Source organism: Actinomyces timonensis DSM 23838 (assembly GCF_000295095.1).
Lineage (GTDB): Bacteria > Actinomycetota > Actinomycetes > Actinomycetales > Actinomycetaceae > Actinomyces > Actinomyces timonensis.
The window spans coordinates 737253-850003 of sequence record NZ_JH806632.1; the positions used below are offsets into that span (position 1 = coordinate 737253).

The window sequence follows — 112751 nt, forward strand, 5'->3', positions numbered from 1 at the left end:
TCGGCGCCGGCTCGCGCAGCGCCGCGATCACCCTGGTGGAGCGCTCCACCAGGATCGTGCTGATCAAGCGCCTGCCCACAAGACACGACTCGCCCACCGTCGCCGACGAGCTGACCCGCATGGTCCAGGACCTGCCCGCCGCCCTGAGGCGCGCCCTGACATGGGACCAGGGCAGCGAGATGGCCCGCGTGGCCGACTTCACCACCGCCACCGGCATGGACGTCTACTTCGCCGACCCCCACAGCCCCTGGCAGCGCGCCAGCAACGAGAACACCAACGGCCTGATCCGCCAGTACCTGCCCAAGGGCACCGACCTGGCAGCCCCCAGCGACGAGTACTACCAGCGCATCCACGACGAGCTCAACACCCGCCCCCGCAAGACCCTCCACTGGGCCACCCCAGCCCAGGCGCTCAACGCCTTCCTCACCGCCCAACCCACCACCGGCTAAACTCGCCCCCGACACCGGGCGCTGCACTCACCCCCGGAACCCGCCGGAACGAGACCGGTTCCGCTCATAGGGAGAGGCGATGAAGGCGGCGGGGTCAGTCGGCGAGCTCGAAGCGGGTGCGGCCGGCCTCGACGTCGGCGCTGACCAGGCGCGCCCGGATCGCCTCGCCCACGGGCAGGGCGCCGCTGCTCTTGCCGCCGTCCCGGCTCCCATCCGTCTTCTTGGCGGCGCGGATCTCCCCGACGACAGCGGGCTCGCGCAGCATGACCTCGCCGCGCCCGTCGCGCTCGGAGGTGATGACGGCGTCGAAGACCTCGCCCTCATGACCTGCCATGACAAGGGCCTCGATGGCGTCGACGGCGCCCCGGCTGGCGGCGTTCGCGCGCCGCCCCGTGGAGGACATCGTCTCGGGCAGGCCAGGCAGCGCCTCCACCACCCAGTCGGGCGCGGCCTGCCCGGCGCAGGCGGCCACGCAGGCCTCCAGGCCGTAGCGGTCGACGAGTCTGCGCAGCGGCGCGGTGACGTGGGCATAGCGCGAGGCGATCGCCGCGTGCTGGGCATCGCCGTCGGCGGGACGCTCCCCGCCGGGCAGGATCGCGAGATACCCGGAGCCCCGGAAGAGCGTGAGGGCGCGGTCCATGAAGGCCAGGTGCGCGGGGTTGGAGGCGTCAAGGCCCCGCACGAGCTCGGCGTAGGGCAGGGGGTCGGGCCACTCGATGCGAAGCGCGCGGGCCGCGCGGCGCAGCCGGCGCTGGTCCTCCTCGGTGGTGGGCGGCATCGTGCGCAGGATGCCGACTCCGCAGGCCCCCATGATCCGCGCGGCGCAGATGCCCGTGAGCAGGGAGATCTGCGCGTTGAAGCCCTCGGCGTCCACAGGCGCGCGGAAGGCGAGCCGGTACCCCTCGCCGTCGTGGTCGATCTCGTGCTCGGGGGCGGGCAGGGAGATGCCTCCCCGGGCGGCCTCCTGGACCTGCCGCAGCTCGCCGATGGCCGCCAGCAGGGCGGGAAGATCAGCGGGGGCAGGGTCGGGCAGGGAGGCGCCGGAGTCAAGAGCCGCCTGGACCTGGGCGTAGTCGAGCCGGGCCCGCGAGCGCACGAGGGCACGCTCCACCCGCGCGGCGACGACGGCGCCCGTGGCGTCGAGGTCGACGGTCCACAGGCAGGCGGGGCGGTCCTCGTCGGGCAGGAGGGAGGCGGCGCCATGGGAGAGGACGGGCGGGTGCAGGGGCGTGGAGGCGTCGGGCAGGTAGACGGTCTCACCGCGGCGGGCGAGCTCGGCGTCGAGGGCGCCGCCAGCGGTGACGAAAGTGGCCAGGGACGCGATGGCGTAGGAGACCCGGTAGGCGGCCTCCCCCGCGCCAGGGTCGGCGACGGCGTCACGCAGCGCGCTCGCTCCCCCGCCTGCCGGAGCGCCGTCCGGGACCGCTGCGGGGGAGAGGCGCTGCAGGGAGAGGGCCTGGTCGAGGTCCATGGAGCCGGGTGGGTCGATGGTGACCAGGGGGAGGTCACGGGCGTCGCGGGCGCCGGAGGCGAGGAGTCGCGCGGCGCCGTCGGCCTCCCATGCGGCGGCGGCCGCCTCGGCCTCGGCGAGGGCGTCGTCGGGGAAGCCCTCCGCCCCGGCGGCGGGGATCTCGTAGCGCTCCCGCAGTGCCGCCAGGACGGCGACGACGGGTCCGGGAGGGGCGGTGAAGCTGCTGAGGCGCGCGCGGCTCATGGAGCGAACCTACCGCGCCAGCGGGGCGCGCGGGTGGAGATGCCCTCAGGCGCGCATGAGGGGCAGGTAGGGGCTGAGGTCGCAGCGCTCGCCGGACGCGGCGAGCGCGCCGGAGTCGGTCGCCTCGGCCCAGCCGAGGCGGCCGGTGGCCAGGGCGAGCCAGGTGGCGGCGTCGGTCTCGACGACGCTGGGCGGGGTGCCGCGCCGGTGCGTTGTCCCGGCGACGGCCTGGGTGGCCCCGAAGGGCGGGACGCGCACCTCGACGCTGCGACCGGGCGCGCAGGCGGTGAGCTCTTCGAGCGTGTAGCGCACGGCGGTGGCGAGAGTTCGCCTGTCGACGGCGGCCCCCTCTCCCGCGCCCATCCCCGTGCCCTTCCCCGTGCTCATGCCCGGCGCCGCGCCGTCGGGGTGACTGGTGGCGGCCCAGGCCCGGACGGCGGAGGCGCCGTCGGCGGGGTCGATGCGTCGTCGTGCTGGCATGGGGCCGAAGATACCCGCGCCCCGGGTCCCGCTCGCTGCCACGGCGAGCGGGACCCGGGGCGCGGGCGCGAAGGCGCGGTCCGGACGCCTGAGGGCTCAGGCGGCAGCGGCCGCGGCGGCGGCCTTGCGGTGGCCGAGGCCCTTGAGGACGATGACCAGCGCGGTGGACACCACCGTCCCGGCCAGGATCGCCAGGAGGAACCCACCGAAGTTGGTGATGGCGAAGGCGACGAACACCCCGCCGTGGGGCGCGCGCGAGCCGACGTGCATCGCCATGGTCATCGCGCCCGTCATCGCGCCGCCGGCCATGGTGGCCGGGATGACGCGCAGCGGGTCGGCGGCGGCGAAGGGGATGGCGCCCTCGGAGATGAAGGACAGCCCCAGCAGCCAGGCGCTGCGCCCGTTCTCGATCTCGGCCTTGGTGAACAGCCGCGAGCGCAGGAAGGTCGCGGCGGACATCGCCAGCGGCGGCACCATGCCGGCGGCCATAACGGCGGCCATGATCTCCATCGTGGCAGGGGCGTCCGGGTCCAACCCCGCGGTGGCGAAGAGGTAGGCGGCCTTGTTGACCGGGCCGCCCAGGTCGAAGCACATCATGAGACCCAGGATGACGCCCAGGACCACGGCCGAACCGCCACCGGACATGGAGGTCAGACCGTTCTGCAGGCTGGTCATGAGGGCGGCCAGCGGCTTACCCAGGAGCATGTACATCAGGGAGCCGACCACGAGAGTCGTGCCCAGCGGGATGACCACCACGGGCATGAGCCCGCGCAACCACCGGGGCACGTCCAGGCCGGCGAGCCAAGCCGCGAAGTAGCCGGCGAGGATACCTCCGACAAGGCCGCCGATGAACCCGGCCCCCACCTCGCCGGCGATGAAGCCCATTACGAAGCCGGGAGCGATGCCGGGACGCCCGGCCAGGCCGAAGGCGATGTATCCGGCCAGCGCCGGCACCAGGAACTTCATGGCGGCCTGTCCCAGCAGCAGGAGGACCGACCCCACGTAGAGCAGGAATCCTGTGGAGTGCTCGGCTCCCGACACCTCACCGGGCAGGTTCCACAGGGTGTAGCTCTTGGCCACCGTCTGAGCCACAGAGTCTGTGGCCCCCTTCGGGGTCAGGGCGATGTCGTACCCGCCGAGCAGGGACCCGAGCGCGATGAGCAGACCGCCGGCCGCCACGAAGGGGATCATGTAGGACACGCCGGTCATGACGGAGCGCTGGAGGCGCCGCGCCCAGTGCTCGGAACCCTCCTCACTCTCCTCACTGGACTCGCCGCCGGCGGGCACGCGGGCGGCGCTCGGGTCGTCGGCCGCGGCCAGAGCCTTGTCCACCAGGGAGCCGGCGTCGTTGACGGCGGCCTTGACGCCGACGTCGATCACCGGCTTTCCGGCGAAGCGCTCGCGTCCCTTGATGGGCAGGTCGTGGGCGAAGACGACGGCGTCGGCGCGAGCGATGACCTCGGGGTCGAGGGCGTCGATCTTGCCCGAGCCCTGGCCCTCGATGCGCACGGTGATGCCGCGGTCCTTCCCCGCCTGCTCCAGGGCCTCGGCGGCCATGAAGGTGTGGGCGATGCCGGTGGGGCAAGAGGTGGCGCCGACGATGACGCGCTCGGCCCCGCCGCTCGCGGGGGCGGCTGCGGCAGCCGAGGCGGCGGGGGCGGCCGCTGCGGCGGGCGCGCCGGCTCCCTCGGCCTCGCCCGTGCTGTCCTCGAGCAGCTCGGGCTGGACCTGCTCGGTGACCATCCGGACGACCTCCTCGGCGCTGCCCGCGGATCGCAGGGCGTCGGTGAAGTCGGTGCGCATGAGGCCGCGGGCGAGCTTGGCCAGGAGCTTGAGGTGCATGTCGTCGGCGCCGGCGGGGGCGGCGATCATGAAGATGAGGTCGGCGGCCTGGCCGTCGGCGGCGCCGAAGTCGACCGGCTCGGCCAGGCGCGCGAATCCGAGGCTGGCGGCGAGCACGTGCTCGGAGCGGCAGTGCGGGATGGCGATGCCCCCGGGGATGCCAGTGGGGGCGGTGGACTCGCGGGCCAGCGCGTCAGTGGCCAGCCCCTCGGGGCCATCAGCGCGCCCGGCCCCGGCGACGACGCCGGCCAGGTAGGTGATGACGTCGCTCTTGTCGGTGCCGGGGCTGGCGTCGAGCGCGACGAGCTCGGGGATGATGAGCGGCGCGGTGCCGCCGGTGTCGATGGTCTCGGTCATGGTGCTTCCTTGGGTCGGTGGGCGCCGGGCTGCCGGCGCATGGGGCGGTGGGTCGTGGTGGCGGGTCGTTGGCGGTCGGGGTCGGGCCTCGCGGCCCGGCGCTCAGGCGAGCCGGGTGACGGCTGGCGGGGCGCCGGGCAGGTCGGCGGGGGTGGGCAGGGTGGTTCCGGGCAGGGAGGCAGCGGCGGAGCCGTAGAGCATGGCGGTGGCCAGGCGGTCGGCGGGGTCGTCCCCGCGGGTGTCGGCCAGGATGTAGCCGGCGACGGACGAGTCGCCCGCCCCCACCGTGGAGACGACGTCGATGGCGGGGGCCGGGGCGTGCCAGGCGCCCTCGGCGGTCACGAGCACTCCCCCAGCGGGCCCGAGGGTGGCCATGACGGCGGTGACGCCCCGGTCGACGAGGACGCGGGCGGCGTCGACGACGGGCGCGAGATCCCCGGCGAGAGCGCCGTCCTCCAGGGCCATGGCGCGCTCGGCGGGCAGTCCGGCGAGCTGCCCGAGCTCCTCGCCGTTGGGCTTGATGAGGTCGGGGGCGGCGTCCGGCAGCGCGGCGGCCAGGGCGGCGAGCGGCGCGTCAGAGGTGTCGACGGCGATGCTCGCGCCCGTGGGGCGCAGCAGGGCGACGAGCCGGGCGTACCAGTCGGTGGGGGCGCCGGGCGGCAGTGAGCCGGAGAGGATCGCCCACCCGGCGCTGTCGCCCTCCCCCGTCCGGCCCCCAGCCTCGACGGCGGCGAGCAGGGCCTTCTCGATAGCGGTGCGCTCGGCCTCGCCGAGCTCGGCGCCGGGCTCGTTGATCTTGGTGGTGGTTCCGTCGGGCTCGGTGACGGCGGTGTTGACGCGCGCGGCGCCCGGCACGGTGACGGCGGTGACGGTCAGGCCGGGCTGGGCGACGGCGTCGAGCGCGGCGCGCAGGGGGTCGTGCTCGGCGGCGGGCAGGACGGTGGTGACCTCCAGGCCGGAGGAGACCAGGACGCGGGCGACGTTGACGCCCTTGCCGCCGGGGTCGGTGACGACGCTGGTGAGGCGGTTGACGCCGCCGCGCACGAGGGGGCCGGGCAGGGCGACGGTGCGGTCGAGTGAGGGGTTGGGGGTGAGTGTGACGATCATGCGATGCGGGCCTCGGTTCCTGTGGTGGCGAGCTGGCTGGCGAGAGGGTCGGGCAGGGGGGCGTTGGTGATGAGGAGGTCGATATCGGCGGTGTCGGCGAAGGAGACGAGGTGCTCCTGGCCGATCTTGGCGGCGTCGGCCAGGGCGATGACGCGGCGCCCGGCGCGGACCATGGCGCGTTTGACGGCCGCCTCGTCCGGGTCGGGCGTGGACAGCCCATGCTCGGCGCTGATCCCGTTGGTACCGAGGATGGCGGCGTCGACCCGCAGGCGGGCGAGGGCATCGAGGGCCTCGGGGCCGACGGCGGCCTGCGTGATGCCGCGGACCTGCCCTCCCAGGACGCGCATGCTGATGCCGTCGCGGGGGGCGAGGAGGGAGGCTATGAGCAGGGAGTCGGTGATGACGCGCAGGCCGAGGCCCACGGGCAGGAGGCGGGCGAGCGCGGCGGTGGTGGTCCCGGCGTCGAGGAGGAGGGTCATCCCCTCCTCGGGGGCCAGGGCCTCGAGGGCCGCCGCGGCGATGGCGGCCTTGGCGGGGGCGGCCGCGAGCTCGCGCTCGGCGACGCCCGTCTCAGGCGAGGCGCTGACGGGGGCGGGGACGGCGCCGCCGTGGACCTTGCGCAGCGCTCCGGCGCGGTCGAGGGCGCTGAGGTCGCGGCGGATCGTCTCGACGGTGACGCCGTAGCGGGTGGCGAGCTCGGTGACGTGCACGCGGCCCTCGCGCGCGACGGCGGCGGCGATGCTGGATTGGCGCTGGTCGGCGTTCACGCTGCCCTCCTCGACGACGCTGTCATGGATGCGCGCATACCCCCGTACGCCCGTTCGGGCATTCGAAGCGGAATGTGCGCCTTAACGGGCACAAGATTACGCCCGTTCGGGCGTCACGTCATGTGATCCACATCATACACCTGCTGGGCGGCGACAACGACGGCGCCCGCCACCTGCGCGAGGTGACGGGCGCCGTCGAGAGCCGGGTCGGTCAGCGAGGGACCGCCGATCCGGCAGGGTCGTCCGCTCAGACGATGCCGTGAGCGATCATGACGTCGGCGACACGGGTGAAGCCGGCGGCGTTGGCGCCGAGGACGTAGTCGCCGGGGCGGCCGTACTCCTCCGCGGCGGCCACGCAGGAGTCGTGGATGTCGGTCATGATGTCGGTGAGCTTGGCCTCGGCGGTCTCGAAGCTCCAGCGGGTGCGGCCGGCGTTCTGCTCCATCTCGAGGGCGGAGGTCGCCACACCACCGGCGTTGGCGGCCTTGCCGGGGGCGTAGAGGATGCCGGCGGCCTGGAACGCCTCGATGGCCTCGGGGGTCGAGGGCATGTTGGCCCCCTCGGCGACGACGGCGCAGCCACCCCGCAGCAGCGTGGCGGCGTTCTCGCCGTCGAGCTCGTTCTGGGTGGCGCAGGGCAGGGCGACGTCGACCGGGACATCCCAGACGCGGCCCTCGGTGACGAGGCGGGCGCCGGGCCTGCGGGAGACGTAGTCGGCGACGCGGCCGCGCTCGACCTCCTTGACCTGCTTGAGGAGGTCGAGGTCGACACCGGCCTCGTCGACGACGTAGCCGGAGGAGTCGGAGAAGGTGATCGGGGTGGCGCCGAGCTGCTGGGCCTTCTCGATGGCGTAGATGGCGACGTTCCCAGAGCCGGAGACCGCGACCTTCTTGCCCTCGAGGGACTCGCCCTTGGTGGCGAGCATGGACTGGGCGAACAGGACGGTGCCGTAACCGGTGGCCTCGGTGCGCACGAGCGAGCCGCCCCAGCCCAGGCCCTTGCCGGTGAGGACGCCGGCGTCGTAGGAGTTGCGCAGCCGCTTGTACTGGCCGAAGAGGAATCCGATCTCGCGGCCGCCCACGCCGATGTCACCGGCGGGCACATCCGTGCTCGGGCCGATGTGGCGGGAGAGCTCGGTCATGAAGGACTGGCAGAAGCGCATGACCTCGGCGTCGGAGCGGCCGTGGGGGTCGAAGTCGGAGCCGCCCTTGCCACCGCCGATGGCCTGGTTGGTCAGAGCGTTCTTGAAGATCTGCTCGAAGCCGAGGAACTTGATGATGCCGGCGTTGACGCTGGGGTGGAAGCGCAGGCCGCCCTTATAGGGGCCCAGGGCGGAGTTGAACTCGATGCGGAAGCCGCGGTTGACCTGGACGTTGCCGGCGTCGTCGACCCACGGGACGCGGAACATGAGCTGGCGCTCGGGCTCCACGATGCGCTCCAGCAGCGCGCCCTCGGCGTAGTGCGGGTGCTTGGCGATGACGGGGGCGAGGGAGTCCAGCACCTCGCGCACCGCCTGGTGGAACTCGGTCTCCCCGCGGTTGCGGGCGACCACCTGCTCATAGACCTTCTCGACGACTTCAGCCATGACGGACTCCTTCGCGTATTCGCGTCCTCACAATCGCACCGGGCTTCTGCCTCGGTGCCGGATTCAAGAGTTCCACCGCCACGTTTCGCTGAGATGAATGATCTCAGTCCGCGACCTTTCTAGGACGCGGGTCACACCCGGCAGCCAGCCGCCGCTCCGTCCGCGCGGGGCCCCGGCGGCCCCGGCGTTCACCGGCGGTTCTCACGCTCCAGCGCGCTGACGGCGATCCGCGCGGCCTTCCACCCCAGCCAGCTGTAGAGGACCCCCAACGCGCAGGCCGCCAGGGGGATGGCGGCGACGACGGCGAGCGGCATCCAGTCCGGCTCCAGCGCGGCCACCGCCTCAAGGAGCCCGGCGATGCCGAAGGCCCAGGCGGTCGACCGCGTGGCTGGGGCGCTGGCCCGCTGCGCGGCGTACCACGAGTCGTCGGCGGCCAGGGACCAGACGGTCCTCACGCCCGCCCAGTGCTGGCGCGGGAGGCGGTCCCGGGCGGCGGCGAAGGCGACCCAGCCCAGAACCAGTGCCGCGGCGCACAAGACGACGGCGAGAACAGCGGCGATGACAGCATTCGCGCTCATGCCCCCAGTCTCCCACCGCCGTCGAGCCCGCATGGGACACCAGGGAGGCCCCGACGCCGCCAAGACTGCCGACAGTGTCAATTCTGCTGCCGTCGACGGCGAGCCCTGTACAACGGAACATTAGAACCCTTGGAATCATGCGGTTCTCCCCAGGGGATGCGAGAGCATCGGAAGCCGACGGCCGCAGAATTGACAGCCAGAAGCGCCCACGGCATCGAGAGCCCCCACCGAAACCAGGGCGCGCCAGCCCGGATCAGGGGAGACTCCTCCCATGGCCCCAACCCCCACGAAGGCCTCCGATCCCGATCAGCGGCTCCTCACACGCGTGCGCGATTGCCACGGCGCCGTCCGCCGTGCCGCCCTCCATCTGACCCGCGCGGAACGACGGCGCATCGATGCCCTCGTCGATCGCGGCGACCTCGAGCTCCATCAGCATGGAACACTCGCACTCCCTGGTTGCAGTCGCCTCGTCCTCCTCGCCCGGATCCACGGAGGACTCATCGCTGGCCAGCACGCTGCCGCCCATCACCGTCTCCCCCTGCCCAGCCGCCTCGGGCCAATCACGATTGTCGTTCCTCATGGCACCAAGACGCGCCTGCTGGGCCGCGAGCACCTCCGGAGCAGACGGGGGCTCGTTCTTCCGGAGCCCACCGCCTATCCCGTCCTTCCACTCGCCGAGGCCGTCGCTGACCTCCTGCAATGGGACCCGGACGACGAACTGGCCATCGTCGTGGCCGATGCGCCACTGAAACAGGGCACGATCACTCTCCCCGAGCTTGCGGCCCTTCTCGCGCCCTCTCGATTCGACACGGGTCGTCGTCGACTCGCAATGGCGTCCACTCGATCTCGCAGCCCGATCGAGACTCTTGCCCGGCTGCGTCTACGAGCGGCTGGGCTCGAAGTCGACGAGGGCGTCGTCATCCGCGGCGTCGGCGAGGTCGACCTGGTGGTGAACGGCTGGTTGATCGTCGAACTCGACGGTTTCGACTACCACTCGGATATGTGGTCGCTTGAGCAGGACGACTCCCGCAGCCGCGATGTGGCGCGTCTTGGGCTCACCCTCATCCGTTTCACCGGGAGGCAGGTGCGGTCAGGAAGATTCGTGGCAGAGGTCCTCGCCGTCGTCGCCGCTCATCCGCACGCGACGCGCCTCATCCCCCGAGGGCCTGGGCCTTTCAGCCTCTCTCGTTGACGACAGGGCAGATTCTCGGCGGTAGGTGTCAATTCTGCTGCCGTCGACGGCGAGCCTTGCACAACGGGAAGGGAGAACCGTTGGAATCATGCGGTTTCCCTCAGGGGATGCGACGGCGTCGGAAGCCGACGGCCGCAGAATTGACAGCCGGGAGCGTGGAGCCCCTCGTCAGGCGCCGAGGGAGGCGTAGAAGTCGTCGTCGACGGGCTCGAGCCATTCGTTGGAGGTGCCCTCGCCGGGGACCGCGAGCGCGATGTGGCTGAACCACGAGTCGGCCGCGGCACCGTGCCAGTGCTTGACGCCGGCCCGTGCGAAGACCGCCGTGCCGGGCCGCATAGGCACCGGGTCCGAGTTCTCCTCCTGGTACCAGCCCGAGCCGGCGGTGCACAGGAGCACCTGCCCGCCGCCGCTGGTGGCGTGATGGATGTGCCAGTTGTTGCGGCATCCGGGGGCGAAGGTGACGTTGTGGACGCCGACGGCGCACTCGGGGTCGTCGATGATCGCCCGCAGGAACGACGGCCCGGTGAAGTACTGGGCGAAGCCGGTGTTCGGCTCGCCGGTGCCGAAGATGTTGGCGGCCTCGAAGGCGGGATCCGGGGTGGTGGTCGAGTCGCTGGTGCTGCTCATGGCTTCTCCTCGTTGTCCTCATGCAACTGGGGCGGCGGGCTTCCCGCCCGTTCCCCTCTCGCGTGCGACACGCTAGGCGCCCGACGGCGGCGCCGCCAGGCCCCGTCAGGGCCACCCGCGCCGGCCGGGGAGCCCCGGGCACCCGGGAGGAACAGAAGTGGGGCCGCCCCACAAGGGGCGGCCCCACGATGACGAGCCCTCAGCCCGGCTCGCGCTCGAGGCGGCTCAGGCCTTGACGGCGTGGGCGACGACGACGGACCAGGGGGCGACGACGACCTCGCCGTCGAGCACCTGCCCGGTCTCCTCGGGCCAGCAGTTGCACTCGGGCTCGGCCCAGGCGGCTGTGTCGGCGACGCGCCGCCACTGGACCCCGCCCTCGTCGCCCGGCACCTCGAAGGCGACGGCGTCGCCGGCCATGTTGATCATGGCGCAGAAGGCCTCGCCGGGGGCGTCGATGAGGATCCGCAGGGCGCGGTCGCCCTCCTGTGGGGAGCCCTCGCCAGTCGGGGTGCGGAAGAGGTAGGAGACGTCGTCGCCGCCGACCCGCTCATCGCCCCAGGCGGCCTGGTGCAGGGCGGGGTGCTCGCGGCGCAGGCGCATGAGGGATCGCGCGAAGCGGAACAGCGGGTTGACGCTGCCGCTGGGCGCGTCGAAGGCGCCGAGGTTGTCGTGGTAGGAGGCCTCGACGTCGGCCTCGACGGGCACGCCCTGGGGGTCGTTCGTGGCCAGCATCGCGTAGTTGTTGCGCATGGCGATGGTGTCGATGGCCCAGGGGTTGTTGTTGCCGTTCTGGGTGCGGCCCATCTCGTCGCCGGCCACCACCATGGGCACGCCGCGCGAGAGCATGAGGATCGCCCAGAAGTTGCGCAGCCGCTGGCGGCGCAGCGCCTGGTCGCCGCCGGAGTCCCAGGACATGTTGTCGTCGTTGCCACCGTCGGAGGGGCCGAAGGGGGCGGGCTGGCCGTTGTTCTTGGCGGGGTAGCTCACGAGGTCGGCGAGGTTGAAGCCGTCGTGGGCGACGAGGAAGTTGACGGACTTCTGGGGGCCGCCGTTGTCGTTGAAGTGGTTGTAGTCGCCGTTGACGACCTCGATGAAGGCGCCCGTGTTGCCGTCGCCCTTGGCGAAGCGGCGCACGGCGTCGCGGTAGCGGCCGTTCCACTCTCCCCAGCCGCGCGGGAAGTTGCCGACCTCGTAGCCCCACAGGTCCCAGGCCTCGGCGATGACCTCGATGTCCTGCTCGGAGGCGAGATCGGCGATGCCGGTGAGCAGCGGGTGCTCGTTGAAGAAGCGCTTGAGGTTGCCCCAGTCGTCGGCGGCGGCGTCGGCGGGCATGCGGCCGAGCACGGTGGCCAGGTCGAAGCGGAATCCGTCCACGCCCATGTCGGTGCACCAGTGGCGCAGGGAGTCCAGGACGAGCTGGCGGGCCACCGGGGAGGAGTAGTTGATCTGGTTGGAGGTGCCGGTGGCGCCGTCGACGAGGATCTTGTCCGTCGTCATCTGGTAGTACTCGGCGGTGGCGAAGCCGCCCAGGCTGGTGAAGCCGACGGTGTTGACGTCGCCTCCCCAGTTGCCGCCCTCGGCGGTGTGGTTGTAGACGACGTCGAGGTAGACCTCGATGCCCGCGGCGTGGAAGGCGTCGACCATCTCGGTGAACTCCCGGGTGGGGCCGCCCCAGCCCTTGTCCGCGGAGTACTGGCGGTTGGGGGCGAAGAAGGACAGGGTCATGTAGCCCCAGGCGTTCGTCTTGCCCTCGCGCCCGGACTCCGAGGCGTTGGTCTCGTGGACGGGCAGGAGCTCGACGGCGGTGAAGCCGGCCGCTTTGAGGTAGGGGGCGAGCATGCCGGCGCCCTTGTAGGTGCCCTGGAACTCTGCGGGGATGTCGGCGACGTCCTCGAAGCCGGACTCACCGGCGAGGAGGTCGCGCAGGCGCGCGGCGGAGGGGTGGCCGGTGAGCTGCTTGACGCTGGCCTCGTAGACGATGGCCTGCTCGGCGGGCAGGTGGGGCTTCGGGGCGGTGGCGGTGTGGGCGGCGTCCTCGGGCAGGACGATGCCCTTGGGGGCGTAGGGGGCGGTGTCGATCTGGCGGCGCGGGACGCCGTCGACGTCGTCGCCGCCGGTGCCGAAGACGCCGTCGTTGACACCGTAGTCGGCCAGGCGGTCGGTGTAGACGGTGTGGGTGATCTCGCGGGAGTAGGGGTCGAAGAGGACCTTGTTGGGGTTGAATCGGTTGCCCTGCTCGTCGAGGTCGGCGATGAAGCCGGTGGCGGAGCCGGGCGTCCAGGAGGGGTCGTAGGGCCAGTTGGGGCCCCAGGCGCGCCAGCCGAGGAGGGCGCCGGCCTCGAGGCCCGCGATCTGGGCGCGCCAGACGCCGTCCTCGCCGCGCGCGGGCAGGAAGGTGCTCGATGCCGTCGCCCCGAGGGCCTCGGGGTAGACCTCGAGCTGGAGGCGGGTGGCGGCCGGGGCGTAGACGGCGACGGTCACGCCGTCGGGGCCGAGGTGGGTTCCGAGCGGCCAGGTGGCGCCCGCCCAGGAGGATTCGTTGACAGGGGTGGGGTGTGTCATGGGCGCGAGCCTGCCAGGCGCCCCTGAGAGTCTCCTGTGGGGCGGGGCGCCCGACGGCGAGAAAGCGGGCCGCCCGCCCGGGCCCGGGGGAGCGCTCCCGATGGAGCCACGCTGGAGGCCTGCGCTCCTTGACGCACCGGAGTGGGCAGGCTTGAATCATCTTGGCATATCACACAGAAGGATCGATTCCATGACTGATCAGTCCCCATACGCTCCCCAGCAGCCCTACCAGCCCTATCCCCAGCCCTCAGTGCCGTCGGCGGGCCAGCCCGGCTACGCGCAGGCCGGGATGCCCCAGTCCCCCTACGAGGCCGCTCCCTACGCGCAGCAGCCCATGGGGGCCTACCCGTCGATGGCCTACCCGCAGGCGATGGGACCGACCCGCCCGGGCACCGCGACGGCGGCCTCGGTGCTCGGCATCATCAGCGGTGGCCTGGGGCTCATCGTGTCCATCCTCGTGATCATCGGCACGTCGGCCATTGACACGGCGACCTCCCGCACGGCGCTCGAGGACGCCCTGGGCACCCTGATGACGATCAACTACTTGATCGGGTTCGGGGTGCTCATCACCGCTGTGGCACTGCTGACCACCGGGATCACCTTCCTCAAGGGCAAGGGATACGGGATTCTCCTGGGCGCCGCCATCGCCCAGGCCGTGCTGACATTCTTCAATGACATCATCTACCCGCTCATACTGCCGGGAATCCTCGGGATCGACTCCTCCGATATTCCCAGCAGCCTCAAATTCAACGGGGGCACTGTCTTCAACCTCCTCATCGGGCTCGGCCTGGCTTTTGCAACCATGATCCTGCTCGCGAACGCGGCCTCGAAGAACTGGCGCAAGTAGCTCGGGCCAGCGCGCGCCGCACGGGGGATCCCCTGTGCGGCGCGCCTCGTCCTATTCGAGCTGCTTCGATTCCGCGCCGTTCCCGGTAGGTCCGGGCAGTCGCTCGGCGGGCGGCATACGACAGACAACGAGCGCGATGATGAAGGACGCACCATGACAACCCCCTACCCCCCTCAGCAGCCGTACGCTTCCGGCCAGCCCCTTCCCGGCCAGCCTGCCTATGGCCCGGGCTACTCGCCCGCCCCGGGCAACCCACCGGCCGCCCCGGGGCCCGGCGCCCCTTACGGCGGTTATCCCGCCCAGCAGCCGATGATGCTCGTGCCAGTGCCCTTCGCCCCGGCGCCGATTCCCGCCATGCGCCCGGGCCCCGCCCGCCCCGGCACAGTGACCGCCGCCTGCGTCCTGGCCATGATCAGCGGGGGTCTCGGTCTCCTTCTCGGGCTGTTCAATATCGCCCTCTCGATCGATTTCAGCGACAATTCGGATAGCACTCCTCTTCTGTCCGGGCTGTTCCTCGTCTACGCCTTCGCGGTGTTCTCCACCGCCATCGCGCTGCTGACCACGGGGATCACTTTCCTGAAGAGGAGCGGGTACGTGATTCTCCTGGGCGCGGCGATCACTCAGGCGGTGCTGACCATCTCCCGCGATCTCATCATTCCCCTCATGCCGTACGACGCCCTGGGATACCACTCGTCCGCGGCCGTGCCCAGGAGCGCCGAGTTCAACCCCTACCTCGCCTTCGAGCTCATGGTCGGCGTCGGCCTGGCGACGGCGACCATCTGCCTCCTCGCCCTCCAGGCCTCCAAGGACTGGCGCAAGCAGCCCCCCACGTCTGACTTCATCCAGCAGGATCTCTCCCCCACAGGGGTATAACCCGTTGTATCCATGAAGGTGACGACGGCGGCACCGCCTCCTGTTCGCCGCACTCCAAGGGTCGACGACGGCCTGCGCCTGGTCCTCGACCTCTGAAGCGAGGTGGCCGCCGTCGCGCCCAGCGCGACGGCGGCCACCAACGCGGCTCAGCTTCCCTCAGAAGAGGGCCGGTAGCGTGCCTCGCGCCTCCTGGCCGAGCTCGTCCAGGTCAAGGATGAGCGGGCGGCCCGCGCCGCCGTCGGACAGGATGTCGGTTCCGGTGACGACGAGGAGGTCCCCGCCAGTGGTGCCGATGCGGGCGAAGGGCACGTCCTCCGCGGCGGCCGCGGCCTCGACGGCGGGCAGCAGCCCCTCGGGCACGGCGATGACGGCGCGGGCACCGGTCTCGGACAGGAGCGCGGTGGCATCGTCGAGCCCCTCGCCGGGAAGGGAGGCCAGGTCGACGGAGGCGCCGACGCCGAAGCGCAGGCAGGAATCCACGAGCGTCTGGATGAGCCCGCCGGTGGAGCAGTCGTGGGCGGCCCGCACGAGCCGGGCGCCGTCGGGGCCGTCAGCCTCGGACAGGGCCACGAGGACGCGGCCGAGCGCCATCTCCGCGGCCAGGTCCACGCGCGGGGGCACGCCGCCGAGGTGGTCGTGGATGACGCGGGACCAGGCCGAGCCGTCGAGCTCGTCGGCGGTGGCGCCAAGCATGACGATGGCCAGGCCCTCCTCGTGCCAGCCTGAGGGGTTGGCGCGGCGCACATCGTCCATGACTCCGAGCACGCAGACGACGGGGGTGGGGTTGATGGAGGAGTCGGGCAGGCCCTTGACCTTGCCGTGGGAGTTGTAGAGGGAGACGTTGCCCCCGGTGACGGGAATGCCCATCTCCTGGCACGCGTCGGCCAGGCCCGTGATGGCCTCGACAAGCTGCCACATGGCGTCGGGGTCCTCCGGGGAGCCGAAGTTGAGGCAGTCGGAGACGGCGCGGGGCGTGGCCCCCACGGTGCACACGTTGCGGTAGGACTCGGCCAGGGCCTGGGCGGCCCCTGTGGCGGGGTCGAGCTTGGTGAAGCGGCCGTTGGCGTCGGTGGCGATGGCCACCCCCCGGCCGGTGGCCTCGTCGACGCGGATGACGCCGGCGTCGTCGGGCTGGGCGAGGGCCGTGTCACCGCGCACGAAGCGGTCGTACTGGTCGGTGACCCAGGCGGGAGAGGCCTGGTTGGGGCTGGTGACCACCGCTCGCACCTCCTCGGCCAGGGCCTCAGCCGTCTCGGGGCGGGGCAGGCGGGCGGTGGTGTCCGCGTTGAGCTCGTCCTGCCAGGCGGGGCGCGCGTAGGGGCGGTCATAGGTGGGGCCCTCGTGGGCGACCGTCTTCGGGTCGACGTCGACGATCCGCTCGCCGAAGTGGTCGATGGTCAGGCGGCCGGAGCCGTTGACCTCTCCGATGACGGCGGCCTCGACGTCCCACTTGTCGATGACGGCCATGAAGTCGTCGAGCTTGTCCGGGGCGACGACCGCCATCATGCGCTCCTGCGACTCGCTCATGAGGATCTCGCCCGCGGTGAGGGTGGGGTCGCGCAGGAGGACGTTCTCCAGGTCCACGTGCATGCCGCCGTCGCCGTTGGAGGCGAGCTCGCTGGTGGCGCAGGAGATGCCGGCGGCGCCGAGGTCCTGGATGCCCAGCACGAGGCCGCCGGAGAACAGGTCGAGGCAGCACTCGATGAGGACCTTCTCCATGAAGGGGTCGCCCACCTGGACGCTCGGGCGCTTGGCGGGCATGCCGTCCTCGAAGGACTCCGACGCCAGGATGGAGGCGCCGCCGATACCGTCGCCACCAGTGCGCGCGCCGAAGAGAATGACCTTGTTGCCCGCGCCCGAGGCGTTGGCCAGGTGGATGTCCTCGTGCCGCAGGACGCCCACGCACAGGGCGTTGACGAGGGGGTTCTCCTGGTAGGAGGGGTCGAACTCGGTCTCACCGCCGATGTTGGGCAGGCCGAGGCAGTTGCCGTAGCCGCCCACCCCGGCCACGACCCCGTGGACGACGCGGGCGGTGTCCGGGTGGTCGACGGCGCCGAAGCGCAGCTGGTCCATGACGGCCACGGGCCGGGCGCCCATGGAGATGATGTCGCGCACGATCCCACCGACGCCGGTAGCGGCGCCCTGGTAGGGCTCGACGTAGCTGGGGTGGTTGTGGGACTCGACCTTGTAGGTGACCGCCCAGCCGTCGCCGATGTCGACGACGCCGGCGTTCTCCCCCATGCCGACGAGCAGGTGCTCCCTCATCCGCGGAGTGACTTTGGCGCCGAACTGCCCCAGGTGCTTCTTGGAGGACTTGTAGGAGCAGTGCTCGGACCACATGACGGAGTACATGGCGAGCTCGGCATTGGTGGGGCGGCGCCCGAGGAGGCGCTTGATGTCCTCGTACTCGTCGGCCTTGAGGCCGAGCTCGGCCCAGGGCATCTCCTGATCGGGGGTCGCCGCGGCGTCGGAGACGGTGTCGGGGTGCTCGACGGGGCGGGGGGCTGGGTCGGCGGTGCGGGCTGAGTGCGCCATACGGCTGCTCCTGGATGTGGGCGGGAGGGGGCCGTGCCTGAGAATACCCGGGACGTGGGAGGACCCAGTCGCTAGTCCCCCAGGTGAGCCGGCCGGGAGCGCGCCGTCGGGATTCGAGATGAAGACTCACCCCAAAGGTGCGGCGTCTCACACGCGGACAGGGCAAGATCGTGCCATGAGAACCATCGACGTCGCACCACTGCCCCTGTCCGAGCTCGAGTCCCACCTCGACGAGGTCGCCGCGCACCGGCTCCGCGACGGCGTGGCCGCCGCCCAGGCCCTCCTGGAGGGACGCGTCCTGTGGACCGTCACCCCCACGGACCAGGCTGGCGCGGGCCCCGTGGAGACCGTCGCCCCCCTGGTGGGCTACGCCCGCGGCCTGGGGGTCGACGCCAGGTGGCTGTGCCTGGACGCCCCGGCGGAGTTCGCCGCCCTCAGCGGGCGCCTGCACTCGTGGATCCACGGCGATATCGGGGATCGCGGCCGCCTGGGGGACAAGGAGCGCGACCTCTACGAGCACACGCTGGCCTCGAACGCGGAGAACGTCGCCGGGGATATCCGCGAGGGCGACATCGTCATCCTCCACGACCCGGCGACCGCCGGACTCGCGCGCGCCCTCAAGGCGGCGGGCGCCGTCGTCATCTGGCGCTGCCACGCGGGCGCGGACCTGGCCACCGCGAGCCCCGAGGGAGTCGAGGACGCCCAGCGCGCGTGGGCCTTCCTCGACCGCTACCTGGAGGACGCGGACTACGTGATCGTCTCCTGCGAGGAGTACCGGCCCCCGTTCACCGAGCCCGAGGGCTGTGCCGTCATCCCGCCCTCGATCAACCCCGACAGCCCCAAGAACCGAGTCCTCGACATGGACGAGGCCTGGTCGATCGCGCGCCTGGCGGGGATCTTCGACGGCGCGCCCCCTTTCGACGCCTTCCCCTTCATCCGCGGCGACGGACGGACGGCAGCGCTCCGGGCGACGGCGGCCGAGGGCTGCCAGGGCGGCGTCATGCGCGTCGGGGGCCCCGTGCCGCTCGGGGCGCGGACGATCACGCAGGTCTCGCGCTGGGACCGTCTCAAGGGAATGAAGGAGCTGGCGATCGCCTTCGCGGAGAACCTCGGGGCGCTCCCCGAGGACGCGCACCTGCTGCTCGTGGGCCCCTGCCCCGAGGAGAACACCACGGCCGCGCGGGTGCTGGATGAGGTCGTCGACGCCGTCGAGCTCCTTCCCGCGGCGGCGCGCTCGCGCATCCATGTCGCGGCCGTCCCCGCCCAGGACCGGGAGATCAACGCCCTTGTGGTCAATGCCGCGCAGCGGGTGAGCTCGGTGGTGACCCAGCGCTCGATCGTCGAGGCCTTCGGTCTGACGGTGGCCGAGGCGATGTGGAAGAAGGCCCCTGTGGTCGCTTCGGGCGTCGGGGGAATCCGCACGCAGGTGACTGACGGCGTCGACGGCGTCCTGGTGGACCCGCACGACGGCGCCGCCTGGGCACAGGCGGTGGCGGACCTCCTCCTCTTCCCCGAGCGGGCGGCGGAGATGGGGGCGACGGCGCACGAGTCGGTGCGCCGTTCCTTCCTGCCGGATCGGCATCTCCTGGAGGTCCTCGACGCCCTCGCGGCGGCGCTTGAGCGATCCTGAGGCCCACTCCCGGAGGAGCCGCGAGCCATCTCCCCAGAAGTTTTCCACAGGCTTCCTCCACAGGCATGTGCGCAGTGGGGGACGAGCCGCGAGATAGCGGGCATCGGCCTGTGAAAGCGCCATCACATCCAGTTTTGTGCCCCCGCATGTACCACATGCGGGGGCACAAGTCTCTTTTCAGGGTGAGTACAGGCTTCTACCAGGATTGGTCAAATCCCCGAGATTGTGCGGTTTTCCTCACGTTCTAGCGATCCGGCGCCGCGTTTCCCGCAGCACGACGCCGATCCTGGGAGGTCCCTGGGAAGGCCGCCCCGACATGGGACCACTCGCCCCCGATCACGATGCTGACACGATTCTGGCGCTTTGATCTCAGAGTGATGAACACAGGCTTGTCCACAGCCCGCCAGGCGGCCTTGTGGATAACTCCCAGGTTTCTCGCAGGTTCCTCTCGCGCCCCGACGCGCGGCGGCGGGCGCCCTTCCCCGGCGCTGGCCCGCGAGGCCCACCCCCTCCTTGGGACGCGATCCGCCCCGCTGGGCGCGAGGAGCGTCCAGCGGGGCGGAGGAGGGGAGGCGGCTCAGGCGGCCACGAGTGAGCTGAGAACCGAGTGGAAGATCCGCAGGCCGTCGGTGCCGGTGCGGGGGCCCGCGGGAGAGTCAGGACCGAAGCCGGGCTCCACCGCGTGCTCGGGGTGGGGCATGAGGCCGACGACGTTCCCTCGCTCGTTCCTCACTCCCGCGATGTCGCGGGCCGAGCCGTTGGGATTGTCGATGTAGCGGAAGACGACGAGCCCCTCGCCCTCGAGGCGGTCGAGCTCCTCGGGGGAGGCGATGAAGTTGCCCTCGCCGTTCTTGAGCGGGACGACGATCTCCTCGCCCTCGTCCATGCTGGCGGTCCAGGCGGTGGTGGCCGACTCGACGCGCAGGCGCTGCTCGCGGCAGTAGAACTTCTGGTGGTCGTTGCGGATGAGGGCGCCGGGCAGCAGGTGCGCCTCGGCGAGGATCTGGAAGCCGTTGCAGATGCCGAGCACGGGCATCCCGGCGCCAGCGGCGTTGATGACCTCGCCCATGACGGGGGCGAAGCGGGCGATGGCGCCGCAGCGCAGGTAGTCGCCGTAGGAGAAGCCGCCGGGGACGATGACGGCGTCCACTCCCCTGAGGTCCGCGTCCTTGTGCCACAGGCTCACGGCCTCGCCCCCGGCGAGGCGGATGGCGCGGGCGGCGTCGACGTCGTCGAGGGTTCCGGGGAAGGTGATGACTCCGATGCGGGCGCCAGCGGGACTGTCGGTCACGGCTCAGTCCTCCTCGGCGACGTGGATGGAGACGACGTCCTCGATGATGGGGTTGGACAGGAGGGTGCTGGCGGCCTGCGCGGCGGCGTCGAGGTGCTCCTGGGCGACGGGCCCCTCGACGGCGAGCTCGAAGCGGCGGCCCTGCCGCACTCCGGTGAATCCGGTGAGGCCGATCCTGGGCAGGCTCCCCATGACGGCCTTGCCCTGCGGGTCGAGGATCTCCGGCTTGGGCATGACTTCAACAACGATGCGTCCCAATGTGCTCTCCTGGGAGGTGGGGGAAGTGCGGCGCGACCAGTGTAACCAGTCCGCCCCGGCGCCTCCGGAGCTGTCCATCGCGCCGAGCCCCCGCCACCGATCCACAGCGAACCCTGCCACCGATCCACAGCGAACCTTGCCACCGATCCACAGCGAACCCTGCCACCAATCAACGGCGAACCCTGCCACCAATCCACAGAAACGGGCTACGATACTGGCATGAAAGGCCTTCTGACACGGCACGTATCGACCAGGACACACGAGCTTCTCACACACTTCCCGGCAGTCGGGATCGTAGGCGCTAGGCAGGTCGGGAAGTCGACTCTCGCCTCCATGCTCACTGGCAGCGAGGGCTCCTCCTCGCGCTTCCTCACCCTGGATGATCCTGAGGTCCGCGCCGCGGCCGAGGCCGATCCCCGTGGGTTCCTGGCCCAGGCCCCGGGCGGCACGCTCGTCGTCGACGAGTTCCAGCGCGTCCCAGCACTCGGCCTGGTCCTCAAGGCGGCCATCGACTCAAACCGCGCGCCGGGCCGCTTCCTCATCACCGGCAGCGCCAATCTGACGGCGAAGCAGGAGATGGCCGATTCTCTCGCTGGTCGCCTCATCATGGCGCGAGTCCATGGCTTGTCACAGGGAGAGCTGGGCAGCGAGCCCGACGACTTCATCTCCGCGGTCGTCGGGGGCGAGCTCAATGAGACCTATCGCTCGCGGCTCACACGCGACGACTACGTCGATCGCATCGTCGCCGGCTCGTACCCCGAGGCGGTGGGGCTCTCTCCCCGGCTTCGCGCCCACTGGTACGACTCCTACATCTCCCTCCTCCTGGAGCGGGATGTCAGGGAGCTCGCCCGCTTGTCCGACCCATTGAGGCTGCGCACCCTGTTGACGCAGGTCGCGGCCACCCAGGGCTCGGAGACGGTCATCACCAGGCTGGGCGGGACGGCGAATCTTCCCGCCGCGACCACGTCCGCCTATATGGATCTGCTTCGCGCCCTGTTCCTCATCGACCGTATCCCGCCGTGGACGCCCAATCTTCTCAAGCGGGAGATCGGTCGTTCGAAGTATGTCCTCGCGGACACCGGACTCGCCGTCCACCTCACCCGCACGAGGTCCGCCACGCTCAAGGATCTCGTCGCCGGTTCCGCACTGGGAGGGTTCCTGGAGGCGTTCGTCGCCGCCGAGCTCCTCCGACAGCAGGGGTGGAGCGAGGAGCGCTTCGCGCTCAGCCACTACCGCTCCCCTGATGGGAGGGAAGTCGATCTCATTGCCGAGCTCGACGACGATCGGGTGATCGGCATCGAAGTGAAGGCCGCATCCTCCGCATCGCTCTCTGAAACGCGGCACTTGGCCTGGCTGAGGGATCAGATCGGGGAGAGATTCGTCGCGGGGATCGTCCTCACGACAGATGAGAGGGTCAGGCCGATGGGAAAGAGGATCTGGTCCGTCCCCGTGTCGGCGCTCTGGGAGCTGGGCTAGGCCGGGTACGCCCCTCCGCGCGAGGCGCCTGCGGGCCTAGATGCGGCCGAGCCAGTCGCCTGCGAGCTTGAGGGCGAGGATGCCGCCGATGGCCAGGGCGCAGGTGCCGATGAGCCAGGCGGGCCCGAGCACGAGCGCGATGATGGCGCAGACCACGGCGGCGGCGAGCATGAACCCGCCGACGGCGCCGGCGACCCCCGCGGGAGCCTGGCTCGACTGGTCCACCGTGGAGGTTCCCATGAGGGGGCGCGGGCCCGAGCCGACGGCGACGCGCGGCCCCGCCCCGGTGGCGGCGAATCCGGCAGGCTCGTCCTGGACGCCGGAGGTGAGCAGGTGCTGGGGATCGGCGACATCGACGTCGCCGTTGGTCAGTCCGGCGGCCACGTCCACGAGGGTCGGCTCCCAGCGCTGGGCCTCGCCGCGCACGGGCGTGCCCCCGGCCCAGGCGAGGTAGCCGGCGGCGGAAACGAGGCCCGCACCGCCCAGGACGACGACGAGCCAGGGCGGCACCCAGGGGTGCCCGGCGTTGGCGGCGGTGGCCAGGTGCATCGCCGAGGTGGTCGCCAGGACGAGGCCGACGAGGGCGCAGGCGATGCCAGCCAGGCGCTGGCGCACGACGGAGGCCGGCCACGGGGTCCGGGCCCGTTGCAGGGGCGTGGGCTCCGTGGAGCGGCCGCGCCCGACCCCCCAGTCGGTGCCCCGCGGGTTGCGGAGGCGGAACCGGCCGGATGGGGTCGGGCGGTCCGCGCGGGGGGCACCGCTCCCGCCGTCGCCGTCATCGGCGTCGGAGGTTGGATAGAAGCGGCGGCCGAGATTCTCGGGATCAATACCCAGGTCCTCCTCGGCGTCGATGATCTCAGCCTCGGACCAGGTGGTGCGCTGCCGCCTGCCGGAGCCCCGAGAGGGCCGCGACTGGCCCCAGTTGACGGGGCCGCGCTCGGATTCCGGCCGACGATCGCGGCCGAGAGGCGGGGTCACTCAGATCACCTGCCCGAGGATGGAGGCCAGTCCGAGGGAGATGAGGAGGAAGCCGAAGGCGGCCACGAGGATCTGGCCGAGGCGCAGCAGCGACTCGCCCGTCGTCGTGCCGGAGAGTCGCTCGTCGGCGGCGCGGCCCAGCGAGGTCGAGACCAGCGCCGTGGACACGGGGCCGGAGACGACATCGAGGGCGGTGAGCTCGCGGCGGCCGGAGGGCTCGGGCAGGGCGATGGCGGTCGAGTGACCGGAGGGGATCACGGTCAGCTCCGCGCCGGGGGCGGCCGGCTGGCCGGGGCGCCCCCGGTTCTGGGCGCCCACAGCCCCGGAGGCGGCGACGCGCTTGCGGGCGGCCGCGGCGCGGTTGCGGTCCAGGCGCAGGCGCGGGGCGTTGACGACGAGCGAGCGGGCGGGGACCCGCAGGGCGGCGATGAGCCCGATGCCGACGACGAGCAGGGCGATGCCGCCGAGGATCGCGGAGGTCCCCCGGGCGCCGAGGGCGCTGGCCAGCGCGGCGGCCAGGGCGAGGATGACGACGATCGTCACCACGACGACGAGGACGACGAATCCCCGGCCGGGGCTGAAGCTGCGGGTCACCCGAGGCGCGGCGCCGCCGGGCGAGCCCGGGACGGGACCAGGCATGGCGCTCGGGTCAGCCGTCGTCACTGGGCCTCCCCGAGGTCGAGGGGCGTGCCGGTGAGGCGCTCATAGGCCTCGAGGTAGCGCGCGCGGGTGCGCTCGACGACGTCGTCGGGCAGGGCGGGGGGCTGCTCGCCGGAGGAGCGGTCCCAGCCGGAGGCCGGGGAGACGAGCCAGTCACGCACGTACTGCTTGTCGAAGGAGGGGGCGGGCTTGCCCTCCTCCCATTCCTCGGCGGGCCAGAAGCGGGAGGAGTCCGGGGTGAGGACCTCGTCGCCGAGGACGAGGGCGCCGTCGGGGCCGGCACCAAGCTCGAACTTGGTGTCGGCGATGATGATGCCGCGCCGGGCGGCGATGTCGACGGCGCGCGTGTAGAGGGCGAGGGTGACGTAGCGGAGCTTGGCGGCGGTGGCCTCCCCGACCATCTCGACGACGCGCTCGTAGGAGATGTTCTCGTCGTGCTCGCCGACCTCGGCCTTGGCGGCGGGGGTGAAGATCGGCTGGGGCAGGAGGGAGGCCTCGGTGAGGCCGTAGGGCAAGGGCAGGCCGCAGACGGTCTTGTTGAGGCGGTACTCGATGAGGCCCGAGCCGGTGAGGTAGCCGCGAGCGACGCACTCGATGGGGTACATGTCGAGGCGGCGGCAGATCATGGCGCGCCCGGTGACCTCCTCGGGCACGTCGAGGGTGACGAGGTGGTTGGGGACGACGTCGGCCAGCCGCTCGAACCACCAGGCGGACATGGCGGTGAGGATGCGGCCCTTGTCCGGGATGGTGGTGTCCAGGACGTAGTCATAGGCGCTGATGCGGTCCGAGGCGACGACGAGGAGGACGTCCTGACCGGCCCAGGGGCTGGTGGCCTCGGGGGTGTAGACGTCGCGGACCTTGCCACTGGAGCGGTGGGCCCAGCCCGGGATCGTCAGGGGGGCGGGGCCTGGAGTGGTGCTCATGCGCCCATCCTGCCACCCTGACCTGCCCGCGCGCAGCGGGAGCCTGCCCATTGGCGGTGCGGCGCGGGGCGCGTGGCGATCAGGCAAGGCTCAGCGGCCGGCGGCGATGTCGGTGCGGTACTGGGCGCCGTCGAGGTGGATGCGGCTGATCGCCTCGTAGGCGCGCTCGCGGGCTGCGGCGACGGACTCGCCGAGGGCCACGACGGACAGGACCCGGCCGCCGGTGGCGATCAGGGCGCCGTCGTCGCCCCGGCCGGTCCCGGCGTGGAGGACGTGGACGCCGTCGACGCGCTCGGCCTCCTCGATGCCGGTGATGGCCCCGCCGGTGGTGACGGTGCCGGGGTAGCCGGGGGCGGCGAGGACGACGTCGACGGCAGCCCGCTCGCTCCAGGTCGGCTCGGGGACCTCGGCGAGGCGGCCGGTGGCGGCGGCCAGGAGCAGCTCGGGCAGGGAGGAGGTCAGGCGCGCGAGGACGGCCTGGGTCTCGGGGTCGCCGAAGCGCACGTTGAACTCGACGACGCGCATGCCCTTCGAGGTCAGGGCGAGGCCGCAGTAGAGGAGCCCGACGAAGGCGGTTCCGCGGCGGGCGAGCTCGTCGACGACGGGTTGGGCGACGGTGGCCACGACCTGCTCGGCGAGGTCGGCGGGCGCCCAGGTCAGGGGGGTGTAGGAGCCCATGCCGCCGGTGTTGGGGCCAGCGTCGCCGTCGCCGAGGCGCTTGAAGTCCTGGGCGGGGGCGAGGGCGCGGACGGTGGCGCCGTCGCAGACGCAGAAGACGGAGGCCTCGGGGCCGTCGAGGTAGTCCTCGACGACGACGCGCCCGCCGTCCTTGGCCAGGCACGCGAGCCCGTGGTCGAGAGCGGCGGCGCGGTCGGAGGTGACGACGACCCCCTTGCCGGCGGCAAGCCCGTCCTCCTTGACGACGTGCGGGGCGCCGAAGCGGTCGAGGGCGGCCTCGAGCTCGGCGGGGGTCTCGCAGACGGCGGCCTCGGCGGTGGGGACGCCGGCGGAGGCCATGACCTCCTTGGCGAAGGCCTTGGAGCCCTCGAGGCGGGCGGCCTCGGCGCCGGGGCCGAAGCAGGGGATGCCGCCGGCGCGGACGGCGTCGGCGACTCCGGCGACGAGTGGGGCCTCGGGGCCGATGACGACGAGCTCGGCGCCCATCTGCTGGGCGAGGGCGACGACGGCGTCGGGGTCGTTGGCGTCAGCGCTGATGTTGGTGGCGATGGCGGCCGTGCCCGGGTTGCCGGGGGCGACGACGAGCTCGGTGGTGACGGGGTCGGATGCGAGGGCGCGGGCCAGGGCGTGCTCGCGCGCGCCGGACCCCAGCAGCAGGATCTTCACTCCCCCAGCCTACGGCGTCGCCCCCGCAGCGCCACCCAGACACTCAGCGCGTGTGAGGCACTGGCAAGACGCGGGTTCGGGGGACGAACCGGGTGTTTGCCCGTTAGGACGGGGGTCCGGCCCCCGTCCTGACCAGTAAGACCCCGGCCAGAGGGGTGAAACCGCGTCCTGCCGGAGGGCGCCTGGCAGGCAGGCCGGACGGCGGAGACCACGCGCCCGCGTAGCGGGCTGGGTGGTGGCCCGGGACCGTGGCGGGGCTGGCGGGAGCGGCCCGAGGAACGAGGGCCGCGGATGGTGGGCCCGGACCGCCACCCAGACCGCTGCGCCGCCCACCGTCCGTCCACCGTGCCACCCGCCCCGCTCCCCCACAGACACGTCCGCCCCGGTCCCTCGATTGAGGGACCGGGGCGGACCGGTGCTGTGCTCGCGGCGTCAGGCGGGGGCCGTCAGCCGCGCGGCGTCAGTTCAGGCCTTCTTGGCCTCGGCGATGCGCTCGCGGAAGCGGGCGAGCTCGGCGGTGATCTCCGCGGGGAGCTTGTCGCCGAACTGGGCGAAGTACTCCTCGGTGTCGTCCATCTCGGCGGCCCAGGCGTCGGGGTCGATGTCGTACATCTTGTCCCAGGCGGCCCGGTCGACGTCGATGCCCTCGAGGTTGAAGTCCTCGAACTTCGGGTACAGCCCGGTCACGCCCTCGATGGCCTCGACCTCGCCGCCGGCGCGGCGCACGATCCAGTCCAGGACGCGGGAGTTGTCGCCGTAGCCGGGCCAGATGAACTTGCCGTTCTCGTCCTTGCGGAACCAGTTGACCTGGTAGACCTTGGGGAACTTGTCGCCCAGCTCCTCCTGCATCTTCAGCCAGTGGCCCCAGTAGTCGGCCATGTTGTAGCCGCAGAAGGGCAGCATGGCGAAGGGGTCGTGGCGCAGGGCCCCGACCTTGGCGTCCAGGGCGGCCGCGGTGACCTCGGAGGCCACGGAGGCGCCGATGAACACGCCGTGGGCGGGCTCGTACTGCTCGGCGACCAGCGGCACGTTGGTGGCGCGGCGCCCGCCGAACAGGACGGCGTCGACGGCCACGCCCTCGGGGGCCTCCCAGTCGGGGCAGATGATCGGGCACTGCGAGGCGGGCGTGGTGAAGCGCGAGTTGGGGTGCGCGGCCTTCTTGCCGGCCTCGGCGTCGGCGGGCGTGTAGTCGTTGCCCTGCCAGTCGATGAGGTGGTCCGGCAGCGGGGCGTCGATGCCCTCCCACCACACGTCGCCGTCGTCGGTCAGGGCGACGTTGGTGAAGATGGAGTTGGCCTTCATGGTCTCCATGGCCATCGGGTTCGTCTTGTAGGACGTGCCCGGGGCGACGCCGAAGAAGCCGGCCTCGGGGTTGATGGCGCGCAGACGGCCGTCGGGGCCGGGGCGCATCCAGGCGATGTCGTCGCCGACGGTCTCGACCTTGTAGCCGGAGATCGTGGGCTGGAGCATGGCGAGGTTGGTCTTGCCGCAGGCGGACGGGAAGGCGGCGGTGACGTGGTACTGCTTGCCGGTGCTCTCCTGGGTCAGGCGCAGGATGAGCATGTGCTCGGCCATCCAGCCGTCGCGGCGGGCCATGGTCGAGGCGATGCGCAGCGCGTAGCACTTCTTGCCCAGCAGGGCGTTGCCGCCGTAGCCGGAGCCGTAGGACCAGATCTCGTTGGTCTCCGGGAACTGGGTGATGTACTTCTCGTCGTTGCAGGGCCAGGGGGTGTCCTTCTCGCCGGGCTGGAGGGGCGCGCCCACGGAGTGCACGCAGGGCACCCACGTGCGGCCCTCGCCGATGAGGTCCATGGCGGCCGAGCCCATGCGCGTCATAATGCGCATGTTGCACACGACGTAGGGCGAGTCGGTGATCTCGACGCCCAGCTGGGAGATCGGGCCGCCCAGCGGTCCCATGGAGAAGGGGATGACGTACATCGTGCGGCCCACGTAGGTGCCGTCGAACTTCTCGTGGAGGATCTTCTTCATCTCCGCCGGGTCGTACCAGTTGTTGGTCGGGCCGGCGTCCTCCTCCTTCTCGGAGCAGATGAAGGTCCGGGACTCAACGCGGGCGACGTCGCTGGGCAGCGAGCGGGCGAGGAAGGAGTTGGGGCGCTTCTCCGGGTTGAGGCGGGTGAACATGCCCGACTCGACCATCTCGGAGGTCAGGCGGTCCCACTCCTCCTGGGAGCCGTCGCAGAAGTAGACCTTCTCCGGCTTGCCGAGCTCGGCGAGACGGATGGCGAAGTCGATGACGTCCTCGGGCGCGTTGGCGGGAGCAGCGGCGCGGACATCCTGCGCAGTGGCAGTCATATGAGCCCCTTCCTTGGGTTGGTTGACTCTCGATCGGTCGGGGCCAATCCTCCCCCACAACGCGCCGGGAGTCACGCGCACCTTGGTCCTATCGGGACTCTTTCACCAGAAGCGCAGAGGTAGGGTGGAATCATGGCCTGTGCCACACTCCCATGGCGTCCGCCGAGGAGCAGCGCCCCTTGCCAGCCGGGGTACCGTCGAGCAGTGATGAGCACCGCCCCTCACCGAAACGCCAGACTCGCCCAGGCCCGCCGCTGCCATCGGCGGAGCCGGTCAGCCCGCCTCGTCGCACTCGCCGTGCCCCTGGCGGTGGCGCTCAGTGCCTGCACGGCCAATCTCGAAATGGAGATCGGCGCCGATGGCCGCTACAGCGCCGTCATCGAGATGCGGGACTCCACGGGCGAGGTCCTCAAGTCCAAGGACGACTGCCAGGGACTGGCCGACAAGGCCGTGGCGGAGACATCCGCGACCTCGCAGGCCGAGGTCCTCGAGGCCGATGACAACGAGATCGCTTGCAAGATCACCCTCAGCGGGGTGGAGGTCCCCACCTCGGACCAGGCCGCTGCGGGCGCGCTCGTCGTGCGCAAGGACGACCTGTACGTCGTCGATCTGACGTCGCTCACCGACGGGCTCACTGCCCCGACGGGCGCGCAGGAATCCGGGGCCCCGCAGGGATTCCAGGATCCGGTCGGCCCCACGGCGACAAGTGGGGCGACTGCCCCGCCGCTCGACTCAACCATCTCGGTGACCTTCCCCGGCGCCGTCGTCGACGATGGGCACGGGAAGGCGGACGGCCGCACCGTCACCTGGAAGGACACAGACACGATCCTCGCGGGGATCCATGCCACCGGCTACGCGGAGGCGAACAAGGGCCTGGGCTTCTGGGACCGCTACTCCTGGTGGATCACCGGCGGCACGGCCGCGCTGGCGGTGGCCGTCGCGGCGGCGGCGATCAGACGCCGCCGCTCCCGGGCACAGGCCTGACACCGGCGGGCCAGCGACCTCACCCGACCGCGACATCGCAGGCAGGGAGGCGTTCGACGCCTGACCATGCGCATGGGGCGGACTCCCCTGTGCGAGACGGCGGCGGGTTCCCTATGCTGGCGCCATGGCTATCTCCTCACTGCGCCGCAAACTCGCAGCGGCTCTCCTCCTCCCCACCGCCGCCCTCACTCTCGCCGCCTGTGGCGGCGACACCGACTTCGTCATTCACGATAACGACACCTTCGATATGAAGATCGTCGCCTGGGACGACAGCGGCCTCGATCTCCTGGACAAGGACACCTGCTCCGAGGACGGGATGAAGAGCAGGGGCATGGGCACCAGCTCGCTCCCCAGCGGCGTCACGCCGACCTACACCTTCGGGGACAAGGACGGCCACCCCTCCTGCACCGTCGAGATGAACGGCGTCAAGCTGAGCGACATGGAGTCGAGCAAGGGCGAGGGCATCAAGCACGAGGGCGACACGTTCACCTTCGACATGGACATCTCCGGCTTCCAGGACAGCCAGTACAAGAGCTCTGGCATCACCTCCTCCCTGAGCGTCACCTTCCCCGGTGAGGTGACCGAGCACAACGGCAGCTCCACCGTCGACGGGACGAAGGTGACCTGGAAGGACATCATCACCGAGTCCGAGACCAACCTCCACGCCGCCGGCAAGGACAAGGGCAACGGGGACTCCGGCTCGTCCTCCAGCTCCTCTAACATGCCCTTGATCCTGGGCATCGGCGGAGGCGTCCTCGCCCTCATCATTGCGGGCGTCGTCATCGCGATCATCGCCTCCAAGAAGAAGAAGGCCGCCGCCTCAGCGCTGCCCTACGGCGCGCCGGCAGCCCCGGGCCAGCCGATGCAGCCCGGCTACGACCCCACCGCCGGCTACGGCGCCGCGCCCCAGGCCGGCTACCCCCAGCAGGGCTACGGCCCGGCGGTGCCGCCGCAGGATGGCCAGCAGGGCTACCAGCAGCCCTACAACAACCAGGGCGGCCAGTACTGAGCAGCGGGCAGGCCCCACAGCGGCCCTCGCACAGAGCCCCCGGCACCCATGCGGTGCCGGGGGCTCCCCCTATGCCATGAGCGCGCCGGATCGCGGAGGCGCGGTGATGCCTCAGCCGAGGAGCTGGTGGCGGACGATCGTCGCCTCACGGCCGGCGCCCACGCCGATCGCCGAGACGCGGCAGCGCGCCAGCTCCTCGATGCGCTCCACGTAGTCCTGCGCGGCCCGGGGCAGGTCGGAGAACTCCCGGGCTCCCGTGATGTCCTCGCGCCATCCGGGCATGACCTCGTAGATGGGCGCAGCGTGGTGGAAGCCGGTCTGGGTCAGCGGCATCTCATCGGTGCGCTCGCCGTCGACGTCGTAGGCCACGCAGATGGGGATCTCCTCGTGCCCGGTGAGGACGTCGAGCTTGGTGAGGACCAGGTCTGTCAGGCCATTGACGCGCGCGGCGTACCGGGTGACGACGGCGTCGTGCCACCCGCAGCGGCGCGGGCGGCCCGTGGTCACGCCGAACTCGCCGCCCTCGGTCCGCAGGCGCTCGCCCATGGCGTCGGTGAGCTCGGTGGGGAAGGGCCCCTCCCCCACGCGCGTCGTGTAGGCCTTGGCCACGCCGATGACGGAGTCGATGCGGGTGGGGCCCACGCCCGTGCCCGTGCAGGCGCCGCCAGCGGTGGGGTTGGAGGAGGTGACGAAGGGGTAGGTGCCGTGGTCGATGTCGAGCATCGTGGCCTGGCCCGCCTCGAAGAGGACGGTCTTGCCGGCGTCGAGGGCGTTGTTGAGCTCCAGGCCGCAGTCGATGACCATCGGCCGCACGCGGTCGGCGTAGGACAGCAGTTCGTCGGCGACGGCGTCGGGGTCGATGGCGGGACGGTTGAAGAGCTTTGTGAGCAGGCCGTTCTTCTGCTCCAGGGCGGAGGAGACCTTCTGGCGCAGGATCGAGGGATCGAAGAGGTCCTGGATGCGGATGCCGATGCGGTTCATCTTGTCCGCGTAGGTGGGGCCGATCCCCCGCCCGGTGGTGCCCAGCTGGCGGGCGCCCAGGAAGCGCTCGGTGGTGCGGTCCATGACCCGGTTGTAGGAGGGGATGATGTGGGCGTCCGCGGAGATGCGCAGGGAGGAGGCGTCCTTGCCGCGCGCCTCGATCTCCGCGATCTCTGAGAAGAGGACCTCCAGGTCCACGACGACGCCGTTGCCGATGATCGGGGTGACGCCCGGGGTGAGGACGCCGGCGGGCAGGAGGTGGAAGGCGAACTTCTCGCCGTCGATGACGACGGTGTGGCCGGCGTTGTTGCCGCCGTTGAACTTGACGACGTAGTCGACGTCCTGGCCGAACTGGTCAGTCGCCTTGCCCTTCCCCTCGTCCCCCCATTGGGCTCCGACAACGACAATGCCTGGCATGGGACTCTCCTGTTGATCGTGGGGGCGCGCCGGTGCGCGCGCCGCCCTCCAGGCTACCCGAGGCCCGACGGCGGACGCGCCCGGAGTCCACGCCCCGCCGGGGCCAGTGCGGGGCCGCGGGACCCACCGCCCTCGGAGCGCTACGGGCGCCGCAGCCCGGCAAGGCTCTCGAAGACCTCGCGCTCGTGCTGCTCCGATTCATCTCGCGCGGGCGTGTAGACGCCCGACTCGTGGGTGGAGCCGTGGGCGAGGCCCCACTGCCATATCTCCTCGCACTGGGCCGCCGCCACAGCGCGCCTGCGCGAGAACCCTCCCCAGGCCCCACCGGTGCCGGGGAGACGCACCACCCGCCCAGTGGAGCGCATCATCATGACTTTGTCCCCCGCGACATACAGGCCGGAACGAGACCTCGGCCATGGGTATCCGCGCCCACGCGCGCGGATGCCCTTGGCGTCGATCACGGTGCGCCCCACGCACGGCCAGAGGCGGTACGCGCAATAGCCCCAAGAGATGAGGCCGAGGACCAGGGCGAGCAGCGCCCACAGCGCGTCCGAGGAGAGGCCGTCAGCGTCGAGCAGCATCCCGATGCCCCCAGCGATGAAGGCCGCGCCCAGAAGGACAAGGAAGAGGCCGACATCGCACAGGGTCTCCCAGATCCGCGGCCACGGGGGCGTGCGGTAGACCAGCGAATGGGTGGAGGAACGGTGGGCCCGGAATCGTCCCTCCCCTCGGGTGGCCTGGGCGAGCACCGGATCCGCGGGCAGGAGCCGTGGATCGTGGCCCGCCCAGCCGGATTGGACGGCGAAGGCCCAGATGGCGTCCCGGACCCGGTGCGCCTCCTTCTTGGACTTCTCAGCCGAATATCGGAAACTCCCATCGAACACCGCCCCGGGCAGGCGGACGAGGTCATCGTGACCGCTGCCGACCAGGGCGATCCGGTACCTCTCGATGTCCTTGCCGACATGGTTCCAGTTGTCGACGCTGCGTTCCGAGATCGTCAGCCCGGCGCTCGTCGCTGGCCACGGACGGCGCTCGGTCAGGAGCAGGCGGCGCATCTCGATCCCCTGGGAGCTCAGCACTGTGCGGCGCCGCCACATATTCACCGCCCAGAGGGCGACGGGGAGCCCCGGGCACACGGAGAAGAGGAACAGGCTGACCTCCGCGTCTGTGTCGTCAGGGTTGACGAGGTACCTCCCCCAGGACCACGCGAGCAGCGCGATGGGGAGAAGAGCGGTGATGCCGACGGCCGCCCATGACACGGGCCCGCGGCGGATGATGAGCATGGGGCCGCGCTTCCCGTCGCGTTTGACGGATACCCTCCCCCGGAACTCCGGGAACTTCTCCACTGTGCTCTGTGGCATGATCCGCTCCTCGTCGACGTTCAAGAAACGCTGGGCGCAGGGGAGGCCGCTCGCCGGAGGCCGTCGATGACGCCGCGTTGCACGAGGGCGATGAGGTAGGCCTGGAAGCCGACGCCGATGATGACCATGAACCAGGACACCGGGCCCACCGTACCCGGCAGGAGGAGGACGAGCACCACTGGGGCGACGACGATGGCGAGGCAGAGCGCGGTGCGCCCGAGGGCGCCGACGGCCAGACGCAGCGCGTTGCCCATGTGCCGGGCGGCGGTGTTGTCGAAGAAGGCGACCAGGGGCAGCAGCCAGCATCCGACTCCGACCAGGATGAGGGCGCCCGCCAGCACGATTCCCGACGCCCCGGAGCTCAGGCGGACGCTGGCCCCGCCGTCGGCGGCAGAGAGCGTGCGGAGCTCGGCGCCCATGAGCGCGATGAGCACGAGCGCGGGCGGCCACCACACCAGTGAGCCGCGCAGGTTGGCCTTGAAGGAGCGCCACCAGGAGCGCACCGTGTAGACGTCCTCATCGCGGGCCATCTCCATGGCCACGCGGTGGCAGGCAACGAGGGCGGACCCCGCCGTCACCACGGGCAGGCACCCGATGAGGGTGAGCCCATTGATGACGACGAGGTCCGCAGCTGCTGACCACGCCCTGTGGAAGGGCGAGTCGAGCCGGAGGAGTCCGGCCACGTCAGCCCTTGACGGCGCCGGCGGCGACGCCCTCGATGATGTGCTTCTGGCTGACGAGGTAGAAGCCGACGATCGGGATGATCGCCAGGACCAGCATGGCCATCTGAGCGCCCAGGTCCTTGTTGCCGTTGGAGCCGGTGAGCGCCTGGATGACGATCGGGATGGTCTTGTAGTTCTCGTCGTGGCCGATGACCAGGTAGGGCAGGAGGTAGTCGTTCCACACCCACATGGTGTTGAGGATGGCGACCGTGACCGCCGTCGGCTTGAGCAGCGGCATGACCACCCGGAAGTAGGTCTGCAGCGGCGAGCAGCCGTCCATGTAGGCGGCCTCCTCGATCTCCATGGGGATCGACTTGATGAAGCCGGCGAAGAGGAACACCGACAGTGCCCCGCCGAAGCCGAGGTAGAGGACGATCATTCCCCAGGGGCTGGCCAGTCCGAGCATGTCGGCCACCTTGGAGGTGGGGAACATGACGAGTTGGAAGGGGGCGATCATCGAGAAGGCGAAGATGTAGTAGATGACCGAGGTCCACCAGGTCTTCACCCGGGTGATGTAGTAGGCGGTCATGGCGGTCAGCAGGAGGATGACCGCGACGGAGCCCACCGTGATGAACAGGGACCAGCCGATCGCCTGGGCGAAGCCGTTGAGCTGCAGCCCGTGGACGTAGTTGGTGAACCCTGAGAAGCGCTCCCCCGCGGGCAGCGAGAAGGGGCTCTCCGAGATGTAGAAGCGGCCCTTGAACGAGTTGAGCAGGATGAAGGCCAGGGGGATGATCCACACGAGGGACAGGACCGCGAGGATCCCGGTGACGATCATCTTCCCGGCGCGCCTCTCGCGCGGAGCGGCGGTGCTGATGGTGCTGGTAGTGCTGGCGGCGCTCATGCGTCGACCTCCTTGGCGCGGGTGACGCGCAGCTGGACGAGCGCGATCGCGGCGACGATGAGGAAGAAGATCACCGCGGCGGCCTGCGCCTGCCCCATCTGGTTACGGGCGTGGTACATGGTGTTGTAGATGCTCAGAGCAGCCATCTCGGTCTGCTTGAGCGGGGCGCCGTTGGTCAGCGCGAGGTTCTGGTCGAACATCTTGAAGGTGTTGGCCAGGGTGAGGAACAGGCAGATGGTGATCGAGGGCATGACCATCGGGATGGTCACGTTGCGCAATGTCAGCCAGCCGCTCGCGCCGTCGATCTGGGCGGCCTCGATGAGCTCGGGCGGCACGTTCTGCAGACCGGCGATGTAGATGATCATCATGTAGCCCATGAGCTGCCAGTTGACCAGCAGGATGAGGCCCAGGAGGCCGAGGTGCCAGTCGTTGACGATCGTCTGGCCCCAGTGCTTGAGGATCGCGTTGAGCATGACCTGCCAGGTGAAGCCCAGGACGATGCCGCCGATGAGGTTGGGCATGAAGAACACCGAGCGGAAGAAGTTGGTGCCCTTGAGCTTGCGGGTGAGCAGGTAGGCCAGGGTGAAGGCCCCGAGGTTGACCGTGATGATGGAGATCACCGAGACGATGACGGTGAACCACAGCGCTGAGCCGAAGTCCGAGTCGAGGACCTTGGAGTAGTTCTCCAGGCCCACCCACTTTGCGTTCGTCAGGGTCTTGAACTTGGTGAAGGACAGGTAGAGCCCCATGAAGAACGGGACGAGGAAGGCGATGAGGAAGGCCAGGAGCGTGGGCCCGGCGAATATCGGGAAGTACTTCTTGAGTGCGCTGTTCATGATTCCTCTTGCGGCGCCCGGCGGCTCTGCCGGGCCTGATGAAAGGGGGAAGTGGGTGGCTCAGCCGACGGCGTCCGGCCGGGAGACCGGGCGCCGTCGGCCACGTGGTGCCGCGAGAGCGGGGATCAGGCCTTGGACTTGCCCTCGGCCCAGCCGGAGACGAAGTAGTCCTTCACCGCGGTCCAGTCCTCCTTGCCGGAGGCGTACTGGGACAGGTGCTGGCCCAGCTGGTCCTTGAAGTCCTGGCTCGGGAAGGTCTGGAACACCCAGTTGACCGGGTAGAGCGCGTCGTTGTTGAGGTAGGAGACGATCTCCTTGCCCAGCGGGTCGGCCGGGGTGAGGCTGGAGAAGGCCGAGTAGGGGGAGACGGAGACGACGGACTTGTCGACAAGCATCTTGGCGGCCTCGGCGTCGGTGAGGAGCCAGTTGAGGAAGGCCTGCGTGGCCTCCTTGGCGGAGTCGGAGGCCTCGGCGTTGATCGTCAGGTAGTTCTCCGTGCCCAGGGCGATGCCGGACTTCTCCTCGCCCTCGACGCCCACGTAGATGGGCATGAAGTGGATGTCCTCCTCCTTGACCGTGTTGCCCTCGACCTCGGAGATCTGGGACCAGGCCCAGTTGCCGTTCTGCACGAAGACGCACTTGCCGAGCGCGAACTCGGACATGGAGTCGGTGACGGCCTTGGCGGAGGCCTCCGTGGGGGCGATGGTGGAGTTGTTGAGGTAGAGGTCGAAGATCTGCTTGTAGTTGTCCGAGTAGGTGAGCTTGAGGTCCTTGGAGTCGGTGGCACCGAGGTCGCGCAGCTCGTAGAACACGGGGTAGTTCGCCAGGTGGGTCTGGAAGCGCCAGTCCTCGCCCGGGGACAGCGAGGTCGCGGCGAAGGCGCCATTGATGCCGAGGTCGGCCTTCTTGGCCTGGATGTCCTCGACGACCTCCTTGAGCTTGGCGAAGCCCTTGATCTCGTCGACCTTCGTGGCCTTGGCGCCCTCCATCGCGAAGTACTTGTCGAGGATGGCCTTGTTGTAGATGATGCCGTAGCCCTCGGTGGCCAGCGGGACACCGTAGATCTTGCCGTCATCGCCCTTGAGAGCCAGGGAGTCGTCCGTGATGGCCTTCGCGGCGTCGGTGTCGGTGAGGTCGGTGGCGTAGTCCTTCCAGTTGGCCAGGCCGACCGGGCCGTTGATGTTGAACAGGGTCGGCGGGGCGGACTTGGCCACCTCGGAGGTCAGCGTCTCCTCGTACTTGCCGGCGGCGGCGGTGACGACCTTGACCTCAACACCGGTCTTCGTCTTGTAGGCCTCGGCGATGGCCTTGAAGGCCTCCTCGGCCTCGGGCTTGAAGTTGAGGAAGTAGACGCCCCCCTCGTCAGAGGACGACGAGCCTCCCGAGCATGCTGCCAGGGTTGCAGCAACGGCGAGTGCGGCGGAGCCACCGAGCATCGAGCGGCGGGAAACGAGTCGCATGAGGTCCTCCTTTGGACAAGACAACCGCGAGGGCGAGGAAAGCCCCGCGTGAGCGACTGCCCGCTCGACGAGCCCGGGGTAGGTCCGATGTCGCGGGCGACGCCCCATCATTGCACACCTCGCCCCCGTTGCAGCAAATCTTGCAGGCACAGAATCTCCCTTCTCCACCTCCCCTGCCGCCCCATGCCCCCGGACCTGCGCCAAGACGTTGAGCACGACCACGAGCGGTATCGGTAGTTGAGACGGCGGCAGAGACGACGCGCCGTTCGCGCTCCTCGCCGGGGCCACGCGCGGTGGCCCCGGCACCACGAGGGTGCCGGAGCCACCGGAGGTCCGGATGACGGACGTTGGACGGGGCGAGCGGCCTCGCCGCCCGACCGCCCGGGGATCAGCGCTTGGCGGAGCCGACGGAGCCGAGGCGCTCGCAGGCCTCGACGACGCGGGCGGCCATGCCGTTCTCAGCGGCCTTGCCCCAGGCGCGCGGGTCGTAGGTCTTCTTGTTGCCGACCTCGCCGTCGATCTTGAGGACGCCGTCGTAGTTCTTGAGCATCCAGTCGGCCACGGGGCGGGTGAAGGCGTACTGGGTGTCGGTGTCGACGTTCATCTTGATGACGCCGTTGCGCACCGCGGTGGCGATCTCCTCGTCGGTGGAGCCGGAGCCGCCGTGCATGACGAGGTCGAACGGCGAGTCCTTGGTGCCGACCTTGGAGGAGAGGCGGTCGCCGAGGCGGGCCGCGACGTCGTCCTGGATCTCGCCGAGGATCTCGGGGCGGAGCTTGACATGGCCGGGCTTGTAGGCGCCGTGGACGTTGCCGAAGGTGAGGGCCGTGATGTAGCGGCCGTTCTCGCCCAGGCCCAGGGCCTCGATGGCGCGCCAGGCGTCGTCCGCCGTGGTGTAGAGGTTGGCGTTCTCCTCGCCCTTGATGCCATCCTCCTCGCCGCCGACGGCGCCGATCTCGATCTCGAGGATGACGTTGGCGGCCTTCGCGCGGGCGAGCATGTCGACGGCGATGTCGATGTTGTCGTCGAGCGACTCGGCGGAGCCGTCCCACATGTGGGAGTTGAACATCGGGAGCTCACCGCGCTTGACCTGCTCGGCCTCGATCTCGAGGAGCGGGAGGACCCAGGGCTCGAGCATCGGCTTGGGGCAGTGGTCGGTGTGCAGGCCGATCTGGACCGGGTAGAGGTCGCCGACGGCGCGGGCGTAGGCGGCGAAGGCGATGGAGCCCTTGACCCTGTCAGCGCGAGAGGAGCCGGACCAGTAGGCGGCGCCGCCGTTGGAGATCTGAACGATGCCGTCCGACTCGGCGTCGGCGAAACCCTTGAGGGCGGCGGAGAGAGTCTGGGAGGAGGTGACGTTGATGGCGGGGATGGCGTACTTGCCAGCCTTCGCGCGATCAAGCATGTCCGCGTATGACTCCGGGGTTGCGATGGCCACTGGGTGCCTCCTGGGTGAGATGTGGCAATGGTGCGTGGCCGATTCTTCCACGGATCGGACCGATCGGATACCGGGCGATGGTCCCGAGATCCCGACCGGGGAACGCGCGGGTGTGTCCAGGCGGGAGGGCTCAGGCCCGGCCCGGCGGGCCGCGCGGGCCAGTCCGGCGGCACAGCGGGAGGGCGGGCGGGTCAGTCGGGCGCGGGACCGCCGTGCTGGCAGATCCAGGCGTGCATGGCCACTGCCGCCGCGGCGGCCACATTGATGGACCGGGTGGAGCCGTACTGGCCGATCCGGTGGAGCCGGGCGCAGCCGGCGAGGAGCTCGGGGCTGATGCCCTCGCCCTCGGAGCCGAAGACCATGAGGCAGCGCTCAGGGAGGCGCGCCTCCTCCAGGGGCGTGGAGCCAGGGCCGTTGTCGATGGCGATCGGCTCGTAGCCCTCGGCGCCGGCCCAGGAGAGGAGGGAGTCAGGGCCGGGGTGGTGGCGCACGGTGAGGTAGCGGTCGGTGACCATCGCGCCGCGCTTGTTCCAGCGGCGCCGGCCCACGATGTGCACGCCTGAGACATTGAAGGCGTTGGCGCTGCGCACGATGGAGCCGATATTGAGGTCCTGGCTGACATTCTCGATGGCCACCCGGAGCGGATGGGTGCGGGAGGCGAGGTCGGCGCGGATGGCCTCCACTCTCCAGTAGCGGTAGCGGTCGACGACGTTGCGCCGATCCCCCTTGGCGAGCAGATCGGGGTCGTAGTGGGGATCATCGGGCCAGGCATCGGGCCCGCCCGGCCATGGCCCCACGCCGACCTCGCGACGATCGGCGGGGGAGTCCGCGTCGGGCGGCAGCGCCGCCCAGTAGTCCTCAGGCGCCACGCTGGACTCCTCGCGATCGGAGGAGGACGTCGCGCAACCTTGCCACCTTGATGTCGTAGCCCGCGGCATCCGCTGGTCGCACGTACCGTTCTTCCTGCCGCAGGCGGCGCAGGTCGTCATGCGCTTCGTCGTTGGTGATGCGCCCCGCGACCTCCGCTCGGACCAGGATGTCGACAGTCGTGTAGCACCTGGAGCCGTGCAGTTGGTGTTCCGCCAGGCGCAGAGCGCCCGCATCGTCAGAGATGAAGACCGACCCGTTCAGGTCGGCACGATCGCGGATCAGCACAACGGTCTCCGCCTCGCCTCGGTGCTGGCTGAGCGGATCACCCGGGGCTCTGAGCGAGTTGACGAGGGAATCGATATTGATCTGCTCTCGCCTGTCAGGAAAGAGCGCCACACCACAAGCTTCTCGAATCCCCTGATCGGCACGCTGAAGGCTCAGCGCTCTCATGCTCCTACGCCACTCCCATTCGACCGATGCGCACCATCGCCCCCTGCCTCGCAGAAACCATGAGAGCAGGTCAACGCGCCGCAAGATGGCGAAGTTGATGAGAACCGTGTTGTCGGGGAAGAAGAAGGGGGAATCCGGCACGGTTCACCCCAGGTCGCCAAGTAGTTCGAGGTCCAGTTCATCCAGGACGTCCGGGGTAGGCACTGCCTCGTCGTCCTCCTCGGCACCAGCGTCTTCCTCGGGGGTGATGCCGAGAGCCCAATCCAAGGAGGCTTGAGGAGCTTTGCCCTGCTCCACCGCGAGCCGGAGCGAGGTCAGCAGGTGCGCCGGGAAACGACGAGTCGCCCAAGCCACTCCCCTGAGCGTGACCTCATCGGGTGTGGCCACACTCTCCGGCAGATAGGCCGAGAGAAGAGTCGGCGTCGCCATGTTCAAGGCGCCCTTCGCCTCCGACGGCACCTCTAACCGCAAGTAGCTCAGACGGGTTCTCAGGGCATGCGTGGACACCCCGAGCCCCCACACCGCAGTCGCGACATCAGCAGCGCTGGACCAGGGCTGACGCCGCATCAGTTCACACGGCATGAGGAGTTCGGCCGCATAGGAGTTCGCGGCGTTCTCCGCGGGACGGGGATCGGCGCCATCGCCTGGGTCGGCACGGGGATCGAAGAGGTGACCCAGCTCGTGCGCGAGAGTGAAGGTACTCCGGAACCAGTTCCTGCTGGCCGGGAGCACAATGACGGGCTTTCCGCCCAGTGTGAGCGAGTAGCCGGAGCCCTCGAGCGGAACGATGATGACATCAATGCCGAGCCCGCCCTCTACTCGCGCGATGAAGTCGAGGGGAAAGCCCTTGCCAAGGGTCCGTCTCAGTTCGCCGGGACTCCGGCTGTCAGATGCCCCCATCATGCCAGTGCGGCCTGGCGGTAGAGCAGGGCGATCCCCTCAAGAACCTCGCGATCGGGCTCGGCATGCGCCGCATACCTGCGCGATGCGCGGTCGTAGGCATGTCTCGCGGCGGCGCGCGCCTCGAAGGGGTCCGGTTCACCAGTGATGAGGTAGTGCAGCGAAGCGTCAAGAGCGGAGGCGATCTCGGCGAGTTCGACCGCCGCGAAGGACCGTGTCCCCCCGAGGGCCTTGGACAAGGCGGACTCGCTCATCGCCACCTGACGCGCGAGCTCGGCCTGCGTCAGTCCAGAAGCGCCAAGGGCTTCCTTCACCCGCTCCGCGATCCTCTCCATGCCACCAGGATAGTCGGAGTTTTCGATTTTCGAAAGAGTCGAGGTGGGGGCTCCGTTGAACCGTGACGATCCAGCGATGCGGGACCGCGGGCCCTCAGTCGAGGCCGAGGTCGGCCAGGCCGAGGGCGGCGTGGTAGGGCAGGCCCGCCTCCTCGATGCGCTCGCGCGCCCCGGTGGAGCGGTCCACGATGACGGCGACGGCCAGCACCTCGGCGCCGGCCTCGCGCAGGGCCCCGACCGCCTCCAGCGGGGAGCCGCCCGTCGTGGAGGTGTCCTCCAGGACGATGACGCGCTTGCCGGCCACATCCGGGCCCTCGATGCGGCGCTTCATGCCGTGGTCCTTGGCGGCCTTGCGCACCACGAAGGCGTCCAGGTCGAGGCCCCGGGCGGCTGCCGCGTGCAGCATGGCGGTGGCCACGGGATCCGCGCCCATGGTGAGCCCGCCGACGGCGTCGTAGTCCTCCGTGGTCAGGCCCGCCTCCTCGAGCATGTCGAGCATGACGTGGCCGATGAGGGGCGCGGCCTCGTGGTGGAGGGTGGCGCGGCGCATGTCCACGTAGAAATCGGAGGTCAGGCCGGAGGCGAGGGTGACGGTGCCGCGCACGACGGCGAGCTCGCCGACGAGCTCGGCCAGGCGGGCGCGCTGGGAATCATTGGTGCTCACGCCCTCAAGGCTAGACGATCCGGGCCCCGGCCTCCCGCTCGGGGAGGCCGGGGCCCGGATGAGCCGCTGGCGCTCAGGCGAGCGCGGCGATGGCGGCGTCGTAGTCGGGCTCCTGGCCGATCTCGGGGACCTGCTCGGTGTAGAGGACCGCGCCCTGGGCATCGAGGACGACGACGGCGCGGGAGAGCAGGCCGGCCAGCGGGCCGTCGGCGATCGTCACGCCGTAGTCGGCCCCGAAGGTGGAGCGGAAAGTCGAGGCGGTGACGACGCCGTCGATCCCCTCGGCGCCGCAGAAGCGGCCGAGCGCGAAGGGCAGGTCCGCGGAGACGCACAGGACGGTCGTGTTCTCCAGGGAGGCGGCGCGCTTGTTGAACTCGCGCACGCTCGTGGCGCACACGCCGGTGTCGATGGACGGGAAGATGTTGAGCACGACGCGCTGGCCGCGCAGGGACCCGCTGGTCACGGGCGCGAGGTCGGCTCCGGCGAGCTCGAAGTCGGGGGCGGCGCTTCCCACTGCGGGCAGGGCGCCGACGGTCGTGATGGTGTCTCCATGGAGGGTGATCTCAGCCATGGCGCCATCATGGCAGGACCATCGTCCTGCGTCTCTCCCGCTCTGCCTGCCGCGAACAGGACGGGCACGGGGCCTCGGGGCGTGGGCCTCAGTACTGGGTGCGCACGGAGGCGTGCCCGGCGACGCGGCGCACGAACCACCTGGGGGCCAGCCGCAGCACGGCGTTTCCCGCCTGGTAGCGGGCCGACGGCGTGCAGATGACCTGGCCGCGGCGCACCGCCGCCAGGGCCTCGCGGGCGACGTCGGCGGCGTCGAGCCACACGGCGTCGGGCCACTGGGACTCGTCCATGCCGGCGCGGTCGTGGAACTCGGTGCGGGTCAGGCCCGGGTTGAGGACGGTCGCGGTCACGCCGGTGCCCGCCAGCTCGGAGGCGAGGCCCTCCGTGAAGCTCCGCACCCAGGCCTTGTGGGCGGCGTAGGTGCCCATGGCGGTCAGGGCGGTCATGCTCGCGACGTTGAGGATCGCTCCGTGCCCGCGCCCCACCATCCCCGGAAGGGCCTCGTGCGCGAGGGTCATGACGGCGCCGACCATGACGTCGAGGGCGCGCCTCTCCTGGGCGAGGTCGCCGCCGACGAAGGGCTGGCCGACGGCGAACCCGGCGTTGTTGACGAGCAGGTCGATGGGGCGGGCGGCGACCTGCTCGGCGGAGTGCACGCCCTGCGCCCCGGCGACGGCACCGCTCACGCCGCCCCGCAGGCGCGCGGCCACGCGCTCGAGGTCGTCGGGGACGGAGAGGTCGGCGTCGATCACCTGGACGCCGACGCCCGCGGCCTGGTGGATCTCCTCGGCGACGGCGGCCAGGCGGGCGGCGTCGCGGGCCACGAGGACGAGGTCGTGGTGGGCCTCGGCGAGCTGCCAGGCGAGCTCCAGGCCGATACCCGAGGTGCCTCCGGTGATAAGCGCTGTTCCCATGCCCCCAGGCTAGCGCCGGGGCCCACCGCGTCCGGGCAGGGCGGGCCGCGGGCGCGGCCCGGCAGCACGGCCGGTAGCCTGGGCCCATGCGCATCGCCACATGGAACGTCAACTCGATCCGCACCCGCGTCGAGCGGGTCGTGGACGTCCTGGAGCGCCACGGCGTCGACGCGCTGGCCATGCAGGAGATCAAATGCCGCCCGGACCAGTTCCCCCGCGAGCCCTTCGAGGCCGCTGGCTACGAGCTGGCCATCCACGGGCTCAACCAGTGGAACGGGGTGGCGATCGCCTCGCGCGTCGGCCTCGGCGACGTCGCCACCTCCTTCTCCGGGCAGCCCTCCTGGGCGGCGAAGGAGGGCGCCGAGCCGGTCATCGAGGCGCGCGCCCTGGGAGCGACCGTCGGCGGGGCGCTGGAGGGCGTGGCGCCGGTGCGCCTGTGGAGCCTGTACGTGCCCAACGGCCGCGAGCTCGACCACCCGCACTACGCCTACAAGCTCGCCTGGCTGTCCGCGCTCAAGGACGACGCCGCCTCCTGGATGTCCGCCGATCCCTCCCTGGCGCTGGCCCTCGTGGGCGATTGGAATGTGGCGCCCCGCGATGAGGACGTGTGGGATATGGCGGCCTTCGAGGGCGCCACGCATGTCTCCGCCGCGGAGCGCGAGGCCTTCGGGGCCTTCGAGGGGCTCGGGATGGTGGAGGCCACCCGCGAGCGGGCCGCCAACTACACCTACTGGGACTACCAGAAGCTGCGCTTCCCCAAGAACGAGGGGATGCGCATCGACTTCGTCTACGGCTCCCCCGCTTTCGAGGCGAGGGTGACCGGCGCGCTCATCGACCGCGACGAGCGCAAGGGCAAGGGCGCCTCCGACCACGTGCCGGTCATCGTCGATCTCGACTGACCCGGCCGGCGGGTCTCGGGCAGCCGGGCCTGGCCGGCCCGCTCAGCCCGGCGCCGGGGCCTGGTCAGGCGGGCGGGCGCCGGGGCCCGCGGCGCCCGCCATCGGATTAGGCTCGTGACATGAGCCCCTCATCATCGTCCCAGGTCGCGTCCCCCTCCTCCGCTGGCTCCCCCAGCGCCGCGACGCCGTCGGCATCCCCGGCAGCGCGGGCCCTGCGCGAGCCGATGACGGCGCCCATCGGCAACGAGACGATCGGGACGCTCCTGGCGCACCGCACCATCCGCGCCTTCACGGACGAGCCCGTGGGCGAGGAGGTCATGCGGACGCTCCTCACCGCGGCGCGGGCCTCGGCCACCTCCTCCTACTTCCAGCAGGCGACGATCATCCGGGTGCGCGACGCCGCCGTGCGCGAGGCCGTCCACGCCGCCTCCGGGCAGCCCTATGTCGGCGGGGAGCGCGGGGAACTGCTCGTGCTCGTCGTCGACCTGCACCGCAATGCCGTCATCCGCGAGCGCGCCGGGGCCTCGACCGAGCCGCTGGAGCGCGCCTACACCTTCCTCCAGGGCTGCCAGGACGCGATGATCGCCGCGCAGTCCATCATGGTGGCGGCGGAGTCACTGGGCCTGGGCACCTGCTACCTCGGCTCGATCCTCGGCGACCCCGATGGGCTCATCACCGCCCTCGGCCTGCCCGAGAGGACCTTCCCGATCGTCGGCATCCTCGTGGGGCACCCGGCGCAGGAGCCGCAGTACAAGCCGCGCCTGCCCGAGGGGATCACCGTCGGCGTCGACGCCTATCCGGCGCTGGAGGCCCACGACGCCGAGCTGGCCGCCTACGACGAGCGCGTCACCGAGTACTACGACCTTCGGGACGCCTCGCGCCGCGTCGACTCCTTCACCGAGCAGATCGCCCGGATGGTCGGTCAGGGGCGGGCCGCGCAGGCGCCCATCCTCGATGTCCTGCATCGCCAGCGGCTCTGCCTGCACTGACGCGGGACGGCAGAGGCAGGAACGAGCAGGAATGGATAGGAGCGGACAATGAGCGGGCACGCGCTGGCGGCACTGGGGCTTTTCGACTTCCCGACGGCGCTCGTCGTCACCGAGGGGGGCCGGATCATCGCCGAGGAGGGCGACGTCGACGCCGTCTTCCCCTTTGCCTCCGTGACGAAGCCGATCGTCGCCTGGTCGGCGCTCATCGCCGTTGAGCGCGGGATGATCTCCTTGGATGACCCGGCCGGGGAGGGCTTGGAGGGCGCGACGATCCGCCACCTGCTCTCCCATGCCAGCGGCGTCGCCCCCGACTCCGGCAAGGCGCTCGCCGCGCCGGGCACGCGGCGCATCTACTCCAACCGGGGCATCGAGATCCTGGGGCGGCGCCTGGCCGAGGCCACCGCGACAGATCTGGAGACCTGGGTGGAGACCACCGTCCTGGAACCGCTGGGCATGGCGAGCGTGCTCATCCCCGGCTCGCCGGCGCACTCGGGGCAGGGAAGTGCCCGCGACCTGTCGGTCTTCGCCCGCGAGCTCGCCGCGCCGCGCCTGCTCGGGGTGGGGCTCGCCGCGCAGGCCTGCGCCCCCGTCTACCCCGAGCTCAGCGGCGTCCTGCCCGGCTACGGGAAGCAGGATCCCAATCTCTTCGGCCTGGGCGTGGAGATCCGGGGGCATAAGCAGCCCCACTGGACGGGCACCGGGAACTCGCCTGCGACCTTCGGGCACTTCGGCCAGTCCGGCTCCTTCCTCTGGGTGGACCCCGTGGCTGGGCGCGAGGCGGTGTTCCTCGGGGCCGAGCCCTTCGGGGAGGCGCACCGGCAGGCCTGGACCGCGCTGGGCGACCAGATCCTCGCGCTCTAGCGGGGCGGTTTCTGCGGGGCGAGGGCGCGGGAAGGCCCCTCGCCCACAATCTCGCCGTGCTGATCGCCCGGTTTCGCGGTGCTGTTCACCCGGTCTCGGTGGAGGGATGGGAGAGAGGGGAACAAGACGGAGGGGCGGATACGATGCGGGAGATGTCCAGCATGTCCAGCACTGCCTCCGCCCAGCCGCAGGCGCCTGAGATGGCGCCGGGCTACGCCGTCGTGGACCTGGAGACCACGGGGCTGTCCCCGAGCGCTGACGCGATCCTCGAGATCGGCCTCGTCCACCTCGACGCGCGCGGCGAGATCGAGCGCAGCTGGACCTCGCTGGTCGACCCCGGTCCCGGTGATGACGGCGCCCGCGAGGTCGGCCCCACGTTCATCCACGGGCTCACCCCCGACGACGTCACCGGCGCGCCCCGGATCGCCGAGCTGGCCGACCTCATCGCCCGGGACCTCGCCGGGCGGGTGGTCGTGGCGCATAACGCCCGCTTCGACCTCGGCTTCCTCAGCCACGCGCTGGGCGGCCTCGGGATGCTCGACGCCGATGCCCCCATCCCCCAGGTCTGCACCATGCGCCGCGCCCGGGACTACCTCACGACGCCGTCGCGCCGACTCACCTCCTGCTGCGAGGCGGCGGGCGTGCCTCTCGCCGCCCACCACACGGCGCTCGACGACGCCCTGGCCTGCGCGGGCCTGCTGCGCCGCTACCTCGCGGTCGGCCGCGAGCGCGGGCAGGCCCGCCCCGCCTGGAGCGCGGAGCTGGACGCGGCGGCGGCCTTCACCGGTCTCACCTGGGACGACCGTCGTGCCGACGCCGCCCGTGCCCGCCTGGTGAGGCGGCGCGACAACTGACCGGGGCCCGCGTGGGATCTGGAGTTCTCCCAGTCCCGCGCGGGCCCCGGTCAGGCAGCCCTGGAGGCGGTCAGCCGCGCCAGGCCCCCGTGGTGGGGTCCATGTAGTAGCGGCTCGGGCCCACCGTGATCCAGCCGGTGGCCATGAGGCCATCAGCCTTGAGGAAGTACCAGGCGCCGTCCCAGATCCAGCCGGTGGCAAAACTGCCGTCAGCGTTGCGGTAGCGCCAGTTGCTGCCCTCCTTCTCCCAGCCGGCCTTGGGGGCGGGAGTGGTGGTGGGCCCGGCGGTCGGCTCAACTGTGGGAGCGGTAGTGGGCTCGGTCGTCGGCGCGGCGGTCGGGCTCGGCGTCGGGTCTGGGCTCGGGGCGTCCTTGAGCGCGGGGCAGTCGCTGCCCAGCCATGCCAGGGAGAAGTTGCGGTAGCCGATGTCCCGACTGCCCCCATTCTCGCTGAGCAGGCCCAGCGATCCGTCCGACTGCACGGCGAGCGTCGTGTAGCCAACAATCTCCTTGCGAAAGAGCTTGTGCGTCCAGGTGGCGCCGTCGTCGCAGGACAGCGAGATCGTTCCCTGGTCGCGCGTCGTCGACTGGTTGGGAGAATGGCTGAAAAGGAGGACCTTGGCGCGCTCCGAGCCCGGGGCGGCGTTGGGGAAGGCGCGGATGATCTGAGCGTTATCCACCGCGTCGGGCAGGTTCGTGTCCGAGACAGGCTCGGACCATGTCTGGCCGCCATCGGTAGAGGTGGCGACCTTGCGGTAGGTCGTCTTGTCCGAGGTCCGCGAGTTCATCATGAGACGCCCGTCGGAGAGCTCGACGACCTTGTTCTCATCCATGCCCGTCCCAGCGGGAGTCCCGGCCTTCCAGGTCTTGCCGTGATCATCGGAGTAGACGGAGACAGCCTGCTGGGTGAAGCTGTTCGGAGATCCTGCGCGGATGGTGAACTGCTGGACAAGCCGTCCTTTGAACTCGCCGTGCTGGATCTGAATGCCCTGGCCGGAGGCCGCGAAGCGTGTGAACCAGGAGTCATCCGGCGTGATATCCGGGGTGATGACTTTGTGGGTCCAGGTGTGGCCGTCGTCGATCGAGGTGGAGACCTCGGCCTGGATGACATTGCGGGCCTGCGGGTCCTTGCCGGGCTAGGAGGCGGCGAAGCCGACGTCAAAGGACTTCACGTGGAAGTTGAAGATCGCTCCGGTCTCGGCGTCGACGATATAGGAGGGGTCGGAGTAACCGACGCGGGTCGGCTTGGAGGCCTTCTCCCCCTTGTGGATGTAGGTCACCGGACCCCAGTTCTTGCCACCGTCGGTGGAGCGGCGCTGGACGATGCTGTTGGGGTTGGGAGAGTCATTCCCAGAGGCGTCCCAACCGGTCAGCGGGCGCTGGTCGTAGGAAACCAGAAGATCACCATTGGGGGCGGTGGTGATGGCGGGGATTCGGACATTGTCCGCCGCGGTGCCCGTGGCGACCGACGCGCCCTCGCTCATCGAGGCGGGCAGGGACACGCTCGCGTCAGGGAGCGGGGCCGGCGTGGCCTCCGGGTACACACCCTGGACGGCGAGGGCCTCGCCCGTGGGGGTGAGGGTCTGGAGGACCTCCCCGCCCTTGCTGGCGGTCAGGGTGATCGACGGCGTGTAGCTACCGGTCTTGACGTCCTCAGCGGTGATGGTGTGGTGGAGCGGCTTGCAGTTGTAGACGGCACCCGCCCCGGGGGCCAGGCTCCCCCAATTGCACTGGGTGGTCAGGTCGTCGAAGCTCGAAGAGGTGGTGGCGACGTCAATGGTGTCCTTGGAATGCGAGCGCACCCTTACGACGACCTCGACCGTGTCTCCCTCCTTGTAGGCGTCCTTCGGGTCGCTCACGGTCATGGACTCGACCGTGATCTGCGAGGCCTTGAGCGGCACGGCGTCGCCGCGGATCGTCTCGGGGGTGTTGAGAGCCTCTCCCTGGTAGGAGGGCTGCTGCGTCTTGTAGGAGATCTCCGGGGTGAAGGAGCCGCCGGTCAGGTCCTCCTCCGTGACGGTGTGGGTGGCGTAGCCCACGCAGTCCGTCTTCTTGGCGTTGGCCTCGATTCGGCTCCACCGGCACTTCTTGACATCCCCGCCCAGGTCGGTCTCGTCGACCGTGAAGGAGCGGGCCTCCGTGGCGAGATTGGTGACGTCGATATTGAAGGAGAGGGTGTCGCCCACGGAGTAGAGGTGGTCCTCATGGGCGCCCGTCTGGGTGATGACGATGTCCATAAGGCCATCGGCGGTCTTGGCCGCCTGGGCTGTGGGGGCGATGGTGAGGCCGGTGAGCGCGATGGCGCAGGCCCTCTCAACAGGCCCCTCAGAGGATGTCGAGGCCGACGAGGAAGCCGTCCTCGTCGACGATGACGCCGCCCGACTCGCGGGCCACCGTGGCGGCCACCTGCTCGATGAGCTCGCGCGCCGCGGCCCGCTCGCGCCGCCTGGTGCGGCTGGGCGTGAGGGCATGGGCGTCCGCGATATCGAGCGGCCGCCAGACCACGGAGGTGACGACGACGCCGTCGGCGACCCAGGGCTCCCCCTGGACGGCGATCGGCAGCTCGTTCGTCCCCTCGACGCGGACCTCGATGCCGCCCCAGCCGGGAGCCCCGGCATCGATCGGCGCGACGACGGCGTAGCCCTCGCGGTACTCGACGAGCTCCTCACCGGCGGCCAGGGCCGCGGCCTCTTCGCGCTCGGCGCGGGCGCGCTCGCGCTCGGTGTCCCGCCAGACCTCGTCGAGGACGTCGGCCCCGATGGTCTCGGTGAGGCGCTCCAGGTCGGCGTGGGACAGGGCGTCGAATCCGACGGGGCCGCTCGGGGCGGAGGTCTCCAGGGCGGGCACGGCGCCCGGCGCGATGGGGTCGAGGAGGACGGCCAGCGCGTCGGGGGCGATCCACACCGGCGCGTAGATGGCGAGCATGACCGAGGACTCCGGGTCCGGGACCACGAGTGTGATGCGGGCCTCGCCGTCGTCGGGAGACGTGTCGACCAGGCGGATGGCGCCAGCGAGGCGGCGGGCGATGGCGCGCAGGTGGATGAGGGCGACGAGCTCGGCGCCGGTGGGCATCGCCGTGGGGAAGGCATCGGCCATCGGGTCCACACCCGCCAGCTCCGGGGGCAGGGCGCCGGCGCGCTGGGGGGCGCATTCCAGGAGCATGACCTGGGCGGCCCAGTCGGGCAGGGCCAGCATTCGGCGCATATCGTCGTCGAGGGGCCAGGGGCCGTGGAGCTCGGCGCCCGGGGAGAGCTGGAGGCGGGAGGCGCCCACCCAGCCGGCGTGCTCGTCCAGGGACAGGGCGAGGGCCTCGATCTCCTCCACGGCGACGTCGTCGGCCAGGACGAGCAGGTGACGGGAGTCCACGAGGCCGACCGGCATCATGGAGGTGGCGGTGAAGGTCGTGGTGTCGACGGGCAGGGAGACCGCCAGGTCCCCGGAGGAGGCGCTCACTTGGACTCCTCGGAGGGAAGGCCGGCGTCCTCGATGCGCAGGCGGTCGAAGCTCAGATGCGAGCGGGAGGCCGTGGGGCCCCGCTGCCCCTGGTAGCGCGAGCCGCGCGCGCCCGAGCCGTAAGGGGCCTCGGCGGGGCTGGACAGGCGGAAGAAGCAGAGCTGGCCGATCTTCATCCCGGGCCAGAGCTTGATCGGCATGGTGGCCGTGTTGCTCAGCTCCAGGGTGACGTGGCCGGTGAAGCCGGGGTCGATGAAGCCGGCGGTCGAGTGCGTGAGGAGCCCGAGCCGCCCGAGGCTGGACTTGCCCTCCAGGCGGGCGGCGACGTCGTCGGGCAGGGTGACGCGCTCGTAGGTGGCGCCCAGGACGAACTCGCCGGGGTGGAGCACGAAGGGCTCGTCCGGGCCGACGTCGATGAGGTGGGTGAGCCCATCCTGCTCGATGGCCGGGTCGATGACCGGGTAGCGGTGGTTGTCGAAGAGCCGGAACGAGCGATCCAGTCGGACGTCGATGGACGCCGGTTGGATCATGTCGGGATCGCAGGGGTCGAGGAGCACACGGCCCGCGTCGAGCTGGGCGCGGATGTCACGGTCGGAGAGGAGCACGGGACGATTGTGCCAGGCGCGGCGACCGGGCGCCGCCGACAGGAGCCACAGCAGCACGATTCCACATGGGCGCCGCAGTGGGGTATGCTGCTTCCCGCGCACCTTACGGTGAGCATCTGCGGATGTAGTTCAATGGTAGAACCTCAGCTTCCCAAGCTGATAGCGCGGGTTCGATTCCCGTCATCCGCTCCACCGGGCGGCTCAGTCGCCCAGTCCCTGGCACGATAAGCGCATGAGCGATGAAGCCAGCCCCTCCCCCACCGCCGAGCCACTGAGCGACGACGTCCGCCACGACCAGTACCTCTCCGAGCGCTACGGCGCCCAGCCCCGGCCCGATGACCTGGAGTGGACTCCCGCCGTCGAGACCATGCTGGCCCACCGCTCCGTGCGGGCCTTCACCCCCACACCCCTCACCGAGCGCGAGCTCGCCACGGTCATCGCCGCCGCGCAGTCCGCGCCGACGTCGTCGAACCTGCACCTGTGGAGCGTCATCGTCATCGACGACGACGCCCTGCGCGCCCGGATCATGGACCTGGCGGACTCCCCCAACCAGTCGGAGAACTTCGCGTTCATGCGGCAGGCGCCCACCGTCCTGCTGTGGGTGGCTGACGCCTCGCGCAACGAGGAGATCATGGCCGCCGCGGGCGCCGACACCGGGACCCTGGACTACCTCGACTCCTTCCTCACCGTCTCGGTCGACGCCGCCATGGCGGCGCAGAACGCGGTGGTCGCCGCCGAGTCGATGGGACTGGGCACCTGCTACCTGGGCTCGATGCGCAACCTGGAGGCCGCCCTGTGCGACCTCCTCGGGCTGCCGCCTCACTCCTACGTCGTGGTCGGCCTGGCGCTCGGGCACCCCGCCCCCGAGCGCCTCGGCGGAGTCCACCCCCGGCCCGCGCAGGCCGCCGTTGTGCGGCGCAACCTCGATCCCGCGCCAGCGCTGGAGTCCTGGTTGCCAGCCTACGAGGAGGCCTACGGCGCGTTCCGCGCCTCGCAGGGACTGGATGGGCGCTCCTGGCGCGAGGCGGTGCTGCGGGCCTCGAGCCGCATGTACATGGACGGCCGCGATGAGATGCGCGGCGCCGTCGAGAAGCAGGGATTCGGCCTCGCCTGAGCGCTGAAGGACGAGCCGGGGCGATCAGCGACGGCGGGAGCGCCTGAGCGCCAGGCCCGTCAGGCCGGCGATGAGCGCGCCGTTGGTCAGCGCCCCCTGGAGCTTCTGGGAGCGTTTGAAGCCCTCCTCCTTCCAGAAGGCCTGGCCCTGGAGGGTGGTGGGGATGAGGGCGAGGATGAGGCCGCCCGCGGCGCAGCGCGTCCCCACGCCCGCGACCAGCGCGGCGCCGCCCGCCATCATCGCGCCGCCGTTGAGCAGGACGAGGTCTCTTCCCGTGGCCTCGCGGCCGAGGACCGCCTCGACGGCGGGCCCAGCGGAGGCGTTGAGCGCCTCGGCGATGGGCTCGGCCTGGCGGGCGAGAGCGTCGGCGCCACCGATCTGGGTCCAGCCGCCATGGATGAACGGCGCGGCGAGGAGTGCGCGGGCGACAAGAGGGGCGCGGGACATGCTCGATGCTCCTTCCAACTCAGCCGATCAGGACAGATGGATCAGCGGGGCCAAGTCTGCCACTGCGCCGCGGCTCATGCGCCCCCCACCGCACCGCGCGGCTCGATCCAGCTCCCACCAGGCCGATCACACCGACGAGCCCGCTACACCCATCCGGCACTGCGGGCGAGGCTCCAGGCCGACCACGCCGTGGCGGCGGCGATCACCAGAAACCAGGTTCCCAGCCAGAACCAGCCGGGCAGGCCCGTGAGCCCGGCCAGCGAGCCGTGGTCCTGGTGGGGGTCGTGGCTCGCGGCGACGTCGTGCAGCGCGTCCCAGGCGCCCAGGAGGAGGACCAGTCCGGCCCCCGCGGTGAGGGCGTCGCGCGGGGCGAGGGCCAGCGGGCCCACCCACATGACGCTGGAGCCCGCCCACCACAGGGCGGCGGTGGCGGCGATGACGAGGAGGACGAGCCCGAGGGTGCGCGCCGAGCGGGACTTGATGAGCAGCACGAGCTCGGCGATGAGGGCGAGGGTGAGGATCGGGCCGACCCAGCCGCCCAGTGCCGCCTGCACGAGGAGGCAGCCGATGAGCGCGGGCGCCGGGTAGCCCGCCCACGCGGTGGCGATCCTCCCCGGTCCCCGGCTGCGGCCGCTGGTGACCGCGCGGCCCCCGAGCCGGGCGTCCACGGTGAAGCCCTCGAAGCGCCGGCCGACGAGGATGCCGACACCGGCATGCCCAGCCTCATGGATAACGGTCACCGCCGCGCGCCCCCAGCGCCGCGCCGTCGGCATGGCCAGGACGACGACGAGCAGGAGGATCCCCGGCCATATCGCCGCCGGGTCGGGCGCGGTGGAGGGGAGGATCCGGTCGACGGCGTCCATGAGGAACCCACTGATAGTCACGGGTGGGATTGTGCCCCATAGGGCTATGCGCGCCCTGTGCGCTCATCGGCGGGGCAGAGCAGGGCCGGGCAGAGCAGGGCCGGGCGGCACCCCAGGCAGGGTGGGGGATCTACAGTCGGCGCATGAGCGCTCCCGCACGCCGCGTCCCGCCTCCTGGCCGCCTCGTCGTCGCCGCCGCGATCCTGGACTCCCTCGCCCGCCCGGCGTCGTTGCTCTGCGCCGCGCGCTCCTACCCTCCCGAGCATGTGGGCCAGTACGAGCTGCCGGGCGGCAAGGTGGAGGACGGGGAGGAGCCGGTGGCGGCGCTCGCCCGGGAGCTGACCGAGGAGATCGGGGCATCGGCGCGCCTGGGAGCCGAGGTCGTCCCGCCCGCAAGGCTGGCAGTGTCTCCTCCTCCGGCCATGCCGGAGCGCCCGGGGGACGACGCCCCGGCGTGGGCGGCGATGAACGGTCACCGGATGCGGGTCTGGCTCGCCGAGCCCGACGGCGGCCGACCGCCTCGATGCGGGCAGTCGCACCAGTCGCTGGACTGGGTGGGACTGGAGGACCTCGACGCTCTCCCCTGGCTGCCCGCCGATCTGCCGATCCTGCGCGAGGTCCGCGCGATGATCGAGAGCCGACACATCAGACGACCTGCATTTTCTGACATCGATCTTCGTGATGTCAGTTTATGAGTTAGGCTGGCCTCATGCCGAAGATCATGGGAAGCAGCCTCGCCGAGCACCGGGAACGCACGCGGGGCGCGCTTTTCGATTCCCTGTCCATGCTCATGAGCCAGCGGTCCTTCGAGAAGATCACGCTCTCGGACGTCGCCGCGCACGCCGGGGTGGGCCGAACAGCGGTCTACAACCACTTCGCCGACAAGGAGGACCTGCTCCTTGCCTTCATGGAGCACGAGGTAGTCCGCTACTCCGAGGAGCTGTCAGCCGCCCTGGCCGGGATCGAGGACCCCATCGACCGTCTGCGCGTGTACGTGCGCCAGCAGGCCCTCCTCAAGCGCCACTTCCATTTCCCGTCCACCGGCCCACTGTCGAGCTCGGTCTCGCGCGGCACGGCCGGGCGGCTGCGCTCCCACGGCAGCCTCATCAGCCAGATGCTCGCCTCGATCCTCACCGACGCCATGGACGCGGGCCTCATCCCCCGGCAGGACCCGGCGATGCTCATCCCCCTGCTCAACGCCTGCGTCATGGGCGGGCGCCCCACTCCGCAGGATCCGGCGGAGCGGGCCGCCTACCTTGAGGCCCTGGACGTCTTCGTGCTGCGCGCCGTCGGGGCGCGGATCCCGGACCACGCGGTTCCCAGCATCCGCCGCACCCACGCCACAGAGGATGAGCCGGCGCGGCGCGGGCGCGCCGCCGCTGGCTGAGGGCCCCGGCCCGGCGGTTCACCAGCGGCGCTTGGCTCCCCCGCCATCCACTCCCCCAGTGGGGCCCTCACTGCCCTGGTTGCGGCGCTGGAGCCTCTTCTCCTTCTCCTGGCCCTCGGTGGGCGTCGGGCTGGGCGAGCCGCTCTCCCCTGGAGTGGGCTGGCCCGACCCGGAGGCGGTCGGATTCGGCGTCGGCGACGAGGAACCCGAGGCGGTCGGATCGCCACTGGGGCTCTGCGAGGCGCCCGGCGACGGCGAGTCGGAGGCCCCTGGGCTCGGCGTCTGAGTGGGTGAGGGGGTCGGCGTCGGGGTCTGGGTGGGCGGCGTCGTCGGCCGGGGCTGCGGGGACTGGACGGGGGGCACCTCGCAGTCGCCCGCGGCCTCCTTCGCGGCTGCCACCTGCGCCTCGGCCGCCTGGGTGTCCCCCGACTCCTGCGCCTGCCCCGCCAGGGCCATATGCGCCACGAAGAGGTTGACCCGCGTCATGCACACGCCCGTGCGCTCACGGATGACATTGCCCTCGGTGTCGTAGGCGACGTCGATGACCTCCTGGGGGGCATCGGGCAGGGAGGACTCCAGGTCGGCGATGGAGGCGTTGTAGTCCCCCGCGAGCAGTTCGGCGGTGCCCAGGTTGTAGCGCACCCGCCACGCCTGCACCCACGGGTTGATCGTGCGCACCATGCGGTAGCGGTCCACGGCGGTGGAGTAGTCGCCCGCGTACAGGGAGCGGTTGGCCAGCGTGGTGCCCGTGGACACCGCGGCGAACCACAGGCCCACGATGAGCAGGATCGAGCTGAGGCTGAGCCCGATCAGCAGGCGGCGGCGCCGCGGCATCGGCGTGCGCGCTCTCATCAGCGGCCTCCTGCCCGCGCCAGGCGGCGCACCTCGATATCGGATCTCACGAGCGCCACGCCCTCCCACGTCATGAGCGCGAAGGCGACGAGCGCCAGGGGCCAGGTGAGGTAGCGGCTGGAGCGCTTGCCGTGGTGGCCGTCGGAGAGGATCTGCTCGATGTCGATGCTCGTGAAGGCGCTCGTCGGGTCGTCGCCCTCGCCGTCGCGCTGGTAGTAGGACAGGCCGAGGTCCGTCGCCACCGTCTGCAGCTCCTGGGTGTCCGGGACGGAGACGGCGTCGGCGGTCTGCCCCTGCTCCTTGATGTAGGGCATCTGGTCCGCGGGGGTGGTACTGCCGTCGTACTCGCGCATCTTCCCGCCCTCGGTGGTGCCGTAGCCGAGCACCGCGCCGCCGTCGACGAGGGGGGCGAGGTCCTTCCAGGCCAGGCCCTGCGACGCGGCGTCCTTGGCGCCGGCGCCGTCGTCGGTGGCCTCGCCGTCGGAGAGGATGTAGACGATGCGGGCGTCCTGCGGGGCGGCCTGCTTGGCCTCGGTGAGGGTGGCGGAGAGCAGTGGGAGCATGCGCTCGAGGGAGGAGCCCGTGGACCGGCTCGTCACCTCCTGGTGGAGCGTCGCGATCCAGGAGTCGACGGCCGTGGTGTCCGTGCTCAGCGGCATCTCCCTGGCCGCCGTGGAGTCGAGGGCGAGGATGGAGAAGCGGGCCTCGGGCAGGGCCTTGCGGATCGCCTCCAGGTCCGCGCGCGCGCCGTCGAGCCGGGTGCCCGAGCCCCCGGCCCAGTCCTCAGCGGCCATCGAGCCGGTGCGGTCGACGACGAGGTAGACCTCGGTGGTGGAGGATACCCGCTGGTCGTACTCGTAGGTGCTGGGGCCCGCGAGCATGAGCACGAGCGTGACGACGAGCAGTGCCCGGCGGGCGATGACGAGGCGCGCCGAGCGCGACAGCGGGCGGCGCGCGGGCGCCTCGCTGGTGGTGCTGGTCCCCAGCGGGGGCAGGCCCGCGCCCTGCGTGCCGTAGGGGGACGACGGGGCGGCCGGGCGCGGCCGGGCCGGGCGCAGGCGCCACCAGTTGAGGACGATGGCGCCGAGGCCGATGAGCGCGACGAGGATGGTGAGGGGCCATCCGAGCAGGGGGTGGAGTGTCATGCGCGCCTCCAGGCGGCGATGAGCAGCAGGGAGCCGGCGGCCAGCACCAGCCAGACGGCGCCCGCCCGCGGGGTGTCCGTCAGGCGCACCTCATTGTCAGCGCTGTACTCCTGGGCCTGGGTCTTCTCCAGCTCCTTGACGATCCGCCCGGCGGTGCCGGAGTCCCCCACCTGGTAGAACTTGCCGCCGTTGTCCTCGGTCGCCTTCTCGAGCTCGGCGCGGGCCGACTCGACCTGGCCCGCGACGTCGCCATAGTCGAGCTCGTCGTCGTAGCCGTAGATGGAGAACAGGCGGATCTTCTTGCTCGTGGCGAGCTCGGCGGCCTCGGGCAGGGAGTAGATCTGGACATTGGCGTCGTCGAAGACGAGGTTGTCGGTGGCCAGGATGATGGAGCGGGGGCGCTCATCGGCGCTGGCGGCACCGGAGTTGTCGAAGGCCTGCGTGCAGGAGGCCAGGCCGTCCCCGGCCAGCGAGGAGGCGTCGAGGTTCTCCGACATCGTGCCGGAGAACATGCGCAGGTAGCGGCTGCGCGCCGAGGAGAGGCTGGAGGATGCGGAGTCCAGGAGGTCCGTGATCTTGCCCATCTCGGTCTTGAGCGTCTCGTAGTCGTCGGTGAGGGGCACCATCGTCTGCGCCGTCGTGTTCCAGGCGATAAGGGCCACCCGCTCCCCGTTGAAGGAGTCGATGAGCTCGGTGTAGGTGTCCAGCACCTGGGAGTCCAGCCCGAGCATGGAGCCCGAGACGTCCAGGCACAGGACGATGTCGCGGCTGGCCAGGGCGTCGTTGCGCACGTCCTTGTTCACGGGGCGGCCGGCGAGGAAGGCCGAGGAGGCCAGGGCCACGATGATGAGCGCGCCCAGGAGGGCGTGGAGGGCGCGGCGGCGGCGCAGGCGGCGCAGGACGGCGGGCGAGCGCAGCAGGGGCATCGCGTTGGCGACGCGGCGCGTCGGGCCGCCCGGGGCGCGGTCGCCCCTGCGGGCGGCGCGCAGCGCGGCGATGCCGACGATGAGCGCGGCGGCGCCGATGAGGAACCAGGGGAGCCAGGGCATCACCATCGGGAGACCACCTCCCTCGCGTGCTCGATGGCCTGGGCGGCGGCGGCGTCGGAGTCGCGGTCGAAGGAGGGCTGCTCCCAGATCGCCAGGAGCTCGCCGACGTGCCCCAGGGGATCGGTGTCCAGGGGCTGGGAGGCGGTCCGGGCGCGCTCGAGCCGGGTGGCGATGTCCTCGGACTCGGTCGAGGCGGACATGTCCATGATCTCCGTGACGGTGGCGGTGGTCAGGTCCTCGCCGCTGCGCTCGGAGCCGAAGCCCCGCAGCGCCGAGGCCAGCTCCAGGTGCAGGACGCGCAGGTCGATCTGGCCGGCGTCGTACTTCTTCGCGGCGCGCTCGACGAGCCTCATCCAGCGCCGGCGCTCCCCAGGGGCCATGGGGATGTCGCTGATGTAGCCGTCGCGGACCCGGTGGCTCAGGAATGACCAGAGCAATCCGGCGACGGCGAGGAGGAGGATGACGACGGCGGTGACCGCCATCCAGGTGGGCATGAGCTGCGGGGGGCTGAGCTCCACTTTCATCGCCTCCTTCGGGCCGTGGCGAGGCGCTGGCGGCCCAGGACCTCGGCGATGGAGTCGACGAGGGTCTCATCGGAGGCGACGACGGCGTGCTCGATGCGCCGTGAGTCCAGCAGCGCCGTGACGCTGGCCCGCCGGGCGGCGTCGGCGCGGGCGAGCTGCGCCCCCAGGGCGGTGTCGTAGCGCAGGAAGGCAGGCAGGTCCTCCGCCATCTCGACGTCGCGGACCGCGCCGGGATCACCGGTGATGGGGGCGTCGTCGGCGATGTGGATGACGACGAGCTCGTGCTGCGCCGACAGCCTGCGGAGCTGGTCGTGGGCGGTGACGTCCGGGTGGGAGGTGTCAGTCAGGAGGACGACGAGGCTGCGGCGCCCGTGGAGGCTGATGACCTTGCCGAGCAGGCCGGGCAGGTCGGAGGCGGGGGCGCCGGGCGCCAGCTCGCCGATGGCGGCGCCGCTGGCCCGCCGGGGCGAGACCTGGCCGACCCGCACCTGGCCGGCCCTCGCGGCGGCGCCGGTGCCGCCGTCGGAGTTGTTCGAGCCATCGGGGCCGGTGGTGAGGGCGGAGTACTGCCGGGCGACGAGCGACAGGATCGTCTCGGCGTGCTCGGCGCCCGCCCGGGGCGGCCGGGAGACCATCCGGGAGGCGTCCCCGGCCACGAGGGCGACCGAGTCGCCGCGCAGGCGGGCGAGGTAGGCCATGACCTCGGCGACGGCGAGGGCGAGCTCGCGCTTGTCCTCGCCGCTGGGGGCCTGGGCGGCCATGGTCCGGCCGGTGTCGATGGCCAGGACGAGAGGCAGGTTGGACTCGCGCTGGTATCGCTTGATGACGGGCTGGCCGATGCGCGCCGAGGCCTTCCAGTCGATGTCGCTCACGTCGTCGCCGGGGCGGTAGGCGGACAGGTCGTCGAAGTCCTGGCCGTGGCCGAGGAGGACGGACTTGTGCCGGCCGTCGAGCAGGCCGGTCGCGCGGCGCAGCGTGGGCAGGGACAGGCGCCCCCGCACGCGGGCCAGGCGCGAGCCGCGCTGCGTGGGCTCCGCCGGCAGTTCGACGGCGCTCGGAGCGGACTGACGGCTCACGGCGTTGGGACCGCCGCGAAGACCGCGTCGATGATCGCCTCGGGGGCGATGTCATCGGCGAGGGCGTCATAGGTGAGCACGAGGCGGTGGCGCAGGACGGCGTGGCGGAGCAGGCCGACGTCGTCGGGGGTGACGTAGGTCCGGCCCGCCTGCAGCGCGAGGGCCTGGGAGACCCGCATGAGGGCGATCGAGCCTCGCGGCGAGCCGCCGACGCGCACGTGGCGCTCCAGGCCCGGCACGGGGCGCGGGCCGCCGCCGCGGGAGGTGTTGATGACGGCGACGATGTACTGCTTGATGACGGGGTCGACGTAGACGCGCTCGACGGCGCCCTGGAGCCACTCGACGTCGTCGGTGCTGATCGGCTCGGCGCGCAGCGGCTCCTCGAAGGCGCCCTTGGAGATCTTGTCCAGGACGTCGACCTCCTCGGTGGGCTTGGGGTAGCTCAGGACGTCCTTCATGAGGAAGCGGTCCATCTGGGCCTCGGGCAGGACGTAGGTGCCCTCCTCCTCGATGGGGTTCTGGGTGGCGAGCACCATGAAGGGGTGGGGCAGCGGGTAGACGACGCCGCCGATGGAGGTCTGGCGCTCCTGCATCGCCTCGAGCATGGCTGACTGGGTCTTGGCGCTGGAGCGGTTGATCTCGTCGAGCAGGACGATGTTGGCGTGGACCGGGCCGAGCTGAGTGGTCATCTCGCCGGTCTGGTACTGGAGGACCTGGGTGCCGACGATGTCGTTGGGCATGAGGTCCGGGGTGCACTGGATGCGCGTGAAGGAGCCGGAGACCGCCGAGGCGAGGGTCTGCGCGGCGGTGGTCTTGGCCAGGCCGGGCACCGACTCCAGGAGGATGTGGCCGCCCGCGATGAGCGTGGAGATGAGCGCGAGGCGCAGCCGCTCCTGGCCGACGAGGCGCTGCTCGAAGACCTGGTGGATGCGCTTGATGAGGGCCTCGGCGCGCTCCACGTCCTCCTCGGGGTGGCGGGAGCGGGAGGAGCGGGCGGCCTCGGCCCGCAGGGCCTCGCGCGTGGGCAGGGGGCCGGTGGGCGCGGGGTAGGCGTGCTCGCGGGGGACGGTGGGGACAGTGCCCGACTGCGGGATCTCGCCGGGGGCGGGGCGGATGTCGCGGCGCGAGCCGGGGGCGATGGAGGGCGGGGCCTGCTGGGGCTGCGGGGACTGCTGGGGCTGCCCCGCCTGCGGGGCCTGCGACGGCGCCTGGGGCATCGGCGGGACGGCTGGGATGGCGCCGGGCTGAGCGGCCTGGTGGGGGACCGGCGTGGCAGCGGATCCAGTGGCACCGGCGGCCGCGCCGTCGACGGGGGGCACGGCGCCCCGGAACGGCCCGCCCATGGCAGGAGCAGCGGGCTGTCGGTGCTGCGCGGGGTCGGTGCTCATCGGTCTCCTCATGAGGTGGTGGTCGGCGCTCTGCCGCAGGCAGGCTATAACGGAGCCGCGCGGGGGCGATACCTCCGGCGATGGGTATCCTCACCCACATTCCCGCCCCACCCAGGCGTTCTTTCCCCGCGAGACCGGGCGAACAGCACGCCGAGACCGGTTCTGAAGGAACCACAGAGGCACTGACTGTTCCGGGGACGACTGAGCCTGTGGATAACCGCCCGGTTTCGCGGTGCTGTTCGCCCGGTCTCGGATATAGGGAGGGGCTATGAGGGGGAGGATGAAGAGGCGGGGGCGGGGGCGGAGAGGTCGATGTCGGAGGCCTCGATGCGCAGGTCGATGCCGTCGGTGCCCACCTGGGCGCTGGTGACCCGGTACCCGGCCGGGAGGGCATCGACCGGCAGCTCGATCGACGACGTGCTCATCCCCAGCCACTCCAGCGCCGTCTTGCCGCCGAAGCTCTGATCGGCGGGGATCTCCCTGCCCGCCCACGAGACGCTCGTGATGGTCAGGCTCGCGCCACCCGCCTCGGTGACGGCCGGCTCCAGGTTGACGCCCACGCTCTGGCCGCAGACCGTCCCGCTGAGCAGCGCCGTGCCGGGAGAGTCGGCCGTGGCGGGCTGGAGGGCTGATGAGGACGGGGAGGAGACGCCGAGGACGACGAGCCCCGTCATGCGGTCGAGCTCGGCCCACGACAGTGTTCCGCTGAGGGCGACATGACTCGCGCGGTGCGCGCCCGACGTGCTCAGCCCCTCAACGGTGAGGACAGGGTTGCTCAGCTGCGCGCTCTGGATCGCGGCCGGGTCCCCGGCCGCGGGAGTGGTGCATTCCTGAGCGCCGGTGATGAGATCGACGAGCCCGCTGAACAGGCCCTTCTCCTCGGGTGTCGGCTCGGGCGTCGGCTGCGGGGCAGGCGCCGTGGTCTGGGGAGCGGCGGCCCCGCCGCGCTGGATGGTGAAGGTGGAGGCGGTGATACTGAGCTCGTCGAGCTCACCGCGCATGACCTGCGGCAGGACGAGCCCGTTGAAGCTCAGACGGGCGTCCGAGGAGAACCCGTGGACGGAGCCGAGCACCTGGGAGGTGACCTCGCGGCGCGCGTGGTGCTCCGCCCCGACGGCGGCCAGGCCCGCCAGCGCCGCCAGGATGACGACGACGGCGATCCCCCGCCGCCAGGTCAGGAAGCGGCGCCGGGGCTCCTCGTCGGCGCCGTCCAGCGCCTCTGGGGTCGGAGCTTCTTCCCCAGTCCCCTCCTCGGGCGCCTCGGCCCCCGCGCCGTCGCCCGCCAGCTCAGCCCCAGTGGCCTGCTCGGCCTCGCCGGGATCCTCAGCGTCATCGACGTCGGGAGCCATGGCCCCGTCCGCGCCGTGAGCGCCGTCAGGATCCTCAGGGATCCACGTGCTGATGACGCCCCTGTGCTCCCTGTGATCCTTGTGGTCGTCCCGGTCCTCGTCGGTCATGCCCGCTCCTGCTCGCCTCATTCGCTCATCGTCACGTCGCTGCCTGTGAGGGAGATCTTGAGGCCGTTGTCGGTGACCATGACCTGGTCGATCCTCAAGCCCTGGGGCAGTTGGTCGGCGGTGATCTCGGCGCCGTCGATCGGGATGCCCAGCAGCGAGAGAATCCTGCCGCCCTCGGAGTCGGGACCGTCAATGGGCACCTCGACCCCGTCCGCTTTCGCCGAGCTGACGGTGATGCTCAGGCCGCCATCGTCCCTGACCCTCGGCTCGAACACGATCTCGAAGGCGGAGCCGTAGCCGACGCCGGAGGCCCGGGCGCTTCCGGGGTCCGTGTCCGTGCCCGGGCGCACGACGTCGACCGTCACGTCGGCGGGGTTGATGTTGGCGGTGGTGACGAGGTCGGTGGCGCCCTGCCAGTCGATGATCCCCATGGCGCGCACGCTGCTGGCGCGATGCGGGCGGGAGGTGCTCACGCCGGTCAGGTCCACGTGGACGTCGTTGACACTCAGAGTGCTGGCAGTGTCCGCCTTCACCGGGAGGTCGAGCCGGGAGGCGTCGATGGCGATCGAGTCGACCCGGCCTTGCATGAGCTGGAGGACGAGGTCGTCCCCGGTGGTGATGGAGGCGCCCTTGTCCAGGCCGGGGAGCGCCTGGCGGATGGCGGATGCCACGCGCCCAGAGAGGTAGGAGTCCAGGGCGGGCCGCGCCACGAAGTTCCCGACGGCGAGCAGCGCGACGAGGCAGACCGCCGTGATGGCCAGTGCCCGGCGGCGCGGCGCGGGGCCGGGGGCGGCTGAGGAGGACGAGGAGGGGGAGGGTGTCAGGGACGACGCGAGCGAGGAGGTCTCAGCCACGGTCGGCTCCCGCCCCCTTCGCGGCGCCGTCGACCTTCGTCGGAGCGGTGGTCACGGGGGCGACGGCGGCGGCGCGGTTGGCGGCCAGCTCGTCGTCGAGCATGGGGAGGTCCTCGGCGGTGACCATGAGCGTGGAGACGGCGTGCTCGACGAGCGCGGTGCGGCGGTTGGAGGCGGCGCCCTCGGCGCGCCCCCCGCGCAGCCCCCGCACGCCGACGCGGTCGAGCTTCTCGCAGACGTTGTCGAGCTTGCGGTTGAACTTGGTGATCGGCCAGCCCAGGCGCGCGGCGGCGGCCTGCGAGGAGGGGATCTCGGCGGCGCCAGTGCCCGCGCGCCGCAGCACCGGCTCTGACAGGGCGAGGATGAGCAGGAGCTGGGAGCGGGTCATCGGGGTGACGCCGATCGTCGTCTGGCCGGTGGACTGCCGGGCGCCGTCGATCCCCGCGAAATGGTCCTCGCCAGCGGTGATGAGGTCGATCTCATAGGTGGTGGGGCCAGCGGAGAAGGTGAGGATGATCCGCGGGAAGACCAGGGGCATGCGCGCGCCGGGGGCGAGGCGGGATTGGACGAGCCCGTCGCCGTCGGTGAGGGTGGCGGACAGGCGCGAGCCCTCGTTGGCGATCCACCACAGGCCGTTCTCGCGGGCGAGGACGATGAAGCGCCGGTGGAGGTAGGGGTTGTCATCGATGTCGAGGTCCCCGCCGCGGCCGATGACGAAGGTCTCGTCCGGGCCGATCCTGTGCACCTCGCCGGAGAAGTCGAGCACGAGCTCCTCGGGGCGGTCGGGGTCGACGGAGGGCAGTGATTCCGTCCACGTTGCGTCGCTGGTCATGGGGAGAATCCTTTGCTTACTGCTGGTAGTGCTGGAATGGATGGATCGAGGGCGGCGATGGTTGTGACGGGGCCCACGGAGTCGGAGATGACGAGGATACAAGCGGCGGCATGGGTTGCGCCTGGGGCGCCTGGGGTATCTGCGTGGCGGCCGCCGACTGCGCCGCTGCCGGGGGAGCCATCGCTGGCGGCGCCGGCATGGGCGGGGGCGGCGGCGCGATCGGCGGCGTCGACGGGGGGACGAGCCTGAGCGTGATGCCGTCGCCGATGCTGAGCGTGTCCCCCATGCTCAAGGGCGTGGGCAGTGCCGCGGCGATGAGGACGGCCGGGCAGCCGGGCCGGTTGAGGGTCGTGCCGTTGGAGGAGTCCAGATCCTGCGCGAGGACGGAGGAGCCGGCTGTGGTGATCCGCACGTGGGAGCGGGAGACCATGTGGGAGGAGGAGGGGACGACGACGAGCGCCGCCCGCGTGCTGGTCGACTGGGGCGCCCGGCCGACCACGACCTCGCCGCCAGCGCGGACGAGGATGTCCTGGCCCGTGGACAGGCGCAGCAGGGCGAGGATGGGACGGGCGTCGCCGACCATCGCCGTCGCCAGGGCCTCGGCGACGGCGGCCGAGGGCAGGGTGTTGGCCGCCGGCGCGCTTCCCGGACTCCCCCCGCTGGGGCCGCTGACGGAGGCGCTGCCGGCGGTGGGCACCGAGGAGGCGCGATGGCGGCGCCGGCCCGAGCCGGGCTCGGGCTCGGGGAAGGAGGCGAGGAGGTCGTAACTGCCCGACTCGTCCTCATGGCCCGTGGCCAGCTCAGGCATCTCGGCGGTCGCGAGCCCGGCGTCCTCGTCCTCGGGCTCCTCCCAGACCCCGGTGGCGGGCAGGTCCTCGTCGTCGAGCTCGGCGAGCACGTCCCAGGCGGAGGTCGGCTCATCAGGGGTGGAGGCGCTGGCCGCATCATCAGCGGCGAGGTGGTCGGGCTCGTCGGCGTCGGGGGGCTCGGGCCCGGTGGAGATGGCGGCCTGGGCGGCGGCGCCCTTGACCGCGCCGTCGTCCCCCTGCACCACGGGGCCGCCCAGGGCGGCGAGGACCGCCGCGGCCACGTGCTCAGCCGTGCCGGGGACGAGGAGGGCCGTGCCGAGCATCCCGACGATCACCTCGCCGCGCTCGGCCTCCGCGCCGCCCTCGATCGGACGGGCCCCGGGGCTCGATCGCTCATCAGCCGGAGGCATCGAGCGCACCTCCCCCGGCCCGCTCGGCACCGAAGTCCTCATCGGGCTCGGGCGCTGTGACGACGCCGACGAGCGAGGGGCGCTCGACGAGGTCGATGACCAGCGCCGTGGCGTTGTCGTGGCCCCCGTTCTCCAGGGCGGCCGCCACGAGGGCCTCGGCGGTGCGCTGCGGGGTGAGGCCGGCGCCCAGGATGAGGCCGAGCTCGTCGTCGTCAAGCTCATCGCTCAGACCATCGGAGCACACGAGGAAGCGCTCTCCCCCGGTGGCGGGCAGGAGGCGCGCGCTCGGCGTGAAGGGGCCCGACAGCCCCCCGCCCAGGGCGCGGGTGACGATGTTCTTGCGGAAGTCCTCGCGGGCCTCGGCGCGGCTGAGCTCGCCGGACTCGATGAGCTCCTGGACCTTGGAGTGATCGGTGGTCACCTGGTGCAGCTCGCCGTCGCGCAGGAGGTAGACGCGCGCGTCACCCAGGTTGAAGACGAGCCAGGCGGGGATGCCGTCGGGGTGGAGCAGGGCGACGCCGGCGACGGTGGCGCCGGGGCGGTGCGAGCCGGTGGAGGGCAGCGCGTCCACATCCTCCCCGGCCGCCTCGATGGCCTCGATGACCTGGGCGGCATCGCTGATGATGGCCCCGGCGAGGGCGGAGATCCGCTCCAGGGCGGTACGGGCGGCCAGGCGCCCAGAGGTGTGGCCCCCCATGCCGTCGACGACCACGTACACGGGCTCCAGGGCCAGGTAGCCGTCCTCATTGGCGGTGCGCAGGCGGCCGACGTCGGTGGCGGCGCCGACGATGGGGACCTGGGACGCGGCCACCTCGGCGACCGTATCAGTGATCTCGCTCATCGGTAGGTCCTGCTCTCCTTGTTCCCGCACTGGGGCTGACCATACCGTTCCCCGCCGCTCCCTATGGTCATCAGGGGTCTCTCAGGTAGGCTCGCGCTCGCAAGTGCCCCCCGGCACTCCGGGATGCCAGCCTCCCCACGGCGGCTCCCGGCCCTCGATCGCCGCTGAAGGACCGTCATGTCTCAGGCTCAGGACGAGCTCATCGCACGCGCCCAGGACCCCACGACCCCCTGGGCGGAATTGCACGAGCTCGCTCAGAACTACCCGGGGCTGCGCCCGTATGTCGCGCGCAATCCGAACACCTACCCGGACCTGCTGAACTGGCTGGGATCCCTGGGCGACGCCGCCGTCGACGCCGCGCTGGCCTCCCGCACCAGCACCGCTAGCCCTGTCAGCCCCATCAGCCCGATCGACCCGTCCGCCGCGAGCGGCCCGAGCACGAGCGTCATGCCCGGGGCGATCGCGCCCGCCACCGCCACCCAGGGCGCGCCGACGACGCAGCCGGCGCAGCCCACAGCGCCGGTGGACCCCGCCTGGGCCGCGCAGCAGGCCGGCGCCCAGGCCTTCCAGCCCTCCTACCAGCAGCCCGGCTACCAGCAGGGCGTGTACGCGGCGGGGCAGCAGCCCTACGCGCAGCCCTATGACCCGAATGCGCTCTCCTCGATCCCCGTTGGGGAGCCAGAGCCCGTCGAGGACCACCGGCGCTCCAACATCATGCTGTGGCTCCTGGCTGTCGTGGTCCTCGCACTCGTCGGGGGGATCGTCTTCTGGGTCCTCGCCGAGGACGATGACGCCACCAAGGCCAGCCGGACGAACGGGGGCCAGACGAGCCAGTCCGCGCCCACGCAGGACGGCGGGGCGTCCGGCGGGGCCTCCGATGGCGCGTCCTCGAGGCCGTCGGCCAGCGCCTCGGCGACCGCGACGGGCAAGAAGGCCTTCCCGGCGCCATCGGACGCCAACGAGCTCGCCTCCTTCACCGCGCCCTCGGGCAATATCTCCTGCACCCTGTCCGACTCCGGCGCGAGCTGCACCATCAAGGAGCACACCTTCTCCCAGGGAAGCTGCACCTCATCGCCCTACACGGCGACCATCGGGAGCGGGGAGGCCACCGGGAACTGCGCGACCTCCTTCTCCGGCGGGGGCGTCACCCTCAACTACGGCGCCTCGGCGAAGCACGGCGACTACGCCTGCACCTCCTCGGAGTCCGGGATCTCCTGCTGGAGCCAGGTGACCGGCAAGGGCTTCACCATGTCCCGCGACACCATCCAGAGCACCTCGAAGAACTGAGCCAGCGGCGGCGCCGCGCCGCCGGGACTGGCGTGGAGCGCCCGCGTCTACCATCCACGCATGCCGTCCTACCGCCGGATCCTGCGCCAGCCCGGCGCCCTGCGCTTCTCCAGCGCGGCGCTCATCGCCCGATTCCCCATGTCGATGCTGGGGATCTCCCTCATCCTCACCGTCCAGGAGGTCTACGGCTCCTACTCAGCGGCGGGCGCCGTCAGCGCGGCCCTCGTCGTCGCCCAGGCGATCGGCTCGCCGCTCCTGGCGCGGCAGGTCGACGCCCGGGGCCAGGCCGCCGTCATGCGCCCGGCCCTGGCGGTGTCCGCGGGCGCGCTGGCGGCGCTCATCGCCTGCCTGTCCACGCGAGCTCCCCTGCCCGCGGCCCTCGTCCTGGCGGCGGTGGCGGGCGCCTTCACCGGGTCGATGGGCTCGCTGGCACGCTCGCGCTGGACCGTCGTCCTGTCCACCCCGCAGGACCTCCACACGGCCTTCTCCCTGGAGGCGGCGCTCGACGAGGTCGCCTTCGTCGTCGGGCCGCCCCTGGCGACGGCGCTGAGCACCGCTCCGGCGCTGCCCGCCGCCTCGGGCGTCATCGCATGCGCGCTGCTGCAGACCGGCGGCGGGGCCTGGCTGCTGTCCCAAAGGGCCACGGAGCCCCCGGCCCATCCCCGCGCCCGTCGCGGGCAGAGCGGGCAGAGCGGGAACAGTGGCGCCGCGGCGGGAGCCGCGGACGCGACGGCCTCTCAGACCCCGGTGCTGCGCCACGGGGCGGTCCTCGTGGTCATCGCTGTGTTCATGTTCACAGGCGGCTTGTTCGGGGCGAACGACGTCGCCGCCGTCGCCATCGCGAAGGAGCTCGGGCACCCCTCGGCGGCGGGCATCGTGCTCGCCGCGTGGTCAGTGGGCTCGCTCAGCGCCGCACTGGCCTTCGGAGCGCGCGCCTGGGGCTGGCCGCTGTGGAAGCAGCTCCTTGCGGGCGTCACGGGCCTGGCGGTCGGCTGCTCGGCGCTGCCGATGATGCCGGGGCTGGTGTCGATCGCCGTCGTCATGGCCATCACCGGGATGGCGATCGCCCCCACGGTGACGATCGGCAACAACATCGTCCAGGTGACTGTCTCCCCCGCGCAGTTGACCGAGGGCCTGGCGTGGGTGGGCACCGCGCTCAACATGGGGGTGTCCCTGGGCTCTCTCGTGGCGGGCTACGCGATCGACCGCACCGGTTCCCATGGCGGGTATCTCCTCGTGGCGGGCTTCGCCTGGATGGGAGTCCTCGCTACCATCGTCGGGCTGCCGACGCTGCGATCCGCCAAGGCGAGAACCGATTTGGAGAAGCACGCATGACCTCAGCCCCGCACGGCTCCACGGCGAGGGGAGTCTCGCACCAGCGCGCGCTGGACGCCGCACTCCGCTCCCCCGCCCTCCTCATCCTGGGCTGCCTGGGACTGCTCCTCATCCCCGTCCACCAGTTGTGGGACAACCTCGTTCCCTCGTTCAAGCTCGACGCGTGGATCTACTACCACGCCGTGGCGCAGTGGCACGCGGGCGGCTCCCTCTACGACTGGTACGCCAACCCCGGGCAGAAGGTGTGGCCCTTCACCTACCCGCCCTTCGCCGCGTGGGTGCTCACCCCGCTGCTGCTCCTCACCGATCGCGCCGCGCAGGTGCTGCTCACGGCGGTCACGCCCTGGGCGGCGGCGGTCACCGCCTGGGCGGGCCTGCGCTGCCTGGGGGCGCGCGGCCGGGCTGCCTGGGGCGGCGGGGTCTGGCTCGGCCTGGCTGGCTGCCTCGTGGCCGAGCCGCTGGACAAGACCATGGAGTACGGGCAGATCAACGCGATCCTCATGATGCTCGTCGCGCTCGACCTGCTCGTGGTGCCCGCCGGCTCGCGCTGGCGGGGCGTGGGCAGCGCCGTGGCAGCGGCGATCAAGCTCACCCCGGCGATCGCCATCCTCGTCTTCCTCGTGCGCCGCGAGTGGCGGGCCGCGGCCACCATGGTCGCCACGGCCGCTGGCCTGACGGCGGCCGCCTGGGCGGCCTCCCCCAAGGAGTCCGCGCGGTTCTTCGGCGAGGCGATGCTCGACCCCTCGCGCGCGGGGCTGCCCGACTTCTCGGGCAATCAGAGCCTGCGCGGCCTGGTGGCCCGTGGCCTGCCGGAAGGGCTGTGGAGCCCGGTGTGGGCGGGGCTCGCGCTCCTGGTGATCATCGGCTCGATACTCCTGGCCAGGCGCCTGGGGCGCGGCGACCGCGGGACCGATGGGACCGCTGGGACCGATGGGCTCACCCTGCTGCTCCAGACCGGCGTGGTGATGACCTGCGGGCTGCTGGTCTCCCCCATCAGCTGGTCGCACCACTGGGTGTGGTGCCTGCCGCTGCTCATCGGCCTGGGCGTGGCCTCGTGGCGCTGGTGCTCGCCGTCGCTCATGACGGCGACGGCGGCCGGCGGACTCGTCTTCGCCCTGGCCATGCAGTGGTGGTTCCCGGAGCAGAACCACGTGGAGCAGGACTGGCCCTGGTGGGCCGGTCCGCTGGGCTCCTCCTACACGCTGTGGGCGCTCGCCGCCGGCGCGCTCCTGTGGCTGCGCGCCCCGCGCGGTGAGGGCACCACGCCGAGCGCTGAACATCCTTGAGTGCGCCCGGACGTGGGCGCATGTCAATTCTGCTGCCGTCAGCGGGGGTCGCTTGTCGCACGCTGTTGAGGATCGTTGGGATTCCAACGATCGCGATCGCCTTCTCAAGCGGTCCGGACGCCGACGGCAGCAGAATTGACACCCTGCCGGGATGCGGAGGCCGGAAGCCGACGCGCCCAGCACCATCCGCGACCACTGACGTCGCCGTCGTCCCGCTGACGGCGCTCGGGGCGTGATCGCGCGCCGAGGGCGGCGGCACCCGTAAAATCAACGGGTGCCGCTCTTCGATATCGCCCGCGCCGTGGAGGACCAGTTCCACCGCGACGTCATCCCCACGCTCAAGCGCCGTGGTTGGCGCCCGCGCGTGGTGGCCTACGACGGCTATGGATCGAGCGCGACGGCGCCCGGCGGCGGCGATATGGCGCGGGTGCTGGCGCGCATGGTGCTGCGGCCGGCGGATGCTCCCACCGAGGGCCCGCTGTTCCGCTCGCTTCCGGAGAAGCGCCCGGCCTCGGCCGCTGAGGTCCTCGACAACGCCCGCATCTCCTTGGCGGACGCGCAGCGCGGCTGGCGCCTGTTCATCGACGCCCCGGTGCCACACCTCCCGGTGACGATCACCGTGGGGGATGCCCGGGTGCGCACGCGGGCGGACCGGGAGGGGTACATCGACGTCGTCGTGCGCGGGCACGGCCTGGGCGCGGGCTGGCATGACGCGGTGATCGACGCCGCGGGGGCGGGAAGCTCCACGGCCCGTGTGCTCGTGGTGGGCCCGGAGCCGACTCTCGGGATCATTTCGGATATCGATGACACGGCGATGATCTCGCACGTGCCGCGCATGCTCGTGGCGGCGTGGAACCAGTTGGTGAAGTACTCCTCGGCGCGCGAGCCGGTGCCCGGGATGGCCCGCCTCTACCGGCGCGTCCAGCAGGCGCACGGGGGCGCCCCGGTGTTCTACCTGTCCACGGGGGCGTGGAACGTCATGCCGACTCTGCGCGCGTTCTTCTCCCGCCATGGCTTCCCGGAGGGGCCGGCGCTCATGACCGACTGGGGTCCGACGAACACGGGGTGGTTCCGCAGTGGCATCGAGCACAAGCGCACGGAGCTGCGGCGCCTCATGATCGATCTTCCGCAGGTGCGCTGGCTGCTCGTGGGGGACGACGGCCAGCATGATCCGCTCATCTATGGAGAGGCAGCCCGGGAGCACGCCGACCGCGTGGCCGCGGTGGCGATCCGGCGACTGAGCGCCACCGAGCAGGTGCTCGCCGGGGGTATCACGGCCCATCCCATGGGCATTGGGCCGGCCGCGCGCACCTTGGCCGAGGCGGATGTGCCGGTGGTGGTGGGATCGAATGGCTTCGAGCTGGCCACGCGCCTGCCCGCCTCGATCATCGGCAGGGCCTGATTCGCGAGTTCCCCGCTGTCAGGGCGCGTCCAGTGTCCCGGGAGTGAGGTAGCCCTCCTCCTCGTAGTATGCGAGATCTCTATACAACTGGGTGATGAAGGGTGACTCAATTTCTGCCATGACTAGGGCACTTAGTCCCCCAAGGGTCACTGTCACATCATTGGGCAGCACCCACGAATGCTCCGTATGATCATCTCGAGTATTGTCAGACGGAGCGCCCCATAATTCGGAGAGCGCGCCGACATAGGCCCGGTACGCCGATCGCGCAAGAGGATCGCAGATCGCATCTTCCCCATCTCCCCCCCGCGACGAGAGGGGAATGCTCACGCCCTTGACATTCCCATACTTGTCAACTCGGTCAATAAATCCGTCGTCCCTGCCATCACAGGAGAGCTTGGTGGTGAAAAACCTCCCGTCGTCCACCGCAGGCCTCCAACCAAGACGATCCCGTATGCCAAACGCCTCCTGAAGACCCATCGGCCACTCGCGGTCAGTCCACGCCCGGATCCAGCTCACCGCTTCCTGCACAGGGAGCACTCGAAACTCAACCGTCATGGCACATCAAACGTCCCGGGAGTGAGGTAGCCCTCCTCCTCGTAGTATGCAATCTCTCTATCCAACTGAGTGATCGAGGGTGAGTCAATTTCTGCGATAATTAGAGCGCTTAGTCCCCCGAGGGTCACTGTCACATCATTGGGCAGCACCCAAGAATGCTCCGTATGATCATCTCGAGTATTGTCGGACGGCGCGCCCCATAATTCGGAGAGCGCCCCGACGTAAGCGCGGTACGCCGATCGTGCAAGAGGATCACATGTCGCATCTTCCCCATCTCCCCCCCGTGACGAGAGGGGAAACCAAACACCCTCGATATTTCCATACTCATCGACGTCATCGATAAACCCGTCTTCCCTGCCATCATCGGATAACTTCGTGGTAAATAGCGTTCCGTCGCCCGGCGAGGGCCTCCAGCCAAGACGATCCCGTATGCCAAAAGCCTCCTGAAGACCCATCGGCCACTCGCGGTCAGTCCACGCCCGGATCCAGGCGACAGCTTCAGCGACAGGAAGCACTCGAAACTCAACCGTCATGGCACATCAAACGTCCCGGGAGTGAGGTAGCCCTTCTCCTCGTAGTAGGCAATCTCTCTATCCAACTGAGTGATCGAGGGCGAACCAATTTCCACTGTAATTAGCGCGCTTAGCCCACCAAGTCTCACCGTCACGTCATTGGGCAGCACCCACGAATGCTCCGTATGAGCGTTTCGAGTGTTGTCAGATGGCGCGCCCCACAATTCGGAGAGCGCGTCGACATAGGCGCGGTAAGCCGATCGCGCAAGAGGATCGCAGATCGCATCTTCCCCATCTCCCCCCCGTGACGAGAGAGGAAACCTAACTCCCTCGACATTTCCACGCTCATCAACGTCATCGATAAATCCGTCTGCCCTGCCATCATCGGACAACTTCGTGGTAAATCGCGTCCCATCGTCCGACGCGGGCCTCCAAGCAAGACGATCTCGTATTCCAAAAGCTTCCGGAATACCCATCGGCCACTCGCGGTCAGTCCACGCCCGGATCCAGCTCACCGCTTCCTGCACAGGGAGCGCTCGAAACTCAACCGTCATGGCACATCAAACGTCCCGGGAGTGAGGTAGCCCTCCTCCTCGTAGAACTCTTCGACTTGATGAATTTGAGTAATTGCCGGCGAATCAATTTCGACATGAATTAATGAATCCTGCCCTGACACACTGACAGTGAGTCCATTCGGATGGATCCACCGGCGTCGACGTATCCCATAGCTCGGAGAATCACATTTGACCCCGGGACCCCATAACGCTGACAACTTTTCAATATAGGCTTCGTATGTCGATCTTGAGAGCGGTTCACAGGAGGCCGCATCTTCACATCCCCGGGACGACAACGGAAAACTTACGCCTTCGATCCAGCCATTTTTATCCGGGAATCCGATATATCCATCTTCCTCGGGCGACAGTCGCGTCGCAAATATAGACCCATCATCCGGCCTGGGTCGCCATCCAAGCTGATCGCGAACCGCAAACGCCTCGCCCATCGACATCGGCCACTTATGATCTGTCCACGCCCGAATCCAAGACACAGCCTCGGCCACGGAGAGAACGCGAAATTCAGTCATTTGTCTCCTCCTCAGATCGCCGCGATTTTAGCGTTCATTTTGTCAATAAATTCCCTCGTTGGCGCGACCGACTCAGAGTACACGCTATGCGTCGCACCAGCCGAAGGGGTTGTCAGCACATCTGTGCGCATCTTGGTGCGTCCGCTTACAACCGACTCCCATACATTTGGATTATCACGAAAGTAACGGACGACTCGTTTATCACTTAACATTCGATCCATCGAATAATTCGATGTTCCTTGCGCTGCAGGAGATCCGCTCAACTCTCTAAGTTTGTAGGTCTTTCCTGGCTGATAGCTGGCCGCGCCCCCCTTATACTCCGGTATCACTAGTTCATCTCCGTCGGACGATACGGCGAGCCCGTCTACTTGCCCAGCACCAGTATTACGAGCTGCCGGCTCTGATCGAAATTCGCTAGGAGTTTCGTATCCTCGACGCGCAAGCGCCTGTTCACCCCCTCTTTCACCAGCGTACCTAGCCGTCCGGGCAATATCGCCGCGACCCGCACTTACCTCATTTGCTACCTGCTTGAGTCTCCTGATATCCTCCGGATCGGCTTTTTTCTTCTCGAGGAGTCCTATCGTGTCACTGATTTTTCCCCTCGTGAAGTCCGATGCGGTCAGGCCGTACTTGTTGGCAAGAGTCTCCAACTCAGAGATGTTGGCGTCAAGGGCCGCCTTCTTCCTCGCCCGGTCCTCGAAGATGCTCTCGAGCTCCCTCAGATCCTCTGCCTCGGACGCTCCATGCCTGGCCGCCCGCCGCTCAGCGGCCGCCTCCGCGGCGCGCCGCGCCGCCCCACTCTCCGATGCGGCCCGTCCGCGCGCGGCCCACTCGGCGGCCTCTCCCATCTCCTCGCGCATCGCGCGGGTCTTGGCCAGGGTCTCCGCCGTCGCATGACCCGCCCTCCCCATGAAGGAGCCAGGAACGAAGGTCAGGGCGAAGTCAACGATGTCGAGAACGAGCTTCTCCGGCGTCGCCGTGGACAAGTACTCCTTGATGGCCGCCGCGGGATCGCGCAGCAGGGAGTCGAGCCCCGCCCCATGGGCGGCCACCCAGGTCAAGATGCCAGTCGCACCCATCGCCAGCGCGAACGAGCCCCCAGAGGCCATGATGAGCAGGACTCCGAGAGCCGTCAGGAGGATCTGCCCGCCCATGCCCAGCCCGTCCCACCACTCCGCGAGCATCTCGAGCAGGCCCGCGAAGAACATCCCATCCCCGTCGGTGGTGAGGAACTCACCAACCTCCTGGGAGATCATCAGCCCCCACCAGCACACCCCCACCAGCAGGAGCGCGCACAGGAGCGCCCACAACCGGAAGAGCCACCGAGCACGGGGCTCGCGCCCCGGGGCCCCACGCCCCATGGCATCGGCGCGCACCCCGCGCACCTGCACCCCCATCGCGCTCCCCTGGCGCATCGCCGCCCACGTCCCCCAGCGCCGATCCCCATACGCCCGGAAGACCACCACCATGTCACTCCACGTGAACTGCGCCAGGGCCATCACCGAGGCCATAGCGGCCCGCAGCGGGGCCGGCAGCTCGATCACGGGGAACCGGACAGCGGGAGCATCCCCCACCGTGAACCCATGGACGCCCATGCACGCCCGCCGGTAGGCGTCCACCAGGAGGCACACCACGAGCATGAGCACCGAGACGGGGATGCTCAGCGAGCCCTCGGACCCGGCGCTCCAGAGGAAAGGAATCCACCCCGGCACACCAGGCGTCCTGGCATCGCTCCAGTCCACAAGCGAGGCATTGCCATTCCACCCAGCATGATCCGCGATCATCTGAAGCAGGGCCAGCACCGGCAGCGCCAGGGCCGCCGCCCGCCTGACAACCACCCTCAGGGGAGTCCTCGCGACAGGACCGATGCGCCACAGCGCGATCGCCAGGCCGATAGCCATAGCCACCGTCATGGTGTGCACCTGGTGCCCTACCGCCAGCCCGTCGGTCATCTCGCTGGAGTAGGAGCCGATCGTCCACGGGTTGGGCGAGTAATGGAAGCGCTCCTCGCCGAGAACCCGCTCCCACAGGCCTGGCTCGCCCAGACGCCTCACGCTGTCCTCGGCCACCGTGAATCCCAGGCCAGAGGCGAAACCGAGGAGCGCCCAGTCCACCGCGGCGAAGCGCCGGACCCTGCCCGGCGCCAGCACGGCGAGCAGCACGAGCACCACGAGCTTGGCGGGCTCCTCGATGAACGCGGCGAGCGTCACCCTCGCGCCGTCGTCCGACGGCGACAGCCCACCCAGCCCGCCGATCCAGCGGGTCGCCAGGGCCGTCGCCACGGCGCTCCAGATGCCGATCCCGTAGACGGCGGAGATCGCCCGCCACCCGATGGTTCGCGTGCGGGCGAGCATCGTGATGAGCACGAGCCCCATGGCGGCGAAGATGGGTGGCACCATGGCCACCGCGAGCCGGGGGATGACGATGAGCGCGATGATCCCCAGCGGGATCGCGATCGCGTAGAGGGCCCACACCGTGCGGCACAGGTTTCTCGCGAACCTGAGATGCCGAGCCCACCATCCCCGGTAGGCCGCGCTGAGCCTCTCCCACCACTCGGGAGGATGACCCCGGTACGCGCTGAGAACCAGCGCCGCAGACCCCCTGGCAGTGCCCCCAGGGGCCCCAAGGCCCGCTCGCAGGGGGCCGCCACCGGTGGGGGCCCAGGCTCCATAGACAGCGCCATTACTCATCGACACAGGTCAGACCGTAAGCAGACCGGAAAAGTCACAGCAAGGTCACGGTCCCCGGGGAGGATGGGTAGTCCACGGGGAGTGATGGGGAGAAGACGGTCCCACGACCCCGCGCGCTCCAACACCAAGGACTTAAGCCCCAGGATCGGTCTTGTGGTTCGCCCGCTGAGGGCCCTCGGGCGCGCCTCGCCCAGGAGTCGCCGGACGGCTAGGCTGGGCGCCGCGGTCCGGGCGCAACGGGCCCGCCGCACGCATCTAGGAGGCACGCATGAGCAAGCTCCCCTTCGTCCTCGGCCTCAGCGCCGGGTACGTCCTGGGCACCCGGGCGGGCCGCGCCCAGTACGAGCGCATCAAGGCGACCGCCAAGGGCGTCGCCGAGCAGCCCTTCGTCCGCACGCGGGTCGACGCCGCCCAGGCACGGGTCGCCCAGGCCGTGCGCCAGCAGGGCGAGGCCGTCACCGACAAGGTGGCCGACGCCGTCAAGGAGCGTCTCTTCGGCGCCCCCGCCGCCCCGGCGTCGCGCGGCTCCGAGCCGATCGCCGTCGACGACGCCACGATCCGGCCCGTCCGATAGCGGCGCCCGCGCCCCTCAGAGGTCCTCGGGGTCGAGGGGCTTGCGGCCGCGCAGCCATGCGCGGGAGGCACCGCCGCCCCCACTGGCCTGCCGCGCGCCGTCGCCCTTGAGACGCAGGCCCATGAGCCCCCGGCGCCACCCGATCGCGCTGGTGCTCGACAGCGACCAACGAGCAGGCCGCTCCCCCCGATCGCCCCGGGCGCGCCGCCTCGACTCACGGTCCCCCACCACGGGCAGCTGCCAGGAGCGCCAGTAGGCGAGCAGGCACAGCCCCGCCCCCACGAGCATGGCGCCGAGCATCCCCCAGCTCTCATGGAATCCCGCGCGGACCATCGCCACATCGGTCAGTGCGGCGATGAGGGCGGGCACGGCGTAGAGCTTGTTGCCGCCGAAAACCGCAGGGGTCTCCCCCACGGAGACGTCGCGGATCATCGATCCACCCACCGCCGTCAGGCACCCCAGCAGGAGCGCGGGCATGACGCCCAGTCCATTGGCGAGGGCCTTGGAGGCGCCCGTGGCCGCCCACACGCCCAGGACGAGCGCGTCGGCCACCACGAGGAAGCGGCGGGCCGGGCGGGAGGTGAAGGGGACGAGCCAGGCGATCATCGCGCCCGCGCAGGCGGCGTAGAGGTAATAGGGGTCGGTCAGGGCGAAGGGCGGGCCGTTCTGGATCATGACGTCGCGCAGGATGCCGCCAGCGGTCGCCGTGAGGATCGCGAGGACCACGAAGCCCACGAGGTCGAAGTTCTTGCGGCGGGCGATGAGCGCCCCCAGGATCCCGTTGAACAGCACGCCGGACAGGTCGATGGCGCGGAAGGTCACGGGCAGGGCGCCGAGGGCCGTGATCTGCGCGGGATGAAGCGCGATGGGGAGGCAGATCGCTGACAGCACGGCCACACGATAGAGGATGCGCGGCGGGCTGAGCGGGCACGCTGCGAGGACTCACCGGGGGCGGGGAGGAATGCCGTGGGAACGTGATGGGGGCGCGCCGGCGGCCGCCTCCTCAGGCTCCCCGAAACCACCGCTGGCGGGCCCGTCGACCGCAGGGGGAGGATCGAGCCGTGCCATCATCGCGCTCCCTGTCCTCACAGCCATCACAGCCGCGACAGCCCACCCGCTCCTCGCCGTCGTCGTCCCCCGCGCAGAAGCAACAGACCGCGGGCTCTCGCTACGCCCCTCCCGTGGACCTGTCCAAGTACGCCTGGATGTCCATCGGGGCCGCCCTGTCCACCATCGCCCTGAAATCGTGGGCCGCATGGGTGACCAGCTCGGCCGGGCTCCTGTCGGACGCGGCGGAATCGGTGGTCAACCTGGTGGCGGCGATCGTGGCCCTGTGGGTCCTCAAGGTCTCGATCCGCCCGGCGGACGAGGACCACCAGTTCGGCCATTCCAAGGCGGAGTACTTCTCCGCGGTGGTCGAGGGCGTCATGATCTTCGTGGCCGCGGCCTTCATCATCGTCACGGCGGCCGAGAGGATCATCGACCCGGTCATGCCCGACAGACTGGGGCTGGGACTGGCGGTCTCCGTCATCGCCTCGCTCATCAACGGCGGCGTCGCCTGGGTCCTGTACCGGGCGGGGCGCCGCGAGCACTCGGCCACGCTCATCGCCGACTCCAAGCACCTGGCCACTGATGTCATCACCTCCGCGGCCGTGCTCGTGGGCGTGGGGGTCGTGGCGATCACGGGCTCGCCGGTGCTCGACGCCCTCGTCGCCCTGGGGGCGGGCCTCAACATCATGTGGACGGGGTTCAAGCTCATCAACGAGTCGGTGAGCTGGCTCATGGACGCGGCCCCCGCGGCCGAGGCGATCGCCCGGGTGGAGGAGGTGCTGGGCGCCCGCCGCGACCCGGGCCGCATCGACTTCCACGCCATGCGCATCCGCGAGGCGGGCAACCGCCGCTTCATGGACCTGCATGTGCTCGTGCCCGACGCCTGGACGGTCAAGCAGGGGCACGACTACGCCGAGGACCTCATCGACGACCTGGTCCGCTCCGACCCAGGTTTGAGGGTCTCGGCGCATCTCGAGCCGATCGGCGATCCGAAGAGCTACGAGGACCTCGACGACGTCTGATCGCCCCGACCTGCCCCGGCAGCGCCCGGGCCTCTACCGGCCGCGCCCAGGCCCGAGGGCCCCGTTCTGGGCGATTCGCGCAGGTGCGGGGTTGTGGCGGGGAGGGTTCGTCGTCGGATTCCACGGCGAGATAGAGCGCTCCGTGCCACACTCGTGCCATGAGCCCAGCAGTTCTGTCCGCGACCGCTCCGTCCCTCCGCCATCACACAGCGCCGCAGGACGCCCCCTGGCGCCGTCTCGACCACATCGGGGTCGAGATCTGCCTGGAGAACGTCGCCGGCGTGCGGCTCGCGGTCCGCGCGGGAGCGGATCGCGCCGAGTTGTGCGACAACCTCACCGTCGGCGGCACCACGCCCTCGATCGGCGCGATCGAGGCCGCTGTCCTGGCCGCCGCCGAGGAGGTCGAGGCCAAGCGCCAGCGCATCGGCGCGCACTGGGCGAGCTCAGCGGGAGGCGCGCCCTTCGGCCTGCGCATCATGATCCGTCCCCGGGGCGGCGGCTTCATCTACGACGGCGACGGCCGGCGCGCGATGATCGCCGACGTCCGCCGGATCGCCGCCCTGGCGCGCGAGATGAGCGAGTACACCCGCCCGGTCCCCACCTCCAACCCGGCTCAGCCCCTGCCCCCGGCCGTGGACCTGGGGCTCGTCGTCGGCGGGCTGACGGACGACGGCGCCGTGGACCGGGGCCTCATCCGCCTCCTCAAGGACCTCGCCGACGGCGCCCCCCTGACCTACCACCGGGCGATCGACGCCAGCCGCGATCCTCTGGAGGCCTACCGCGACCTGCGCCAGCTCGGCATCGACTACGTCCTCACCAGCGGCGCGGCGGACACGGCGCTTGACGGGGCGCGGGCGATCGCCGCGATGGTGGCCGAGGAGGGGCCGACGGTCATCGCCACCGGCATGGTGCGCAGCCACAACGCCGCCGAGGTCATCGAGGCCACGGGCGCGGGGGAGATCCACCTGCGCTGCTCCTTCCCCGACCTTCCCCCGCACCTGCCCCAGAACACCGATGAGGAGCAGGTGCGCGAGATCGTCGAGGTGGCGCGTGCCCTGCCGGTGCCGGGCGGGCCGGGCGACTGAGCGCCGCGCGCGCACCGAGGGCCTCCGCGAGAGGAGGACCGCCCAGGAGGACTGGGGCCGGCGTCGCTGAAAGCCGCCGGCCCCCGTCGCCTGGACCGGGATGGGCCGTCCTGGGCGGGCCCGGCGCGCTCAGCCCTCCACGCGGGCCCGCACGCGCGCGGCCGCGGCCGCGGCCACGAGGTTCCTCAGCGAGCTCGTGGTCTCCTCATAGCCGCGGGTCTTGAGCCCGCAATCGGGGTTGACCCAGATGCTCCCGGCGCCCAGGGCGTCGACGGCGCGGCCGATGAGCTCGGCGCACTCCTCGGTGCTGGGCACGCGCGGGGAGTGGATGTCCCATACGCCTGGGCCGAGCTGGCGCGTGAAGCCGTGGGCGGCGACGGCGGGCAGGATGTCCATCCGGGAGCGGGAGGCCTCGATGGAGGTGACATCGGCGTCGAGGTGGTCGACGGCGTCGATGACCACATCGAACTCCGAGTAGCACAGGTGGGTGTGGATCTGGGTTGCGCTCGCGGCCCCGCCGGTGGCCAGGCGGAAGGAGCCGACGGACCACTCCAGGTAGGCGGGGCGATCGGCGCGGCGCAGCGGGAGGGTCTCGCGGATGGCCGGCTCGTCGACCTGGATGACGCCGATGCCCGCGGCCTCCAGGTCGGCCACCTCCGCGCGCAGGGCCAGGCCCAGCTGGTCGGCGACCTCGGCGCGCGGCAGGTCATCGCGCACGAAGGACCAGGCCATGATCGTCACCGGGCCGGTGAGCATGCCCTTGAGGGGCTTGTCGGTGAGCGACTGGGCGTAGGAGGACCAGGCCACCGTCATCGGGGCGGGCCGGGCGACGTCGCCCCACAGGATCGAGGGGCGGGTGCAGCGCGAGCCGTAGGACTGCACCCAGCCGTGCTCGGTGGTGGTGAAGCCGTCGAGCAGCTCGGCGAAGTACTGGACCATGTCATTGCGCTCGGCCTCGCCGTGGACGAGGACATCCAGGCCGATCTCCTCCTGGAGGCGCACCACGCGCTCGATCTCGGCCCTCATCTGCGCCCCGTAGCCAGCGGCGTCGAGCTCGCCCTTGCGGTGGGCGGCGCGGGCGGCGCGGATCTCACGGGTCTGCGGGAAGGATCCGATGGTCGTGGTGGGCAGGAGGGGCAGCCCCAGGCGCGCGTCCTGGAGCGGCTTGCGCTCGGCGTAGGGCGGGCGGGCCCGGTCGGCGGGGGTGATGGCGCCGACGGCCTCGCGGACCTCGGCGCGCCGCACCCCGGGGTGGGCGGCCCGCTGGGCGCGCAGGCGCGCGTCGAGGGCGAGCTCGTCGGCGATGGAGCCCCTGCCCTCGTCCAGGCCGCGCGCGAGGGTGAGGACCTCCCCCACCTTCTGGTCGGCGAAGGCCAGCCAGGAGCGGATGGCGGGGTCGAGGGAGGCCTCGCGCTCGACGTCGTGCGGGACATGCTGCAGTGAGGTCGAGGTGGCCACGGTGAGGGGCGTGCCCGCGGGCAGGGCGTCTCGCAGGCGCTCGAGGGTGGTGAGCGCGGCATCGAGGTCGGTGCGCCAGATGTTGCGCCCGGAGACGACGCCGGCGACCACGGTCTTGCCCCCCAGGGCTGCCAGGTCCTCGGCCGGGGGCAGCTCCCCGGCGACGAGGTCGAGGCCCACGGCCTCGACCCCCGTGCCCGCCAGGACCGGCAGGGCGTCGCCGAGCGAGCCGTAGGCGCCGGTCACCAGGACCTGGGGTCGCTCGGTGATAGCGGCGATCCAGGTGTAGGCCCAGCCGGCGGCGGCCAGGACCTCCTCGCGGGGAACGCCCCAGGTGTCGGCCACGAGGGCGGGCTCGTCGAGCTGGACCCACTGCGCTCCGGCGGCCCACAGGTCGGCCAGAAGGTGCCCGTAGGCCCCCAGGAGGTCCTTGACGCGGTCGATCGGCCGGAATCCGGGGGCGGCGTCGTCGGAGGCCTTGGCCAGGAGCAGGTAGGTGATCGGCCCGACGATGACCGGCCGGGGGGCCGGCTCGCCCGCGGCGAGGGCCTCGAGGACCTGGGCGGCGGGCCCGTCCGTGGGGTCGATGGCGCCGAAGCCGGGGACGTAGTCGAGGACGGTGGACTCGTCGATCTCGGGGACGAGGTAGTGGTAGTTCGAGTCCATCCACTTCGTCATCTCCTGCGCCGCGAGGTCGCCCTGGCCGCGCGCCACGGTGAAGTGGCCCTCGAGGCCCAGCCCTGGGTGCCCCGCCCCGGCGCCACCGCGCAGGTGGGCGAATCGGGAGGGGACGGCGCCCAGGGCGCTCGTGATCTGGAGGACCTGGTCGTAGTAGGCGAAGTCGGCGGGGACGGCGGCTGGTCCGCCAAGGCCCAGGGCGCGCAGGCGCTCGCGGGTGGCCCGGCGCAGGTCAGCGGCGGCTCCGCGCAGCTCATCAGCGCCGCTGGCGCCCTTCCAGTAGGACTCGACGGCCCGCTTGAGCTCGCGGTCGGGCCCGATGCGCGGGTAGCCGAGGATGGTCGCGGCGGGAAGAGGGGTGGAGGCGGTGGTCGTCGGCGTGGTCATGATCGTCGCTTTCGTCGTCGAGGTTCAGGGGCGCGCGGAACCGGCGTGGGCCGGCTCGGGCATTCGACGATCACCACCGGGCGTGGCGTTGAGGTAGGCGCGGCGCACATCGCGCTGCATGGAGGCCGAGACGCGCTCGCCGCCGAGGATGCCGCCGAGCCGCAGCTGGCTGATGACGTCGAGGGCGGGGCGGGTGCGGTTGAAGGTGTAGAGGTGGATGCCGGGCGCGCCGCCGTCGAGGACCTCGGTGGCCAGCCTCAGGGTGGCGTCGATGCCGCGCACGACGGCCTGGGCGCCGCGGGCCGGCCCGAGGCTGGCGGCGAGGCCCTCCGGGATGGGGACGCCGGTGAGGGAGGCCAGGCGGGAGAGCCGGGAGAGGTCGGTCATCGGCAGGATGCCGGGCAGCAGCGGCATCGAGACGCCGCAGTAGGTGGCGGCGCGGGCGAGCGAGAGGTAGTCCTCGGAGTCGTAGAAGACCTGGGTGATGGCCAGGTCCGCGCCAGCCGCCTGCTTGGCGGCGAGGATCTCGACGCCGCGCCCGTGGTCGAGCACCGCGGGGTAGGCGGCGACGGCGATCGTGAGGTGGCGCTCGCCGTCGTCGAAGTACTCGGACTCGACCTCCCGGATGACGCGCACGAGGTCCTCGGCGTGGGCCAGCTCGCCGGGCAGCTCGTCGGCGTCGTGGCCGCGGGGAGGGTCGCCGCGCAGGGCCAGGAAGCGGCGCACGCCCATGGCGAGGAAGAGACGGATGATCTCGACGACGTCGCGCTTGCGGTAGCCGATGCAGGTCAGGTGCGCCATGAGGTCCACGTCGGAGCGGGCCAGCACGTGGGCGACGACGTCCTCGGCGGGGTTGTGCTCGCGGACCACCCTGACGGCGGGATCGGCGGGCCGGGTTCCCAGGACGAAGGTCGGACGGTAGGTGACGGAGACGAAATCTGGGGCGGTGGCCAGCAGTCGGTCCAGGGCGCTCCAGGTCTGGGAGGCGCTGGCGCGGGGCGGGAAGAGCTCGAGGGAGAGCGTGGGCGCGCGGCCGACGGGGGCCGAGGCGGGCCCAGAGGCGGTCGGCACGGGAGACTCGTGAGCGGCGGGTGCGGGGGCACCGGGGATGGTTGGCATGATTCTCCATCGTTCCTGGCGGAAGCACCCTCGAGGGGTTGCTGCGACGTCGTTGAGCCAGGTCTCTCGATCGCTCTGGATGGGTGAGCCGATCGTGCCAGACCACGCGCCACAAGGGCCGTGGGGTCCGATTCCTGAGACTCGACGGCGGCCCCGGGTGCCCGCGGGCACGCGCCGGCAGTGGCCGCGCCCCGTCGGGGCGTCACGCTCCCAGCGCAATCACCCATCTCCCCCCGCAGGAGGATGGCCGGGGGCACGGGCCTGCCCTAGGTTGGTGCCCATGGCTGATCAGCGCATCGAGGCGCGCATCGACACCGCCCGGGGCATCGGCCTCGCGGTTGAGCTCGCTCTACCCGCCGGCGTCCCTGACCTCGACCCTCGTGAAGGCCGACGGGTGGTGGACACCGGCGGCGCGATGACGGAGCGCCCCGAGGCCATCGTCATCCTCGCCCACGACTTCCTCGCCGATCGCCATGGGCCCGGTCAGAGCCTCGACCGGATGGCCGCCGCGTACAGGGAGGCCGGCCTGGCGACCCTCCAGTTCGATTTCTCGGGCCTGGGGGCCTCCGACGACGACGTCATCACCCTGGCCAGTGAGGTCGCCGATCTCCAGGCGCTGTGCAGTTGGCTCTCGCACCTGGGCTACGCGCGCCAGGGGATCCACGGGCACGGCCTGGGGGCGACGGCGGCGCTCGTCGCCAGGCCGGAGCAGGTGCGCACGGCGGTGGCCGTCGGCGCGATCGTCGGCCCGCAGTCGATCCTGTGGGAGGAGGTCTTCTCCCCCACCCAGCTCGACGAGCTCGCCAAGCACGGCATCACCCGCCTCCCGGATGACAACCCCAATGACCGCGCATGGGACGTGGTGAGCAAGGAGACCCTGGCGGACGTGTCGATGCAGAGCCCCGACGGCGTCATGGAGGGCCTGCCCTGGCCGATCCTCATGGTGCATGGGGCGCAGGTCGTGGAGTCCTCCGACGCCGCTGACGAGGCCGCCAAGGGCTTCCCCCTGCTCCCCGATGGATCGCGCATGATGCAGATCCACTCCCAGGGTGAGGAAGCGGACGCCGAGCTCTCGCGCGCGGCCGTGGACTGGATGGCCCTGCGCCTGCGGTGAGGCGCGGCGCCCCTTCCGCTTCCGTCGGGCCAGGGGCGACACTGGTGGGCATGGAGATGAGCAGACTCGGCAGCCACGGCCCCAGCGTCCCGCCATTCGCGCTCGGCACGATGTACTTCGGCTCCCAGGTACCACCGGACACCGCCCTCACCATCCTCGACGCCGCCCTCGATCAGGGCGCGACCTTCCTCGACACCGCCAACAACTACGCCTTCTGGGTTGACGGCGGGACCGGCGACGAGTCCGAATCCCTCCTCGGCCGCTGGTTCGCCTCCCGGCCGGGCGCCCGGGACCGGGTCACCCTGGCGACGAAGATCGGCGCGCGCCCGCGCCCGGGCAGCCGCAGCCTGGACGAGGCACTGGGCCTGTCGGCGAGCGCGATCAGGACGCAGACCGAGGATTCCCTCGCCCGCCTGGGGACCGATCAGGTCGATCTCCTCTACGCGCATGTCGACGATCCCCGCGTCCCGATCGAGGAGACTGTGGGGGCACTGGTCGAGGAGGCCCGGCGCGGCACGGCCCGCTTCATCGGCTGCTCCAACCTCAGCGCTTCCCGCCTCGAGGCCGCGCTCGCCGCCACGCCCGCCGGGCAGGCGGGCTACTGCGTCCTCCAGCAGCGCTTCACCTACCTGACGACCGCGCCCGGCGCCGATCTGTCCCCGCATGTGCTCCTCGATGAGGAGGTGATCGACGTCGCCACGCGCCACGGTCTTGGCCTCATCGGCTACTCGCCGCTCCTTGGAGGCGCGTACACCCGTGCTGACCGGCCGCTTCCCGAGGCCTACCAGCATGGGGCGACGCAGGGCCAGCTCGCCGCGCTCGCGCGGGCCGCCGACGCCACGGGGCTCGACGCCGGGCAGGTGGTCCTGGCATGGATGGCGCAGCGGGGCATCCCCGTGCGCGCCGTCGTCGGGGTCTCCTCAACGAATCAGCTGGCCTCAGCCGTGAAGGCGGCGAGCACGCCGCTTCCCGCGGAGGTCCTCGCCGACCTGGAGCAGGCGCGCCGCGTTCCCTGACCGCGGCCCCGCGAGTTCGTCACTTTGACGTCGACTTCGTACCCTTACCCTCAGATTTCGTCACCAAAAGTACGATCTCGACGGGTGCGGCGGCGCCCGCGCGCCTGCCCGCACCCGGGGAGGACTCCCCCTGGGACTTTCCTGTGGTTCCCCGGAGAATCGGGGCATGACTCCCTCGCCCCTGCACCCCGCCGCCTCGACCCTCCCACCCCTCAGCCGCCGAACTCTCATCGCCCTGGCCGCGCTCACCGCCGGCTCTCTCGCCGCTTGCTCCAGCAAACCCCCGCGCCCGTCCATCGGCGGCGAGCAACTCATCGGCTCGGTCGCCCGCACGGCCGTGCCCGTGTCGCGGGCCCCGGATCTGGCCTCCGCCGTCGCCGCCTGCGACACCCTCGGCGCGACGGCGCTGAGCGCCCAACTCGCTGACGGCGCGCATTCCAATGCCCTCGTCAGCCCCGCGTCCCTGGGGCTCAGCCTGGCGGCCGCCGCCCTGGGCGCCACCGACCCCGCCGCCCAGGGGATCAACACGGGCCTCGGCTGCGCCGATGAGGCCACGCGCAACACCACCTGGTCGGCCATCCAGAACGCCCTGCTGGCCTACGACGGCGACCCCTCGTCCTTCGACCTCTCGGCCAAGGCCCCCGAGAAGCCCCTCCTCCACGTGGCCTACCAGCTGCTCGTCATCGCCGAGGAGGGCCAGTCCACGGTGAACCAGGACTTCATCGACGGCGTCGGGCAGTGGTTCAGCGCCGATCTGCGCCGCTCCACTCCCGCGCAGGCGCGCGCGGTCCTCGACGCGTGGGCGAAGCTCCACACCGGCGGGCTCATCGAGAAGTCGGCGATCACACGCATGGACCCCGGCTTCGTCGTCCAGAACGCGGTGCTCTTCGCGGCGCGCTGGAAGACCATGTTCGAGGAGTCCAGCACCCATGACCAGGACTTCACCCTGCCCGATGGCGCCGTCGTCCAAGTGCCGATGATGCACCAATCGGCGCATATGACCTGCACCATGGGGTCCTCTGGGGCCTCGGGCTGGAAGGTGCTGCGCGTGCCCTACTCCGAGGGCTTCGCCCTCGACATCATCCTTCCCGACGCCGGGACCCTCCCCGAATCACTTCCCGCCGACACGTGGGCGCGCGCCACCGCCCTGCTCGACGAGGCGACGTCCGAGGGCATTGAACCGGACGTCAAGCTCGCCCTGCCCCGGATCGACGTCACCACTCCCGGTGGCGGCTTCGACGTCCTGGCGGTGCTCGCCCCCCTCGGGATCGACGCCGTGCCCATGGGCAGGGCCGGCGAGGGCTGCGTCACCAGTGAGTACCGCCAGCAGGTGCGCCTCCTCATCCAGGAGGACGGCACGAAGGCCGCCGCGCTCTCCGAGCAGAAAGGCCTGGCCATGGCGCCCGCCCCCGGCGAGACCACCGACTTCATCGTCGACCACCCCTACGCCATGCGCCTGCGCGACCTCAGCACCGGCCTCAGCCTCTTCGAGGCGATCATCAACGACCCCCGCGGTTAGAGACCCGGGGAGGGGCAGTGGATTGATTCGCGGGGCTGGCATCGGGTCTGGCGGGAGCACCGGAGGGCGCCCAGCGCCCGATGGTACGGGGGACCGCCCCGCGAATCAATCCACGGCCCCGACCCTCACGGGTCCTGCTCATGGCCGCGCATGAGGGACAATGGGCCGCCTATGGACACCACCAGTGCTGCCGGCGACGCCGGTGAGGACCACGGCAACCAGCGGGATCGCCGGGGCCGCCGCGCCTCCAACGGCCGCAGGGGCAACGGGAACCACCGCGGGAAGCGGCCCCGCCGCTCCTGGAAGGGCTTCACCCCCGAGCAGCTGGCCGAGCGGGCCGCCTCCGTCCCGGCGATCGTCTACCCCGACGAGCTCCCCGTCACCGCCCGCCGCGCCGAGATCGCCCAGGCGATCGAGCACAACCAGGTGGTCATCGTGGCCGGGGAGACCGGGAGCGGCAAGACCACGCAGATCCCCAAGATCTGCCTGGAGCTCGGCCGCGGCATCACCGGCATGATCGGCCACACCCAGCCCCGCCGCATCGCCGCGCGCTCCGTGGCCGAGCGCATCGCCGATGAGCTGGGGACCCGCATCTCCTCCGAGGGGATCGTCGGCTACCAGGTTCGCTTCACCGAGGAGGTCGGGACGCGCACCCTCATCAAGCTCATGACCGACGGCATCCTCCTGGCGGAGATCCAGTCGGACCCCATGCTCGCCCGCTACGACACGATCATCGTCGACGAGGCCCACGAGCGCAGCCTCAACATCGACTTCATCCTGGGCTACCTCGCCCGCCTCCTGCCGGGCCGCCCCGATCTCAAGGTCATCATCACCTCGGCCACCATCGACTCCGAGCGCTTCGCCGAGCACTTCGGCACCGAGCTCTCGCGCCCGGCCGCCGCTGGCCAGGGCGCCACCGGTCAGGCGGCGCCCTCCTCCTCCGGCACCGGTGAGGAGGCCGCCCCGCCCGACGCCGCCGCCCTCACCGCCCGCATTCCCGCGCCGATCATCGAGGTCACGGGCCGCACCTACCCCGTCGAGATCCGTTACCGCCCCCTTGCCGCGGACGAGCCCGACGACGGCGAGGGCGCTCCCGGCGCCGCTCAGGCGGGTTCGGGCCACGCCGCCGCTCCGGCTGAGCCCGGAGAGCTCACCGAGGCCGAGCTCGACGCCCTGACCTCGCCCGACCCGGCGGTGCGCGCCGCTGCCCGGGCCCGGCGCGAGGCGGTGCGAGCCTCGGCCGCTGCCTCCGCGCCGCGGTCCCACGGCTCCCGCCGGGGCGGGGAGGGCGAGCCGCGCGACCAGGTCACGGGCATCCTCGACGCCGTCGACGAGCTCCTGGGGGCAGGGCCCGGCGACATCCTCGTCTTCCTCGCGGGCGAGCGGGATATCCGCGACACCGAGTCGGCCCTGGCCGACCACCTGGGCCCGCGCCTCGTTGTCGACGGCCGCTCACGGCTCCCCGGCGGCGTCGAGGTCGTGCCCCTCTACTCGCGCCTGAGCGCCGCCGAGCAGCACCGCGTCTTCGAGTCGCACTCCACGCGGCGGATCGTCCTGGCCACGAACGTCGCCGAGACCTCCCTGACGGTGCCCGGCATCCGCTACGTCATCGACCCGGGGCTGGCCCGCATCTCGCGCTACTCCAACCGCACGAAGGTCCAGCGCCTGCCCATCGAGCCGATCAGCCAGGCCAGCGCCAACCAGCGCTCGGGCCGCTGCGGGCGCCTGGCCGACGGTATCGCCATCCGCCTGTACTCCCAGGCGGATTTCGACTCCCGCCCCCAGTACACCGAGCCGGAGATCCTGCGCACGTCGCTGGCCAGCGTCATCCTGCAGATGGCGGCCCTCGGGCTCGGCGCCGTGGAGGACTTCCCCTTCATCGACGCCCCGGACCGGCGGGCCGTGCGCGACGGCATCGCCCTGCTCGCCGAGATCGGCGCGATCGATCCCGACGGCGCCACTCGCGCGAGTGGGCCCCGCCTGACCGCCGTCGGGAGGCGCCTGGCACGGCTGCCCATCGACCCGCGCCTGGGGCGGATGCTCCTTGAGGCCGGCGAACTGGGCTGCGCCGGGGAGGTGCTCGTCATCGTGGCGGCACTGTCCATCCAGGACGTGCGCGAGCGTCCCGTGGACAAGCAGGAGGCCTCCGACGCCCTGCACCGGCGCTTCGCGGACCCCACGAGCGATTTCCTCACCTATCTCAACCTGTGGCGCTACCTGCGCACCCAGTCCCGCGAGCTGTCCGGATCGGCGTTCCGGCGCATGTGCCGCGCCGAGTTCCTGCACTACCTGCGCGTGCGCGAGTGGATGGACGTCCACACTCAGCTGCGCCAGATGTCGCGGCAGCTGGGACTCGACACCGCCCCCGTCGAGCTGCCGACGGCGCGCGCCATCCGGGCCGCCGGGGCCGCCCTGGAGCCCGGCTCGCACGCGGCCCAGATCGCCCACGGGGATGTGGCGGCCGCCGTCGTCGCGCTCGGGCGCAGCGCGGACACGCCCGATGCCGACGCCATCCACCGCTCCCTGCTCGTGGGGCTGCTGTCTAATGTGGGCAACTGGGACGAGCGGCGCCGCGAGTACGCGGGGGCGCGGGGCACGCGCTTCACGATCTGGCCCGGCTCGGGGCTGCGCCGCAAGACCTATGACTGGGTGATGACGGCGGAGCTGGTGGAGACCTCCCGGCTCTTCGCGCGCACCGTGGCGAAGGTCGATGAGCGGTGGATCGAGGAGGCGGCCGGGCGCGCGGGCCTGCTGCGCCGCGTCTACGGCGAGCCCTACTGGTCCACGCGCCACGGCGCCGCGATGGTCCACGAGAAGGTCATGCTCTATGGGATGACGCTCGTGGCGGACCGCCCCTCGACGCTGGCCTCGGTGGGCACGGACTCGGCGCGGCAGGTGGCCCGGGAGATGTTCATCCGCTCCGGGCTCGTCGAGGGCGGCTGGCATGCCCGGCACGGCTTCGTCGAGCGCAACCGCGACCTCCTGGAGGAGCTGGGGGACGTGGAGCGGCGGCGCCGCGAGCACGGCCTGCTGGCCAGTGACGAGGCGCTGTTCGACTTCTACGACGACCGCCTTCCCGATGACATCTATGGCGCCGCGGACTTCGACGCCTGGTGGAAGCGGGAGCGGGGCCGCCGCCCGGACCTCCTCGACTTCACGCACGAGCTGCTGCTGCCCGGCGGCGACGACGCCACGGGCTACCCGGACACATGGACGCAGGGCGACCTCACCCTGGGCCTGGAGTACGTCTTCGAGCCGGGGCATCCTCACGACGGCGTCGCCGTGCGGGTGCCGATCGAGGTTTTGGGGCGTCTGGAGCCCACCGGCTTCGACTGGCTCGTGCCGGGGATGCGGCCCGAGCTCGTGGTGGCCACGATCCGCGCCCTGCCCAAGCGGGTGCGCCGCCAGCTCGTGCCCGCCCCGGATGTGGGCGCGCAGGTGTGGGCGGTACTGCGCGAGGAGTACCCGACGCCGCCCGGTGCCTCCTGCCCGGATACTCCCTTCGAGGAGGCCTTCGCGGCGGTGGTGGGGCGCCTGCGGGGCGTGGAGATCGGCGACGACGACTGGGCCGAGGCCGCGCAGCGCCTGCCCGATCACCTGTCGATCGCCTTCGTGGCGCTCGACGCCCGGGGGAAGGTCCTGGGCCGAGGCAAGGACCTCGTGGCCCTGCAACGGCGGCTGTCGGGGCGCACGGAGGAGGCCGTGCGCTCGGCGGTGCGCGGGGCGCTGGCCCAGGCGATGGAGGAGACGCAGGCACGGGCCGGAGGGAGCGGCGGATCGCGGGGCTCGGGGACGACGAAGCGCGAGCACGGCAAGGGCCGCGGCAAGCGGGCCGGGACGGGCGCGCGGAACGGGCCGAGCGCTGGCGACGGCGCGGGGCTCGCCGAGCGTGCGGGCCTGGAGGACTGGCCGAGCGGCCTGGCCGGCCTCACCGGCCCGGATTCCTCGACGATCCCCACCACAGTGGAGTCGGCGGGCAGGGCTGGGCTCGTCGTGCGCGGATACCCGGCCCTCGTGGCCAGCGGCGGCGCGAAGCGGCTGCGGCCAGGCGGCGCCAGTGGCAGCGGCGGGCGGCTCGCCGCCCAGGGCTCGGGTGCCAGGGGATCGGGCGGCACAGACTCGGCGAAGAAGCGCGCCGCGAAGCGGGGCGGCGCGGCGGGCGGGCGGCAGGCGCCCACAGGCCCCGCCGCGGATCTGACGATCCTGCCGGACGCCGTCGCCCAGGAGCGGGAGCACCCCGCGGGGGTCATCGCCCTGGCGCTGGCGCGCACGGCGCTGCCGACGGGACGGATCACGAGCCGTTGGAGCGGCAAGGAGTCGCTCATGCTCGCGGCGAGCCCGTACCGGTCCACCGAGGCGCTCGTGGCTGACCTCCAGCTGGCGGCGGCGCGCGCCGTCGCCGAGCAGTGGGCGTCCCGCACCGGCCGCAGACTCGCCGAGGTGCGGGACAAGGCGGCGTTCGCCGACCTCGTGGCCGCGATGCGCGCCGGGCTGGAGGACGAGGTCCACCGGATCGCCCTCATCGTTGTCCGGGCGCTTGAGGCGCAGCGGGAGGTCCAGAAGGCGGTCGACCAGCACACCTCCCTCACGCTGCTGACGACGCTGCAGGAGGTGCGCGAGCAGGCCGCCGGGCTCATCGCCGACGGCTTCATCACCGCCACGCCCGCGAGCCGCCTGCCGCACCTGCCCAGGTACATGACAGCGCTGGCGATGAGGGTGGAGCGGGCGGCCTCCTCGCCGTCGGCCGCCTCGCAGGACGCGGCCCTGGCCTATCAGGCGCGCGAGGCCCTCGCCGGGGTGGAGCGGGCGCGGGAGAGGGGCGCCGCCCTGCCGCCGGACGCGGCGCGCGAGGCGGCGCTCACCGAGGCGCGCTGGATGCTGGAGGAGCTGCGGGTGAGCCTGTTCGCGCAGACGCTGGGCACCTCCCAGAAAGTGAGCCCCCAGCGCATCACCAAACTCCTCGCCACCATCCCATAACCACCCCCTATATCCGAGACCGGGCGAACAGCACGGCGAGATTTGGAACTCTCCAGTCAATCGCAATCTCGCCGTGCTGTTCGCCCGGTTTCGCCGTGCTGTTCGCCCGGTCTCGGTGAGAGGGCGCGCGGCATGCCGCCCCTTGGGCAGTCGGGACCAGCCCTGCCCAGCCCGACCCAGCCCGGCCGCGCCCTCAGGCCGGGCGCAGGCCCTCGGCGGCCAGCGCTGCCCGGGCCCTGCCCCAGCGGCGGTCGTCGCGGAAGGCGAGCCAGAGGGAGTCGAGCCCCCGCTCGGCGACGGCGGCGTAGAAGGCCTCGGGCCCCCGCTCGGCGCCACGCCTGAGGGCTCGGGCGTTGATGATCTCCTCCTCGGTCCGGCCCCCGCCCAGGTGCGCGATGAAGGCGCGCCGGTCGGACCAGGCGGTGCCGGGATCGGACTCGTCGAGGTGGAGCCAGCGGTGCCCGGGCGCGATCCCGAGCGCGGCATCGCCCTCGATGGGCGGGGTGACCGGCTCCGTCCAGTCCCGCCCTTCCCTGGTGGCGAGGATCGAGGTGGGCCACACGACGCCGGTGTCGAGGTCGAGCCAGACGCCGTCGCGCTGGCCGCCAGCGGCGATGGAGGTCACCAGGGCTCCCAGGCGCAGCGGCAGGGGGGAGTCGGCGGGGCTCTCTCCCCGCAGCCTGGCCATGAGGAGCCCGGCGAGGACGTCGTCGCCGGGCCAGCCGCGCAGCTCGAGCTGCGTGATGGCGGCGAGCATCGCGGCTGTCATCGGCTCGCGCAGCGCATGGCCGGGGCCGTCGCTGGAGCGCCAGGTACCCGCCAGGCAGGCGCCGACCTGCTGGAGCGCGTGGCGGCAGTCGGCGCCGGTGATGGCGGCGACGAGCGAGGGGATGTCGCGTCTGGCCCGCGCCCTGCGCACCGCGCCGACGTCGACCGGCTCGGCCACGGGTGCGCCGAACTCCTCCAGGAACTCCAGGTGCCGGGGGCGCTCGCCCCACTCGCCGCGAGCGCCCCCACGATCCCGACGATCCCAGCGGTCCCGGGCCTCAGCGCGCTCGGCGGCCCTGCGGGCGCGGCGGCTGCGCGGGGCCTCGAAGGCCTCCGGCGCGGGCCTGGCCCCGGGCTCCCGGTCCTCCTCGGCGTCGGGTCTGCGGCGACCAGCGCCCCGGCGGTGCTCGACGTCGGGCCGGGTCCGGCCGTACTGGTCCGGCAGGTCCCCCCATCCGCGGATCGGCTGCGGGCCGGTGATGCGTGGGCCGATGAGCTGCTCAACGCTGATCTTGTCGGTGACGGTGCAGCGGTAGACCCACCGGTCCGAGAGATCGAAGACGTAGCGCATCGTGTCCCCGCGCTCCAGGAGCGGCTTGACCGTCGTAGTGCCGGGCAGGACGCGGTCGAGAATGGGGCCGCCGGTGGCGGCGCGGGCGGCGAGGTCGCGCTGGGGGACGTCGTCGATGATGCGGGTTCCATCCGCGAGGGCGAACTCGTGGTGGTGGGCGCGGTCCCAGCGGGCGAAGGCGAGGTCGATGGCGCGGGCGAGCTCGGCGAAGGTGGTCGACGGCGGCGCGATGAGATCGCGCCCGGGAGGCGGGTCGAGGTCAGTACCGCGACCACCCAGGAGCTCCACGGTGATGACCTGCCAGCGTCTCGCCATGGCTCCGATGCTGCCATAGCCTCGCGGGGCGCGCATGGGTCCCAGGCTGGGAAAATCCTGGGGGTCGCGCCCGGGGCCCCACCGGGGCCTCCGCCGACCTGCGGCGCCTCCCGGACAACCGGCGGACGTGGCGCGCAGCACGATTCCACGATGCGCGCGGCGGGGCCTCCCGGCGCGCCTCAGGGCCCCAAAACCCCTTCGGGCCTCTCAGATCCTCTCAGAGCACCGAGGACATGAGGCGGCAGACGTTGTCGATGTAGCGCAGGTAGCGGGGCTCGGCGGCCCACTGCTCACTCGTCAGCTCCTCGGAGACCGCCCGGTAGGCATCGTCGTTGGCGCGAAGGAGGTCGTCGAGGTCGCCCCCGAAGGCCAGCAGCATGACCTCGTAGTTGAGGGTGAAGCTGCGGAAGTCCATGTTGGATGAGCCGATGACCGCCACCTCGCCGTCGACCGTCATGTACTTGGAGTGCAGGACGGTGGGCGAGGGGTAGCGGAAGATCCGCACCCCGGCGGCCAGCAGCGCCGGGTAGTAGGAGCGCTGGGCGTGGTTGACGATGAACTGGTCGGACTCCTTGCCGACGAACAGCTCCACCCGCACGCCCCTGTAGGCGGCCGAGGTGATCGCGGCGAGCAGCGCCTCATCGGGGATGAAGTAGGGGCTGGTGATGGACACGCGCCGAGTGGCCCCCTGGATGAGGGACAGGAACATCCGCAGGTTCGGCTCCAGGGGGTAGCCGGGCCCGGAGGGCACGAGCTGCATGGCGTTGATGACCGCGTCGGGCCGCCCGGGCCGGGGCGCCGCGGAGCCGACGAGGGGGGCGGGCCCCTCCCCCAGATCGGGGATGGCCTCGGGCAGGGCCTCGGCGATCGTCGAGGTGGAGCGCTTGCGGACGGGCCGGGAAACGCCGGGCTTGCGCTTGTGAGCGGGACTGAGATCGAAGACGTCGAGGAGCTCGTCGGCCTCGAAGAGCCAGTCCATGGCGAAGACGGCCTGCGCCTCCGCGACGATCTCGCCGACGACCTCCACGGTGAGGTCCTTCCAGACGCGCCCCGCCCAGCGGTTGCGGCGCAGCAGGTAGGTGGGGTCGATGATGTTGTGGGAGCCGATGAAAGCCCGCTCACCGTCGATGATAAGGAGCTTGCGGTGATTGCGCAGGTCGGGGCGGCGCCAGCGCAGGCGGAAGGGCAGCAGCGGCATCATGAGCCACCACTCGATGCCCGCCGCGCTCAGGCGCTTGCCCAGGCTCCGCCATCCGGGGTACTTGCGGCTGCCGAGGTGGTCGAGCAGGAGGCGCACCTTGACGCCGCGCCCGGCCGCGCGCTCGAGGGCGCTGTAGAAGACATCGGTGACGGGGTCCCAGGACTGGATGTAGCACTCGACGTTGACCGAGGTGGTGGCCTCGTCGATGGCGCGGGCCATGGCGGCGTAGGTCGCCGCGGAGTCGTCGTGGAGGGTGATGACCTCCCCGGTGAGGCAGGGCAGCCCGGTCAGGCGCCGGTTCATGCGGAGGATCGACTCGAGGTGCTCCGACTCGCTGGCCCCCGGCGGCGCGTCGGGGAGATGCGCGGTGTAGCGCAGCGCCATCTCGTTGACCTCCACCTGCTGGCGGTAGCGCTTGCCGGTCACGCGCGGGCTTCCCAGGAGCAGGTAGAGGGGGAGGCCGACGACGGGCAGGAGGAAGATGAGGACGAGCCACGCCGTCGACGACGACGGGCGGCGGTTCTCGGGGATGGTGCCCAGGGCGACGATCTTGATGACGTACTCGATGGCGACCCACGCGGTGGCGAGGGTCGAGGGGAGCGTCATCAACCTCATGGGCGCATGATGCCACGCGACAGGCGCGGGACAACCGCGGCTAGCCGGTGATGAGCGGGGATCCGAAGAAGGCCCGGAAGCACCCGTAGAAGTTCCAGTTCCCCCAGCTCGTGCAGTCATCACCGCCGGTCGCGGCGGCCGCGTTGGGCAGGAAGGGGGTGTAGTCGTAGAGCCCGGCGGTGGCCTGATTGGCCAGGGTCAACTCCTCGGACCCGCAGGCCGTGTCCGGTGAGAAGGGGATGGACACGGGGGTCCCGGCGACGAAGTCGTAGGACCCCGGGTCGAGGCGGTAGCGCTGGAACTGCCGGGCAGCGCCGTAGAGCTGGGCGAAGAACCCGGAGAACTCCGGCGCGCACGCCGAGCCGTCAGGGCAGGCGTAGCCGGCGGCCGCCTCGTAGCGGCGAGCGGTGAGCATGGGGCCTGAGGCGGTCAGCAGGCCCTGCTCCTTCTGGAGGAGCACGAGGAGGACCTGGGGGTTGATACCGCAGGCGGAGGCGACGCCGGAGATGATACGGGCGGCGCTCTGCCCGGTGGCGGCGACGTACCCGCCTGGGCAGGCGGTGGTGACCTCGCGGGTCTGGGTGTCGAAGACGGCGTCGGCGAGGCAGGGCGTGCCGTCGTCGCCCGGGACGCACCCCTTGTTCACCTTGGTGATGAAGGCGGCGATCTCGTCCTCGCTCATGGCGGCGGAGTCGTAGAAGACCTCGTCGTCGATGAGGCGCGCGGGGTCGTATCCGGTCATGTCCAGGACGATCGGAGCGGGCCCGCTGGGCGCGGTGGGTGTCGGGGAGGCCCCGCCGAAGACCCCGATGCGCCCTTCCAGGGACAGGGCGAGGACGGCGACGAGCACCGTGATGAGGAAGGAGAGGATGAGGACGGCGAGCGGGCCGAGCCGGCGACGGCGCCGCGAGGGCGCGCGTGAATGGGCGCGGGCCGAGGCGTCGAGGCGCCGACCCGCGCCGCTGGGCTGGTCACGGCGGGAACCGGAGGGTGAAGGGAGCACTGGCCTCATGCTGCCATATCCGGGGCGGGGTCTTCATGTCATCGGCATCCCCGCGCCCTGATTCGCCCGCCGCCCGCCTCCCCCGCCAGCCGTAGCCTTGGCCCGTGGATGCTCACGACGCCCTCGCCCTCGCCCGCGACCTCATGGACGCGCACGGCGTGGGCGACTGGGAGGTGGCGCTGGATCGGGCCCGGCGCCGGGCGGGCCAGACCGATCACTCCCGGCGCCGCATCACCTTGTCGCGCGCGCTCATGGCCCTGTACTCGCCTGCCGAGGCGCGCGAGACGATCCTGCACGAGATCGCCCACGCGAGGGTGGGGCCCTCCCATGGCCACGACGCCGTGTGGGCGGCAGAAGCCCGGCGCCTGGGCGCGAGCGGCAAGCGCCTGGTGCCCGTGGACGCGCCGAGCCTGCCCGGCCGGTGGCTGGGAGTCTGCCCGGCGGGCCATACGGTGAGCCGGATGCGCCGGCCCCGCCGTCCGATGTCCTGCGCCCGCTGCGCCAGGCGCTTCGATCCCGCGCACCTACTGACCTGGGAGCTCGACGGCGCCCCCGTGGCCCCCGGCCAGATCAGCGCCGAGTACGAGCGGGCTCTGCGCCTGCTGACCGGGGAGACCTCTCCCGGTGGGAGTGTTGCCGCCCGGGGCGCCAGCGGGTGAGGATTGGGGCCGAGCCGCGTCAGGACGCCGTCGAGAGCGCTCGAGACCGCTGGACATCACCGAGGAGACTGAAGGAGAAACGATGATCGTCACCACCACCCCCACCGTCGAGGGATACCCCGTCAGCCAGTACCTGCGCGTCGTGTGCGGGGAGACGATCGCCGGGGTCAACATGTTCAAGGACATCGCCGCTGGCTTCCGCAACATGGTCGGCGGGCGCTCGGCCTCCTACGAGCAGGAGCTCATCCAGGCCCGCGAGACCGCCCTGGCGGAGATGGTGCAGCGGGCCAGCGAGCTCGGCGCCGAGGGCGTCGTCGGCGTTGACATCGACTACGAGACGCTCGGCTCGGACAACGGCATGCTCATGGTGACCGCCTCGGGCACGGCGGTGCGCTTCACCCCTGCCCAGCAGGCCCCCGCCGCCGGGCAGGGCGCCGTCGGCTACTGACGCCAGGTCAAGGGGCAGGGGCCCGACGACGGGCCACCGCCCAGGCCGCCCCAACCGCCCTGACCCCACGGCCCCGGCGGCCGCCGCTCAGCCGAGGTGCTGGAGGTGGCCGTCGGGGTCCTTCACCCGGGCAATGAGGACGAGCCCGGCGATGAGCACCGTCATGATGCCGAGGATCCCCCAGTAGCCGGCGCCCTGCCCCATGATCCGGGCGCCCACCCAGATCGCCGCGCCGTACAGGGCGGGGGCGAGGAAGGACGCGGCGCGCCCCGTCGTCGCGTAGAGCCCGAAGATCTCGCCCTCGCGCCCGTCCGGGATGAGGCGGGCGAGGAAGGTGCGGGAGGCGGACTGGGCTGGCCCCACGCAGGCGGACAGCGCCAGGCCGAGCGCCCAGAACACCGTCTTGCCGCCGTCGTGGCAGAAGAAGACGGCGTTGCCCGCCACGACGAGGATGACGAGCGAGCCCATGATGACCCGGCGCGGCCCGATGAGGTCGTCCAGCCGCCCGCAGGCGATCGTGGTGATGCCGGCGACCACATTCGCGGCGATGGCGAACTGGATGACCTCGGCGTCGGAGAAGTCGAAGGTGGTGCGGGCGATGATGCCGCCGTAGGCGAAGACCCCAGCGAGGCCGTCCCGGAAGACGGCCGAGGCCAGGAGGAACCACAGGACGTTCGGGTGGGAGCGGTACAGGGAGCGCAGCGTGCGCCACAGGTGGCGGTAGGAGGCGAGGATCGACTCGCGGCGCCCAGAGCCGCCAGAGCTCCCATTGCTCCCGGGGACGGCGATATCCCCCGGCACCAGCGGCTCGGTCTCCATCTCGGGGATCTGCCTGGCGCCATCCGCATCACTCCCGCCCGCGAGCGGGCGTCCGCCGCGACGGCGCCGGGCAGCGCGGGACTGGGTGAGAAGGACCGGGATCGCGGAGATCCCGAACCAGGCGGCGGCCACGAGCATCGCCACGCGGACGTTGAGCCCGTCCGCGCTGGTGACGCCGAACCAGCCGACCTCGGGGCTGATGAGGCCGGTGTAGACCACGAGCAGCAGGACGATCCCGCCGAGGTAGCCCATGCCCCAGCCGATCCCCGAGACCGCGCCGATCCTCTCCTTCGTGGTCACGTGGGCCAGGAGCCCGTTGTAGTTGACGGAGGCGAGCTCGAAGAAGAGGTTGCCCACCCCCATGAGCACGATGCCGAGCCACAGGTAGCCCGGGGCGGGCTTGACGAGGAAGAGCGCTGCGGAGACGGCCACGACGAGCGCGGTGTAGATCCCGAGTGAGGCGACGGCGCGACCGGCGCGGTCGGCCCTCTGCCCGGTGACGGGGGCGAGGAGGGCGATGAGCAGACCGGCGATCGCCATCCCCACGGACAGGCGCGACTGGTTGGAGGTGGTGTCCCCGAAGGAGGAGGACACCAGGTAGGTCGCGAAGACGAAGGTCGTGATGACGGCGTTGAACGCGGCCGAGCCCCAGTCCCACAGCCCCCAGGCCAGGACGGGCCAGGTCAGGAGGCGGGGCTTGGTCGGCTGCGCAGAGGCGTGAGTCGCCCCTAGGGACGGGTCAGGGGAAGGCATGCTCTGAGCCTACGGCCTCCGTGGAGTCCGACGGTTCCAGGATCGGCGCGCGAAGCGCACGGAATGCGCACAAAAAGAGCACGGATCGGGCTCAGGAGCGCCATGGGAGGCGCCGCCCGGCCCCAGCCGCCCGGAACTCGCTGGTGGCGGCCGCCCTGTCGCCGGCAGCGCCGTCGCCGGTCTCAGCCAGCGGCGAGGAGGGCCTCGGCGAGGAGGAGGTCGAGGCGCGTGGTCACCTTGAGGGCGAGCGCGTCCCCGGCGACGGCGACGACGTCCACGCCCATCGCCTCGACCAGTCCGGCGTCGTCGGAGGCGGCCAGGCTCTCATCGCCCGCGCGCCGAGCGCCGACGCGATGGGCGGCCATCAGGGTCTCGCGCGCGAAGCCCTGGGGGGTCTGGACGGCGCGCAGGCGGGCGCGGTCCGGGGTGGCGATGATCGGCTCGACGGCTCCGCCGGGCCGGACCTCCTTGATGGTGTCGGTCACGGGCAGGACGGGGATGACGGCCTCGTGCCCCTCGCGCAGGGCGGTGATGACGCGCTCGATCACCTCGGGCGGGGTGAGGGCGCGGGCGGCGTCGTGGACGAGGATGGCGCCAGCGTCGGGCTGGGCGCTCAGGGCCGCCTCGAGCCCGAGGGCGACGCTCGCCTGGCGGGAGGCGGATGATCCCGCGACCACCTCGACGGCGCCGAGGCCCGCCACCTCGCGGCGGAAGTCCTCGATCCGGTCCTTCGGCGCCGTGACGACGACGAGCTCGACCCCGCCGGAGGCCAGCAGGCCCCGCACCGCGCGCCGCACGAGCGACTGCCCGGCGAGGGGGACGAGCCCCTTGGGGAGGTCGGCGCCGAGCCGGCTGCCCGAGCCGGCGGCGGTGACCACGGCGATCACCGGAGCAGGGCGCTGCGGGGCTGCGGCAGTCATGGTCGGGGAAGGAAGGGGCGGGCGGGATTGCGCCCGGCGTCAGGCGGCGGCGCCGGCGGCGAGGACCTCGTCGAGGCGGCTCTCGGCCTCGTCCTCGGGGGTCTTCTGCGCCAGGGCGAGCTCGGAGACGAGGATCTGGCGGGCCTTGGAGAGCATGCGCTTCTCACCGGCGGACAGACCACGGTCCGTGTCACGGCGGGACAGGTCCCGCACAACCTCGGCCACCTTGATGACGTCGCCGGAGGCGATCTTCTCCTGGTTGGCCTTGAAGCGGCGCGACCAGTTGGTGGGCTCCTCGGTGAAGGGGGCGCGGAGGACCTCGAAGACCTTCTCCAGGCCCTTCTCGTCGACGACGTCGCGCACGCCGATGAGCTCGACGGACTCCGCGGGGACGAGGATCGTCAGGTCGCCCTGGGCGACCTCGAGCTGGAGGTAGGTCTTCTCCTCGCCCTTCACCTTGCGCTGACGAATATCGATGATTCGAGCCGCGCCGTGGTGGGGATAGACGACGGTCTCTCCGACTTCAAGGGTCATGGGTGAGGTCTCCAGTCAAACAACAGGAGCCTCAGTTTACCAGTGCCGCGCGGCGCGATACCCGGGGAGGTTGCTCACAGCGCGACGGCGCCAGGCCTGTGAGGGACCTGGCGCCGTCGTCGAGGGGCGCGCCCGGATGCGGGCGCGAGCCTCACTTGCCCTGGTTGGCCACAGCGGCGATCTTCGCCTCAGCCTCGGGGTCGAGGTAGCGGCCGCCCTTCTTGAGGGGCTGAAGGGTCTCCTCATCGAGCTCGTAGACCAGCGGGATGCCGGTGGGGATGTTGACGGCGGCGATGTCGTCGTCGGAGATCCCGTCGAGGTGCTTGACGATCGCGCGCAGGGAGTTGCCGTGGGCGGCGATCATGACAGTCTTGCCGGTCTTGATCTCGGGGACGATCGTGGACTCCCAGTAGGGCAGGAGCCGGGCGAGGACGTCCTTGAGGCACTCGGTGGCGGGGATGGGCTCGCCGGCGTAGCGCGGGTCGGTGTCCTGCGAGAACTCGCTGCCGAGCTCGATGGCCGGCGGCGGGACGTCGTAGGAGCGGCGCCAGAGCATGAACTGCTCCTCGCCGTACTCGTCGCGGATCTCCTTCTTGTTCTTGCCCTGGAGGGCGCCGTAGTGGCGCTCGTTGAGGCGCCAGTCGCGCTCGACGGGGATCCAGTGGCGGTCCGCGGCGTCGAGGGCGAGGTTCGCCGTCATGATCGCGCGGCGCAGCATCGAGGTGAACAGCTTCTCGGGGAGGACGCCGGCCTCCTTGAGGAGCTCACCGCCGTGGACCGCCTCGGCGCGGCCCTTCTCGGACAGGGGGACGTCAACCCAACCGGTGAACAGGTTCTTCGCATTCCATTCGCTCTCGCCGTGGCGGAGCAGCACAAGGGTGTAAGCCATGGCCCTATCCTGCCAGCCGCGCGCTCCGCGCGCGAGGCCCCTGGTCCCATCCGGATCGTCCGGAACGGGGACCAGGGGCCCGCCGGCGGTCAGCGGCGCTCAGGGGCGAGGGCTCCCCTGAGCGGCGCGGTCAAGGTTCCCCGCGCTCGGCGAGGCGCGATGAATGAGCCTCAGTGGGCCTGGTTGTAGGCCTCACGGATCGGGGCGGGAATGCGGCCGCGGTCCGAGACCTCCATGCCCTGGCTGCGGGCCCACTCGCGAATCTTCTGGGTCTCGGCCGAGGAGCTGGCGCCCCGACGGCGGACATTACGGCGACCGGAGACACGACGGGCCTTGGCGGACCACTCCTCAATGGACTCGCGCAGCGCGGCGGCGTGCTCGTCGTTGAGGTCGATCTCGTAGGTCACCCCATCCAGGCCGAACGTGACCGTCTGCGACGCGGCGGAGTGGTCGATATCGTCGACAAGGATGATCTGGGTCTTCTGGGCCATGGTTCACTCTTCTCTTCGTGACGTCCGAGGATTACCGAGATGAATCCTCTTGCGAACACCCTGAAGGATAATGGAGGAATAAGGGTCGCGCAATATCGGCTCGGGATTCACCTCTTCGGACTCCGTGCATTTCCTCTGTGAGAACCCTGGGAGCAGCGCCGCCCCCTCCGCGAGGAGAGCATGAGATGCCGGGACGGCGCGGGCAGTGGGCGCGACTGGGAACAGGAATCGGGCGGGGCGCGCCGCCCGGGAGCGGGGGCTCAATGAAGAAGCCCCGAGACCGTCGGTCCCGGGGCTTGGGCGAGCCACCTGTGGGAATCGAACCCACGACCTATTCATTACGAGTGAATCGCTCTGCCGACTGAGCTAAGGTGGCATGCCGCTTGCGGCAGCGTGAGGACTCTACAGCGCGCCGCGCGCCCGGTGCAACGCGGGAGCCGCCGCCGCCCCGTGGCGCTGAACACAGGCAGGGCCGTAGACTGGCTGAGCCTCGTGAGACGGCGCGCGGTAGCGCGGACGAGCGCGAGATACTGGGCATGACGCGCATCGGCGCACGCCTTGAGACATGCCAGCACGCGTCAGCGCATGTCGGCCTGCGCCATATGCGCCCACTCCGATCGGCCGCGCCGCATCCGCGGCAGCGGCCCCAGGCCCCTCCTCCTCTGGAGAGGATCAGCACCATGTCGCAGCAGACAGATCCCTCGCCAGAAGCAGCGGCCCCCGTGACGCATGACAAGGGGGATGCCGGCTACAACAAGGAGCTGAAGAACCGCCACCTGCAGATGATCGCCATCGGCGGCTCGATCGGCACCGGCCTCTTCCTGGGCGCCGGCGGGCGCCTGGCGCAGGGCGGGGCGATCCTCATCGTCGCCTACGCGATCTGCGGGGTCTTCGCCTTCCTCATGGTGCGCGCCCTCGGCGAGCTCGCGATCCGGAGGCCCTCCTCGGGTGCCTTCGTGTCCTACGCGCGCGAGTTCCTCGGGGAGAAGGGCGCTTACATCACCGGGTGGTTCTTCTTCCTCGACTGGGCGGTGACCGTCATGGCCGACATCACCGCCGTCGCCCTCTACCTGCACTACTGGGGCACCTTCAAAGCCGTCCCCCAGTGGGTTCTCGCGCTCATCGCGCTCGCCCTGGTCTTCGTGCTCAACATGCTCAATGTCAAGATGTTCGGAGAGGCCGAGTTCTGGTTCGCGCTCATCAAGGTGGCGGCGATCGTCTCCTTCATGCTCGTGGCCATCTGGGCGATCGTCAGCGGCGCCAAGGTCGGCGGCGGGGCGGCGGGCTTGGGCAATATCACCGAGCATGGCGGTTTCGCCCCCGCGGGCATCGGGGTCGTCTTCACCCTCACCCTCGGCGTCGTCTTCGCATTCGGCGGCACGGAGATGGTCGGAGTGGCGGCCGGTGAGGCGAAGGACGCAATCACCGTGCTGCCCAAGGCGATCAACTCGATGATCCTGAGGATCTTCGTCTTCTACGTCGGCTCCGTGCTCCTCATGGCCTTCGTCCTGCCCTATACCTCCTACTCCAAGAACGAGTCGCCTTTCGTCACCTTCTTCTCCGGTATCGGCGTCCCCCACGCCGGGGACATCATTCAAGTGGTCGTCCTGACCGCGGCGCTGTCCAGCCTCAACGCCGGGCTCTACGCCACCGGACGCACGCTGCGCTCGATGGCGGTGGCGGGCGAGGCCCCCAGCGTCGCGGCCGGCCTCAACAAGCACCAGGTGCCCGCGGGCGCGATCGCCATCACCTCCGCCCTGGGCCTCGTGGGCGTCGCCCTCAACGCCTTCCTCGCGGAGGACGCCTTCAACATCGTCATGAACCTGGCGGGCATCGGCATCGCCGGGACCTGGGTGGCGATCCTCGTGACCCACCTGGCCTTCCTCAAGAGAATTGATCAGGGCCTCGAGGAGCGGCCGGCCTACCGGATGCCCGGCGCCCCCTACTCCAACTACGTCGCGATCGCCTTCTTCGCGCTCATCGTCGTCGCCAATGCCAAGGAGCCCGAGGGCCGCTGGACGCTCGCCCTGTTCGGCCTCGTCATCATCATGATGGTGGCAGGCTGGTACCGGGTGCGGGGCCGGATCCGCGGCGACCTCCTCGACCACGTGCTCGACGAGGCGACCACGGGCTCCGACGACGAGCAGTAGCCCGCCCGCGCCACGGCCGACCAGGCTGGACTGCGGGACATGAGGCGGGAGGACCCCATGATGAACGTCCACATCATCTACACCGGCGGAACCATCGGCATGGTGGACTCCCCCCAGGGCCTTGTGCCGGGGGCGGACCTGGCCGGGTGGCTCTCGGGCCTCCTCCCGCCGGGCCGCCCCGCGGCGCCCGGCCTGGAGTCCCTGGCCTCCACCTCGCTGACCGCGCTGGAGCCGCTCATCGACTCCTCGAACGCCACGCCGGAGTCCTGGCAGGCGATCGTCGAGGAGGTGCGCGCGCACGCGGCGGAGCACCCGGCCGAGCCGATCGTCGTCCTCCACGGCACCGACACGATGGCCTACACCTCGGCCGCCCTGTCCTACGCCCTGGTGGGGCTGGAGGCCCCGGTCATCATCACGGGCTCCCAGCTGCCGCTCGGAGCCGAGGGGAGCGACGCCGAGGCGAATGTCCTGGGGGCGCTGCGCGCCGCCATCAGCGGCAGGGTGAGCGGGGTCGCCCTGTTCTTCGGGGGCCTGCTCCTCGCCGGCGGGCGCGCCACGAAGTCCTCCTCCTGGGACTTCGCCGGCTTCGCCTCACCGGTCGCCCCGCCGCTGGCCCGAGCGGGATCCGACGGCGCCTCCTGGGAGTGGGCCCAGGCCGACGGGAGCGCTGGGTCCGAGGCCTCGCCCACCTCCCCCACCGCCCGGGCGACGCCGAGGCCCTATGCCCGGCACGACGTCGTCGTCCTCGATATGGCGCCCGGCATCACCGGGGCGCGGGTGGCGGCGCTGCTCGATCCCCTGCCCGAGGCGGTCATCCTGCGGGCCTTCGGGGTGGGCAATGTGCCCAGCGACGAGCCGGGGCTGACTGAGGCGATCGAGCGGGCGATCGACGGCGGGGCGGCGGTCGTCGTCGCCTCCCAGTGCCACCAGGCCGAGGTGATCCTCGGGCACTACGACACCGGGGACGCGATCGCCCGGGCGGGCGCTGTCGGCACGGCCGACATGACCCTGGAGGCGGCCTACGCCAAAGCGCAGTTCCTCCTGGCGCAGGGCCTGGCCGGCGCCGAGCTCGCCGAGGCGATGGGGCGCCCGATCGCGGGCGAGCTCAGTCCTCGCAGGTGAGGCCCTCGGCGGGCATCGTGCCCTTGAGCAGGTAGTCGTCCACGGCCGTCGTCACGCACTTGCCCGCGCGGCCGTAAGCCGTGTGGCCATTGCCCTTCCAGGTGAGCAGCTGACCGGAATCGAGTTGATCGGCCAGCGACTGGGACCACTGGTACGGCGTCGCCGGGTCCCCCGTGGTGCCGATGACCAGGATCGGATTCGCCCCCGAGGCGTGGATCGCCTTGCGCTCATTGCCGGACGGGTGGCCCCAGGCCTGGCAGGACGCGTCGGAGTACTGCAGGCTGTCACCGAAGGTCGGCGAGGCCTCCTTGATCTCCGCAGCCTCCTTGTCCCATGACGCCGCGTCCCCCTTGGCGGGGAAGTCCGCGCAGTTGATGGCCCCGATGGCCTCATTCCCGTTGCCCTGATAGGTGCCGTCGTTGCCGCGCTGGGCGGAGAGGTCGGCGAAGTAGAGAAGCGTGGAGCCGTCGGGCTTCCCGTCCTGCGTCATCTGTCCCATCGCCTGCGAGAGGGCCACGCTGAGCTGGGGCCAGGCCTCGGACTGGTAGAGGGGCACCATGACCCCGGAGATGGCCAGGGAGCGGGTCAGCGGGCGGTTGTCGTCCGATGTCTTGATCGGGTTGGCCTCCAGGGAGGTGAGGAAGTCCTGGATCTGCTTCATCCCGTCGTCCACCGAGCCGCTCAACGGGCAATCCGAGCCCGACTGGCAGCTCTCCACATAAGCCCGCAGCGCGCTCTCGAAGCCCTTGGCCTGGTCCAGCGCCACCTGACCGCTACTGCTGATCGACGGGTCGATGGCGCCATCGAGGACGAAGCGGCCCACATTGCCGGGGAAAAGATCCGCGTAGGTCGCGCCCAGGTAGGTCCCGTAGGAGTAGCCGAGGTAGGTGAGGGCGGAATTGCCCGTGACGGCTCGCAGGATGTCGAGGTCCTTGGCGGCCGAGACCGTGTCCACGTGGTCGAGCAGAGCCGCCGGTGTCGTGTTGGCCTCGCACTTGGCCTCGCGCTTGGTGGTCTCATCAGCCACGGCCGCCCGCTTCTGATCCCCCGTCGCGTCATCCGGGAGATCGGTGGACTCTGTGCCGGAGCGCTCGGCGTCGAGCTCGGCATCGGTCAGGCAATCGATCGCCGTGGAGTCGCCCACGCCCCGCGGGTCGAAACCGATGACGTCATAGGCGGTGATGAGGTCCTTGGAGAACATGCCCGTAGTGACCTGGGGAAGAATGTCGACGCCGGAGCCTCCGGGGCCGCCAGGATTGATGAACAGCGTGCCGGTGGCCGAATCAGCTGAGGCCGAGCGCTTCTTCATCGCGATCTGGATCGTCTCTCCGCCTGGGTTGTTGTAGTCCAAGGGCACCGTCACGCGCGCGCAACTCATCGTCCCGGGCCCCGTGTCGCCACTGCGCTCGGTCATGCCGTCTTCCTTCTTGCAGGGGTACCACTCCACGCTCTGGCTGTAGAAGGACTCCAATCCAGCGGGGACGGAGGCGGACGCGGCGCCGGTCGCCTGAGTGGCGTCGGAGACCGATGAGCTGCCGCAGGATGACAGCGCCGCGGCGGCGGCGAGAGCGGACATGACGGCCAGGACCTTGATCCGGCGGGGGCGAGAGGAGGCGTTGACGGTGCTCACGGCGTCAGCCTAAGCGCCGATCCTCCACGAGCGCCCTCCTCCCGGAGGGGGAGAACGCCCCGGGGATGTCCTCCTGGCCGGTGACCCGCCGAGTCTGGGTGATCGCCCGGGTTGCGGACGTGCCTTGGGGTTGTGGACGTCCCTGAGGGTTGCGGACGCGCCCCTGGGGCACGTCCACAAACCCGCGGCACGTCCGCAAACCCGGAGCACGTCGGCAACTGGAGTACCGGGAACGCCGTCAGGCGCCCGACCGCAGGTAGGCGATGCGCTCCAGGGTGGCTCGCCGCTGGCGCTCGAAGGAGGCGTTGGTCGCGGGCACGTACTGGCCGTTCTCCCGTACCCCGCACCAGCGCTGTCCCCAGGCCCAGATCGTGTCGAGGGAGCGCACGACGTCGAGCTCGGGCGGCAGATCGCCCTGACGGCCGATGAGCGCCATCTGGTGGTTCTTCCCATCGTCGGACACCACGTGCCCCCTGGCGGCGGTCGAGCGGCCGCGGTACTCGAAGACGGCGACCAGCTGGTGGCGCGAGGCCGGCCAGGGGACGGTCTGCGGCCAGATCCCCTTGAGGTGGATTCCCTCCCGGTCGACGACGGTGCGCGCGAGGGCCGTGTCCACGGTGAGCACAGCGATGAAGGCGGTCAGGAGGAACATCCCAACGATGTAGAGGGGACTGCCTCCTTCTTCCTCCTTTGTCACGAGCATGATCACGGCGCAGGCGCCGAAGAACAGGGTGAGGGGCACGCAGAAGAGCAGAGGCATCCTCGACCCCCGGAACTCCAAGCGCGGTTGGTCGAGGAGACGGGGGTCGATGAGGGGCCCGTCGCCTCCCACCGGATGGGGCGACGGCGTCGGGCCACCCGGCACTGGCATGGGGCTCCCGACGCCGTGCGCGGCGCCCGGTACCGGCGCTCCCAGTACCGGCGACCCCGGCGTCGGAGGCGCGCCCGGAACCACTCCGTAGCCAGCCGCCGTCGGGGCGGCGGGCGCCCCGTGAGGAGCGGGGCTGGCGTAGCCGCGGGCCACCGCCCAGGCCCACAGCTCATCGAGTTTCTGGTCGAGGGCGGCGGCCGCGTTGCCGATCCCGCTGGCGGTGGCGCGCAGGGGCAGGATCCTGACCGGGCGGGAGCCGTCGGCGGGCCGGTACTGGGCGACAGCGACCTGGATGGACCCGCGCGCCTGCTGCTCGTTGGCGACGAGCACACCGCGCGACGCCGGCCAGGGCAGATCGTGGGATCGGATGACGTCGCGCACGTGGATGCCGGTGGCGTCGAGCACGACCCTCGGCCGGAGGCACAGCACGGACAGTCCCGCGCAGAGGACGCCCAAGCCCAGGAGCACGAGGAAGCCCGTCATCTCGCCCGTGGTCGCCAGGATGATCGAGGCGACCACCAGGACGAGAGTCGTCGCGACGAGGAGAATCCCCATGACGCGCGCGACGAGGGGCTGATGGCGGACGATGGACTGGGGGCCGAGTGGACTGGCCGGAGTTTCCATGGGATCTCCTCGATCAAGGGAAGGGGCGGGCGCGGGAACTCGCTCGCCGCTCCCCCAATCCTTCCTGGCCGCGGCTCTTTGGGACACGGGGAGGCGTCCGCACGTGGCGGTCGCCGTCGCTGGTCAGACCACGGGTCGGCGATGACCTCTGAGCGGAGGGGGCAGACAGGGCCCGTCCACCTGGCAGGGCCTGTGAGGGCCTGTCTGGATCCTGTCTCGATCCCGTGCCCGCACGTAGCCTGGCCCCATGAGCCGATCCGACGCCGTCGCACCGCCCACCGCTGATCCGCGAGCGCAGATCAAGGAGTTCCTCACCTCCCGCCGCGCCCGGGTGACGCCGGAGATGGTGGGGCTGCCCGTCGTCGGGACGAGCAGGCGCGTGCCCGGCCTGCGCCGGGAGGAGGTCGCCCTGCTCGCCGGCGTGAGCGTCGACTACTACACACGCCTGGAGCGCGGCTCGCTGGCGGGCGCCTCCGCCGAGGTCCTGGAGGCGCTGGCCTCCGCCCTCCTCCTCGACGACGCCGAGCGCGAGCACCTCCTCGACCTGGTCCGCGCGGTCTCCCCCACCGGCAGGCCGCGCCGTCGGCCGCGCGCGGGGCGCCGCTTCGCGATCCGCCCCGGAACCCACTGGATCCTCGAGGCGATGCAGGTCCCGGCGATCGTCCGCGACGCCCTGGGCCGCTGCCAGGCAGCCAACACGATGGCCCGGGCCCTTTACGCGCCGCTCTTCGTCGACCCGATCCCCGAGATCGCCGACGAGGCCCCCTCCCTCACGCGCTTCATGTTCCTCGATCCTCGCGCCCATGACTTCTTCCCCCACTGGGACACGGGGGCGGAGGACTCCGTGGCGATGCTGCGCCTGGCCAGCGGCGCGGACCCCACGGACCCGGCCCTGACGGCGCTGGTCGGCGAGCTGTCCGCCCGCAGCCGCGACTTCGCCCGGCTGTGGGCGCGCCACGACGTGCGCTACATCTGCCGGGGCGCCAAGGTCATCCACCACCCGATGGTCGGGGAGATGACGCTCGCCTACGAGCCGGCGGCGATGGCCTCGAGCCCGGGGCTCACCCTCGTGTCCTACGCGGCCGAGCCCGCCAGCCCGAGCGAGGAGGCCCTGCGCCTGCTCAGCTCCTGGGCAGCGACTGAGCTGGCCGCTCCAGCCGAGCGGGGCAGCGCGCTCAGCGCGCCTGGGGGCGCAGTCGCACCATGAGTGCCTCGACGGCGAGCAGGGGCGCGGCGTTGGAGCGCAGCCTGGCCCGGCACTCCTCGATGGCGGCGATGCGCGCCAGCGACTGCTCCGGCCCGGTGGAGGCGGCCGCCCGCTCGATCTGCTCGGCGAGGTCGACGTTGACGCGCTCGACGTCGCTTCCCATCTGCGTTGCCAGGACGTCGCGGTAGAAGGAGAGCAGGTCGATCATGGCGCGGTCGAGCACGTCGGTGCGGGCGCGCTTGGCGCGGCGCTTCTGATCCTCCTCCAGGGCGCGGATCTGGGCGCGCAGCGACGGCGGGACGCGGCTCTCGCCCTCCAGCCCGAGGGCCCGCATGAGGTCGGCCCGCTCGGCGGCGTCGCGCTCGGCGGTGCGGGCCTGGGCCTCTGCCTCGGCGGACTCGACGAGGTCGGCGGCGGCGAGCACGGCGTCGCCCACACTGCGCAGCGAGACGGGCGCGTGCAGGAGGCGGCGACGGCGCTCCCAGGCATCCGGGTCGGTGGCCAGGTGGCGGGCCAGGCCGATATGCGACTGGCTGGCGCGGGCCGCGCGGGCGGCGAGGGCGGGATCGGCCCCGTCGCGGCGCACGAGGAGATCGGCGACGGCCTGCGCGGGCGGGATGCGCAGCGTGATGAGCCGGCAGCGCGAGCGGATGGTGGGCAGGACGTCGTCGGCGCTGGGGGTGCACAGGAGCCAGACCGTCTGGGGCGGCGGCTCCTCGATGGACTTGAGCAGGACGTTCGTGGTGCGCTCGGCCATGCGGTCGGCGTCCTCGACGAGGATGACGCGCCACCGGCCGGTCCAGGGGCGGCGCTGCGCCTCGCCGATGAGCTCCTTGACCTCGTCGAGGGTGATGATGAGCTTCTCGGTGGCCAGGCGGACGACGTCGGGATGGGCGCCGCTCATGACGTCCCGGCAGGGCTTGCACTGGCCGCACCCGGGGACGGGCCCGGTGCACTGCAGGGCGGCGGCGAAGGCGAGCGCGGCGTTGGAGCGGCCCGAGCCGGGCGGTCCGGTCACGAGCCAGGCGTGGGTCATCGCGGAGCCGCTGCCAGCGCCAGCGCTGCCGGGGTCACTGTCGACGGCGTCACCCGCCCGGGCCTCCCGCTGCTCGGCGAGGCCCCGCGCGGCCGCGGCCGCCCCGGACAGGGCGGCGATGACCGCCTCCTGCCCGACGACGTCGTTCCAGACGCTCATGAGCCCTCCCCCGCGGTGTGCTCCAGGCGCGCGACCGCCTGGAGGAAGGCGGCGCGGGCATCCGGGCCGGTGGCGTCCCCCGCTCGGGCATCCACTTCGAGGGCGACGGCGCCCGGGCGCTCGGCGAGGAGGGCGGCGACGCGCTCGTCCACAGCCCGAGCGACCTCCTCGAGGGTCAGGCGAGCGTCGATGACGGCGAAGCGGGAGGGCTCGGCGTCGGCCAGGGCGAGGAACTGCTCGCGCAGGGCGGCGCGGAAGGCCATGCCCTCGCTCTCCAGGCGGTCCTTGGCACCCCGATCCCCCGTACGGCGGTCGGCCACGGATGGGTCGGCGTCGAGGAGGATCGTCAGGTCAGGGAGGAGGGAGTCGGTGGCCCACTCGGACAGGCGCCGGACCTCGGCGGTGCCCAGCGAGCGCGCGGCGCCCTGGTAGGCGATCGAGGAATCCAGGTAGCGATCGGTGAGGACCACCTCGCCGCGCTCCAGCGCGGGGCGGATGACCTCGGCGACGTGCTGGGCGCGGTCGGCGGCGTAGAGGAGGGCCTCGGCGCGCGGGTCCACCGCTCCGCCGTGCAGGAGGAGGCGGCGGATCTCGGCGCCCAGCTCGGTGCCGCCGGGCTCGCGGGTGCGGCGGTAGCCGATCCGGGCGGCCGCGAGCGCGGTGGCCAGGCGCTCGATCTGCGTGGTCTTGCCGACGCCGTCGCCGCCCTCGAAGGAGATGAGCAGGCCGGGGCGAGGCGGGGTCGCGGGCGAGGGGGCATCGGTCACGGCCCCAGGGTAGCGGCGCGCGGGGCACGGTCCCGCCACTGCCCTCAGCACCCCCAGCGCCCTCAGGGCTCCCAGCGCCTTCAGCGTCATCAGCGCCTTCAGTACCGTCAGCGCCCCCTGCCGCCTCCCGCCCCCGCCGGTCACTTCTTCGCTTGTCCGAGCCGACCGACAGGGCCGGAGCCGTCCCGTGGTCAGCAAGACCCTCGGCTCATGGCTACGCTTCCCCCATCACGTCAACGCACCCTCCCTTACCTGAAGGACGGATCACTATGACCCACCCCCTGCACGGCCGCCACTTCCTCAAGGAGACCGACTTCACCACCGCCGAGTGGATGAGCCTGCTCGACCTCGCGGCCCAGCTCAAGGCGGACAAGAAGGCCGGCAAGGAGGTCCAGCGCCTCAGGGGCAAGAACATCGCCCTCATCTTCGAGAAGACCTCCACGCGCACCCGCTGCTCCTTCGAGGTCGGCGCCGCGGACCAGGGCGCCCACACCACCTACCTCGACCCCTCCGGCTCGCAGCTGGGCCACAAGGAGTCCGTGGCGGACACCGCCCGCGTGCTCGGCGGCATGTTCGACGGCATCGAGTACCGCGGTGACGACCAGGAGAAGGTCGAGACCCTGGCCAAGCTCTCCGGCGTGCCCGTGTGGAACGGCCTGACCGACGCCTGGCACCCCACCCAGATGCTCGCCGACCAGCTCACGATGATCGAGCTGTCGGACAAGCCGCTCACGGAGATCTCCTGCGCGTACCTGGGCGACGCCCGCAACAACGTCGCCAACTCCCTGCTCGTCTCCGGCGCGCTGGTCGGCATGGACATCCGCCTCGTGGCCCCCAAGGAGCTCCAGCCCGAGGCCGAGGTCGTCGCCATCGCCGAGGGGCTCGCCGCCGCCTCCGGCGCGCGGATCACCATCACCGACGACGTCGACGAGGGCGTCAAGGGCGTCGACTACCTCTACACCGACGTGTGGGTCTCCATGGGCGAGCCCAAGGAGGTCTGGAACGAGCGCATCGCCCTGCTCAAGGACTACCAGGTCAACGGCGAGCTCGTGAAGCGCACCGGCAACGACGGCGTCAAGTTCCTCCACTGCCTGCCCGCCTACCACGACCGCAACACGACGATCGGCCAGCAGCTCTTCGAGGCCACCGGCATGGACGGCGTCGAGGTCACCGACGACGTCTTCGAGACCGAGCGCAACGT

Annotated in this window: 101 protein-coding genes, 2 tRNA genes and 1 riboswitch (1 of these 104 only partly in view); of the genes, 33 read left to right on the plus strand and 70 right to left on the minus strand. The window is 71.3% G+C overall.

The window, feature by feature from the left end; translation table 11 throughout:
- Positions 1 to 449, plus strand: a 449-nt coding sequence (locus A1QA_RS13235) for an IS30 family transposase (RefSeq protein ID WP_017177507.1), incomplete at its 5' end; no start/stop codon positions are given.
- A gap of 94 nt (positions 450 to 543) precedes the next feature.
- Here the strand turns inward: A1QA_RS13235 and A1QA_RS0103330 are convergent.
- From A1QA_RS0103330 to A1QA_RS16425, 8 genes are all read right to left on the minus strand, one after another.
- Complete coding sequence (locus A1QA_RS0103330; protein WP_017177508.1) at positions 544 to 2163, minus strand: RNB domain-containing ribonuclease; 1620 nt, start codon at positions 2161 to 2163, stop codon at positions 544 to 546.
- A gap of 45 nt (positions 2164 to 2208) precedes the next feature.
- Positions 2209 to 2550, minus strand: coding sequence for a sterol carrier family protein (locus A1QA_RS0103335; protein ID WP_425265727.1), 342 nt, complete (start codon positions 2548 to 2550; stop codon positions 2209 to 2211).
- Between the two features lie 189 nt (positions 2551 to 2739).
- Positions 2740 to 4842, minus strand: a complete 2103-nt coding sequence (locus tag A1QA_RS0103340; protein ID WP_017177510.1) for a PTS fructose transporter subunit IIABC — start codon at positions 4840 to 4842, stop codon at positions 2740 to 2742.
- 102 nt (positions 4843 to 4944) lie between these two features.
- Positions 4945 to 5949, minus strand: coding sequence for a 1-phosphofructokinase family hexose kinase (locus A1QA_RS0103345; protein ID WP_017177511.1), 1005 nt, complete (start codon positions 5947 to 5949; stop codon positions 4945 to 4947).
- Positions 5946 to 6716, minus strand: a complete 771-nt coding sequence (locus A1QA_RS0103350; protein WP_017177512.1) for a DeoR/GlpR family DNA-binding transcription regulator — start codon at positions 6714 to 6716, stop codon at positions 5946 to 5948. Before A1QA_RS0103350 ends, A1QA_RS0103345 begins: the two co-directional genes overlap by 4 nt.
- Positions 6717 to 6963: 247 nt before the next feature.
- Positions 6964 to 8301, minus strand: a complete 1338-nt coding sequence (gene gdhA / locus A1QA_RS0103355) for an NADP-specific glutamate dehydrogenase (RefSeq protein ID WP_017177513.1) — start codon at positions 8299 to 8301, stop codon at positions 6964 to 6966.
- 188 nt (positions 8302 to 8489) lie between these two features.
- Positions 8490 to 8879, minus strand: a complete 390-nt coding sequence (locus A1QA_RS14850) for an SdpI family protein (RefSeq protein WP_017177514.1) — start codon at positions 8877 to 8879, stop codon at positions 8490 to 8492.
- A gap of 253 nt (positions 8880 to 9132) precedes the next feature.
- Positions 9133 to 9459, minus strand: a complete 327-nt coding sequence (locus A1QA_RS16425) for a hypothetical protein (protein WP_244266054.1) — start codon at positions 9457 to 9459, stop codon at positions 9133 to 9135.
- Positions 9460 to 9708: 249 nt separating this feature from the next.
- On the opposite strand from A1QA_RS16425, the gene A1QA_RS16430 reads away from it, so the two are divergent.
- Positions 9709 to 10071: a hypothetical protein gene (locus tag A1QA_RS16430; RefSeq protein WP_017177516.1), complete on the plus strand. Its 363-nt coding sequence runs from the start codon at positions 9709 to 9711 to the stop codon at positions 10069 to 10071.
- Between the two features lie 168 nt (positions 10072 to 10239).
- Here A1QA_RS16430 and A1QA_RS0103370 read toward each other — a convergent pair whose 3' ends face one another.
- Both A1QA_RS0103370 and A1QA_RS0103375 read right to left on the minus strand, forming a co-directional pair.
- The gene (locus tag A1QA_RS0103370; RefSeq protein ID WP_017177517.1) at positions 10240 to 10698 is read right to left on the minus strand and encodes a cupin domain-containing protein; all 459 of its coding nucleotides are present in this window, start codon (positions 10696 to 10698) and stop codon (positions 10240 to 10242) included.
- A 225-nt stretch (positions 10699 to 10923) separates the two neighbouring features.
- Complete coding sequence (locus A1QA_RS0103375) at positions 10924 to 13260, minus strand: alpha-amylase family glycosyl hydrolase (protein WP_017177518.1); 2337 nt, start codon at positions 13258 to 13260, stop codon at positions 10924 to 10926.
- 190 nt (positions 13261 to 13450) lie between these two features.
- Between A1QA_RS0103375 and A1QA_RS0103380 the strand changes: the two genes are divergently transcribed.
- Together A1QA_RS0103380 and A1QA_RS0103385 are read left to right on the plus strand one after the other, a co-directional pair.
- Positions 13451 to 14107: a hypothetical protein gene (locus A1QA_RS0103380; RefSeq protein ID WP_017177519.1), complete on the plus strand. Its 657-nt coding sequence runs from the start codon at positions 13451 to 13453 to the stop codon at positions 14105 to 14107.
- A 153-nt stretch (positions 14108 to 14260) separates the two neighbouring features.
- A complete protein-coding gene (locus A1QA_RS0103385; RefSeq protein WP_154652216.1) occupies positions 14261 to 14980 on the plus strand; it encodes a hypothetical protein in 720 nt (239 codons plus the stop codon).
- A gap of 156 nt (positions 14981 to 15136) precedes the next feature.
- Here the strand turns inward: A1QA_RS0103385 and purL are convergent, their stop codons facing one another.
- On the minus strand, positions 15137 to 17515 hold the full coding sequence (gene purL / locus A1QA_RS0103390) for a phosphoribosylformylglycinamidine synthase subunit PurL (RefSeq protein ID WP_017177521.1): 2379 nt from the start codon (positions 17513 to 17515) through the stop codon (positions 15137 to 15139).
- Positions 17516 to 17690: 175 nt separating this feature from the next.
- On the opposite strand from purL, the gene A1QA_RS0103395 reads away from it, so the two are divergent.
- Positions 17691 to 19145 (plus strand): glycosyltransferase, encoded by a 1455-nt coding sequence (locus tag A1QA_RS0103395; protein WP_017177522.1) that lies wholly within the window; start codon positions 17691 to 17693, stop codon positions 19143 to 19145.
- A gap of 577 nt (positions 19146 to 19722) precedes the next feature.
- Here the strand turns inward: A1QA_RS0103395 and purQ are convergent.
- The gene (gene purQ / locus A1QA_RS0103400; RefSeq protein WP_017177523.1) at positions 19723 to 20436 is read right to left on the minus strand and encodes a phosphoribosylformylglycinamidine synthase subunit PurQ; all 714 of its coding nucleotides are present in this window, start codon (positions 20434 to 20436) and stop codon (positions 19723 to 19725) included.
- 3 nt (positions 20437 to 20439) lie between these two features.
- On the minus strand, positions 20440 to 20694 hold the full coding sequence (locus A1QA_RS0103405) for a phosphoribosylformylglycinamidine synthase subunit PurS (RefSeq protein ID WP_026048650.1): 255 nt from the start codon (positions 20692 to 20694) through the stop codon (positions 20440 to 20442).
- Positions 20695 to 20913: 219 nt separating this feature from the next.
- Between A1QA_RS0103405 and A1QA_RS0103410 the strand changes: the two genes are divergently transcribed.
- Positions 20914 to 22170: an ATP-binding protein gene (locus A1QA_RS0103410; protein ID WP_026048651.1), complete on the plus strand. Its 1257-nt coding sequence runs from the start codon at positions 20914 to 20916 to the stop codon at positions 22168 to 22170.
- 36 nt (positions 22171 to 22206) lie between these two features.
- Here the strand turns inward: A1QA_RS0103410 and A1QA_RS16435 are convergent, their stop codons facing one another.
- The 5 genes from A1QA_RS16435 to A1QA_RS0103435 form a co-directional block, all read right to left on the minus strand.
- On the minus strand, positions 22207 to 23148 hold the full coding sequence (locus tag A1QA_RS16435; RefSeq protein WP_017177526.1) for a hypothetical protein: 942 nt from the start codon (positions 23146 to 23148) through the stop codon (positions 22207 to 22209).
- The gene (locus A1QA_RS0103420; protein ID WP_051000544.1) at positions 23149 to 23787 is read right to left on the minus strand and encodes a hypothetical protein; all 639 of its coding nucleotides are present in this window, start codon (positions 23785 to 23787) and stop codon (positions 23149 to 23151) included. It abuts the gene before it with no gap.
- Positions 23788 to 23807: 20 nt separating this feature from the next.
- Complete coding sequence (locus A1QA_RS0103425) at positions 23808 to 24731, minus strand: phosphoribosylaminoimidazolesuccinocarboxamide synthase (protein ID WP_017177528.1); 924 nt, start codon at positions 24729 to 24731, stop codon at positions 23808 to 23810.
- 90 nt (positions 24732 to 24821) lie between these two features.
- Positions 24822 to 26075, minus strand: a complete 1254-nt coding sequence (gene purD / locus A1QA_RS0103430) for a phosphoribosylamine--glycine ligase (protein WP_017177529.1) — start codon at positions 26073 to 26075, stop codon at positions 24822 to 24824.
- Positions 26076 to 26540: 465 nt separating this feature from the next.
- Positions 26541 to 28388, minus strand: a complete 1848-nt coding sequence (locus A1QA_RS0103435) for a phosphoenolpyruvate carboxykinase (GTP) (RefSeq protein ID WP_017177530.1) — start codon at positions 28386 to 28388, stop codon at positions 26541 to 26543.
- Positions 28389 to 28730: 342 nt separating this feature from the next.
- Here A1QA_RS0103435 and A1QA_RS0103440 point away from each other — a divergent pair, with 342 nt between their 5' ends.
- Both A1QA_RS0103440 and A1QA_RS14855 read left to right on the plus strand, forming a co-directional pair.
- Positions 28731 to 29372, plus strand: a complete 642-nt coding sequence (locus tag A1QA_RS0103440) for an LppM family (lipo)protein (RefSeq protein WP_017177531.1) — start codon at positions 28731 to 28733, stop codon at positions 29370 to 29372.
- Positions 29373 to 29496: 124 nt separating this feature from the next.
- Positions 29497 to 30381, plus strand: a complete 885-nt coding sequence (locus tag A1QA_RS14855) for an LppM family (lipo)protein (RefSeq protein ID WP_017177532.1) — start codon at positions 29497 to 29499, stop codon at positions 30379 to 30381.
- Positions 30382 to 30492: 111 nt separating this feature from the next.
- Here the strand turns inward: A1QA_RS14855 and A1QA_RS0103450 are convergent, their stop codons facing one another.
- The 14 genes from A1QA_RS0103450 to A1QA_RS0103510 all read right to left on the minus strand — a co-directional run bounded on the left by A1QA_RS0103450 (position 30493) and on the right by A1QA_RS0103510 (position 43143).
- The gene (locus A1QA_RS0103450) at positions 30493 to 31779 is read right to left on the minus strand and encodes an adenylosuccinate synthase (RefSeq protein WP_017177533.1); all 1287 of its coding nucleotides are present in this window, start codon (positions 31777 to 31779) and stop codon (positions 30493 to 30495) included.
- 140 nt (positions 31780 to 31919) lie between these two features.
- Positions 31920 to 33140 (minus strand): hypothetical protein, encoded by a 1221-nt coding sequence (locus A1QA_RS0103455; protein ID WP_017177534.1) that lies wholly within the window; start codon positions 33138 to 33140, stop codon positions 31920 to 31922.
- 20 nt (positions 33141 to 33160) lie between these two features.
- Entirely contained in the window at positions 33161 to 33823 is a 663-nt protein-coding gene (locus tag A1QA_RS0103460; protein WP_017177535.1) for a MusI family membrane protein, read from the minus strand.
- Between the two features lies 1 nt (position 33824).
- Positions 33825 to 34706 carry a carbohydrate ABC transporter permease gene (locus tag A1QA_RS0103465; RefSeq protein WP_017177536.1) on the minus strand — a complete coding sequence of 294 codons (882 nt, stop codon included), beginning with the start codon at positions 34704 to 34706 and terminating at the stop codon, positions 33825 to 33827.
- Positions 34703 to 35542, minus strand: coding sequence for a carbohydrate ABC transporter permease (locus A1QA_RS0103470; protein WP_017177537.1), 840 nt, complete (start codon positions 35540 to 35542; stop codon positions 34703 to 34705). Before A1QA_RS0103470 ends, A1QA_RS0103465 begins: the two co-directional genes overlap by 4 nt.
- A 125-nt stretch (positions 35543 to 35667) precedes the next feature.
- Positions 35668 to 37002: an ABC transporter substrate-binding protein gene (locus A1QA_RS0103475; protein WP_017177538.1), complete on the minus strand. Its 1335-nt coding sequence runs from the start codon at positions 37000 to 37002 to the stop codon at positions 35668 to 35670.
- A 388-nt stretch (positions 37003 to 37390) separates the two neighbouring features.
- The gene (fbaA, locus tag A1QA_RS0103480; protein WP_017177539.1) at positions 37391 to 38440 is read right to left on the minus strand and encodes a class II fructose-bisphosphate aldolase; all 1050 of its coding nucleotides are present in this window, start codon (positions 38438 to 38440) and stop codon (positions 37391 to 37393) included.
- A 191-nt stretch (positions 38441 to 38631) separates the two neighbouring features.
- Positions 38632 to 39309 (minus strand): TrmH family RNA methyltransferase, encoded by a 678-nt coding sequence (locus A1QA_RS0103485; RefSeq protein ID WP_017177540.1) that lies wholly within the window; start codon positions 39307 to 39309, stop codon positions 38632 to 38634.
- Positions 39299 to 39760 carry a hypothetical protein gene (locus A1QA_RS14860; protein ID WP_154652218.1) on the minus strand — a complete coding sequence of 154 codons (462 nt, stop codon included), beginning with the start codon at positions 39758 to 39760 and terminating at the stop codon, positions 39299 to 39301. Before A1QA_RS14860 ends, A1QA_RS0103485 begins: the two co-directional genes overlap by 11 nt.
- Before the next feature lie 144 nt (positions 39761 to 39904).
- Positions 39905 to 40663, minus strand: a complete 759-nt coding sequence (locus A1QA_RS14865; protein WP_051000507.1) for an ImmA/IrrE family metallo-endopeptidase — start codon at positions 40661 to 40663, stop codon at positions 39905 to 39907.
- The gene (locus A1QA_RS14870) at positions 40660 to 40995 is read right to left on the minus strand and encodes a helix-turn-helix domain-containing protein (RefSeq protein WP_051000508.1); all 336 of its coding nucleotides are present in this window, start codon (positions 40993 to 40995) and stop codon (positions 40660 to 40662) included. Before A1QA_RS14870 ends, A1QA_RS14865 begins: the two co-directional genes overlap by 4 nt.
- A 94-nt stretch (positions 40996 to 41089) precedes the next feature.
- On the minus strand, positions 41090 to 41659 hold the full coding sequence (pyrE, locus tag A1QA_RS0103500; RefSeq protein ID WP_017177542.1) for an orotate phosphoribosyltransferase: 570 nt from the start codon (positions 41657 to 41659) through the stop codon (positions 41090 to 41092).
- Between the two features lie 73 nt (positions 41660 to 41732).
- Positions 41733 to 42230, minus strand: coding sequence for a thiol peroxidase (gene tpx / locus A1QA_RS0103505; RefSeq protein ID WP_017177543.1), 498 nt, complete (start codon positions 42228 to 42230; stop codon positions 41733 to 41735).
- Between the two features lie 88 nt (positions 42231 to 42318).
- On the minus strand, positions 42319 to 43143 hold the full coding sequence (locus A1QA_RS0103510) for an SDR family NAD(P)-dependent oxidoreductase (RefSeq protein WP_017177544.1): 825 nt from the start codon (positions 43141 to 43143) through the stop codon (positions 42319 to 42321).
- 86 nt (positions 43144 to 43229) lie between these two features.
- Here A1QA_RS0103510 and A1QA_RS0103515 point away from each other — a divergent pair, with 86 nt between their 5' ends.
- From A1QA_RS0103515 to A1QA_RS13265, 4 genes are all read left to right on the plus strand, one after another.
- A complete protein-coding gene (locus A1QA_RS0103515) occupies positions 43230 to 44042 on the plus strand; it encodes an exodeoxyribonuclease III (RefSeq protein ID WP_017177545.1) in 813 nt (270 codons plus the stop codon).
- 224 nt (positions 44043 to 44266) lie between these two features.
- Positions 44267 to 45031 (plus strand): nitroreductase family protein, encoded by a 765-nt coding sequence (locus A1QA_RS0103525; protein ID WP_017177547.1) that lies wholly within the window; start codon positions 44267 to 44269, stop codon positions 45029 to 45031.
- Between the two features lie 48 nt (positions 45032 to 45079).
- On the plus strand, positions 45080 to 45892 hold the full coding sequence (locus A1QA_RS0103530; protein ID WP_017177548.1) for a serine hydrolase domain-containing protein: 813 nt from the start codon (positions 45080 to 45082) through the stop codon (positions 45890 to 45892).
- 152 nt (positions 45893 to 46044) lie between these two features.
- Positions 46045 to 46746: a 3'-5' exonuclease gene (locus tag A1QA_RS13265; RefSeq protein WP_017177549.1), complete on the plus strand. Its 702-nt coding sequence runs from the start codon at positions 46045 to 46047 to the stop codon at positions 46744 to 46746.
- Between the two features lie 70 nt (positions 46747 to 46816).
- On the opposite strand, the gene A1QA_RS16440 is transcribed toward A1QA_RS13265, so the two are convergent.
- From A1QA_RS16440 to dcd, 4 genes are all read right to left on the minus strand, one after another.
- Complete coding sequence (locus A1QA_RS16440; RefSeq protein ID WP_341858220.1) at positions 46817 to 47851, minus strand: sialidase family protein; 1035 nt, start codon at positions 47849 to 47851, stop codon at positions 46817 to 46819.
- A 30-nt stretch (positions 47852 to 47881) separates the two neighbouring features.
- Complete coding sequence (locus tag A1QA_RS16445) at positions 47882 to 48982, minus strand: sialidase family protein (RefSeq protein WP_051000510.1); 1101 nt, start codon at positions 48980 to 48982, stop codon at positions 47882 to 47884.
- A gap of 88 nt (positions 48983 to 49070) precedes the next feature.
- Positions 49071 to 50198, minus strand: coding sequence for a hypothetical protein (locus A1QA_RS0103545; protein WP_017177551.1), 1128 nt, complete (start codon positions 50196 to 50198; stop codon positions 49071 to 49073).
- Entirely contained in the window at positions 50195 to 50803 is a 609-nt protein-coding gene (gene dcd / locus A1QA_RS0103550) for a dCTP deaminase (RefSeq protein WP_026048655.1), read from the minus strand. The genes A1QA_RS0103545 and dcd overlap by 4 nt, the downstream gene beginning before the upstream one ends.
- Positions 50804 to 50921: 118 nt before the next feature.
- Here dcd and A1QA_RS0103555 point away from each other — a divergent pair.
- A tRNA-Gly gene (locus A1QA_RS0103555) sits at positions 50922 to 50995 on the plus strand.
- A gap of 40 nt (positions 50996 to 51035) precedes the next feature.
- Positions 51036 to 51917 carry a nitroreductase family protein gene (locus tag A1QA_RS0103560; protein WP_017177553.1) on the plus strand — a complete coding sequence of 294 codons (882 nt, stop codon included), beginning with the start codon at positions 51036 to 51038 and terminating at the stop codon, positions 51915 to 51917.
- A 24-nt stretch (positions 51918 to 51941) separates the two neighbouring features.
- Here the strand turns inward: A1QA_RS0103560 and A1QA_RS0103565 are convergent, their stop codons facing one another.
- Both A1QA_RS0103565 and A1QA_RS0103570 read right to left on the minus strand, forming a co-directional pair.
- On the minus strand, positions 51942 to 52364 hold the full coding sequence (locus tag A1QA_RS0103565) for a DoxX family membrane protein (protein ID WP_017177554.1): 423 nt from the start codon (positions 52362 to 52364) through the stop codon (positions 51942 to 51944).
- A 143-nt stretch (positions 52365 to 52507) separates the two neighbouring features.
- On the minus strand, positions 52508 to 53248 hold the full coding sequence (locus A1QA_RS0103570; RefSeq protein ID WP_244266055.1) for a M50 family metallopeptidase: 741 nt from the start codon (positions 53246 to 53248) through the stop codon (positions 52508 to 52510).
- A gap of 122 nt (positions 53249 to 53370) precedes the next feature.
- Between A1QA_RS0103570 and A1QA_RS0103575 the strand changes: the two genes are divergently transcribed.
- Both A1QA_RS0103575 and A1QA_RS0103580 read left to right on the plus strand, forming a co-directional pair.
- Complete coding sequence (locus A1QA_RS0103575) at positions 53371 to 53922, plus strand: NUDIX domain-containing protein (protein ID WP_017177556.1); 552 nt, start codon at positions 53371 to 53373, stop codon at positions 53920 to 53922.
- 14 nt (positions 53923 to 53936) lie between these two features.
- The gene (locus A1QA_RS0103580; protein WP_017177557.1) at positions 53937 to 54614 is read left to right on the plus strand and encodes a TetR/AcrR family transcriptional regulator; all 678 of its coding nucleotides are present in this window, start codon (positions 53937 to 53939) and stop codon (positions 54612 to 54614) included.
- Between the two features lie 18 nt (positions 54615 to 54632).
- Here A1QA_RS0103580 and A1QA_RS13275 read toward each other — a convergent pair whose 3' ends face one another.
- The 11 genes from A1QA_RS13275 to A1QA_RS0103635 all read right to left on the minus strand — a co-directional run bounded on the left by A1QA_RS13275 (position 54633) and on the right by A1QA_RS0103635 (position 65851).
- The gene (locus A1QA_RS13275) at positions 54633 to 55466 is read right to left on the minus strand and encodes a tetratricopeptide repeat protein (protein WP_017177558.1); all 834 of its coding nucleotides are present in this window, start codon (positions 55464 to 55466) and stop codon (positions 54633 to 54635) included.
- Positions 55466 to 56611 carry a VWA domain-containing protein gene (locus A1QA_RS0103590; RefSeq protein ID WP_017177559.1) on the minus strand — a complete coding sequence of 382 codons (1146 nt, stop codon included), beginning with the start codon at positions 56609 to 56611 and terminating at the stop codon, positions 55466 to 55468. The genes A1QA_RS13275 and A1QA_RS0103590 overlap by 1 nt, the downstream gene beginning before the upstream one ends.
- Complete coding sequence (locus tag A1QA_RS0103595) at positions 56608 to 57666, minus strand: vWA domain-containing protein (protein WP_017177560.1); 1059 nt, start codon at positions 57664 to 57666, stop codon at positions 56608 to 56610. The genes A1QA_RS0103590 and A1QA_RS0103595 overlap by 4 nt, the downstream gene beginning before the upstream one ends.
- Positions 57660 to 58184 carry a hypothetical protein gene (locus tag A1QA_RS0103600; protein ID WP_017177561.1) on the minus strand — a complete coding sequence of 175 codons (525 nt, stop codon included), beginning with the start codon at positions 58182 to 58184 and terminating at the stop codon, positions 57660 to 57662. The genes A1QA_RS0103595 and A1QA_RS0103600 overlap by 7 nt, the downstream gene beginning before the upstream one ends.
- Positions 58181 to 59260 (minus strand): DUF58 domain-containing protein, encoded by a 1080-nt coding sequence (locus tag A1QA_RS0103605; protein ID WP_017177562.1) that lies wholly within the window; start codon positions 59258 to 59260, stop codon positions 58181 to 58183. The genes A1QA_RS0103600 and A1QA_RS0103605 overlap by 4 nt, the downstream gene beginning before the upstream one ends.
- Entirely contained in the window at positions 59257 to 60648 is a 1392-nt protein-coding gene (locus tag A1QA_RS13280) for an AAA family ATPase (RefSeq protein WP_017177563.1), read from the minus strand. Before A1QA_RS13280 ends, A1QA_RS0103605 begins: the two co-directional genes overlap by 4 nt.
- A gap of 266 nt (positions 60649 to 60914) precedes the next feature.
- Positions 60915 to 62105 carry a hypothetical protein gene (locus A1QA_RS0103615; protein WP_017177564.1) on the minus strand — a complete coding sequence of 397 codons (1191 nt, stop codon included), beginning with the start codon at positions 62103 to 62105 and terminating at the stop codon, positions 60915 to 60917.
- Positions 62106 to 62122: 17 nt separating this feature from the next.
- Positions 62123 to 62959, minus strand: a complete 837-nt coding sequence (locus A1QA_RS0103620) for an LmeA family phospholipid-binding protein (RefSeq protein WP_017177565.1) — start codon at positions 62957 to 62959, stop codon at positions 62123 to 62125.
- The gene (locus tag A1QA_RS0103625) at positions 62952 to 63791 is read right to left on the minus strand and encodes an FHA domain-containing protein (RefSeq protein ID WP_017177566.1); all 840 of its coding nucleotides are present in this window, start codon (positions 63789 to 63791) and stop codon (positions 62952 to 62954) included. Before A1QA_RS0103625 ends, A1QA_RS0103620 begins: the two co-directional genes overlap by 8 nt.
- Positions 63792 to 63807: 16 nt before the next feature.
- Positions 63808 to 65010: an FHA domain-containing protein gene (locus tag A1QA_RS14885; RefSeq protein ID WP_154652220.1), complete on the minus strand. Its 1203-nt coding sequence runs from the start codon at positions 65008 to 65010 to the stop codon at positions 63808 to 63810.
- On the minus strand, positions 64997 to 65851 hold the full coding sequence (locus A1QA_RS0103635; RefSeq protein WP_017177568.1) for a PP2C family protein-serine/threonine phosphatase: 855 nt from the start codon (positions 65849 to 65851) through the stop codon (positions 64997 to 64999). The genes A1QA_RS14885 and A1QA_RS0103635 overlap by 14 nt, the downstream gene beginning before the upstream one ends.
- Before the next feature lie 177 nt (positions 65852 to 66028).
- Between A1QA_RS0103635 and A1QA_RS0103640 the strand changes: the two genes are divergently transcribed.
- From A1QA_RS0103640 to A1QA_RS0103655, 4 genes are all read left to right on the plus strand, one after another.
- Positions 66029 to 67138, plus strand: coding sequence for a variant leucine-rich repeat-containing protein (locus A1QA_RS0103640; protein WP_017177569.1), 1110 nt, complete (start codon positions 66029 to 66031; stop codon positions 67136 to 67138).
- Positions 67139 to 67198: 60 nt separating this feature from the next.
- The gene (locus tag A1QA_RS0103645; RefSeq protein WP_017177570.1) at positions 67199 to 68473 is read left to right on the plus strand and encodes an MFS transporter; all 1275 of its coding nucleotides are present in this window, start codon (positions 67199 to 67201) and stop codon (positions 68471 to 68473) included.
- The gene (locus tag A1QA_RS0103650) at positions 68470 to 69759 is read left to right on the plus strand and encodes a glycosyltransferase 87 family protein (protein WP_017177571.1); all 1290 of its coding nucleotides are present in this window, start codon (positions 68470 to 68472) and stop codon (positions 69757 to 69759) included. Before A1QA_RS0103645 ends, A1QA_RS0103650 begins: the two co-directional genes overlap by 4 nt.
- A gap of 274 nt (positions 69760 to 70033) precedes the next feature.
- Positions 70034 to 71161: an App1 family protein gene (locus A1QA_RS0103655; RefSeq protein ID WP_017177572.1), complete on the plus strand. Its 1128-nt coding sequence runs from the start codon at positions 70034 to 70036 to the stop codon at positions 71159 to 71161.
- Between the two features lie 18 nt (positions 71162 to 71179).
- Here the strand turns inward: A1QA_RS0103655 and A1QA_RS15250 are convergent, their stop codons facing one another.
- From A1QA_RS15250 to A1QA_RS0103665, 5 genes are read right to left on the minus strand one after another with little or no spacing between them, the layout of a single operon-like run.
- Positions 71180 to 71716, minus strand: a complete 537-nt coding sequence (locus A1QA_RS15250; protein ID WP_082181110.1) for a DUF6301 family protein — start codon at positions 71714 to 71716, stop codon at positions 71180 to 71182.
- Positions 71713 to 72249 carry a DUF6301 family protein gene (locus A1QA_RS15255; protein ID WP_082181111.1) on the minus strand — a complete coding sequence of 179 codons (537 nt, stop codon included), beginning with the start codon at positions 72247 to 72249 and terminating at the stop codon, positions 71713 to 71715. Before A1QA_RS15255 ends, A1QA_RS15250 begins: the two co-directional genes overlap by 4 nt.
- Positions 72246 to 72782, minus strand: a complete 537-nt coding sequence (locus tag A1QA_RS16450; RefSeq protein ID WP_082181112.1) for a DUF6301 family protein — start codon at positions 72780 to 72782, stop codon at positions 72246 to 72248. Before A1QA_RS16450 ends, A1QA_RS15255 begins: the two co-directional genes overlap by 4 nt.
- A complete protein-coding gene (locus A1QA_RS15730) occupies positions 72779 to 73309 on the minus strand; it encodes a DUF6301 family protein (RefSeq protein ID WP_154652222.1) in 531 nt (176 codons plus the stop codon). Before A1QA_RS15730 ends, A1QA_RS16450 begins: the two co-directional genes overlap by 4 nt.
- An 11-nt stretch (positions 73310 to 73320) precedes the next feature.
- Positions 73321 to 75684, minus strand: a complete 2364-nt coding sequence (locus A1QA_RS0103665) for a protease PrsW (RefSeq protein ID WP_244266056.1) — start codon at positions 75682 to 75684, stop codon at positions 73321 to 73323.
- A 583-nt stretch (positions 75685 to 76267) separates the two neighbouring features.
- Here A1QA_RS0103665 and A1QA_RS0103670 point away from each other — a divergent pair.
- Positions 76268 to 76573 (plus strand): hypothetical protein, encoded by a 306-nt coding sequence (locus A1QA_RS0103670; protein WP_017177575.1) that lies wholly within the window; start codon positions 76268 to 76270, stop codon positions 76571 to 76573.
- A gap of 15 nt (positions 76574 to 76588) precedes the next feature.
- Here A1QA_RS0103670 and A1QA_RS13290 read toward each other — a convergent pair whose 3' ends face one another.
- Positions 76589 to 77464 carry a trimeric intracellular cation channel family protein gene (locus tag A1QA_RS13290; protein WP_425265722.1) on the minus strand — a complete coding sequence of 292 codons (876 nt, stop codon included), beginning with the start codon at positions 77462 to 77464 and terminating at the stop codon, positions 76589 to 76591.
- 290 nt (positions 77465 to 77754) lie between these two features.
- On the opposite strand from A1QA_RS13290, the gene A1QA_RS0103680 reads away from it, so the two are divergent.
- Both A1QA_RS0103680 and A1QA_RS0103685 read left to right on the plus strand, forming a co-directional pair.
- Positions 77755 to 78645 (plus strand): cation diffusion facilitator family transporter, encoded by an 891-nt coding sequence (locus A1QA_RS0103680; protein ID WP_017177577.1) that lies wholly within the window; start codon positions 77755 to 77757, stop codon positions 78643 to 78645.
- Positions 78646 to 78803: 158 nt separating this feature from the next.
- Positions 78804 to 79730 carry a copper homeostasis protein CutC gene (locus tag A1QA_RS0103685; protein ID WP_017177578.1) on the plus strand — a complete coding sequence of 309 codons (927 nt, stop codon included), beginning with the start codon at positions 78804 to 78806 and terminating at the stop codon, positions 79728 to 79730.
- Positions 79731 to 79859: 129 nt separating this feature from the next.
- Here A1QA_RS0103685 and metE read toward each other — a convergent pair whose 3' ends face one another.
- Together metE and A1QA_RS13295 are read right to left on the minus strand one after the other, a co-directional pair.
- On the minus strand, positions 79860 to 82253 hold the full coding sequence (gene metE, locus A1QA_RS0103690) for a 5-methyltetrahydropteroyltriglutamate--homocysteine S-methyltransferase (protein WP_017177579.1): 2394 nt from the start codon (positions 82251 to 82253) through the stop codon (positions 79860 to 79862).
- 24 nt (positions 82254 to 82277) lie between these two features.
- A complete protein-coding gene (locus A1QA_RS13295; RefSeq protein WP_051000511.1) occupies positions 82278 to 83372 on the minus strand; it encodes a methylenetetrahydrofolate reductase in 1095 nt (364 codons plus the stop codon).
- Between the two features lie 3 nt (positions 83373 to 83375).
- Positions 83376 to 83458: riboswitch (SAM riboswitch) on the minus strand.
- A 194-nt stretch (positions 83459 to 83652) separates the two neighbouring features.
- Here A1QA_RS13295 and A1QA_RS0103705 point away from each other — a divergent pair.
- The 4 genes from A1QA_RS0103705 to A1QA_RS0103720 all read left to right on the plus strand — a co-directional run bounded on the left by A1QA_RS0103705 (position 83653) and on the right by A1QA_RS0103720 (position 91998).
- Positions 83653 to 84486 carry an alpha/beta hydrolase family protein gene (locus tag A1QA_RS0103705; protein WP_043508198.1) on the plus strand — a complete coding sequence of 278 codons (834 nt, stop codon included), beginning with the start codon at positions 83653 to 83655 and terminating at the stop codon, positions 84484 to 84486.
- A gap of 50 nt (positions 84487 to 84536) precedes the next feature.
- Positions 84537 to 85502, plus strand: a complete 966-nt coding sequence (locus A1QA_RS0103710) for an aldo/keto reductase (protein ID WP_026048660.1) — start codon at positions 84537 to 84539, stop codon at positions 85500 to 85502.
- A gap of 166 nt (positions 85503 to 85668) precedes the next feature.
- Positions 85669 to 87021 (plus strand): serpin family protein, encoded by a 1353-nt coding sequence (locus A1QA_RS0103715; protein ID WP_017177583.1) that lies wholly within the window; start codon positions 85669 to 85671, stop codon positions 87019 to 87021.
- Positions 87022 to 87192: 171 nt separating this feature from the next.
- Positions 87193 to 91998, plus strand: a complete 4806-nt coding sequence (locus A1QA_RS0103720) for a DUF3418 domain-containing protein (protein ID WP_017177584.1) — start codon at positions 87193 to 87195, stop codon at positions 91996 to 91998.
- 193 nt (positions 91999 to 92191) lie between these two features.
- Here A1QA_RS0103720 and A1QA_RS0103725 read toward each other — a convergent pair whose 3' ends face one another.
- The 3 genes from A1QA_RS0103725 to A1QA_RS0103735 all read right to left on the minus strand — a co-directional run bounded on the left by A1QA_RS0103725 (position 92192) and on the right by A1QA_RS0103735 (position 96480).
- Positions 92192 to 93688 (minus strand): IS1096 element passenger TnpR family protein, encoded by a 1497-nt coding sequence (locus A1QA_RS0103725; RefSeq protein WP_017177585.1) that lies wholly within the window; start codon positions 93686 to 93688, stop codon positions 92192 to 92194.
- Positions 93689 to 93869: 181 nt separating this feature from the next.
- Entirely contained in the window at positions 93870 to 95459 is a 1590-nt protein-coding gene (locus A1QA_RS0103730) for a phospholipase D-like domain-containing protein (RefSeq protein WP_017177586.1), read from the minus strand.
- Positions 95460 to 95508: 49 nt separating this feature from the next.
- On the minus strand, positions 95509 to 96480 hold the full coding sequence (locus tag A1QA_RS0103735) for a hypothetical protein (RefSeq protein ID WP_425265723.1): 972 nt from the start codon (positions 96478 to 96480) through the stop codon (positions 95509 to 95511).
- Positions 96481 to 96575: 95 nt separating this feature from the next.
- Here A1QA_RS0103735 and A1QA_RS13305 point away from each other — a divergent pair, with 95 nt between their 5' ends.
- Positions 96576 to 97130 (plus strand): SprT-like domain-containing protein, encoded by a 555-nt coding sequence (locus A1QA_RS13305; RefSeq protein ID WP_017177588.1) that lies wholly within the window; start codon positions 96576 to 96578, stop codon positions 97128 to 97130.
- A gap of 82 nt (positions 97131 to 97212) precedes the next feature.
- The gene (locus A1QA_RS0103745) at positions 97213 to 97578 is read left to right on the plus strand and encodes a heavy metal-binding domain-containing protein (RefSeq protein WP_017177589.1); all 366 of its coding nucleotides are present in this window, start codon (positions 97213 to 97215) and stop codon (positions 97576 to 97578) included.
- Between the two features lie 87 nt (positions 97579 to 97665).
- Here A1QA_RS0103745 and A1QA_RS0103750 read toward each other — a convergent pair whose 3' ends face one another.
- The 6 genes from A1QA_RS0103750 to A1QA_RS0103775 form a co-directional block, all read right to left on the minus strand.
- The gene (locus A1QA_RS0103750) at positions 97666 to 99150 is read right to left on the minus strand and encodes an MFS transporter (protein ID WP_017177590.1); all 1485 of its coding nucleotides are present in this window, start codon (positions 99148 to 99150) and stop codon (positions 97666 to 97668) included.
- A 182-nt stretch (positions 99151 to 99332) separates the two neighbouring features.
- Positions 99333 to 100070 carry a 2-C-methyl-D-erythritol 4-phosphate cytidylyltransferase gene (gene ispD, locus A1QA_RS0103755; protein WP_051000512.1) on the minus strand — a complete coding sequence of 246 codons (738 nt, stop codon included), beginning with the start codon at positions 100068 to 100070 and terminating at the stop codon, positions 99333 to 99335.
- A 39-nt stretch (positions 100071 to 100109) separates the two neighbouring features.
- A complete protein-coding gene (locus A1QA_RS0103760) occupies positions 100110 to 100604 on the minus strand; it encodes a CarD family transcriptional regulator (RefSeq protein WP_017177592.1) in 495 nt (164 codons plus the stop codon).
- A 151-nt stretch (positions 100605 to 100755) separates the two neighbouring features.
- Positions 100756 to 101493: a phosphoglyceromutase gene (locus tag A1QA_RS0103765; protein ID WP_017177593.1), complete on the minus strand. Its 738-nt coding sequence runs from the start codon at positions 101491 to 101493 to the stop codon at positions 100756 to 100758.
- 170 nt (positions 101494 to 101663) lie between these two features.
- Positions 101664 to 101984 (minus strand): histone-like nucleoid-structuring protein Lsr2, encoded by a 321-nt coding sequence (locus A1QA_RS0103770; RefSeq protein WP_017177594.1) that lies wholly within the window; start codon positions 101982 to 101984, stop codon positions 101664 to 101666.
- Positions 101985 to 102287: 303 nt separating this feature from the next.
- Positions 102288 to 102360 (minus strand) — tRNA-Thr (locus A1QA_RS0103775).
- 304 nt (positions 102361 to 102664) lie between these two features.
- Between A1QA_RS0103775 and A1QA_RS0103780 the strand changes: the two genes are divergently transcribed.
- Positions 102665 to 104134: an amino acid permease gene (locus A1QA_RS0103780; RefSeq protein ID WP_043508004.1), complete on the plus strand. Its 1470-nt coding sequence runs from the start codon at positions 102665 to 102667 to the stop codon at positions 104132 to 104134.
- 60 nt (positions 104135 to 104194) lie between these two features.
- Entirely contained in the window at positions 104195 to 105256 is a 1062-nt protein-coding gene (locus tag A1QA_RS0103785) for an asparaginase (protein ID WP_026048662.1), read from the plus strand.
- Here A1QA_RS0103785 and A1QA_RS0103790 read toward each other — a convergent pair.
- Together A1QA_RS0103790 and A1QA_RS14890 are read right to left on the minus strand one after the other, a co-directional pair.
- Positions 105240 to 106832: an alpha/beta hydrolase gene (locus A1QA_RS0103790; protein ID WP_043508200.1), complete on the minus strand. Its 1593-nt coding sequence runs from the start codon at positions 106830 to 106832 to the stop codon at positions 105240 to 105242. The two genes, A1QA_RS0103785 and A1QA_RS0103790, sit on opposite strands and share 17 nt — an antisense overlap.
- A gap of 292 nt (positions 106833 to 107124) precedes the next feature.
- On the minus strand, positions 107125 to 108381 hold the full coding sequence (locus A1QA_RS14890) for a PH domain-containing protein (RefSeq protein WP_017177598.1): 1257 nt from the start codon (positions 108379 to 108381) through the stop codon (positions 107125 to 107127).
- 247 nt (positions 108382 to 108628) lie between these two features.
- On the opposite strand from A1QA_RS14890, the gene A1QA_RS0103800 reads away from it, so the two are divergent.
- On the plus strand, positions 108629 to 109588 hold the full coding sequence (locus tag A1QA_RS0103800; RefSeq protein ID WP_017177599.1) for a helix-turn-helix domain-containing protein: 960 nt from the start codon (positions 108629 to 108631) through the stop codon (positions 109586 to 109588).
- On the opposite strand, the gene A1QA_RS0103805 is transcribed toward A1QA_RS0103800, so the two are convergent.
- The gene (locus A1QA_RS0103805; protein ID WP_017177600.1) at positions 109557 to 110783 is read right to left on the minus strand and encodes a DNA polymerase III subunit delta'; all 1227 of its coding nucleotides are present in this window, start codon (positions 110781 to 110783) and stop codon (positions 109557 to 109559) included. The genes A1QA_RS0103800 and A1QA_RS0103805 overlap by 32 nt on opposite strands.
- Complete coding sequence (tmk, locus tag A1QA_RS0103810) at positions 110780 to 111640, minus strand: dTMP kinase (protein WP_017177601.1); 861 nt, start codon at positions 111638 to 111640, stop codon at positions 110780 to 110782. The genes A1QA_RS0103805 and tmk overlap by 4 nt, the downstream gene beginning before the upstream one ends.
- A gap of 179 nt (positions 111641 to 111819) precedes the next feature.
- Here tmk and argF point away from each other — a divergent pair, with 179 nt between their 5' ends.
- Positions 111820 to 112751, plus strand: the 5' portion of a protein-coding gene (gene argF / locus A1QA_RS0103815; protein WP_017177602.1) for an ornithine carbamoyltransferase. It continues 79 nt past the right edge of the window; the window shows 932 of its 1011 coding nt (coding positions 1-932); it begins with the start codon at positions 111820 to 111822; its stop codon lies off the right edge, out of view.

Excerpts from the sequence above, each read along its gene's own strand:
- A1QA_RS0103635 (WP_017177568.1), bottom strand. The coding sequence starts at position 65,851 with ATGAGCGAGATCACTGATACGGTCGCCGAGGTGGCCGCGTCCCAGGTC.
- A1QA_RS0103465 (WP_017177536.1), bottom strand. The coding sequence starts at position 34,706 with ATGAGCGCCGCCAGCACTACCAGCACCATCAGCACCGCCGCTCCGCGC.
- A1QA_RS0103780 (WP_043508004.1), top strand. The coding sequence starts at position 102,665 with ATGTCGCAGCAGACAGATCCCTCGCCAGAAGCAGCGGCCCCCGTGACG.
- A1QA_RS0103375 (WP_017177518.1), bottom strand. The coding sequence starts at position 13,260 with ATGACACACCCCACCCCTGTCAACGAATCCTCCTGGGCGGGCGCCACC.
- A1QA_RS0103510 (WP_017177544.1), bottom strand. The coding sequence starts at position 43,143 with ATGGGAACAGCGCTTATCACCGGAGGCACCTCGGGTATCGGCCTGGAG.
- tpx (WP_017177543.1), bottom strand. The coding sequence starts at position 42,230 with ATGGCTGAGATCACCCTCCATGGAGACACCATCACGACCGTCGGCGCC.
- A1QA_RS0103575 (WP_017177556.1), top strand. The coding sequence starts at position 53,371 with ATGAGCGCTCCCGCACGCCGCGTCCCGCCTCCTGGCCGCCTCGTCGTC.
- A1QA_RS0103800 (WP_017177599.1), top strand. The coding sequence starts at position 108,629 with ATGAGCCGATCCGACGCCGTCGCACCGCCCACCGCTGATCCGCGAGCG.
- A1QA_RS14890 (WP_017177598.1), bottom strand. The coding sequence starts at position 108,381 with ATGGAAACTCCGGCCAGTCCACTCGGCCCCCAGTCCATCGTCCGCCAT.
- tmk (WP_017177601.1), bottom strand. The coding sequence starts at position 111,640 with ATGACGCTGAAGGCGCTGGGAGCCCTGAGGGCGCTGGGGGTGCTGAGG.
- A1QA_RS0103370 (WP_017177517.1), bottom strand. The coding sequence starts at position 10,698 with ATGAGCAGCACCAGCGACTCGACCACCACCCCGGATCCCGCCTTCGAG.
- A1QA_RS0103595 (WP_017177560.1), bottom strand. The coding sequence starts at position 57,666 with ATGGTGATGCCCTGGCTCCCCTGGTTCCTCATCGGCGCCGCCGCGCTC.
- A1QA_RS0103385 (WP_154652216.1), top strand. The coding sequence starts at position 14,261 with ATGACAACCCCCTACCCCCCTCAGCAGCCGTACGCTTCCGGCCAGCCC.
- A1QA_RS0103685 (WP_017177578.1), top strand. The coding sequence starts at position 78,804 with ATGAGCCCAGCAGTTCTGTCCGCGACCGCTCCGTCCCTCCGCCATCAC.
- A1QA_RS0103455 (WP_017177534.1), bottom strand. The coding sequence starts at position 33,140 with ATGCCACAGAGCACAGTGGAGAAGTTCCCGGAGTTCCGGGGGAGGGTA.
- A1QA_RS16450 (WP_082181112.1), bottom strand. The coding sequence starts at position 72,782 with ATGACGGTTGAGTTTCGAGCGCTCCCTGTGCAGGAAGCGGTGAGCTGG.
- gdhA (WP_017177513.1), bottom strand. The coding sequence starts at position 8,301 with ATGGCTGAAGTCGTCGAGAAGGTCTATGAGCAGGTGGTCGCCCGCAAC.
- A1QA_RS0103410 (WP_026048651.1), top strand. The coding sequence starts at position 20,914 with ATGAAAGGCCTTCTGACACGGCACGTATCGACCAGGACACACGAGCTT.
- A1QA_RS0103470 (WP_017177537.1), bottom strand. The coding sequence starts at position 35,542 with ATGAACAGCGCACTCAAGAAGTACTTCCCGATATTCGCCGGGCCCACG.
- A1QA_RS0103770 (WP_017177594.1), bottom strand. The coding sequence starts at position 101,984 with ATGGCCCAGAAGACCCAGATCATCCTTGTCGACGATATCGACCACTCC.
- A1QA_RS13275 (WP_017177558.1), bottom strand. The coding sequence starts at position 55,466 with ATGAGAGCGCGCACGCCGATGCCGCGGCGCCGCCGCCTGCTGATCGGG.
- A1QA_RS0103765 (WP_017177593.1), bottom strand. The coding sequence starts at position 101,493 with ATGGCTTACACCCTTGTGCTGCTCCGCCACGGCGAGAGCGAATGGAAT.
- A1QA_RS0103590 (WP_017177559.1), bottom strand. The coding sequence starts at position 56,611 with ATGACACTCCACCCCCTGCTCGGATGGCCCCTCACCATCCTCGTCGCG.
- A1QA_RS16445 (WP_051000510.1), bottom strand. The coding sequence starts at position 48,982 with ATGGACATCGTCATCACCCAGACGGGCGCCCATGAGGACCACCTCTAC.
- A1QA_RS0103705 (WP_043508198.1), top strand. The coding sequence starts at position 83,653 with ATGGCTGATCAGCGCATCGAGGCGCGCATCGACACCGCCCGGGGCATC.
- A1QA_RS0103345 (WP_017177511.1), bottom strand. The coding sequence starts at position 5,949 with ATGATCGTCACACTCACCCCCAACCCCTCACTCGACCGCACCGTCGCC.
- A1QA_RS0103730 (WP_017177586.1), bottom strand. The coding sequence starts at position 95,459 with ATGACGCTCCCCTCGACCCTCGCCACCGCGTGGGTCGCCATCGAGTAC.
- metE (WP_017177579.1), bottom strand. The coding sequence starts at position 82,253 with ATGACCACGCCGACGACCACCGCCTCCACCCCTCTTCCCGCCGCGACC.
- A1QA_RS0103665 (WP_244266056.1), bottom strand. The coding sequence starts at position 75,684 with ATGGGGCTCGTGCTCATCACGATGCTCGCCCGCACGCGAACCATCGGG.
- A1QA_RS13295 (WP_051000511.1), bottom strand. The coding sequence starts at position 83,372 with ATGCCAACCATCCCCGGTGCCCCCGCACCCGCCGCTCACGAGTCTCCC.
- ispD (WP_051000512.1), bottom strand. The coding sequence starts at position 100,070 with ATGACTGCCGCAGCCCCGCAGCGCCCTGCTCCGGTGATCGCCGTGGTC.
- A1QA_RS0103615 (WP_017177564.1), bottom strand. The coding sequence starts at position 62,105 with ATGACCGACGAGGACCGGGACGACCACAAGGATCACAGGGAGCACAGG.
- A1QA_RS0103760 (WP_017177592.1), bottom strand. The coding sequence starts at position 100,604 with ATGACCCTTGAAGTCGGAGAGACCGTCGTCTATCCCCACCACGGCGCG.
- A1QA_RS0103525 (WP_017177547.1), top strand. The coding sequence starts at position 44,267 with ATGACGGCGCCCATCGGCAACGAGACGATCGGGACGCTCCTGGCGCAC.
- A1QA_RS0103340 (WP_017177510.1), bottom strand. The coding sequence starts at position 4,842 with ATGACCGAGACCATCGACACCGGCGGCACCGCGCCGCTCATCATCCCC.
- A1QA_RS0103420 (WP_051000544.1), bottom strand. The coding sequence starts at position 23,787 with ATGCCTGGTCCCGTCCCGGGCTCGCCCGGCGGCGCCGCGCCTCGGGTG.
- A1QA_RS0103790 (WP_043508200.1), bottom strand. The coding sequence starts at position 106,832 with ATGTCCGCTCTCGCCGCCGCCGCGGCGCTGTCATCCTGCGGCAGCTCA.
- A1QA_RS14860 (WP_154652218.1), bottom strand. The coding sequence starts at position 39,760 with ATGAGAGCGCTGAGCCTTCAGCGTGCCGATCAGGGGATTCGAGAAGCT.
- A1QA_RS0103625 (WP_017177566.1), bottom strand. The coding sequence starts at position 63,791 with ATGACCAGCGACGCAACGTGGACGGAATCACTGCCCTCCGTCGACCCC.
- A1QA_RS0103380 (WP_017177519.1), top strand. The coding sequence starts at position 13,451 with ATGACTGATCAGTCCCCATACGCTCCCCAGCAGCCCTACCAGCCCTAT.
- A1QA_RS0103330 (WP_017177508.1), bottom strand. The coding sequence starts at position 2,163 with ATGAGCCGCGCGCGCCTCAGCAGCTTCACCGCCCCTCCCGGACCCGTC.
- A1QA_RS0103750 (WP_017177590.1), bottom strand. The coding sequence starts at position 99,150 with ATGCCTTCCCCTGACCCGTCCCTAGGGGCGACTCACGCCTCTGCGCAG.
- A1QA_RS0103745 (WP_017177589.1), top strand. The coding sequence starts at position 97,213 with ATGATCGTCACCACCACCCCCACCGTCGAGGGATACCCCGTCAGCCAG.
- A1QA_RS16430 (WP_017177516.1), top strand. The coding sequence starts at position 9,709 with ATGGCGTCCACTCGATCTCGCAGCCCGATCGAGACTCTTGCCCGGCTG.
- A1QA_RS0103450 (WP_017177533.1), bottom strand. The coding sequence starts at position 31,779 with ATGCCAGGCATTGTCGTTGTCGGAGCCCAATGGGGGGACGAGGGGAAG.
- A1QA_RS15730 (WP_154652222.1), bottom strand. The coding sequence starts at position 73,309 with ATGACTGAATTTCGCGTTCTCTCCGTGGCCGAGGCTGTGTCTTGGATT.
- A1QA_RS0103475 (WP_017177538.1), bottom strand. The coding sequence starts at position 37,002 with ATGCGACTCGTTTCCCGCCGCTCGATGCTCGGTGGCTCCGCCGCACTC.
- A1QA_RS0103735 (WP_425265723.1), bottom strand. The coding sequence starts at position 96,480 with ATGAGGCCAGTGCTCCCTTCACCCTCCGGTTCCCGCCGTGACCAGCCC.
- A1QA_RS15255 (WP_082181111.1), bottom strand. The coding sequence starts at position 72,249 with ATGACGGTTGAGTTTCGAGTGCTTCCTGTCGCTGAAGCTGTCGCCTGG.
- A1QA_RS0103560 (WP_017177553.1), top strand. The coding sequence starts at position 51,036 with ATGAGCGATGAAGCCAGCCCCTCCCCCACCGCCGAGCCACTGAGCGAC.
- A1QA_RS0103670 (WP_017177575.1), top strand. The coding sequence starts at position 76,268 with ATGAGCAAGCTCCCCTTCGTCCTCGGCCTCAGCGCCGGGTACGTCCTG.
- A1QA_RS0103565 (WP_017177554.1), bottom strand. The coding sequence starts at position 52,364 with ATGTCCCGCGCCCCTCTTGTCGCCCGCGCACTCCTCGCCGCGCCGTTC.
- A1QA_RS0103640 (WP_017177569.1), top strand. The coding sequence starts at position 66,029 with ATGTCTCAGGCTCAGGACGAGCTCATCGCACGCGCCCAGGACCCCACG.
- A1QA_RS0103395 (WP_017177522.1), top strand. The coding sequence starts at position 17,691 with ATGAGAACCATCGACGTCGCACCACTGCCCCTGTCCGAGCTCGAGTCC.
- A1QA_RS0103515 (WP_017177545.1), top strand. The coding sequence starts at position 43,230 with ATGCGCATCGCCACATGGAACGTCAACTCGATCCGCACCCGCGTCGAG.
- A1QA_RS13265 (WP_017177549.1), top strand. The coding sequence starts at position 46,045 with ATGTCCAGCATGTCCAGCACTGCCTCCGCCCAGCCGCAGGCGCCTGAG.
- A1QA_RS0103440 (WP_017177531.1), top strand. The coding sequence starts at position 28,731 with ATGGAGATCGGCGCCGATGGCCGCTACAGCGCCGTCATCGAGATGCGG.
- A1QA_RS0103720 (WP_017177584.1), top strand. The coding sequence starts at position 87,193 with ATGGACACCACCAGTGCTGCCGGCGACGCCGGTGAGGACCACGGCAAC.
- A1QA_RS14870 (WP_051000508.1), bottom strand. The coding sequence starts at position 40,995 with ATGGAGAGGATCGCGGAGCGGGTGAAGGAAGCCCTTGGCGCTTCTGGA.
- A1QA_RS0103600 (WP_017177561.1), bottom strand. The coding sequence starts at position 58,184 with ATGAAAGTGGAGCTCAGCCCCCCGCAGCTCATGCCCACCTGGATGGCG.
- purL (WP_017177521.1), bottom strand. The coding sequence starts at position 17,515 with ATGGCGCACTCAGCCCGCACCGCCGACCCAGCCCCCCGCCCCGTCGAG.
- A1QA_RS0103435 (WP_017177530.1), bottom strand. The coding sequence starts at position 28,388 with ATGACTGCCACTGCGCAGGATGTCCGCGCCGCTGCTCCCGCCAACGCG.
- A1QA_RS14885 (WP_154652220.1), bottom strand. The coding sequence starts at position 65,010 with ATGCCTCCGGCTGATGAGCGATCGAGCCCCGGGGCCCGTCCGATCGAG.
- A1QA_RS15250 (WP_082181110.1), bottom strand. The coding sequence starts at position 71,716 with ATGACGGTTGAGTTTCGAGTGCTCCCTGTGCAGGAAGCGGTGAGCTGG.
- A1QA_RS0103725 (WP_017177585.1), bottom strand. The coding sequence starts at position 93,688 with ATGCGCGCCCCGCGAGGCTATGGCAGCATCGGAGCCATGGCGAGACGC.
- A1QA_RS0103530 (WP_017177548.1), top strand. The coding sequence starts at position 45,080 with ATGAGCGGGCACGCGCTGGCGGCACTGGGGCTTTTCGACTTCCCGACG.
- A1QA_RS14850 (WP_017177514.1), bottom strand. The coding sequence starts at position 8,879 with ATGAGCGCGAATGCTGTCATCGCCGCTGTTCTCGCCGTCGTCTTGTGC.
- A1QA_RS0103580 (WP_017177557.1), top strand. The coding sequence starts at position 53,937 with ATGCCGAAGATCATGGGAAGCAGCCTCGCCGAGCACCGGGAACGCACG.
- A1QA_RS16425 (WP_244266054.1), bottom strand. The coding sequence starts at position 9,459 with ATGAGGAACGACAATCGTGATTGGCCCGAGGCGGCTGGGCAGGGGGAG.
- A1QA_RS0103650 (WP_017177571.1), top strand. The coding sequence starts at position 68,470 with ATGACCTCAGCCCCGCACGGCTCCACGGCGAGGGGAGTCTCGCACCAG.
- A1QA_RS0103425 (WP_017177528.1), bottom strand. The coding sequence starts at position 24,731 with ATGAGCACCACTCCAGGCCCCGCCCCCCTGACGATCCCGGGCTGGGCC.
- A1QA_RS0103645 (WP_017177570.1), top strand. The coding sequence starts at position 67,199 with ATGCCGTCCTACCGCCGGATCCTGCGCCAGCCCGGCGCCCTGCGCTTC.
- A1QA_RS0103335 (WP_425265727.1), bottom strand. The coding sequence starts at position 2,550 with ATGAGCACGGGGAAGGGCACGGGGATGGGCGCGGGAGAGGGGGCCGCC.
- A1QA_RS14865 (WP_051000507.1), bottom strand. The coding sequence starts at position 40,663 with ATGATGGGGGCATCTGACAGCCGGAGTCCCGGCGAACTGAGACGGACC.
- A1QA_RS0103805 (WP_017177600.1), bottom strand. The coding sequence starts at position 110,783 with ATGAGCGTCTGGAACGACGTCGTCGGGCAGGAGGCGGTCATCGCCGCC.
- A1QA_RS0103785 (WP_026048662.1), top strand. The coding sequence starts at position 104,195 with ATGAACGTCCACATCATCTACACCGGCGGAACCATCGGCATGGTGGAC.
- A1QA_RS0103715 (WP_017177583.1), top strand. The coding sequence starts at position 85,669 with ATGACTCCCTCGCCCCTGCACCCCGCCGCCTCGACCCTCCCACCCCTC.
- A1QA_RS14855 (WP_017177532.1), top strand. The coding sequence starts at position 29,497 with ATGGCTATCTCCTCACTGCGCCGCAAACTCGCAGCGGCTCTCCTCCTC.
- A1QA_RS0103710 (WP_026048660.1), top strand. The coding sequence starts at position 84,537 with ATGGAGATGAGCAGACTCGGCAGCCACGGCCCCAGCGTCCCGCCATTC.
- A1QA_RS13280 (WP_017177563.1), bottom strand. The coding sequence starts at position 60,648 with ATGAGCACCGACCCCGCGCAGCACCGACAGCCCGCTGCTCCTGCCATG.